Annotated in this window: 114 protein-coding genes and 1 riboswitch (2 of these 115 only partly in view); of the genes, 94 read left to right on the top strand and 20 right to left on the bottom strand. The window is 61.6% G+C overall.

Going from position 1 to position 112,086, the window contains the following annotated elements:
* The 5 genes from ACSSVH_RS18745 to ACSSVH_RS18725 form a co-directional block, all read left to right on the top strand.
* Positions 1 to 388: the 3' portion of a TetR/AcrR family transcriptional regulator gene (locus ACSSVH_RS18745; RefSeq protein ID WP_169955218.1), read on the top strand. It extends 266 nt beyond the left edge of the window; the window shows 388 of its 654 coding nt (coding positions 267-654); the start codon falls outside the window, past its left edge; the stop codon is at positions 386 to 388.
* Positions 389 to 527: 139 nt separating this feature from the next.
* Entirely contained in the window at positions 528 to 1,496 is a 969-nt protein-coding gene (locus ACSSVH_RS18740; RefSeq protein ID WP_170056938.1) for a GTP 3',8-cyclase MoaA, read from the top strand.
* 74 nt (positions 1,497 to 1,570) lie between these two features.
* Entirely contained in the window at positions 1,571 to 2,176 is a 606-nt protein-coding gene (locus ACSSVH_RS18735; protein WP_038442470.1) for a DUF4823 domain-containing protein, read from the top strand.
* Between the two features lie 16 nt (positions 2,177 to 2,192).
* Entirely contained in the window at positions 2,193 to 2,759 is a 567-nt protein-coding gene (locus tag ACSSVH_RS18730; protein ID WP_169955221.1) for a DUF1285 domain-containing protein, read from the top strand.
* Positions 2,760 to 2,766: 7 nt separating this feature from the next.
* The gene (locus ACSSVH_RS18725) at positions 2,767 to 3,504 is read left to right on the top strand and encodes a class I SAM-dependent methyltransferase (protein WP_492633597.1); all 738 of its coding nucleotides are present in this window, start codon (positions 2,767 to 2,769) and stop codon (positions 3,502 to 3,504) included.
* Positions 3,505 to 3,554: 50 nt separating this feature from the next.
* Here ACSSVH_RS18725 and ACSSVH_RS18720 read toward each other — a convergent pair whose 3' ends face one another.
* Entirely contained in the window at positions 3,555 to 3,815 is a 261-nt protein-coding gene (locus ACSSVH_RS18720; protein WP_169955223.1) for a hypothetical protein, read from the bottom strand.
* 52 nt (positions 3,816 to 3,867) lie between these two features.
* Positions 3,868 to 4,206, bottom strand: a complete 339-nt coding sequence (locus tag ACSSVH_RS18715; RefSeq protein ID WP_492633596.1) for a hypothetical protein — start codon at positions 4,204 to 4,206, stop codon at positions 3,868 to 3,870.
* A 389-nt stretch (positions 4,207 to 4,595) separates the two neighbouring features.
* Between ACSSVH_RS18715 and ACSSVH_RS18710 the strand changes: the two genes are divergently transcribed.
* Together ACSSVH_RS18710 and ACSSVH_RS18705 are read left to right on the top strand one after the other, a co-directional pair.
* Positions 4,596 to 5,075: a GNAT family N-acetyltransferase gene (locus ACSSVH_RS18710; RefSeq protein WP_169955224.1), complete on the top strand. Its 480-nt coding sequence runs from the start codon at positions 4,596 to 4,598 to the stop codon at positions 5,073 to 5,075.
* A 72-nt stretch (positions 5,076 to 5,147) separates the two neighbouring features.
* Entirely contained in the window at positions 5,148 to 5,951 is an 804-nt protein-coding gene (locus tag ACSSVH_RS18705; protein WP_169955225.1) for an IclR family transcriptional regulator, read from the top strand.
* On the opposite strand, the gene ACSSVH_RS18700 is transcribed toward ACSSVH_RS18705, so the two are convergent.
* Positions 5,952 to 7,004: an NAD(P)-dependent alcohol dehydrogenase gene (locus tag ACSSVH_RS18700; protein WP_492633595.1), complete on the bottom strand. Its 1,053-nt coding sequence runs from the start codon at positions 7,002 to 7,004 to the stop codon at positions 5,952 to 5,954.
* 182 nt (positions 7,005 to 7,186) lie between these two features.
* On the opposite strand from ACSSVH_RS18700, the gene ACSSVH_RS18695 reads away from it, so the two are divergent.
* Positions 7,187 to 8,080 carry an AraC family transcriptional regulator gene (locus ACSSVH_RS18695; RefSeq protein WP_492633594.1) on the top strand — a complete coding sequence of 298 codons (894 nt, stop codon included), beginning with the start codon at positions 7,187 to 7,189 and terminating at the stop codon, positions 8,078 to 8,080.
* Between the two features lie 176 nt (positions 8,081 to 8,256).
* Here ACSSVH_RS18695 and ACSSVH_RS18690 read toward each other — a convergent pair whose 3' ends face one another.
* Positions 8,257 to 9,921: an electron transfer flavoprotein-ubiquinone oxidoreductase gene (locus ACSSVH_RS18690; protein ID WP_492633593.1), complete on the bottom strand. Its 1,665-nt coding sequence runs from the start codon at positions 9,919 to 9,921 to the stop codon at positions 8,257 to 8,259.
* 556 nt (positions 9,922 to 10,477) lie between these two features.
* Between ACSSVH_RS18690 and ACSSVH_RS18685 the strand changes: the two genes are divergently transcribed.
* The 14 genes from ACSSVH_RS18685 (at position 10,478) to ACSSVH_RS18620 (ending at position 22,062) form a co-directional block, all read left to right on the top strand.
* Positions 10,478 to 11,227 (top strand): electron transfer flavoprotein subunit beta/FixA family protein, encoded by a 750-nt coding sequence (locus ACSSVH_RS18685; RefSeq protein WP_169955229.1) that lies wholly within the window; start codon positions 10,478 to 10,480, stop codon positions 11,225 to 11,227.
* A gap of 2 nt (positions 11,228 to 11,229) precedes the next feature.
* On the top strand, positions 11,230 to 12,159 hold the full coding sequence (locus ACSSVH_RS18680) for an electron transfer flavoprotein subunit alpha/FixB family protein (RefSeq protein ID WP_492633592.1): 930 nt from the start codon (positions 11,230 to 11,232) through the stop codon (positions 12,157 to 12,159).
* 82 nt (positions 12,160 to 12,241) lie between these two features.
* Entirely contained in the window at positions 12,242 to 13,057 is an 816-nt protein-coding gene (locus ACSSVH_RS18675; protein WP_432754493.1) for a substrate-binding periplasmic protein, read from the top strand.
* Positions 13,058 to 13,066: 9 nt separating this feature from the next.
* Complete coding sequence (locus ACSSVH_RS18670; protein WP_169955232.1) at positions 13,067 to 13,423, top strand: DUF4398 domain-containing protein; 357 nt, start codon at positions 13,067 to 13,069, stop codon at positions 13,421 to 13,423.
* Positions 13,420 to 14,223, top strand: a complete 804-nt coding sequence (locus tag ACSSVH_RS18665) for an OmpA family protein (protein ID WP_169955233.1) — start codon at positions 13,420 to 13,422, stop codon at positions 14,221 to 14,223. Before ACSSVH_RS18670 ends, ACSSVH_RS18665 begins: the two co-directional genes overlap by 4 nt.
* Positions 14,224 to 14,463: 240 nt before the next feature.
* Positions 14,464 to 15,903, top strand: a complete 1,440-nt coding sequence (locus tag ACSSVH_RS18660) for an aminotransferase-like domain-containing protein (RefSeq protein WP_169955234.1) — start codon at positions 14,464 to 14,466, stop codon at positions 15,901 to 15,903.
* Between the two features lie 104 nt (positions 15,904 to 16,007).
* Positions 16,008 to 16,478: a translation initiation factor 2 gene (locus tag ACSSVH_RS18655; protein ID WP_170042591.1), complete on the top strand. Its 471-nt coding sequence runs from the start codon at positions 16,008 to 16,010 to the stop codon at positions 16,476 to 16,478.
* Between the two features lie 160 nt (positions 16,479 to 16,638).
* Complete coding sequence (locus ACSSVH_RS18650) at positions 16,639 to 16,893, top strand: YkgJ family cysteine cluster protein (protein WP_076961156.1); 255 nt, start codon at positions 16,639 to 16,641, stop codon at positions 16,891 to 16,893.
* Positions 16,894 to 16,934: 41 nt separating this feature from the next.
* On the top strand, positions 16,935 to 17,543 hold the full coding sequence (locus ACSSVH_RS18645) for an START domain-containing protein (protein ID WP_169955236.1): 609 nt from the start codon (positions 16,935 to 16,937) through the stop codon (positions 17,541 to 17,543).
* Positions 17,544 to 17,646: 103 nt separating this feature from the next.
* On the top strand, positions 17,647 to 17,883 hold the full coding sequence (locus ACSSVH_RS18640; RefSeq protein ID WP_492633591.1) for a hypothetical protein: 237 nt from the start codon (positions 17,647 to 17,649) through the stop codon (positions 17,881 to 17,883).
* A 211-nt stretch (positions 17,884 to 18,094) separates the two neighbouring features.
* Positions 18,095 to 18,436, top strand: coding sequence for a ribonuclease E inhibitor RraB (locus tag ACSSVH_RS18635; protein ID WP_029299641.1), 342 nt, complete (start codon positions 18,095 to 18,097; stop codon positions 18,434 to 18,436).
* Between the two features lie 461 nt (positions 18,437 to 18,897).
* Positions 18,898 to 20,307, top strand: a complete 1,410-nt coding sequence (locus ACSSVH_RS18630) for a circularly permuted type 2 ATP-grasp protein (RefSeq protein WP_170042593.1) — start codon at positions 18,898 to 18,900, stop codon at positions 20,305 to 20,307.
* Positions 20,308 to 20,311: 4 nt separating this feature from the next.
* Positions 20,312 to 21,262 carry an alpha-E domain-containing protein gene (locus ACSSVH_RS18625; protein WP_169955240.1) on the top strand — a complete coding sequence of 317 codons (951 nt, stop codon included), beginning with the start codon at positions 20,312 to 20,314 and terminating at the stop codon, positions 21,260 to 21,262.
* Complete coding sequence (locus ACSSVH_RS18620; protein ID WP_169955241.1) at positions 21,259 to 22,062, top strand: transglutaminase family protein; 804 nt, start codon at positions 21,259 to 21,261, stop codon at positions 22,060 to 22,062. The genes ACSSVH_RS18625 and ACSSVH_RS18620 overlap by 4 nt, the downstream gene beginning before the upstream one ends.
* Before the next feature lie 67 nt (positions 22,063 to 22,129).
* Here the strand turns inward: ACSSVH_RS18620 and ACSSVH_RS18615 are convergent, their stop codons facing one another.
* Positions 22,130 to 23,443, bottom strand: coding sequence for a PQQ-dependent sugar dehydrogenase (locus ACSSVH_RS18615; protein WP_492633590.1), 1,314 nt, complete (start codon positions 23,441 to 23,443; stop codon positions 22,130 to 22,132).
* 99 nt (positions 23,444 to 23,542) lie between these two features.
* Positions 23,543 to 23,790, top strand: a riboswitch (cobalamin riboswitch).
* Between the two features lie 80 nt (positions 23,791 to 23,870).
* Here ACSSVH_RS18615 and cobO point away from each other — a divergent pair.
* The 13 genes from cobO (at position 23,871) to ACSSVH_RS18550 (ending at position 35,120) form a co-directional block, all read left to right on the top strand.
* Positions 23,871 to 24,482: a cob(I)yrinic acid a,c-diamide adenosyltransferase gene (gene cobO / locus ACSSVH_RS18610; protein ID WP_492633589.1), complete on the top strand. Its 612-nt coding sequence runs from the start codon at positions 23,871 to 23,873 to the stop codon at positions 24,480 to 24,482.
* Positions 24,479 to 25,843, top strand: a complete 1,365-nt coding sequence (locus ACSSVH_RS18605; protein WP_492633588.1) for a cobyrinic acid a,c-diamide synthase CobB — start codon at positions 24,479 to 24,481, stop codon at positions 25,841 to 25,843. The genes cobO and ACSSVH_RS18605 overlap by 4 nt, the downstream gene beginning before the upstream one ends.
* Positions 25,840 to 26,490, top strand: coding sequence for a 5,6-dimethylbenzimidazole synthase (bluB, locus tag ACSSVH_RS18600; protein ID WP_492633587.1), 651 nt, complete (start codon positions 25,840 to 25,842; stop codon positions 26,488 to 26,490). Before ACSSVH_RS18605 ends, bluB begins: the two co-directional genes overlap by 4 nt.
* Positions 26,487 to 27,395: an adenosylcobinamide-phosphate synthase CbiB gene (cbiB, locus tag ACSSVH_RS18595; RefSeq protein ID WP_492633586.1), complete on the top strand. Its 909-nt coding sequence runs from the start codon at positions 26,487 to 26,489 to the stop codon at positions 27,393 to 27,395. Before bluB ends, cbiB begins: the two co-directional genes overlap by 4 nt.
* The gene (gene cobD / locus ACSSVH_RS18590) at positions 27,388 to 28,377 is read left to right on the top strand and encodes a threonine-phosphate decarboxylase CobD (RefSeq protein ID WP_492633585.1); all 990 of its coding nucleotides are present in this window, start codon (positions 27,388 to 27,390) and stop codon (positions 28,375 to 28,377) included. Before cbiB ends, cobD begins: the two co-directional genes overlap by 8 nt.
* The gene (locus ACSSVH_RS18585) at positions 28,374 to 29,825 is read left to right on the top strand and encodes a cobyric acid synthase (RefSeq protein ID WP_169955248.1); all 1,452 of its coding nucleotides are present in this window, start codon (positions 28,374 to 28,376) and stop codon (positions 29,823 to 29,825) included. Before cobD ends, ACSSVH_RS18585 begins: the two co-directional genes overlap by 4 nt.
* Positions 29,826 to 29,835: 10 nt before the next feature.
* Positions 29,836 to 30,357: a bifunctional adenosylcobinamide kinase/adenosylcobinamide-phosphate guanylyltransferase gene (cobU, locus tag ACSSVH_RS18580; protein WP_492633584.1), complete on the top strand. Its 522-nt coding sequence runs from the start codon at positions 29,836 to 29,838 to the stop codon at positions 30,355 to 30,357.
* Positions 30,354 to 31,409, top strand: coding sequence for a nicotinate-nucleotide--dimethylbenzimidazole phosphoribosyltransferase (gene cobT, locus ACSSVH_RS18575; RefSeq protein ID WP_492633583.1), 1,056 nt, complete (start codon positions 30,354 to 30,356; stop codon positions 31,407 to 31,409). The genes cobU and cobT overlap by 4 nt, the downstream gene beginning before the upstream one ends.
* Entirely contained in the window at positions 31,406 to 31,981 is a 576-nt protein-coding gene (cobC, locus tag ACSSVH_RS18570; protein WP_169955251.1) for an alpha-ribazole phosphatase family protein, read from the top strand. The genes cobT and cobC overlap by 4 nt, the downstream gene beginning before the upstream one ends.
* Entirely contained in the window at positions 31,982 to 32,710 is a 729-nt protein-coding gene (locus ACSSVH_RS18565; protein ID WP_172312875.1) for an adenosylcobinamide-GDP ribazoletransferase, read from the top strand.
* Positions 32,711 to 32,752: 42 nt separating this feature from the next.
* Positions 32,753 to 33,157 (top strand): MarR family winged helix-turn-helix transcriptional regulator, encoded by a 405-nt coding sequence (locus ACSSVH_RS18560; protein ID WP_169955253.1) that lies wholly within the window; start codon positions 32,753 to 32,755, stop codon positions 33,155 to 33,157.
* A gap of 61 nt (positions 33,158 to 33,218) precedes the next feature.
* The gene (locus tag ACSSVH_RS18555) at positions 33,219 to 34,418 is read left to right on the top strand and encodes an MFS transporter (protein ID WP_169955264.1); all 1,200 of its coding nucleotides are present in this window, start codon (positions 33,219 to 33,221) and stop codon (positions 34,416 to 34,418) included.
* Positions 34,419 to 34,568: 150 nt separating this feature from the next.
* Entirely contained in the window at positions 34,569 to 35,120 is a 552-nt protein-coding gene (locus ACSSVH_RS18550) for a glutathione peroxidase (protein WP_169955254.1), read from the top strand.
* Between the two features lie 65 nt (positions 35,121 to 35,185).
* Here ACSSVH_RS18550 and ACSSVH_RS18545 read toward each other — a convergent pair whose 3' ends face one another.
* From ACSSVH_RS18545 to ACSSVH_RS18535, 3 genes are all read right to left on the bottom strand, one after another.
* Positions 35,186 to 36,478 carry an OmpP1/FadL family transporter gene (locus ACSSVH_RS18545; RefSeq protein ID WP_169955255.1) on the bottom strand — a complete coding sequence of 431 codons (1,293 nt, stop codon included), beginning with the start codon at positions 36,476 to 36,478 and terminating at the stop codon, positions 35,186 to 35,188.
* A gap of 146 nt (positions 36,479 to 36,624) precedes the next feature.
* The gene (locus ACSSVH_RS18540; RefSeq protein WP_169955256.1) at positions 36,625 to 37,107 is read right to left on the bottom strand and encodes a hypothetical protein; all 483 of its coding nucleotides are present in this window, start codon (positions 37,105 to 37,107) and stop codon (positions 36,625 to 36,627) included.
* Positions 37,108 to 37,383: 276 nt separating this feature from the next.
* The gene (locus tag ACSSVH_RS18535) at positions 37,384 to 37,608 is read right to left on the bottom strand and encodes a hypothetical protein (protein WP_007898912.1); all 225 of its coding nucleotides are present in this window, start codon (positions 37,606 to 37,608) and stop codon (positions 37,384 to 37,386) included.
* An 879-nt stretch (positions 37,609 to 38,487) separates the two neighbouring features.
* On the opposite strand from ACSSVH_RS18535, the gene ACSSVH_RS18530 reads away from it, so the two are divergent.
* Both ACSSVH_RS18530 and ACSSVH_RS18525 read left to right on the top strand, forming a co-directional pair.
* On the top strand, positions 38,488 to 38,811 hold the full coding sequence (locus tag ACSSVH_RS18530; RefSeq protein ID WP_169955257.1) for an SEL1-like repeat protein: 324 nt from the start codon (positions 38,488 to 38,490) through the stop codon (positions 38,809 to 38,811).
* A 175-nt stretch (positions 38,812 to 38,986) separates the two neighbouring features.
* A complete protein-coding gene (locus ACSSVH_RS18525; protein WP_169955265.1) occupies positions 38,987 to 40,351 on the top strand; it encodes a DNA recombination protein RmuC in 1,365 nt (454 codons plus the stop codon).
* A gap of 171 nt (positions 40,352 to 40,522) precedes the next feature.
* Here ACSSVH_RS18525 and ACSSVH_RS18520 read toward each other — a convergent pair whose 3' ends face one another.
* From ACSSVH_RS18520 to ACSSVH_RS18510, 3 genes are all read right to left on the bottom strand, one after another.
* A complete protein-coding gene (locus ACSSVH_RS18520; protein WP_169955886.1) occupies positions 40,523 to 43,993 on the bottom strand; it encodes a hybrid sensor histidine kinase/response regulator in 3,471 nt (1,156 codons plus the stop codon).
* 106 nt (positions 43,994 to 44,099) lie between these two features.
* A complete protein-coding gene (locus ACSSVH_RS18515; RefSeq protein ID WP_169955888.1) occupies positions 44,100 to 44,486 on the bottom strand; it encodes a YbaN family protein in 387 nt (128 codons plus the stop codon).
* Positions 44,487 to 44,506: 20 nt separating this feature from the next.
* A complete protein-coding gene (locus ACSSVH_RS18510) occupies positions 44,507 to 45,094 on the bottom strand; it encodes a UPF0149 family protein (protein ID WP_169955890.1) in 588 nt (195 codons plus the stop codon).
* A 274-nt stretch (positions 45,095 to 45,368) separates the two neighbouring features.
* Here ACSSVH_RS18510 and recQ point away from each other — a divergent pair, with 274 nt between their 5' ends.
* Positions 45,369 to 47,498, top strand: coding sequence for a DNA helicase RecQ (gene recQ, locus ACSSVH_RS18505; RefSeq protein ID WP_029292447.1), 2,130 nt, complete (start codon positions 45,369 to 45,371; stop codon positions 47,496 to 47,498).
* 121 nt (positions 47,499 to 47,619) lie between these two features.
* On the top strand, positions 47,620 to 48,054 hold the full coding sequence (locus ACSSVH_RS18500; RefSeq protein ID WP_169955894.1) for a MarR family transcriptional regulator: 435 nt from the start codon (positions 47,620 to 47,622) through the stop codon (positions 48,052 to 48,054).
* A gap of 145 nt (positions 48,055 to 48,199) precedes the next feature.
* On the opposite strand, the gene ACSSVH_RS18495 is transcribed toward ACSSVH_RS18500, so the two are convergent.
* Positions 48,200 to 50,389 (bottom strand): patatin-like phospholipase family protein, encoded by a 2,190-nt coding sequence (locus ACSSVH_RS18495; protein WP_170042604.1) that lies wholly within the window; start codon positions 50,387 to 50,389, stop codon positions 48,200 to 48,202.
* 84 nt (positions 50,390 to 50,473) lie between these two features.
* Between ACSSVH_RS18495 and ACSSVH_RS18490 the strand changes: the two genes are divergently transcribed.
* A complete protein-coding gene (locus tag ACSSVH_RS18490) occupies positions 50,474 to 50,761 on the top strand; it encodes an Rdx family protein (RefSeq protein ID WP_169955898.1) in 288 nt (95 codons plus the stop codon).
* A gap of 38 nt (positions 50,762 to 50,799) precedes the next feature.
* Here ACSSVH_RS18490 and ACSSVH_RS18485 read toward each other — a convergent pair whose 3' ends face one another.
* The 3 genes from ACSSVH_RS18485 to ACSSVH_RS18475 form a co-directional block, all read right to left on the bottom strand.
* On the bottom strand, positions 50,800 to 51,081 hold the full coding sequence (locus ACSSVH_RS18485; RefSeq protein WP_169955899.1) for a hypothetical protein: 282 nt from the start codon (positions 51,079 to 51,081) through the stop codon (positions 50,800 to 50,802).
* A gap of 128 nt (positions 51,082 to 51,209) precedes the next feature.
* A complete protein-coding gene (locus ACSSVH_RS18480) occupies positions 51,210 to 52,091 on the bottom strand; it encodes a DMT family transporter (protein ID WP_432754485.1) in 882 nt (293 codons plus the stop codon).
* A gap of 93 nt (positions 52,092 to 52,184) precedes the next feature.
* Complete coding sequence (locus ACSSVH_RS18475; RefSeq protein WP_492633582.1) at positions 52,185 to 52,943, bottom strand: helix-turn-helix transcriptional regulator; 759 nt, start codon at positions 52,941 to 52,943, stop codon at positions 52,185 to 52,187.
* Positions 52,944 to 53,077: 134 nt separating this feature from the next.
* Between ACSSVH_RS18475 and ACSSVH_RS18470 the strand changes: the two genes are divergently transcribed.
* Positions 53,078 to 53,887, top strand: a complete 810-nt coding sequence (locus ACSSVH_RS18470) for a UDP-2,3-diacylglucosamine diphosphatase (protein WP_492633581.1) — start codon at positions 53,078 to 53,080, stop codon at positions 53,885 to 53,887.
* Between the two features lie 123 nt (positions 53,888 to 54,010).
* Here ACSSVH_RS18470 and ACSSVH_RS18465 read toward each other — a convergent pair whose 3' ends face one another.
* From ACSSVH_RS18465 to phhA, 3 genes are all read right to left on the bottom strand, one after another.
* A complete protein-coding gene (locus ACSSVH_RS18465; protein ID WP_492633580.1) occupies positions 54,011 to 55,210 on the bottom strand; it encodes an amino acid aminotransferase in 1,200 nt (399 codons plus the stop codon).
* Positions 55,207 to 55,563, bottom strand: coding sequence for a 4a-hydroxytetrahydrobiopterin dehydratase (locus ACSSVH_RS18460; protein WP_017134918.1), 357 nt, complete (start codon positions 55,561 to 55,563; stop codon positions 55,207 to 55,209). The genes ACSSVH_RS18465 and ACSSVH_RS18460 overlap by 4 nt, the downstream gene beginning before the upstream one ends.
* Before the next feature lie 105 nt (positions 55,564 to 55,668).
* Positions 55,669 to 56,460 (bottom strand): phenylalanine 4-monooxygenase, encoded by a 792-nt coding sequence (gene phhA / locus ACSSVH_RS18455; RefSeq protein WP_099168095.1) that lies wholly within the window; start codon positions 56,458 to 56,460, stop codon positions 55,669 to 55,671.
* A 277-nt stretch (positions 56,461 to 56,737) separates the two neighbouring features.
* On the opposite strand from phhA, the gene ACSSVH_RS18450 reads away from it, so the two are divergent.
* The 50 genes from ACSSVH_RS18450 to ACSSVH_RS18205 all read left to right on the top strand — a co-directional run bounded on the left by ACSSVH_RS18450 (position 56,738) and on the right by ACSSVH_RS18205 (position 107,793).
* Complete coding sequence (locus ACSSVH_RS18450; RefSeq protein WP_170042610.1) at positions 56,738 to 58,300, top strand: sigma-54-dependent transcriptional regulator; 1,563 nt, start codon at positions 56,738 to 56,740, stop codon at positions 58,298 to 58,300.
* A 281-nt stretch (positions 58,301 to 58,581) separates the two neighbouring features.
* Positions 58,582 to 59,322, top strand: a complete 741-nt coding sequence (locus ACSSVH_RS18445; RefSeq protein WP_057438904.1) for a flagellar basal body rod protein FlgF — start codon at positions 58,582 to 58,584, stop codon at positions 59,320 to 59,322.
* A gap of 67 nt (positions 59,323 to 59,389) precedes the next feature.
* On the top strand, positions 59,390 to 60,175 hold the full coding sequence (gene flgG, locus ACSSVH_RS18440) for a flagellar basal-body rod protein FlgG (RefSeq protein ID WP_057958870.1): 786 nt from the start codon (positions 59,390 to 59,392) through the stop codon (positions 60,173 to 60,175).
* 52 nt (positions 60,176 to 60,227) lie between these two features.
* Entirely contained in the window at positions 60,228 to 60,923 is a 696-nt protein-coding gene (gene flgH, locus ACSSVH_RS18435; RefSeq protein ID WP_032859002.1) for a flagellar basal body L-ring protein FlgH, read from the top strand.
* Between the two features lie 27 nt (positions 60,924 to 60,950).
* Positions 60,951 to 62,039, top strand: coding sequence for a flagellar basal body P-ring protein FlgI (locus tag ACSSVH_RS18430; RefSeq protein ID WP_169955967.1), 1,089 nt, complete (start codon positions 60,951 to 60,953; stop codon positions 62,037 to 62,039).
* A 4-nt stretch (positions 62,040 to 62,043) separates the two neighbouring features.
* Positions 62,044 to 63,306 (top strand): flagellar assembly peptidoglycan hydrolase FlgJ, encoded by a 1,263-nt coding sequence (gene flgJ / locus ACSSVH_RS18425; protein ID WP_492633579.1) that lies wholly within the window; start codon positions 62,044 to 62,046, stop codon positions 63,304 to 63,306.
* A 10-nt stretch (positions 63,307 to 63,316) separates the two neighbouring features.
* Positions 63,317 to 65,341, top strand: a complete 2,025-nt coding sequence (flgK, locus tag ACSSVH_RS18420) for a flagellar hook-associated protein FlgK (RefSeq protein ID WP_169955912.1) — start codon at positions 63,317 to 63,319, stop codon at positions 65,339 to 65,341.
* A gap of 14 nt (positions 65,342 to 65,355) precedes the next feature.
* Positions 65,356 to 66,975, top strand: a complete 1,620-nt coding sequence (locus ACSSVH_RS18415) for a flagellar hook-associated protein 3 (protein WP_170042613.1) — start codon at positions 65,356 to 65,358, stop codon at positions 66,973 to 66,975.
* Between the two features lie 268 nt (positions 66,976 to 67,243).
* Positions 67,244 to 68,173, top strand: a complete 930-nt coding sequence (locus tag ACSSVH_RS18410; protein ID WP_170042614.1) for a ketoacyl-ACP synthase III — start codon at positions 67,244 to 67,246, stop codon at positions 68,171 to 68,173.
* 285 nt (positions 68,174 to 68,458) lie between these two features.
* Complete coding sequence (locus ACSSVH_RS18405; protein WP_169955915.1) at positions 68,459 to 70,228, top strand: flagellin N-terminal helical domain-containing protein; 1,770 nt, start codon at positions 68,459 to 68,461, stop codon at positions 70,226 to 70,228.
* Between the two features lie 74 nt (positions 70,229 to 70,302).
* Complete coding sequence (locus tag ACSSVH_RS18400) at positions 70,303 to 70,647, top strand: flagellar protein FlaG (protein WP_170042616.1); 345 nt, start codon at positions 70,303 to 70,305, stop codon at positions 70,645 to 70,647.
* A gap of 83 nt (positions 70,648 to 70,730) precedes the next feature.
* A complete protein-coding gene (fliD, locus tag ACSSVH_RS18395) occupies positions 70,731 to 72,095 on the top strand; it encodes a flagellar filament capping protein FliD (protein ID WP_169955917.1) in 1,365 nt (454 codons plus the stop codon).
* Between the two features lie 139 nt (positions 72,096 to 72,234).
* Positions 72,235 to 72,624 (top strand): flagellar export chaperone FliS, encoded by a 390-nt coding sequence (gene fliS / locus ACSSVH_RS18390; protein ID WP_169955918.1) that lies wholly within the window; start codon positions 72,235 to 72,237, stop codon positions 72,622 to 72,624.
* A 25-nt stretch (positions 72,625 to 72,649) separates the two neighbouring features.
* Positions 72,650 to 72,946 carry a flagellar protein FliT gene (gene fliT, locus ACSSVH_RS18385; RefSeq protein ID WP_057438799.1) on the top strand — a complete coding sequence of 99 codons (297 nt, stop codon included), beginning with the start codon at positions 72,650 to 72,652 and terminating at the stop codon, positions 72,944 to 72,946.
* A gap of 173 nt (positions 72,947 to 73,119) precedes the next feature.
* Positions 73,120 to 74,595 (top strand): sigma-54 dependent transcriptional regulator, encoded by a 1,476-nt coding sequence (locus tag ACSSVH_RS18380; RefSeq protein ID WP_169955919.1) that lies wholly within the window; start codon positions 73,120 to 73,122, stop codon positions 74,593 to 74,595.
* A 110-nt stretch (positions 74,596 to 74,705) separates the two neighbouring features.
* Entirely contained in the window at positions 74,706 to 75,917 is a 1,212-nt protein-coding gene (locus ACSSVH_RS18375; RefSeq protein ID WP_178121051.1) for a sensor histidine kinase, read from the top strand.
* A gap of 6 nt (positions 75,918 to 75,923) precedes the next feature.
* A complete protein-coding gene (locus ACSSVH_RS18370) occupies positions 75,924 to 77,303 on the top strand; it encodes a sigma-54-dependent transcriptional regulator (RefSeq protein ID WP_492633578.1) in 1,380 nt (459 codons plus the stop codon).
* A 131-nt stretch (positions 77,304 to 77,434) separates the two neighbouring features.
* Positions 77,435 to 77,764 (top strand): flagellar hook-basal body complex protein FliE, encoded by a 330-nt coding sequence (fliE, locus tag ACSSVH_RS18365; protein WP_169955921.1) that lies wholly within the window; start codon positions 77,435 to 77,437, stop codon positions 77,762 to 77,764.
* A 16-nt stretch (positions 77,765 to 77,780) separates the two neighbouring features.
* On the top strand, positions 77,781 to 79,556 hold the full coding sequence (gene fliF / locus ACSSVH_RS18360) for a flagellar basal-body MS-ring/collar protein FliF (RefSeq protein WP_170042618.1): 1,776 nt from the start codon (positions 77,781 to 77,783) through the stop codon (positions 79,554 to 79,556).
* Positions 79,549 to 80,568, top strand: a complete 1,020-nt coding sequence (gene fliG / locus ACSSVH_RS18355) for a flagellar motor switch protein FliG (protein WP_029292514.1) — start codon at positions 79,549 to 79,551, stop codon at positions 80,566 to 80,568. The genes fliF and fliG overlap by 8 nt, the downstream gene beginning before the upstream one ends.
* A 10-nt stretch (positions 80,569 to 80,578) precedes the next feature.
* The gene (gene fliH, locus ACSSVH_RS18350; protein ID WP_169955925.1) at positions 80,579 to 81,343 is read left to right on the top strand and encodes a flagellar assembly protein FliH; all 765 of its coding nucleotides are present in this window, start codon (positions 80,579 to 80,581) and stop codon (positions 81,341 to 81,343) included.
* Positions 81,333 to 82,691: a flagellar protein export ATPase FliI gene (gene fliI, locus ACSSVH_RS18345; RefSeq protein WP_169955926.1), complete on the top strand. Its 1,359-nt coding sequence runs from the start codon at positions 81,333 to 81,335 to the stop codon at positions 82,689 to 82,691. The genes fliH and fliI overlap by 11 nt, the downstream gene beginning before the upstream one ends.
* A 6-nt stretch (positions 82,692 to 82,697) precedes the next feature.
* Positions 82,698 to 83,147 (top strand): flagellar export protein FliJ, encoded by a 450-nt coding sequence (gene fliJ / locus ACSSVH_RS18340; protein WP_057444567.1) that lies wholly within the window; start codon positions 82,698 to 82,700, stop codon positions 83,145 to 83,147.
* A gap of 469 nt (positions 83,148 to 83,616) precedes the next feature.
* Entirely contained in the window at positions 83,617 to 83,919 is a 303-nt protein-coding gene (locus ACSSVH_RS18335; RefSeq protein ID WP_169955928.1) for an STAS domain-containing protein, read from the top strand.
* A complete protein-coding gene (locus tag ACSSVH_RS18330; protein ID WP_170056959.1) occupies positions 83,916 to 85,628 on the top strand; it encodes an ATP-binding SpoIIE family protein phosphatase in 1,713 nt (570 codons plus the stop codon). The genes ACSSVH_RS18335 and ACSSVH_RS18330 overlap by 4 nt, the downstream gene beginning before the upstream one ends.
* Positions 85,629 to 85,673: 45 nt before the next feature.
* Complete coding sequence (locus tag ACSSVH_RS18325; RefSeq protein WP_178121103.1) at positions 85,674 to 86,000, top strand: Hpt domain-containing protein; 327 nt, start codon at positions 85,674 to 85,676, stop codon at positions 85,998 to 86,000.
* Between the two features lie 90 nt (positions 86,001 to 86,090).
* A complete protein-coding gene (locus ACSSVH_RS18320) occupies positions 86,091 to 87,410 on the top strand; it encodes a flagellar hook-length control protein FliK (protein ID WP_169955934.1) in 1,320 nt (439 codons plus the stop codon).
* A 209-nt stretch (positions 87,411 to 87,619) separates the two neighbouring features.
* Positions 87,620 to 88,123, top strand: coding sequence for a flagellar basal body-associated protein FliL (gene fliL / locus ACSSVH_RS18315; RefSeq protein ID WP_169955936.1), 504 nt, complete (start codon positions 87,620 to 87,622; stop codon positions 88,121 to 88,123).
* 9 nt (positions 88,124 to 88,132) lie between these two features.
* The gene (gene fliM, locus ACSSVH_RS18310) at positions 88,133 to 89,101 is read left to right on the top strand and encodes a flagellar motor switch protein FliM (protein ID WP_029292532.1); all 969 of its coding nucleotides are present in this window, start codon (positions 88,133 to 88,135) and stop codon (positions 89,099 to 89,101) included.
* A gap of 43 nt (positions 89,102 to 89,144) precedes the next feature.
* A complete protein-coding gene (gene fliN, locus ACSSVH_RS18305; protein WP_029292534.1) occupies positions 89,145 to 89,612 on the top strand; it encodes a flagellar motor switch protein FliN in 468 nt (155 codons plus the stop codon).
* Position 89,613: 1 nt separating this feature from the next.
* Entirely contained in the window at positions 89,614 to 90,048 is a 435-nt protein-coding gene (gene fliO / locus ACSSVH_RS18300; RefSeq protein WP_169955938.1) for a flagellar biosynthetic protein FliO, read from the top strand.
* Entirely contained in the window at positions 90,048 to 90,791 is a 744-nt protein-coding gene (gene fliP, locus ACSSVH_RS18295; RefSeq protein WP_057438812.1) for a flagellar type III secretion system pore protein FliP, read from the top strand. Before fliO ends, fliP begins: the two co-directional genes overlap by 1 nt.
* A gap of 4 nt (positions 90,792 to 90,795) precedes the next feature.
* Positions 90,796 to 91,065, top strand: a complete 270-nt coding sequence (gene fliQ, locus ACSSVH_RS18290) for a flagellar biosynthesis protein FliQ (RefSeq protein WP_003192936.1) — start codon at positions 90,796 to 90,798, stop codon at positions 91,063 to 91,065.
* A 4-nt stretch (positions 91,066 to 91,069) separates the two neighbouring features.
* Positions 91,070 to 91,855 carry a flagellar biosynthetic protein FliR gene (fliR, locus tag ACSSVH_RS18285; protein WP_038446990.1) on the top strand — a complete coding sequence of 262 codons (786 nt, stop codon included), beginning with the start codon at positions 91,070 to 91,072 and terminating at the stop codon, positions 91,853 to 91,855.
* 3 nt (positions 91,856 to 91,858) lie between these two features.
* On the top strand, positions 91,859 to 92,995 hold the full coding sequence (flhB, locus tag ACSSVH_RS18280; RefSeq protein WP_169955940.1) for a flagellar biosynthesis protein FlhB: 1,137 nt from the start codon (positions 91,859 to 91,861) through the stop codon (positions 92,993 to 92,995).
* Between the two features lie 215 nt (positions 92,996 to 93,210).
* Positions 93,211 to 93,414: a cold-shock protein gene (locus ACSSVH_RS18275; RefSeq protein WP_170042620.1), complete on the top strand. Its 204-nt coding sequence runs from the start codon at positions 93,211 to 93,213 to the stop codon at positions 93,412 to 93,414.
* A gap of 144 nt (positions 93,415 to 93,558) precedes the next feature.
* The gene (flhA, locus tag ACSSVH_RS18270; protein ID WP_169955943.1) at positions 93,559 to 95,673 is read left to right on the top strand and encodes a flagellar biosynthesis protein FlhA; all 2,115 of its coding nucleotides are present in this window, start codon (positions 93,559 to 93,561) and stop codon (positions 95,671 to 95,673) included.
* 11 nt (positions 95,674 to 95,684) lie between these two features.
* On the top strand, positions 95,685 to 97,001 hold the full coding sequence (gene flhF, locus ACSSVH_RS18265) for a flagellar biosynthesis GTPase FlhF (protein ID WP_029292553.1): 1,317 nt from the start codon (positions 95,685 to 95,687) through the stop codon (positions 96,999 to 97,001).
* A 101-nt stretch (positions 97,002 to 97,102) separates the two neighbouring features.
* Positions 97,103 to 97,936 (top strand): flagellar synthesis regulator FleN, encoded by an 834-nt coding sequence (gene fleN, locus ACSSVH_RS18260; protein ID WP_003192912.1) that lies wholly within the window; start codon positions 97,103 to 97,105, stop codon positions 97,934 to 97,936.
* Positions 97,933 to 98,673: an RNA polymerase sigma factor FliA gene (gene fliA / locus ACSSVH_RS18255; RefSeq protein WP_029292560.1), complete on the top strand. Its 741-nt coding sequence runs from the start codon at positions 97,933 to 97,935 to the stop codon at positions 98,671 to 98,673. Before fleN ends, fliA begins: the two co-directional genes overlap by 4 nt.
* Positions 98,674 to 98,841: 168 nt before the next feature.
* Positions 98,842 to 99,216, top strand: coding sequence for a chemotaxis response regulator CheY (locus ACSSVH_RS18250; protein WP_005790040.1), 375 nt, complete (start codon positions 98,842 to 98,844; stop codon positions 99,214 to 99,216).
* An 18-nt stretch (positions 99,217 to 99,234) separates the two neighbouring features.
* Entirely contained in the window at positions 99,235 to 100,023 is a 789-nt protein-coding gene (locus tag ACSSVH_RS18245) for a protein phosphatase CheZ (RefSeq protein ID WP_169955945.1), read from the top strand.
* A 12-nt stretch (positions 100,024 to 100,035) separates the two neighbouring features.
* On the top strand, positions 100,036 to 102,246 hold the full coding sequence (locus ACSSVH_RS18240; protein WP_169955947.1) for a chemotaxis protein CheA: 2,211 nt from the start codon (positions 100,036 to 100,038) through the stop codon (positions 102,244 to 102,246).
* Between the two features lie 49 nt (positions 102,247 to 102,295).
* On the top strand, positions 102,296 to 103,417 hold the full coding sequence (locus ACSSVH_RS18235; protein ID WP_169955948.1) for a protein-glutamate methylesterase/protein-glutamine glutaminase: 1,122 nt from the start codon (positions 102,296 to 102,298) through the stop codon (positions 103,415 to 103,417).
* Positions 103,417 to 104,157, top strand: a complete 741-nt coding sequence (locus tag ACSSVH_RS18230; protein WP_029292570.1) for a flagellar motor protein — start codon at positions 103,417 to 103,419, stop codon at positions 104,155 to 104,157. The genes ACSSVH_RS18235 and ACSSVH_RS18230 overlap by 1 nt, the downstream gene beginning before the upstream one ends.
* Positions 104,158 to 104,172: 15 nt before the next feature.
* Positions 104,173 to 105,060, top strand: coding sequence for a flagellar motor protein MotD (gene motD, locus ACSSVH_RS18225; protein WP_169955950.1), 888 nt, complete (start codon positions 104,173 to 104,175; stop codon positions 105,058 to 105,060).
* 51 nt (positions 105,061 to 105,111) lie between these two features.
* Positions 105,112 to 105,900 (top strand): ParA family protein, encoded by a 789-nt coding sequence (locus tag ACSSVH_RS18220; RefSeq protein ID WP_133714231.1) that lies wholly within the window; start codon positions 105,112 to 105,114, stop codon positions 105,898 to 105,900.
* A gap of 138 nt (positions 105,901 to 106,038) precedes the next feature.
* On the top strand, positions 106,039 to 106,839 hold the full coding sequence (locus ACSSVH_RS18215; protein WP_432754474.1) for a CheW domain-containing protein: 801 nt from the start codon (positions 106,039 to 106,041) through the stop codon (positions 106,837 to 106,839).
* Positions 106,840 to 106,914: 75 nt separating this feature from the next.
* Positions 106,915 to 107,400, top strand: a complete 486-nt coding sequence (locus ACSSVH_RS18210; RefSeq protein ID WP_029292578.1) for a chemotaxis protein CheW — start codon at positions 106,915 to 106,917, stop codon at positions 107,398 to 107,400.
* Entirely contained in the window at positions 107,401 to 107,793 is a 393-nt protein-coding gene (locus ACSSVH_RS18205; RefSeq protein WP_169955954.1) for a DUF2802 domain-containing protein, read from the top strand.
* A 404-nt stretch (positions 107,794 to 108,197) separates the two neighbouring features.
* On the opposite strand, the gene ACSSVH_RS18200 is transcribed toward ACSSVH_RS18205, so the two are convergent.
* Together ACSSVH_RS18200 and fliK are read right to left on the bottom strand one after the other, a co-directional pair.
* On the bottom strand, positions 108,198 to 108,527 hold the full coding sequence (locus ACSSVH_RS18200; RefSeq protein WP_170056962.1) for an EscU/YscU/HrcU family type III secretion system export apparatus switch protein: 330 nt from the start codon (positions 108,525 to 108,527) through the stop codon (positions 108,198 to 108,200).
* A complete protein-coding gene (fliK, locus tag ACSSVH_RS18195; RefSeq protein ID WP_169955955.1) occupies positions 108,524 to 110,095 on the bottom strand; it encodes a flagellar hook-length control protein FliK in 1,572 nt (523 codons plus the stop codon). The genes ACSSVH_RS18200 and fliK overlap by 4 nt, the downstream gene beginning before the upstream one ends.
* 197 nt (positions 110,096 to 110,292) lie before the next feature.
* Here fliK and ccmA point away from each other — a divergent pair, with 197 nt between their 5' ends.
* The 3 genes from ccmA to ACSSVH_RS18180 form a co-directional block, all read left to right on the top strand.
* Complete coding sequence (gene ccmA / locus ACSSVH_RS18190; protein WP_169955957.1) at positions 110,293 to 110,928, top strand: cytochrome c biogenesis heme-transporting ATPase CcmA; 636 nt, start codon at positions 110,293 to 110,295, stop codon at positions 110,926 to 110,928.
* The gene (gene ccmB, locus ACSSVH_RS18185) at positions 110,925 to 111,593 is read left to right on the top strand and encodes a heme exporter protein CcmB (protein WP_029292588.1); all 669 of its coding nucleotides are present in this window, start codon (positions 110,925 to 110,927) and stop codon (positions 111,591 to 111,593) included. The genes ccmA and ccmB overlap by 4 nt, the downstream gene beginning before the upstream one ends.
* Positions 111,594 to 111,678: 85 nt before the next feature.
* Positions 111,679 to 112,086 carry the 5' portion of a heme ABC transporter permease gene (locus ACSSVH_RS18180; RefSeq protein ID WP_057438825.1) on the top strand. Its footprint extends 348 nt past the window's final position, so 408 of the gene's 756 nt are visible here — the first part of the coding sequence; its start codon is at positions 111,679 to 111,681; its stop codon lies off the right edge, out of view.

Raw genomic sequence — 112,086 nt, 5'->3', positions numbered from 1 at the left:
CCGGGCGTACTTTGAGTTCCGCATGCGCGACCCGCAGCGCTACCGCCTGTTCGACCGCCTGGAAGAAAAAGTGGTCAAGGGCCACCAGGTGCCGGAAATGGTCGAGGAGTTGCACAAGATCCGTGCCTCGAACTTCGAGCGCCTGACCCTGCTGATCAAGGGCCGCATCAGCGAAGGCAAGCTGGAAGATGTGCCGCCTTATTTCCACTACTGCGCCGCCTGGGCCCTGGTGCATGGCGCGGTGGCGCTGTACCACTCGCCATTCTGGAGCAACGTGCTGGAAGATCAGGAAGGCTTCTTCCAGTTCTTGATGGACATCGGCGTGCGCATGGGCAACAAGCGCAAGCACAGCACCGAGCTGCCGAACCCCGAGACGCCTGCCACATAAGGCATTCACCCGGACAATGACCGGCTGATTTACTGCCCTATGTAGTAACCCAGGAATATACTCAGGCAAGGACCTTGCTAAAATCTGATTTATGAGTCAGGTTTTAGCGCGCCCGAATTATCCGCTGCCGGAGTGATCCATGATCGTTGATCGTCAAGGCAGGCGTTTTCGCAATTTGCGGATCAGCCTGACCTCAGCCTGCAATTACGCCTGTACCTACTGCGTGCCCAACGGCAAGCGGCTGGTGGCTGCGCAGGACGAACTCTCGGCCGAAGCCATGGCGCGTGGCGTGGCCTACCTGATCGAGGCGGCGGGCATCGATCGCCTGCGCATTACCGGCGGCGAGCCATTGGTCAGCCCCAAGCTCGAAACGTTCATGCGGGCCGTCGGGCAGATGGGCTTGAGCGATATCAGCCTGACCACCAATGGCCAGTTACTGGCGCGCAAGTTGCCATTGCTGGTCGATGCCGGCATTCGCCGTATCAATGTGTCCCTTGACACCCTGGATGCCGATGCCTTTCGCGGGATCGCCCGGGGTGGCGACCTGGCCACCGTCCTTGATGGCATGGACCAGGCTCGTGCGGCGGGGATCAAGATCAAGGTCAATATGGTGCCGCTGCGCGGGCAGAACCTCGACCAGGTCATGCCGCTGCTGGAATATTGCCTGGCGCGCGGTTATGAACTGCGTTTTATCGAGTTGATGCGCATGGGCCATCTGGCCAGCGACTCCAACGCCTTCCTGCAGCAATTCGTCAGCCTGCAACAACTGCTGAGCCTGATTGGCGAGCATCACGAATATCTGCAGGCCGACGCCCCTGTGGACGCCACCGCCGTGCGTTATGAAATTCCCGGCCAGGGCTTCTTCGGCGTGATCGCCAATGAAAGCGTGCCGTTTTGCCGAACCTGTTCGCGCCTGCGGCTGTCTTCCACGGGGTGGCTGCACGGCTGCCTTTCGTCGAGCAACCGGCACTATGTCGGCGACCTGTTGGACAAGCCGCGCCACCAGGCCCTGCCGGCGTTACAAGGGTTGCTGGTCAAGGCCTTGGGCGATAAGCAGGAAGTGGCGTTTTCAGGCGGGGCGACGGTGATGAAGATCATTGGCGGCTAGCCAGGCAAGCTGGCGCAAAATCTGCATCTTGTGCCCATTCGCCGGTTTTCCGTCACCGGCCTCTGGAGGATAGGATGCGTAGTCTGGTTTTGTTGCTGGCGTCGTTCGCGCTGGGTGGCTGCATGACAGTCAGCGATATGGCCGAAGGCACTCGCTATCAGATGAGCGATGCCGGCTTGCTGGACCACAGCGATACCCGCCGTTCCAACTCGGTTCGCATTCAGCCCGATTCCTTTGTGTTTATCGCCCAGGGCGCGTTCACGCCGCCGGGCAGTGCCTATCCGCGGCCCAATGTGGTGGCCGAAGAAGCCTTCAACGGTTTCATCGAATACTTCCCCATGGTCCGCCGCGCCCGCGCCCCGGAAGGCCTGGAGCAGGCCATGGCCGAAGCCCGCGAGGTAGGCGCCCATTACCTGTTGTATACGCGGTTCGCCAAGGCCGATGATCGCATCGGCAATGCGGATGAGTGGGCCGACCAGGAAGCCCTCGACCGGCTGGGTGTCGACAGCGGTGTGATCCAGATCATGTTGATCGAGACCAGCACCCAGTATTTGATCGATACTGCACGGATCCGCAGTCGTGGCGGTTTACTGACGTTCCACGACAACAAACCCGAAGATTTGCTTGGCCCACCGCTGCGCCAGTACGCCCGCAGCCTGCTGGGCATGAGCGACCAATAATTCAAAGGAGAACAGCATGACGGGTTCGGCCAAGGCCAATGATTTGTTGGCACAGTTGCCCAAGGGCAAGGGACCGGCACCGGTTCACCTGTGGAACCCGGATTTCTGTGGCGATATCGACATGCGTATTGCCCGTGATGGCACCTGGTATTACCTGGGCACGCCCATCGGGCGCAAACCGATGGTCAAGCTGTTCTCCAATATCATCCGCCGCGATGGCGATGATTACTTTCTGATCACACCGGTGGAAAAGGTTGGGATCAAGGTGGATGACGCGCCTTTTGTGGCGGTGTCGCTGGAGGTCGAGGGGCAGGGCGAAAGCCAGCTCCTGCGGTTTACCTCCAATGTCGAAGACCTGATCGAAGCCGGCCCGGCGCACCCGCTACGGGTGGTGATCGATCCCCACACCCAGGAACCTTCGCCCTACGTGCTGGTGCGCAACAACCTTGAGGCACTGGTCCATCGCAACGTGTTCTACCAATTGGTGGACTTGGCGGTGACGCGCCAGATCGAAGGCGAGAGTTGGCTGGGCATCTGGAGTGGCGGGGTGTTCTTTTCGATAGGCCTGGAGCCCAGGGATTGATACTGGCATGACGCAGAATATCTACGATACCCCGGCCTTTTTCGCTGGCTACAGTCAAATGGGCCGCTCCCTGCAAGGGTTGGCAGGCGCGCCGGAATGGCCCGCGTTGCAGGCGTTGTTACCGCCGATGCGGGGCTTGCAGGTGGTGGACCTGGGCTGTGGTTATGGCTGGTTCAGCCGCTGGGCCCAGGAGCAGGGCGCCGAACAGGTGCTGGGGCTGGACGTCTCACAGAAGATGCTGGCGCGGGCGAAGGAAATGACGTCATCCTCGGCCATTACTTATGCCATTGCCGACCTCGAGCAACTTGATCTGCCCGGTGCTGCTTACGACTTGGCCTACAGCTCGCTGGCCTTTCACTACATCGCCGACCTGCCCGGGCTGTTTGCCCGCATTCATAGGGCCTTGAAACCGGGAGGGTGGCTGGTTTTTTCCATCGAGCACCCGATCTTCATGGCACCCCGCCAGCCGGGCTGGCAGGTCGATGAGCAAGGCCGCAGAAGCTGGCCGCTGGACAGTTATCAATTGGAAGGTCCGCGGGTCACCGACTGGCTGGCCAAGGGCGTGATCAAGCAGCACCGTACCCTAGGCACTCTGCTCAACCTGTTGATCAAGGCAGGCTTAAGCCTGGGCCATATTGAAGAATGGGGCCCGAGTGCCGCGGACCTTGTGGCCCGGCCTGAGTTGGCGGAGGAGCTGGAGCGGCCGATGATGTTGCTGGTGGCTGCGCAACGCCCAACGCTGTAGGCAATGCCTGACGAGGGGCGTTGCGCAGCCTCGCCAGGGCTCGACAGCCGTTACGGTTGGCTTTCCAGCTTGCGGGCGGCGTCCACGCCAGAGGCCGTCAGTTTGATCGGCAGGTGCAGCGCGTGTTCGCCGGCCTCGTTGCAGGTCACATGGCCTTCCTTGATCAGTCCACGGTCCTGAAGGGTGGCCAGGGTGCTGGCCACGACTTTTTCGCCCCGGTAGTTATCCAGCACCTCCTTACCCAAACCATTCGGGTGCGCGTGCAGCAGGCGGGTGAGGACTTCTTTCTCCAGGTTTTTATCGACGTTCATGCATACCTCTCAGGGTCAGTGGTGGGGTAGTGTTCGTCTGTCGGCCAAGGGGTCAAGGTTGTTTCGGTGCGCCCGGCAGGTTGTCATCGTTGCCGCTTGGGGCGGCATTCTTGCCGGGGCCGATCTTGCCGTTCTCCACATCGGTACCCAGGCCCTGGCGGTTGCCGTCATTGCCTTGGGTGCGGGGGTCGGCACCGTTCTGGATGATGGCTCCGCCATTGGTATCCAGGCCGGTGCCCATGGAGTCTTTGCTCTCTTGGGTGGCAGGGTTGGGCGGGCTGCCAATCGGGTCGGTCTTGCCGGTGGAAGGGTCGGACGCGGCGAAGCTGCCCAGGGAAATCGCAGACAGCAAACCGGCGAGGGCGAGGGCAGTCACTTTGGAAGTATTCATGGTGGAGCCTCCATAGGAATAAAGTCCTTACCTTAGGTTGGTCCGCCCGCTCATATTGTTGGTGCCTGGATCACGACGAACGGTGTCAGCTCACCTGTAAGATTTTGTGTTTCGAAGCCCGGCGCCAGATCAGGCGCGCCAGCGTAATCAGCCAATTGCGCAAGGCGATGCAGAATTTTCCGCCAACGGTAGCAGTGGGGGGCATGGGCAAACCTGGGCGTCTGTTGGATTTATGGCGGACTTTTTACCACGCGCGATTGCACCATTTGTTCTGCGGTTACAGGTGCCAACATTGCTGCAGTTACGGAGTAACTGCGTGCATAAAACCCTGCAAACGGTTATCAAAGGGCCTTAGTATGTGTCCTTTATTTTTAGCCGCAGGCCTGTTCATGACCATCGAGATTCGTCCCGCCGTGCCCAGCGATGCTGCGCAGATCCTGACCTTCATTACCGAGCTGGCCGAATACGAAAAGGCTCGCCACGAAGTGATCGCCGGCGTGGTGGACATCGAACGCAGCCTGTTCAGTGAAGGCGCTACCGCCCATGGCCTGATCTGCCTGCGTGACGGCTTGCCGATCGGGTTTGCGGTGTTCTTCTTCAGCTATTCCACCTGGCTGGGCAGCAACTGCCTGTACCTGGAAGACCTGTACATCAACCCGGAACAGCGCGGCGGCGGGGCGGGCAAGAAGTTGCTGCGCCACCTGGCAAAGATCGCCTACGACAATGGCTGTGGGCGCTTCGAATGGAGCGTTCTGGACTGGAACGAGCCGGCCATTGCCTTCTACAAATCCATCGGCGCCCAACCCCAGGAAGAATGGGTGCGCTACCGCATGGAAGGCGATGCGCTGCGTGAGTTTGCCCAAGGCTGAGATCGGCCCTGTCTTGCGGCCCGGCATTTGCCATAATGGCCGCCGCTTTCGCATTTCTAGATAGGCCCAAACATGCAGGAAAACCCAGCGATCCCCGCCAAAGACCCCGCGCCCACCGGCACCCAGACCTTGCTGCGCGGCCTGGGCGTGGTGCAGGCGGTGGCGGCGGGTGCGCGGGATCTCAAGGAGATTGCCCGGCGCATCGGGACCACCCGCAGCACCACGCATCGCCTGGCCAGTTGCCTGGTGGACGAGCGTTACCTGCGAGTGGTCCCGCAAGTCGGTTACCTGTTGGGGCCCAAGCTGATCGAGTTGGGGTTCCAGGCGCGGGAAGAACTGCCGCTGGTGACGCTGGCGATACCCTATCTGGATGAACTGTCGGCGCTGACCGGCGACACCATCCACCTGGCAATCCGTGAGTACGACGAGGTGCTGTACCTGCACAAGAATCCTGGGCGCAATGGCCCGGAAATGCGTTCCCGCGTCGGTCACCGCATGCCCCTGGCGCGCACCGGGATCGGCAAGGCCTTGCTGCTCGATGACACGCCAGAAGAATGGCAGCGCCTGTATCAGGCCAGCTTGCCGATAGGCGGGAAAAACCTGCACTGGCCGCAGCACCCGGAGCAATCCTGGGAGCAGTTCGAGCAGCGCATGAAAGAGTATGTGGCGGGCGGCTATGCCTTCGATCTGGAAGACAACGAGCCGTCGATCCGCTGTGTGGCCGCACCCGTGCGCGATGCCAGCCGACGGATTATCGCCGGCATCAGCATCGCCAGTACGGTGCCCTACATGCCGCTGGAAAAAATGGCCGAGCTGATTCCTGTGGTCAAACAGGTCGCGGCCCGGCTGTCAGCGGAGTTGGGGGCCAAGGCCTGATCAGGCCTTCAAGGTGGCCATGTCGATCACGAAACGGTACTTCACGTCGCCGGCAATCATGCGCGCAAAGGCTTCGTTGATCTGACGGATATCGAGCATTTCGATGTCGCAGGTAATGCCGTGTTCGGCGCAGAAATCCAGGACTTCCTGGGTTTCGGCAATGCCGCCGATCAGCGAGCCGGCCAGGACTTTACGACCCAAGACCAGCTTGGCGGCATTGACCGGCGGGTCGACCGGTTCGATCAGTCCCACCAGGATATGCACGCCATCAAAACGCAGGACATCGAGGTAGGGGTTCAGATCGTGCTGCACCGGGATGGTGTCCAGCAGGAAGTCGAAACTGCCGGCTGCGGCCTTCATCTGCTCGGCATCGGTGGACACGATCACATGATCAGCGCCTTGGCGACGGCCTTCCTCGGCCTTGCTCGCCGAGCGGGTGAACAGCGTGACTTCGGCGCCCATGGCCTTGGCAAACTTGATGCCCATATGGCCCAGGCCACCCATGCCGAGAATCCCGACTTTGTCGCCCGCCTTTACCCCGTAGTGCTTGAGCGGCGAGTAGGTGGTGATGCCCGCGCAGAGGAGCGGTGCGGCGCTGGCCAGGTCGAGCTTGGCCGGAATCTTCACCACGAAGTGTTCGCTGACCACGATGCTGTCGGAGTAGCCGCCCATGGTGTTGCTGCCGTCCACGCGATCCAAGGTGGCGTAGGTCATGGTCGGGCCTTCGAGGCAGTATTGCTCCAGGTCTGATTTGCACGCTTGGCAGTGGCGGCACGAATCCACCATGCAGCCCACGCCGACCAGGTCGCCAACCTTATGGGCGGTGACGCTGGCGCCGACAGCAGTGACCTTGCCGACAATCTCGTGGCCCGGCATCAATGGGTACACGGCGATACCCCATTCGTTGCGCGCCTGGTGGATGTCGGAGTGGCAGACGCCGCAGTACAGGATTTCGATTGCCACGTCATCGGCGCGCGGGCTGCGACGCTCGAAGGACATGGGGGCGAGGGGAGTGGTGGCCGACTGGGCGGCGTAGCCGATGGCGGTGTACATGGTGAAAACCTCGCAAAAGCTTGGGCGGGAGAGGTGGCGAATTCTGCGCGTGGACCCTGTGGGCGAACATGGCAAATGCTCCGAGTCTCATGCCTATTCGTCCGGGAGTGCCCGTGGATTGGATTCATTGGCCGCCAGACCTGCGATGATGTTCCTATCCCTTTTTCGCGAAGTTTTTTGCCATGTTGTTGACCCGCCATCTCGATGCCAACGCTGCGCTGGTTTCCTTGATTGAGGGGCTTACGCCCTGCGACGGTTTCTCCCCGACCCATCTGGCGGGCGTGAAGGTGCTGCGCGCCAGTTGCGACGTGGCGCGCGGGCCGCAGATCTATGAGCCGAGCCTGATGTTCGTGGCCCAGGGCAGCAAGCTCGCCTACCTGGGGCCGCGTACCCTGGAATACGGCGCCGGGCATTACCTGATCCAGGCGATGCCGGTGCCGTTCGAGTGCGAGACGTTTGCCATGGCCGCCGATGCCCCGCTGTATGGCGTTACTGTAGGTATTGATCGGGTGGTGCTGGGTGAATTGGTGATGGCCATGGGCATGCAGGCCGGCCCGCCACCGGCGGCGCAGACCCTGGAGTCGATGAGCTCGGTGGTGCTCGATGACGCGATGCGTGGTTGCGTCGAGCGACTGTTGCAGTGTCTGCACGATCCACTGGAAGCCCGGATCATGGGGCCGGCACGAGTGCGGGAATTATTGTTTTGCGCCTTGCGCGGGCCACAGGCCGATGTGCTGCGGGCCCTGGTGGAACAGCAGGGGCAGTTCTCGCGGATTGCCACCTCATTGAATCACCTGCATGCCCATTACGCCGAACCCTTGAACATCGAGACCCTGGCCGGTTATGCGCATATGAGTGCGTCGACATTCCATGAGCACTTCAAGCGCTGCACCTTGTTGTCGCCGGTGCAGTACCTCAAGCGCTTGCGCCTGCTCAAGGCCCAGCAGTTGTTGCTGGCACAAGGCATGGGGGTAGCGCAGGCGGCGCATAACGTGGGGTATCAGAGTACGTCGCAGTTCAGTCGGGAATATAAGCGCTATTTCCTGCGCAACCCTGGTGAAGAGCGAGCGGCATAAATCCCGGAGATACCTCTATCCAAATGTGGGAGCGGGCTTGCTCGCGAAGGCGGTGTGTCAGGTTAATAATTCTTAACTGACACACCGCCTTCGCGAGCAAGCCCGCTCCCACATTAGATTTGTGTCGGCCATAAAAAAGGCTCTCCAGTGGAGAGCCTCATGTTCAAGCAGATGGCTTACATATTCGGGTAAGTCGGCCCACCCGCGCCTTCCGGCGTAACCCACGTGATGTTCTGCGAAGGGTCCTTGATGTCGCAGGTCTTGCAGTGCACGCAGTTCTGGGCATTGATCTGGAAGCGTTTCTCACCGTCTTCCTGGGTGATCACTTCGTACACGCCAGCCGGGCAGTAGCGTTGCGCGGGCTCATCGTAGAGCGGCAGGTTGGTGCCGATGGGGATGCTCGGGTCCTTGAGCTTCAGGTGGCACGGCTGCTCTTCTTCATGGTTGGTGCTGGAGAGGAACACCGAGCTCAGCTTGTCGAAGCTCAGCTTGCCGTCGGGCTTGGGGTAATCGATCTTCTGGCTGTCCTTGGCCAGCTTGAGGCAGGCGTAGTCCGGCTTGGTGTCGTGCAGGGTGAACGGCATTTTGCCGCCGAGGATGTTCTGGTCGAACCAGTTGAAGCCGGCACCGATGATCGGGCCGAACTTGTGCATCGCCGGGCCGAAGTTACGGGTGGCAAACAGTTCTTCGTAGAGCCAGCTGGCTTTGAAGCTGTCGACGTAGGCGGTCAGTTCATCGCCGCCTTCGGACTCGGCGAACAGGCGATCAGCCACCGCATCTGCGGCGAGCATGCCGGACTTCATCGCGGTGTGGCTGCCCTTGATCTTGGCGACGTTCATCGTGCCCAGGTCGCAACCGATCAGGGCGCCGCCCTTGAATACCATCTTCGGCAGCGAGTTGATGCCGCCCTTGGCCAGGGCGCGCGCGCCGTAGCTGATGCGCTTGCCGCCTTCCAGGTACTGGGCCAGCACCGGGTGATGCTTGAGGCGCTGGAACTCATCGAACGGCGACAGGAAGGTGTTGCTGTAGGACAGGTCGACGATCAGGCCTACCACCACCTGGTTGTTTTCCAGGTGATAGAGGAACGAGCCACCGGTGTTCTCGTTGCTCATGATGTCCAGCGGCCAGCCGGCGGTGTGGACCACCAGGCCTGGTTGATGCTTGGCCGGGTCGATTTCCCAGATTTCCTTGAGACCGATGCCGTAGTGCTGTGCGTCGGCGTCGCTGTCCAGGTTGAAGCGCTGGATCAGTTGTTTGCCCAAGTGCCCACGGCAGCCTTCGGCGAACAGTGTGTACTTGCCGCGCAGTTCCATGCCGGGGGTGTACAGGCCTTCCTTTGGGTGGCCTTCACGGTCGACGCCGAGGTCGCCGGTGATGATCCCGCGCACTACGCCGTTTTCGTCGAACAGTACTTCCTGGGCCGCGAAGCCCGGGTAGATTTCCACGCCCAGGTTCTCTGCCTGCTGGGCCAGCCAGCGGCACAAGTTGCCCAGGGAGATGATGTAGTTGCCTTCGTTGTGCATGGTCTTGGGCACAAAGAAGTCTGGAACCTTGGTGGAGCTGTCGCTGCTGCGCAGTACATAGATGTCGTCGCGCACCACCGGGGTGTTGAGCGGGGCGCCCAGTTCTTTCCAGTCCGGGAACAATTCATTCAGGGCGCGTGGTTCAAACACGGCACCGGACAGGATATGTGCACCGACTTCGGAGCCTTTTTCGACCACGCAGACGCTGATTTCCTTACCGGCTTCGGCGGCCTTCTGCTTCAGTCGGCAGGCGGCAGACAGGCCCGACGGCCCTGCGCCGACGATGACCACGTCGAATTCCATGTATTCGCGTTCCACAGGCTATCTCCTACTCAAGGCTCAACAGTTTTTTTTCTAATGGGTGGAGGTTCGGTGTTTTATCTGTCGTCTTCTGCGCCAATTTCTTACAAAGGGGCAGGGGACGACCCACCTTTCTCTCTAGGTGGCGCATTATATCTACACCACTCTCAGCGTCCAATACAAACGTTTGTTTGAATTGCCCGCGAGCTAGGTAAATCAAAGCAACGCGGCTTATATCTGACCATTTTGCTGTATTGACCGGAAAAGGTGTTCCGGTCAATATACGGTCGGTTTTGCGCTTCTCGTAGGCGGACTGCCGGTTTCAAGGCCACGTCCAAAGACAAGGCAATGCTCTTACAGGTTGACGCGCACGTAATGCTGGCGCGCAGTTTACACGTTGCGACGATGAATGACTTGTCAGTCACCGCTGACGAACGGTCTTTATTATTGAGTACGTGCAACGTCACCTGTCATGACGGCCTGCGTTTTTAGAGGTGCCCTTGTGCGCCGTTGAGCATCTACCGCCAGGTTTATCCGGGCGGCTTCCTTTTCACCGGAGAGTAACGAGGAATCCATGAAGGTTCTTGTAGCTGTCAAACGCGTTGTCGATTACAACGTGAAAGTTCGCGTCAAGGCGGACAATTCCGGCGTCGATCTGGCTAACGTCAAAATGTCGATGAACCCCTTCTGCGAAATCGCCGTGGAAGAAGCCGTACGCCTGAAAGAAAAAGGTGTTGCGACTGAAATCGTCGTCGTTTCCATCGGTCCGACCACTGCTCAAGAGCAGCTGCGTACCGCCCTGGCGCTGGGTGCCGATCGCGCCGTTCTCGTCGAATCCGCTGAAGACCTGACTTCGCTGGCCGTTGCCAAGCTGCTCAAGGCCGTTGTCGACAAGGAACAGCCGCAGCTGGTAATCCTCGGCAAACAAGCCATCGACAGCGACAACAACCAGACTGGCCAGATGCTGGCTGCACTGACCGGTTACGGCCAGGGCACCTTCGCCTCGAAAGTCGAAGTGTCTGGCGACAGCGTTGCCGTGACCCGTGAAATCGATGGCGGCGCGCAGACCGTTTCGCTGAAACTGCCGGCCATCGTCACCACCGACCTGCGTTTGAACGAGCCGCGTTATGCGTCCCTGCCAAACATCATGAAAGCCAAGAAGAAGCCGCTTGAAGTGCTGACTCCGGATGCTTTGGGCGTTTCCACCGCCTCCACCAACAAGACCGTCAAAGTCGAAGCGCCAGCTGCACGCAGCGCGGGTATCAAGGTCAAGTCGGTGGCTGAACTGGTCGAGAAACTGAAAAACGAAGCGAAGGTGATCTGATCATGACTATCCTCGTAATCGCCGAACACGATAACAAGGTGCTGGCCCCGGCCACCCTGAACACCGTTGCCGCTGCTGCGAAAATCGGTGGTGATATCCACGTCCTGGTCGCCGGCCAGAACGTGGGTGCCGTGGCTGAAGCCGCCGCGAAAATTGCTGGCGTGAGCAAAGTACTGGCCGCCGACAACGCTGCCTACGAGCATCAGTTGCCTGAAAACGTTGCGCCACTGGTTGCAGAACTGGGCGCTGGCTACAGCCACATCCTGGCTGCCGCTACCTCCAACGGCAAAAACATCCTGCCGCGCGTTGCTGCGCAGTTGGACGTTGACCAGATCTCCGAGATCGTTTCGGTCGAAAGCGCCGACACCTTCAAGCGCCCGATCTACGCCGGTAACGCCATTGCCACCGTGCAATCGACCGCCGCCATCAAAGTGATCACCGTGCGCGCCACCGGTTTCGACCCGGTTGCAGCTGAAGGTGGTTCGGCTGCCGTTGAAGCGGTGGCTGCTGTCCACAACGCTGGCACTTCCAGCTTTGTTGGCGAAGAGCTGGCCAAGTCGGATCGTCCTGAGCTGACCGCTGCCAAGATCGTCGTTTCCGGCGGGCGTGGCATGCAGAACGGTGACAACTTCAAGCACCTGTATGCCCTGGCCGACAAGCTGGGCGCTGCGGTCGGCGCCTCCCGCGCGGCCGTCGATGCAGGTTTTGTACCCAACGACATGCAGGTCGGCCAGACCGGCAAAATTGTCGCGCCACAGCTGTACATCGCGGTCGGTATCTCCGGCGCGATCCAGCACTTGGCCGGTATGAAAGACTCCAAAGTGATCGTTGCGATCAACAAGGACGAAGAAGCACCGATCTTCCAGGTGGCTGATTACGGCCTGGTGGCGGACTTGTTCGAAGCCGTACCTGAGTTGGAGAAGCTGGTCTAAACCAGCCGCTTCACTTATAAAGAGCCCGGTCTTATGACCGGGCTTTTTTTTGCACGCAACTATTTGATCGGGAAACCACGCCATGGAACTGCGCCGCTGGACTGTACTGCTGGGCCTGTCACTGCTGCCGACCTTGTCTGTCGCGGCCGGCAAATGCGAGCGCCTGGTCGTGACCGGCAGCCCGGATGCGCCGCCCTATCTGTGGCGCGACCCGCAAGCCCCCACCCACCTGATCGGCGCCAACGCCGATGTGTTGCAGCAAGTGGCCAAGGACCTGGGACTGAAAATCGACCTGCTATACGGCGGCAAGCGTTCCCTGGCCCTTGAAGAAGTGCGCAGCGGGCGCATGGACATGTTGGTCGATGCGCCGTTGAGTGTCAGCGAACTGGAGACCCTGGACTACATCCACCCGGCGCTGATGCAGGCCGATTATCGGGTGTGGACCCGCGTTGACTCGCCCCTGGTCTATACCAGCGCGGCCGACCTGCATGGCCACAAGGGAGCAGTCTCGGAGCGGGCGCGCCTGTCCCCTGAATTTGAAGCCTTTGCCAGCGAACACCTGACCCTGGAACGCCTGCCAACCGTGACCCCGGCCTTGCAGAAACTGCTGCTGGGCGAAGTGGACTACGTGCTGGCCGGACGTTACTCCGGTATGGCCATGGCCCAGACCCTGGGCATGAGCAAAGACCTGCTGGCCCGGGAACTGCCGATTGACCAGCCGGGGCTGTTCCTGGCGATTTCCCACAACTCGGCCTGCAATGATCCGTGGTTGCGCGGACAGCTCGCCAAAAAGATGACAGAATTGGCCGCGTCCGGTCTGACGGAAGCCGCGTTGCAGCGCAATATCGAACGCTGGAAGACGCAGTTGCAGCAACCCGTCGGTACCCCAACAAAGTAGGGATTTTTAGTGACTATTCGACCTCTTTTCGCCGCCCTCGCCGTAGTAACGCTGGCGGGCTGTGCCGCAGATCCTGCGCCGAATGAGCAAATGCGCCTGACCCAGCAAGCCTTGGAGCAAGCCGCCGCCGTGGGGGCCGTGGCTGACGACGTGCCCGAGTTGAAACTCGCCGAGACGAAGCTGGCCCAGGCCAAGGCCGACATGGCTGACCAATCCTACAAGGATGCCCGCATGCAGGCTGAACAGGCCGAACTGGATGCCCGCCTGGCGGAGGCGCGGGTGCTGACGCAAAAGAGTCAGGAACAGTTGAATGTCCTCGAGACCCGTATCACCCGCCTGCGCAAACAGCTGGGAGATGCCCAATGATCCGTCTGACATGTGGGCTGCTGTTGAGCAGCGTGGTGCTCGCCGGCTGTGCCAGCCACCCCAATAGCGATATCGCGTTGCAGCAGGCTGGCAGCGACTTCCAGAAGGTCAAGGAAGACTCCAACGTGCTGCGCATCGCGCCCAAGGACGTGATCCGCGCCGGTGAATCCCTGGCCCGCGCCGACCGCCTGTCCAGCTACTGGGGCAGCGGTGGCGACGTGGTGCATTACGCCTACTTGAGCCAGCGCTACAGCGCGATTGCCCGCGAGCATACCGAGTTGGTGCTCAACGAAGAGCGTGCGGCCAAGCTCGAACTGGAGCGCCAACGCCTGCAATTGGCGCTGCGCGAGGCCAAGTTGTTGAGCGTGCAGCAACAGGGCAAGTGGCTCGAAGAGCAAATTGCCAGCCTGACAACCACCCAGACCGATCGCGGCCTGGTGATGACCCTGGGCGACGTGCTGTTCGACACCGGCCAGGCAGAACTGAAAAACTCGGCTAACCGTACAGTGTTGAAGATCGTGCAATTCCTGCAACTGAACCCCAAGCGGGTAGTGCGGATCGAGGGCTACACCGACAGTACCGGCGGCGAGCAGGAAAACCTCAAACTGTCCCGCGACCGGGCGCAGGCCGTGGCGGATGTACTGGTTGACCTGGGCATTGATGACAAACGCATCCAGGTAGAAGGTTATGGCGATCAGTATCCGGTGGAAGTGAATGCTTCCGAACGGGGGCGTGCGCAGAACCGGCGTGTGGAAATCGTCTTTTCCGACGACAAGGGCCAGCTCGGCGCTGCGCGCTGAATCTCAGTTCTTGTGGGAGCTGGCAAGCCAGCTTCCCCAGGGAATATGCCGTGTGTCTCGCCCCGCAACCCGATCCTCGATCGGGTTTTTCATGCCTGCAATTGCCTTCTCAACCCATACAGTTTTTTCTATCACTGGCACCCATCCTCGACTATTGTGGCAACTGTCCCCGTACACTTCTAAACTGTGCCGGTATGTTTCACACAAAAATAAAATACCCGTGAAATCGAGTGCTGCGTCATGACCAATCTCTTGCTTTACCAACGTATCGCCCAGCAATTGGCTGAGGATATCCGGCGCGGTGTCTATCAGCCGGGTGAGCGCGTGCCTTCGGTGCGCAAGATGAGCTCCCAGCTCAATGTCAGTCATGCCACGGTGTTGCAGGCCTACGCCAATCTCGAGGACCAGGGGTTGATCCGCGCGCGCCCGCAGTCCGGGTATTACGTGCACCAGACCCCGGCCCTGACCGCACCAACGCCGGATATCGCGCGGGTCGAGCGCCCGGGCCTGGTCACCCGCAGCAGTATCATTCAACAGGTATTGGTCGAGTCCCGGCGCGAAGGGGTGTTCCCGCTCGGCGCCGCCGTGCCCAGTGTCGACTACCTGCCGGTGCGCGCACTGCACCAGCAACTGGCCAAGGTCACGCGCTTCCAGAGCCCGCGGGCGTTCAGCTATATGTTCAGCCCAGGCTTTGAGCCGCTGCGACGCCAGGTCGCGATCCGCATGCGCGATGCCGGCGTGGTGGTCGACCCGTCCGAGGTGGTGATCACCCACGGGTGTGTTGACGCATTGCAGATGTCCCTGCGGGTGCTGACCCGTCCCGGCGACCTGATCGCCGCTGAGTCCCCCACCTATTACGGCCTGTTGCAACTGGCGGATCTGCTCGGCCTCAAGGTCATCGAAATCCCCAGCGACCCCGCCACCGGCATGAGCCTGGAAGCCCTGCAACTGGCGGCCAACCAATGGTCGATCAAGGCCCTGGTGCTGACCACGCGCCTGAGCAATCCCCTGGGCGGCACCATGCCGGAAGAACGGCAGAAACAGTTGCTGCGCCTGGCCTCGGATTTCGATATCCAGATCGTCGAGGACGATATCTACGGCGAATTGATGTTCGAGCTGGGCCGCACCAAGGCTCTCAAGGCCTATGACCGCCTGGACCGGGTGATTTATTGCTCCAGCTTCTCCAAGACCCTGTCCCCCGGCGTGCGTATCGGCTGGATGATTGCCGGCAAGTACCAGCAAGAGCTCCAGCGCCTGCAGATGTTCAGCACGCACTCGGCGTGCAGCGTGACGCAGATGGGCGTGGCGGCGTACCTGGAGAATGGCGGCTACGACCGGCACCTGCGTTACATTCGCCAGGAGTACCGCAAGAACCTCAGCGCCTTCCAATTGGCGGTGCAGCAGTATTTCCCGGAGGGCACGCAGATGAGCCGGCCGACCGGCGGTTTTATCCTGTGGGTCAGCCTGCCGGGTCGGGTCAATACCCAGGAGTTGCACGTGCGCGCCCTGCAACAGGGCATCAGCATTGCGCCGGGGCTGATCTTCAGCAATACGGAACAGTTCAACCACTGTATTCGGCTCAATTGCGGCACACCCTGGAATCGTGAAGCCGAGCGCGCCTTGATGACCCTGGGGATGCTGGCCAACCAGTTGTGCCAGGAGGCAGCGGGCGGTTTTTGAAGCGCCAAAACGGGGCCTGAACGGTAGCTGGCTAATCACCGCGCTTGTCATGCCGCGCTCAACAAGCGAGCATATGGCCTTCTGCCGTTAATGCTGTTGGCGATATGACCTCTATTTTTCCTGCCGCGCTGTTGATCTGTCTGGCGAGCCTGTGCAACGCCACTTCTGTAGTGGCAGCGCCTGCCACTGCGCCAGTTGTGCTGGCAGCTGCCGAACAAACGCCGGCGCCGGCGAAAAAAACAGTCCAGGCGAAAAAAGCCGCCAAGGAAAAAAAGCGCGCACCTATCGCCAGCAAGTCCAAGTCAGCCCGTGAAGTGGCCCAGACCAAGCTACCACCGGCGAAACTGGACCTCAGCCTGCCCCAGGAAATGGTCCGGCATCTGCAGCCCCTTGGCACTATGCCGCAGCCCAAGAACGTGCCGTTGTTGCCGCCGATGTTTGGCGAGAAACCGGTCGATAACAGCGCATTCCAGATCAACGGACGCCTGCTGAGCAACGAAATGCAGTTGCAAATGCGCAATGAGGAGCGGCGCGATGTAGAAGGCGCAGCCCTGGATTTTGAATTCAAGAATTAATCTTCCCTGCAAAGTGACCTGAGCCACTGACCTTCTGTCGCAGACTGGTCGGTCACTTTTGTTTTCTTTGAAAAACCTCTGTTAGACCATTTTAAAACGGATGTTTTAGGGCGTACTCTAGCCCGGCCATCAACACTTTGTCGTCGAGGACCTGCTGGTCATGAAATGCCGTGAAGGCTGTGGCGCCTGCTGTATCGCCCCTTCCATCAGTTCGCCGCTGCCCGGTATGCCCAATGGCAAACCCGCGGGCGAACGCTGCCTGCATCTGTCGGTCGAACAGCTGTGCCAACTGTTTGGCCAGCCTGAGCGGCCCGCGGTGTGCGGTGCCTTTGCGGCGGATCTTGAGGTCTGTGGTAGTAGCCAGGAAGAAGCGATCAGGTTGATCGGCTGGTGGGAGCAGATGACGGCGGCTTAGTGGGCTTTAATGTCAGAACTTCAACAATAAGGAATACAACAATGGGTTCGCTGAAACGAATGGCTGTGTTGTGCGGTTTTACGGTGTTGTTTGCAGCTACTGCACAGGCAGAAGAGTGGCAGGTTGCCAAGGATGAGGAAGGTATCAAGGTTGCCTTGAGTGAAGTGGCCGGCTCCAAATACAAGGCGTATCGCGGCGTTACCGTGATCAAGGCGCCATTGGCCAAGATCCAGGCCCTACAGGACGATGTCGTCGGCGCCTGTAAGTGGATTCACGAATGCAAGTCGCAGAAGCTGCTCAAGAAGGAAGGTGACAAGAGCTGGACCTACACCCAGTTCAAGGCCCCGTTCCCGGTGACCGATCGTGACTCGATCCTGGAGATCACCACCACCCAGGCCGCCGATGGCAGCGTGACCCGCAAACTGCTGGAAGTGCCGACCTATCTGCCGGAAGAGAAAGGCTATGTGCGCGTGGCCCAGGTCGAAGGCTTCTGGAAATTGGTGCCCAAAGGCGCCGACCAGACCGAAGTGACCTACCAGGTTCACACCGAGCCAGGTGGCAGCGTGCCTTCCTGGTTGGCCAACAAGTTTGTGGTTGAAGCGCCTTTCAACACCTTGAAAGCCCTCAAGGCAGCGGCCGAGAAGCCGTAAGCCCAACCGATCATATGCCTCCTGCCTTGAGTGGAACGATCACCGTGCCCTCAAGGTCCAGATATGTGTAAGCCCATCCATGGGCTTTATCGAGGAGGCACTGATGCAAAACTGGCAAGTTACCTTCGTTGACGATCACGGCGTGCAATCGGTAGAGCTGTTCGCCTGTGCGCAAAAGCCCAGCCTCGAAGATGCGGCGCAGATGATTCGCGCCAAATTGCTGCCCATCCCCGCCAAGCTGGACCTCAATGACCTGGATGGCCGGATCCCCGAACCGACGGTCAAGAGCTTGAAGGACCAGAACAGTATCCAGATCCTCGACATTTCTCCCGCCGCCTGAATATTCCCTGTACGTCTTTAAAGCGCTGCTGGTGGAGGTGATAGCTTCGCGCTACTCTGCAAGGGAGATCAGCGAATGAATCGCTAAGGTCTGGTCTTGTCAGCTACATGCTTGTTTTCCTGCGGCGATGTCATTGCCGTCAACCTGCGCCGTTCGCGCGCAGGCTCTGGGAAGCACGGAAAGTCTATCCATCGGTTTAGGAGGACGTTTCATGAGCACAGCCTATCAAGAAGACATCAGCACCCACGTGTTACGCCGCATGAAAGAGGGCGGCTTTGACTTCTCGCGCTTCCACCCCATTGAGTTCTACGCCATTTTCCCGGATGAGGAACGTGCGCGCCGGGCTGCGGGTCGGTTTCGTGGGGAGTCGATCAATGCCCAGGTCAGTGCACGGGATGACGGTGCCTGGTTCTTGGAATTGAGCAAAGTCATGTTCGCCACCTACGACGGTATTGGTGATTTCGAGCAGGACTTTGAGGCGGTAGTCGAGCCCTTGGGCGGGATTATCGAGGGATGGGGCGTGAAGCACGAGGTTCGTGGGTTACCCATGTAGACACATGATCAATAAAGCAGCGTATCGGCTGACCCTCGGGTCGGCCGATTTTGTTTGTGGCGCGGCAAAGTACTTGGAACTTATTGCGAAAATTCCTCCACAAAAAAAAGCCACCCGAGCAGGGTGGCTAAAAGGGAAGACCGGAAAGAAGGGGAACCGGTCGGTACTTGCACAAGCAAGTTACCGGCGGTGACGAGGTGATGCTGTAGGACGAATCCTGTTCAGCGGATGAGCGTGATTATCCGCAAGCTTTCCCGGGCAGTGAAATCAACTCTGGCTATGCTGGTGATAGGCAATGCCTGCGTCGCTTTGAAGCGCGAGTGGCAAGGCCCGGGCGGTTGTTGCACCAGGACGGTGCGGTGCTGCCTTTGGCTATATCCAACTAATTGATACTTAAGTGTTTATGCCGCTGGCACGGGCCTTGCGACAGTCCGTTGCGTCCGGGTGACAAGGAGTTCGGCATGATCCGCACTTATTACGATGAAATGTACGATGAGGCTGGCCAGGTCCGCCCTCACTATCGCGAGTTTGCCCGCTGGCTGGATCAAACCCCTGCCGAGCTGCTGGCCCAGCGTCGGCGTGAAGCCGATTTGCTGTTCCACCGCGCGGGTATCACCTTCACCCTGTACGGCGACGAGCAGGGCACCGAGCGCCTGATCCCCTTCGATACCATCCCGCGCAGCATTCCCGCCAGCGAATGGCGAATTGTCGAACGAGGCTGCATTCAACGGGTCAAGGCATTGAACCTGTTCCTTGCCGACCTTTATCACGACCAACGAATTATCAAGGCCGGGATCATTCCTGCCGAGCAAGTGCTGGCCAATGAGCAATACCAGTTGGCGATGCAGGGCTTGGACCTGCACCGCGATATTTATTCCCACGTCTCGGGTGTCGACCTCGTACGGGATGGCGACGGCACGTACTACGTGCTGGAAGACAACCTGCGCACCCCCAGCGGCGTGAGCTATATGCTCGAAGACCGCAAGATGATGATGCGCCTGTTCCCCGAACTGTTCGCCGCCCAGCGCATCGCGCCGATCGATCATTACCCCAACCTGCTGCTCGATACCCTGAAAAGCTCCAGCCCGCTGGATAACCCCAGCGTGGTGGTGCTGACGCCGGGGCGCTTCAACAGCGCGTTTTTCGAGCACGCGTTCCTCGCCCGGGAAATGGGTGTGGAGTTGGTAGAAGGCGCTGACCTGTTTGTGCGCGACGACCGCGTATTCATGCGCACCACCGACGGGCCCAAGGCTGTGGACGTGATCTACCGGCGCCTCGACGATGCCTACCTCGACCCGCTGGCCTTCAACCCCGAATCCATGCTTGGTGTGCCCGGCCTGCTGGCCGCCTACCGCTCGGGCAATGTGGTGCTGGCCAATGCCATTGGCACCGGGGTGGCGGATGACAAGTCGGTGTATCCCTTCGTCACCGACATGATCCGTTTTTACTTGGATGAAGAGCCGATCCTGAAGAATGTTCCGACGTTCCAGTGCCGTAAGCCTGACGAACTGTCTCACGTGCTGGCGAACCTACCGCAGTTGGTGGTCAAGGAGACCCAGGGCTCCGGTGGCTACGGCATGTTGGTCGGCCCGGCTGCCACGGCTGCTGAGATCGAAGCCTTTCGTGCGCGGATCAAGGCCAAGCCCCATGCCTACATCGCCCAGCCGACCCTGTGTCTGTCGACGTGCCCGACCTTTGTCGAAAACGGTATAGCGCCCCGGCATATCGACCTGCGGCCGTTCGTCCTGTCCGGCAAGGAAACCCGTGTGGTGCCCGGCGGGCTGACCCGTGTGGCGCTGCGGGAGGGTTCGTTGGTGGTCAACTCATCCCAGGGTGGCGGCACTAAAGACACCTGGGTGGTCGAGGAATGAAACCATGCTGAGCAGAACTGCCTCGGATTTATATTGGATGTCGCGCTACCTGGAGCGCGCGGAAAACCTCGCGCGCATGCTGGATGTCAGTTATTCGCTGTCGCTGATGCCCCAGGATGGGCGCGGCGATGGCCTGCACGAACTGGCCATGCCCCTGCTGATCACCGGCACCCTGGACGACTATCACGCGCGTCACGGCGAGTTGCATGCCGAGCGTTTGTTGCACTTCTTTGCCCTGGATGCCGCCAACCCGGCGAGCATCTACAGTTGCCTGGGCGCCGCCCGCGCCAGTGCCCATGCCGTGCGTGGGCGAATTACTGCGGACATGTGGGAAAACATCAACGCCACCTGGCTGGATATTCGCGTCATCGCCCAGGAGGGCCTGAGCCGCTATGGCATGAGCCGTTTCTGCGAATGGGTCAAGGAACGATCCCACCTGTTTCGTGGCGCCACCTACGGCACCATCATGCGCAACGACGCTTTTCGCTTTATTCGCCTGGGCACCTTTATCGAAAGGGCCGACAACACCCTGCGCCTGTTGGACGCCCGCTACGAGATGGCCGGCGACCAGGCCGACGTGGTAATTGATGGCACCGCCCACGCCTATTACCAATGGAGTGCGCTATTGCGGGCCTTGTCGTCCTTCGAGGCCTACACCGAGATCTATCGTGATGCGCCCGGCGCCCGGCAGGTGGCCGAACTGTTGCTGCTGCGTGCCGATGTGCCGCGTTCCCTGCGCGCGTGCAGCGAAGAAATCGACCAGATCCTCGCCAGTCTGCCTGGCATCAACGGCCGCCCGGCCCAGCGCCTGGCCGCCGAAATGGACGCGCGCCTGCGCTTTACCGCCATTGACGAAATCCTTGAAGAAGGCCTGCACGCCTGGCTGACCGACTTCATCCCGCTGGTACGCCAGTTGGGTAACGCTATTCATCATTCCTACCTGGAGGCGGCATGAGACTTTCCATCAGCCACGAAACTACCTACCGCTATGAAGACCAGGTGCGTGCCAGCATCCAATACCTGCGCCTGACCCCTCACGACAGCGAGCGTCAGCATGTGCTCAGTTGGCAGCTGGATCTGCCGCGTCCGGTGCGGGCCCAGTTGGACCCATTCGGCAATATCCTGCATGTGCTGACCCTGGATGAGCCCCACGAATCGATCGTCATCGGCGCCCGAGGCCAAGTGGACATTGACGAGTGGCGCGAGGCCGAGCACGACAGCCAGTCGCCATTTCCTTTCCAGCGTTGCACGCGCCTGACTGAGCCGGACGAGGCCCTGCGCGCCTTTGCCCAGCAGCACTGCGGTAAACGCCGGGATCGCAATGCCTTGATCGATCTGATGCACGCTCTCAACCAGCATATCGCCTACGTGCCGGGGGCCACGCAAGTGGAAACCTGCGCGGCCGAGGCGTTCGCCGGGCGTGCCGGGGTTTGCCAGGATCACGCCCATGCATTCCTGGCCTGCGCGCGCAGCCTGGGGATCGCCACGCGGTATGTGTCGGGGTATTTGTATAGCGAGGACAGCGAGCACCTGGCCAGCCATGCCTGGGCCGAAGCCTGGCTGGATGACGCCTGGTACAGCTTCGATGTGACCAACCAACTGGCCCGCCCGGAGCGGCATCTGAAACTGGCGGTGGGCCTGGATTACCTCGATGCGTGCCCGGTGCGCGGCATGCGCCGTGGCGGCGGGCACGAGCAGATGCATGCCAGGGTATTTGTGGCGCCGAGCCCGGTGATCCTGGTGCAGCAGCAATAACCCCGTCACCCCCTTGCCGGCGATGAGCCCAGAATGATCCTCATCGTCGGCAAGCCGGCATCAGGTGCTATTTAGCGGCTGACACCCGCCACACCTTATTCCCCACATCATCGGCCACCAGCAAGCCGCCTTGCTGGTCGATCACCACGCCCACCGGCCGGCCCATGGCTTTCTCATCACTGTTGAGGAACCCGGTCAGCACATCCACCGGTGCGCCGTTGGGCTTGCCCCCCGCAAATGGCACAAAGATTACCTTGTAACCACTGTGCGGCTTGCGATTCCACGAGCCGTGCTGGCCAATAAACGCGCCATGGGCAAATTGTGCCGGCAGCGTGTTGCCTTCAGCGAAGGTCAGGCCCAACGATGCGGTGTGTGGCCCGACGGCATAGTCCGGGGCAATGGCCTTGGCCACCAGGTCCGGATCCTGCGGCGTGACCCGTACATCCACATGTTGGCCGTAGTAGCTGAACGGCCAGCCGTAAAAGCCACCGTCCTGGACCGAGGTGATGTAGTCCGGCACCAAGTCGCTGCCGATTTCATCGCGCTCGTTGACCGCCGTCCATAGCTTGCCGCTTTGTGGCTCCCACGCCATGCCATTGGGGTTGCGCAGCCCGGAAGCAAAAATCCGCTGCTTGGCGCTGGCCCGGTCGACTTCCCAGATCGCCGCACGGCCCTGTTCGGCTTCCAGGCCGTTTTCACCGACGTTGCTGTTGGAACCCACGCTTACATACAACTTGCTGCCATCCTTGCTGGCCACCACGTTTTTCGTCCAGTGGTGGTTGAGCGGGCCGCCCGGCAGGTCGATGACCTTGGTGCCCTGGGCCTTGATCGCGGTTTCCCCCGGTTGATAGGGAAAGCGCAGCAGCTTGTCCGAGTCGGCCACGTACAGGTCGTTGCCCACCAGGGACATGCCAAACGGCGAGTTGAGGTTTTCCAGGAACACCGTGCGGGTTTCTGCCACGCCGTCATGGTCGGCATCGCGCAGCAGGGTGATGCGGTTCGGGCTAGGTACGCCGGCCCCGGCACGGCCCATGACCTTTTCCATGACCCAGCCGCGAATGCCCTTGGAGTCATCCGGCTTGGGCGGCGCGTTGGTCTCGGCCACCAGCACGTCGCCGTTGGGCAATACATACAACCAGCGCGGGTGGTCCAGGCCTTCGGCGAAGGCGCCGACCTGGGTGCCCGCAGCCGCGGTCGGCTTGGCGCCATCGGGCCAGCCAATGGCCGGGGCGATGTTGACGGTGGGGATCAGGGTTTTGTTCGGTTCCGGCAGCTTGGGCGATGGCCCCGTGCCGTCGGAGACCTGCAAGGTTGAGCTTTCGCCGCAGGCGGCGAGTGCGCCTGCGGCCATGATCAGTACGGCGAGTCGGGTCTTGTGCATGTTTTTCTCCTCAATGCCTGTAGTCATAGAGGTACAGCGCGCGGCGATGGTTCAAGTGCATGGCCGGCTTTAATTGACGCTGTACCCCCAACCCACTAACCTTCGCCGCTTGTTTCAGGTGCTCTGTGGCGTACGCGCCGACCGAGTGAAACAGGGAAGCCGGTGAGTGCGCGCACTTTTCTACAGTGCGGCCACGATCCCGGCGCTGCCCCCGCAACGGTAAATGAGTCAAGACGCTGCTTTTGCCACTGTATCGCCTGCGATATGGGAAGGCGCATCGTCGGCTCGCCCTGCTCAACAGGGCGCCACTCATGAGCCCGGAGACCGGCCTGATCCATCCAACAGCATCACGGTGGGCGATGCTTGGCTTCATTTAAGTGGTCTTTTCCTGCCCGCCGTTTTTGTCCAGCCCCAACGGAGAGCTGCCATGACTGATTCCCCCGATCGTGACGAACGCCACCTGGCGCGCATGCTGCGCAAAAAAGCGGTGATTGACGAGCGCATTGCCAACTCACCGAATGAATGCGGTTTGCTGCTGGTATTGACCGGCAACGGCAAAGGCAAGAGCAGCTCGGCCTTTGGCATGCTCGCCCGGGCCATGGGCCACGATCTGCAATGCGGCGTGGTGCAGTTCATCAAAGGCCGCAACAGCACCGGGGAAGAGCTGTTCTTCCGCCGCTTCCCCGAGCAGGTGCGTTTCCATGTGATGGGCGAGGGCTTTACCTGGGAGACCCAGGACCGCCAGCGTGATATCGCCGCTGCCGAAGCGGCCTGGAAAGTCTCCCGGGAAATGTTGCAGGACCCGTCCATCGGCCTGGTGGTGCTGGATGAGCTGAACATTGCGCTCAAGCACGGCTATCTGGACCTGGACCAAGTGTTGAGCGACCTGCAAGCCCGGCCACCGATGCAGCATGTGCTGGTCACCGGCCGCGGGGCCAAACCGGAACTGATTGAAATGGCCGATACCGTCACCGAAATGGGCATGCTCAAGCACGCGTTCCAGGCCGGTATCAAGGCACAGAAAGGCATCGAACTTTGAACCCGCCGCGCCATTGCCCAGCCGTGCTGATCGCCGCGCCGGCGTCAGGCCAGGGCAAGACCACTGTCACCGCCGCGCTGGCCCGTCTGCACCGCAACCTGGGGCGCAAGGTCCGGGTGTTCAAGTGCGGCCCGGACTTTCTCGACCCGATGATCCATGAGCGCGCCAGTGGTGCGCCGGTCTATCAATTGGACATGTGGATGGTCGGCGAGCAGGAAAGTCGCCGCCTGCTGTGGGAAGCAGCGGGCGAGGCGGACCTGATCCTGATCGAGGGCGTGATGGGCCTGTTCGACGGCACACCTTCCAGCGCCGACCTGGCGCGCCATTTTGGCGTGCCGGTACTGGCAGTGATCGATGGCACCGCCATGGCCCAGACCTTTGGCGCCCTGGCGCTGGGGCTGGCGCGTTACCAGGCAGACCTGCCGTTCGCCGGGGTCCTGGCCAACCGTGTCGGCACCGTGCGCCACGCCCAACTGCTCGAAGGCAGCTTGACCGAAGGCCTGCGCTGGTACGGCGCACTGTCCCGGGAAACCGGCATTGAGCTGCCCAGCCGTCACCTGGGCCTGGTGCAGGCCAGCGAGCTGAATGACCTGGACCTGCGCCTGGATGCTGCCGCCGCCGCCCTGGCCAGCAGTTGCGAGGTAGCGCTGCCACCGCCGGTGGAATTCGCCGCGCCCGAGCTGATCGAAGCCCAGCCGCTACTGGCCGGGGTGCGGATTGCCGTGGCCCGTGACGAAGCCTTTGCTTTCACCTACGGCGCCAGCCTGGATTTGCTGCGAGCGATGGGCGCGCAGTTGCACTTCTTCTCGCCGATCCATGACCGCGTGCTGCCCGACGCCGACAGCCTCTATCTGCCCGGTGGCTACCCGGAACTGCATCATCAGGCGCTGTCGCAAAATAGCGCGATGCTGCAGGCGATCCGTGCCCATCACGCTGCCGGCAAACCGTTGCTGGCCGAATGCGGGGGCATGCTCTACCTGCTCGATTCCTTGACCGATGTCGAGGGCACGCGCGCCGAACTGCTGGGCCTGCTGCACGGCGATGCGGTCATGCAGAAACGCCTGGCGGCCCTGGCCCTGCAAACGGTCGAGCTGCCGGAAGGCGTGCTGCGCGGGCATACCTATCATCATTCCCTGACCAGCACGCCGTGGCAGCCGATTGCCCGTGGCCTGAGCCCCAACGGCGGGCGCGGCGCCGAGGCGGTGTATCGCCAGGGGCGGATGACGGCCTCCTATGTGCACTTTTACTTCCCGTCGAATCCGGCTGCGGTGGCCGCGTTGTTTGCGCCAGACCGGCAAGCCGTTATGGCAGGCGACCACGGTTCAAATGTGGGAGCGGGCTTGCCCGCGATAGGGCCATGACCGACCACGCCTACCCCCAGGCCGAGCGCGACGCGATCTACCGCGCCATCGCCGAACGTCGCGACATGCGCCACTTCAGCGGCGGCGCCGTCGCCCCGGAGCTGCTGCAGCGTCTGCTGCAGGCCGCGCACCAGGCCCCCAGCGTCGGCCTGATGCAGCCCTGGCGCTTTATCCGCATCAGCGACCGCAACCTGCGCGGGCAGATCCAGCAGTTGGTGGAAGCCGAACGCATCCGTACCGCGCAAGCCCTGGGCGAGCGTTCGGACGATTTCATGAAGCTCAAGGTCGAAGGCATCCACGACTGCGCCGAGGTGCTGGTGGCGGCGTTGATGGATGATCGCGAGCGGCATATTTTCGGGCGCCGGACCTTGCCGGAAATGGACCTGGCGTCGCTGTCCTGCGCGATCCAGAATCTATGGCTGGCCTCCCGCGCCGAAGGCCTGGGCATGGGCTGGGTGTCGTTGTTCGAACCCCAGGACCTGGCCGACCTGCTCGGCCTGCCGCCCGGCGCCAAGCCGCTGGCCGTGCTGTGCCTGGGCCCGGTGACGGAGTTCTACCCGGCACCGATGTTGCAACTTGAGGGCTGGACCGAACCGCGTCCGCTGAGTGACATGCTGTATGAGAATTATTGGGGAGTGAGTCAATGAGTGTGGCCTTGCTGAGCGTCGCCGCAGTGGCGCTGGATGCGCTGTTGGGCGAGCCCAGGCGCTGGCATCCGCTGGTGGCGTTCGGCAATTTTGCCGGGCGCATCGAGCAGCGTTTCAACTCTGCGGGGCGCGGCTGGCGCAGCCATGGCGTGACCGCATGGTTTATCACCGTGATACCGCTGACCTTGCTGGCCACTGCCTTGTCCTGGGCGCCATACTTCGGCTGGGTGATCGAGATCCTCGCGTTGTACCTGGCCCTGGGCATGCGCAGCCTGGGTGAGCACGTGCTACCGGTGGCCCAGGCCCTGCGCAGCGGGGACCTGGACGAGGCGCGCACGCGTGTCAGTTACCTGGTCAGCCGTCAGACCAGCGAATTGGACAGCACCGAAGTGGCGCGCGCGGCCACCGAGTCGGTGCTGGAAAACGGCAGCGATGCGGTGTTCGCCGCACTGTTCTGGTTTGTCGTGGCCGGGGTGCCGGGCGTGGTGCTGTACCGCCTGAGCAATACCCTGGATGCCATGTGGGGCTATCGCAACGAACGCTTTGAGCGCTTTGGCTGGGCGGCGGCGAAGATTGACGATGTGCTCAATTACATTCCGGCACGCTTGGTTGCGTTGACCTACGCCGTGCTAGGCAAGACCCGCCTGGCGCTCACATGCTGGCGCCGCCAGGGCCCGACCTGGGACAGCCCGAATGCCGGGCCGGTGATGGCTGCGGGCGCGGGCGCCCTGGGTGTCGAGTTGGGCGGGGCGGCGATTTATCACGGTGAGTTGCACCAGCGTCCGACCCTGGGCGAAGGGCCGCCGGCCGATGCTGATTCCATCGAGCGTGGCTGGCAACTGGTGCAGCGCGGCGTGTGGCTGTGGGTGTTGATCCTGTGTGCGGGGGCGCATTTCTATGCTTGAACACGGTGGACGGCTGCGCAAGGCGGCGTTGCAGTACGGCATCGCCCAGGAAGACTGGCTGGACCTGTCCAGTGGCCTCGCGCCCTGGCCCTGGCCAATCCCACCCATCCCGCTGCGGGCCTGGGCCCGCCTGCCAGAGACCGATGACGGCCTGGAGCAGGCCGCCTGCGACTACTACGGCGCAGCCCAGGTGCTGCCGGTGCCGGGTTCCCAGGCGGCGATCCAGCTGCTGCCGCGCCTGCGCCGGGCGGGCAAGGTCGGCGTGTTGTCGCCGTGCTACGCCGAGCATGCCCAAGCCTGGCGCCGCGCCGGTTACATCGTGCGCGAGGTGCTGGAGCAGGAAGTCGACTTCTTCCTCGATAGCCTCGACGTGCTGGTGGTGGTCAATCCCAACAACCCCACTGGCCTGAGCCTTACGCCCCAGCGCCTGCGGGATTGGCATGCACGCCTGGCCCAGCGCGGTGGTTGGTTGGTGGTGGATGAAGCCTTTATGGACAACACCCCGCACCTGAGCCTGGCGAGCCAGGCCAATCAAGTGGGGTTGATTGTGTTGCGCTCGTTCGGCAAGTTTTTCGGCCTGGCCGGGGTGCGCCTGGGCTTTGTATTGGCCGAGCGCAAGCTGCTCAAGCTGCTGGCCGAGCAGGTCGGCCCGTGGGCGGTGAGCGGGCCGACGCGGGAGTTGGGCCAGGTGTGCCTGCGCGACAGTGCCGGCCACACCTACCAGCGCCAGCGCTGCGAAGACGCCAGCCAGCGCCTGTTTCGCCTGTTGGAGCAGTATGGCCTGCGCCCACAAGGCGGCTGCGCGCTGTTCCAGTGGCTGATCACCGACCGCGCCGAGCTGCTACATGAGTTCATGGCCCAGCGCGGCATCCTGCTGCGCCTGTTTGTCCACGACAGCAGCCTGCGTTTTGGCCTGCCCGGGACTGACGCCGATTGGCTGCGCCTCGAACACGCCCTGACTGCCTGGAAGCAAACTTCATGACCACGCTGATGGTGCAAGGCACCACCTCCGACGCGGGCAAAAGCACCCTGGTGACCGCGCTGTGCCGCTGGGTCGTGCGCCAGGGCGTGCCGGTGGTGCCCTTCAAGCCGCAGAACATGGCGCTCAACAGTGCGGTCACGGCAGAAGGGGGCGAGATCGGCCGCGCCCAGGCCGTGCAGGCCCAGGCCGCCAACCTGGCGCCGCACACCGACATGAACCCGGTGCTGCTCAAGCCCAATAGTGACACCGGCTCCCAGGTGATCATCCATGGCCATGCCGTGACCAGCATGAATGCAGTGGCCTATCACGATTACAAAGCCATCGCCATGCAGGCGGTACTGGCCTCCCATGCGCGCCTGAGCGCGGCCTACCCGGTGGTGATGGTCGAAGGCGCGGGCTCGCCGGCCGAGATCAACCTGCGGGCCAACGACATTGCCAATATGGGGTTTGCTGAAGCGGTGGATTGCCCGGTGCTGCTGATCGCCGACATCAATCGCGGCGGGGTGTTTGCTCATCTGGTGGGCACGCTGGAGTTGCTGTCGCCGTCGGAGCAGGCGCGGGTCAAGGGCTTTATCATCAACCGCTTCCGTGGCGATATCGCCCTGCTGCAACCGGGCCTCGACTGGCTTGAGGCGCGCACCGGCAAACCGGTGGTGGGCGTGCTGCCGTACGTGATGGACCTGCACCTGGAAGCCGAGGATGGCATCGACCAGCGCCAGATCGACAAGGCGGCGCAGGTGCTCAAGGTGGTGGTGCCGGTATTGCCGCGCATCAGCAACCACACCGACTTCGACCCGTTGCGCCTGCATCCCCAGGTGGATCTGCAGTTTGTCGGGCCGGGCCAGGCAATCCCCGCCGCCGACCTGATCATCCTGCCCGGCTCGAAAAGCGTGCGCAGCGACCTGGCCTATCTGCGCGCCAATGGCTGGGACCGCGCGATTGCCCGGCACTTGCGCTATGGCGGCAAAGTCCTGGGCATCTGCGGTGGCCTGCAAATGCTGGGTGAGCAGGTCCACGATCCGCTGGGCCTGGAAGGCGCGGCGGGTTCCAGCGCTGGCCTGGGCCTGCTGGCGTTCAGCACCACCCTGGAAGCCGAGAAACAATTGCGCAATGTGCGCGGCCGGCTGGTGCTGGAAGAGGCGCCGGTCAGTGGTTATGAGATCCATGCGGGCGTGACCCGAGGGCCTGCCCTGGAGCAGGCGGCGGTGCGCCTGGATGATGGCCGCAGCGACGGTGCTTGTAGCGATGATGGGCAGATCCTTGGCACTTATCTGCACGGTCTGTTCGAGACGCCCGCCGCATGCAGCGCCTTGCTGCGCTGGGCCGGTTTGCAGGATGTGCAGGAAGTCGATTACCACGGCCTGCGCGAGCGCGATATCGAGCGCCTGGCGGATTTGGTGGAGCAGCATCTGGACACTCGGTTGCTGCGCCAGTTATGTGGCATTTGAGGGCTTGACCATGTTGCAACTGATCCTCGGCGGCGCCCGCTCCGGTAAAAGCCGCCTGGCCGAACAACTCGCCAGCGACAGCGCCATGCCCGTCACCTATATCGCTACCAGCCAGCCCCTGGACGGTGAAATGAACGCGCGCGTGGCCCTGCATCGTAAGCGTCGTCCCAGCCATTGGGGGCTGATCGAGGAACCGCTGGAATTGGCGCGGGTGCTGCGTGAAAACGCGGCGCCTGGGCATTGCCTGCTGGTCGATTGCCTGACCCTGTGGCTCACCAACCTGTTGCTGCTGGACGACCCACAGCGCCTGGGCGTCGAGCGTGAATCCCTGCTGGACTGCCTGGCGTCACTGCCGGGGGAAATCATTTTTGTCAGCAACGAGACCGGTCTGGGTGTCGTGCCGCTGGGCGAATTGACTCGCCGCTATGTGGATGAAGCCGGTTGGCTGCATCAAGCCTTGGCCGAGCGGTGTCAGCGTGTAGTGCTGACTGTTGCGGGCCTGCCCCTGACTTTGAAAGGTACTGCGTTATGAGCCAATCCTGGTGGCTGCAACCCTGCAAGGCGCTGGACGCCACGGCCTATGAACAAGCCCTGGCCCGTCAGCAGCAACTGACCAAGCCCGCCGGGTCCCTGGGGCAACTGGAGGCGCTGGCAGTGCAACTGGCCGGGTTGCAAGGCCGGGTCAAGCCAACGGTCGAGCAGGTATGGATCGCGATCTTTGCTGGCGATCACGGTGTGGTCGCCGAAGGCGTCTCGGCCTATCCCCAGGAAGTCACCGGGCAGATGCTGCACAACTTTGTCAGCGGCGGTGCGGCGATCAGCGTGCTGGCCCGGCAACTGGATGCACAGCTGGAAGTGGTGGACCTGGGCACCGTGACGCCATCGCTCGACCTGCCGGGCGTGCGCCACCTGAATATCGCCCCGGGCACGGCCAATTTTGTGCTGGGCGCGGCCATGACCGAGGCCCAGGGTCAGTTGGCCCTGGCGGCGGGGCGTGACAGCGTGCAGCGGGCGATCAACGCGGGTGCGCAGCTGTTTATTGGCGGCGAGATGGGCATCGGCAACACCACTGCCACCAGTGCACTGGCCTGCGCCTTGCTCGATTGCCAGGTCAGCGACCTGACCGGCCCCGGCACCGGCCTGAATGCCCAGGGCGTCAGCCATAAAGTGGCGGTGATCGAGCGCGCCCTGGCGTTGCATGCCGGGCAGCGGGGCGATCCGTTGCAGACCCTGTTCAACCTCGGTGGCCTGGAGATTGCGGGGTTGGTGGGGGCGTATCTGGCCTGCGCCCAGGCGGGGGTGGTAGTGCTGGTCGACGGGTTTATCTGCACCGTCGCGGCGCTGGTCGCCACGCGCCTGAACCCGTCTTGCCGGCCATGGCTGTTGTTCGGCCATCGGGGCGCCGAGCCGGGCCATCGCCATGTGTTGCAAAGCCTTGAAGCCCAGCCGCTGCTGGAACTGGGCCTGCGCCTGGGCGAGGGCAGCGGTGCGGCGCTGGCGGTGCCCCTGTTGCGCCTGGCCTGTGCGTTGCACGGGCAGATGGCGACGTTCGCAGAAGCCGCCGTGGCGGATCGCCCGGCATGACCTTGCACCTGGACCTGCTGCGCCATGGTGAAACCGAACTGGGCGGCGGTTTGCGCGGCAGCCTGGATGATGCGCTGACCGCCAAGGGTTGGGCGCAGATGCGCGAGGCGGTGCTGGCGCGCGGGCCGTGGGATCGACTGGTCAGCTCGCCGCTGCAGCGCTGCGCACGTTTCGCTGAAGAGTTGGGCGCACGCCTGAACCTGCCGGTGAGCCTGGAACAGGATCTACAGGAGCTGCATTTCGGCGCTTGGGAAGGGCAGAGCGCGGCGCAGTTGATGGCGACCGACGCCGAGGCGCTGGGCCTGTTCTGGGCGGATCCCTATAGCTTTACGCCGCCGGATGGCGAGCCTGTCGAGGCGTTTTCCCAGCGCGTGCACGGCGCCGTCCTACGTCTGCATCAGCTGTATGCCGGACAACGGGTGCTGCTGGTCAGCCATGGTGGTGTCATGCGTTTACTGCTGGCCCAGGCCCGTGGCTTGCCCCGTGAACAGTTGCTGAATGTCGAGGTCGGCCACGGCGGCCTGTTCAGCCTGCGGGTCGAAGCCGATGGCATGTTGAGCGAGGGCGCCTGAATGTTGCCATTCTGGATTGCCTTGCAGTTTCTCAGCAGTCTGCCGATCCGCCTGCCGGGCATGCCGCAACCCCAGGAGCTGGGGCGCTCGCTGCTGTTTTATCCGCTGGTGGGGCTGTTGTTCGGGCTGCTGCTGTGGGGCTTGAACACGCTGTTGATGGGCGCGCCTTTGCTGTTGCATGCGGCCCTGCTGCTGACGGCCTGGGTGTTGCTCAGTGGCGGCCTGCACCTGGATGGCCTGGCGGACAGCGCTGACGCCTGGCTGGGCGGTTTTGGCGACCGCGAACGCACCTTGAGCATCATGAAAGACCCGCGCAGCGGCCCGATTGCGGTGGTGACCCTGGGGTTGGTGCTGCTGCTCAAATTCAGCGCGCTGGTGGCGCTGATCGAGCAACACAATGGCGCCGCGTTGATCCTCGCGCCGTTGATCGGTCGCAGCTCGCTGCTGGCACTGTTTCTTACTACCCGCTATGTGCGCGCCGGGGGCCTGGGCCAGGCGCTGGCTGACCACTTGCCACGGATTGTCGGGCAGCAGGTATTGATCCTCAGCGGCCTGGCGTGTGTGTTGATCGGCGGTTTCAGTGGCGGGATTGCGGTGTTGCTGGCGGCCATCTGCTTTGTGGGCTTGCGGCAACTGATGATCAATCGGCTGGGCGGCACCACCGGTGATACGGCCGGCGCCTTGCTGGAGCTGCTTGAGGTAGCGGTGCTGATCGGTCTGGCTCTGTAACACTTTCTTGCATTTCCTTAATCGCGGGTATATACACGTTCCATGCTTGCCTCCCAATGTTTATGCACCAACCTGCGTCGTGCCGCCCGTGGCGTCAGCAGGCACTATGACGGCGCCCTCGATGGCTTCGGGATCAACGTCGCCCAGTATTCCTTGCTGTGTAACCTGCAGCGCCTGAACCAGCCGAGTATTTCTACCCTGGCCGATGCCATGGGCCTGGATCGCAGCACCCTGGGGCGTAACCTGCGGGTGTTGGAGGGTGAAGGCCTGGTGCGGTTGGTGGAGGGCGATGACCTGCGCAACCGTTTGGTCGTGCTCACGGAGGAAGGCAAACAGCGCCTGGCGGCCGCGTTGCCGGCCTGGGAAGCGGCGCAGCAGAAACTGATTGATAAGTTAGGCGTGCAAAAACGCGAAACCCTGTTGGCCTTGCTGGATGAACTCGCTTAAAAGCGGGCTTGTTCGAATACAAGCGGGTATATACCCGTAGCGGAGAATAATAATGACCTCGATGTGGCGTACCAGTGGCTGGATTCTTGTCGGGAGTGCGCTGATCCTGGCCCTTTCCCTGGGCGTGCGACATGGCTTTGGCCTGTTCCTGGCGCCCATGAGCGCCGAGTTTGGCTGGGGTCGTGAAACCTTCGCCTTCGCCATCGCCCTGCAGAACCTGATCTGGGGCCTGGCGCAGCCGTTTACCGGGGCCCTGGCCGACCGCTTTGGCGCGGCCAAAGTCGTGATGATCGGTGGCGTGCTGTATGCCTTGGGCCTGGTGTTCATGGGCTTATCCGATTCGGCGTGGTCGCTGTCGTTGAGTGCCGGCTTGTTGATCGGGATCGGCCTGTCCGGTACCTCGTTCTCGGTGATCCTCGGCGTGGTCGGGCGTGCCGTGGCCCCGGAAAAACGCAGCATGGCCATGGGCATTGCCAGCGCCGCCGGGTCTTTTGGCCAGTTCGCCATGTTGCCGGGCACCCTGGGCCTGATTGGCTGGCTGGGCTGGTCCGCCGCCTTGCTGGTGCTGGGCCTGCTGGTGGCGCTGATCGTGCCGCTGGTGACGATGATCAAGGACCGCCCGCTGCCGGTGGTGGCAGGCCAGCAAACCCTGCGCGAGGCCCTGCACGAAGCCTGTTCCCATTCCGGGTTCTGGTTGCTGGCCTTTGGCTTTTTTGTCTGCGGATTCCAGGTGGTGTTTATCGGTGTGCACTTGCCGGCCTACCTGGTGGACCAGCATCTGCCGGCGACCGTCGGCACCACGGTGCTGGCGCTGATCGGCCTGTTCAACATCTTCGGCACCTACACCGCAGGCTGGCTCGGCGGGCGGATGTCCAAGCCACGTTTGCTTACCGCGTTGTACCTGCTGCGGGCGGTGGTGATCGTGTTGTTCCTGTGGGCGCCGGTGACGCAAATGAGTGCCTACCTGTTCGGCATGGCCATGGGCTTTTTGTGGCTGTCGACCGTGCCGCTGACCAACGGCACCGTGGCGACCTTGTTTGGCGTAAGAAACCTGTCGATGCTGGGTGGGATCGTGTTCCTGTTCCATCAGTTGGGCTCGTTCCTCGGCGGCTGGCTGGGGGGCGTGGTCTATGATCGAACCGGTAGCTACGATTTGATCTGGCAGGTGGCGATCGTCTTGAGCCTGGTCGCGGCCGCCCTTAACTGGCCTGTGCGTGAGCGACCTGTGGCCAGGTTGCAAGCGCAGATGGGGGTTGCATGAACTCGATCGGGTACTGGGTTAGCGCAGCCGGCCTGCTGACGTTGTTGCTGCTGGCCTGGTGGGGCTGGCAGCGCAGCGGGCTGGCGTTGATGCAACTGGGTATGTCGATCTGTTAAGTTGCTTGCCTGACTTTGTCCAAGGACACCCCACATGTTAATGCGTTGGCTTGCAGTACCCGCCCTGATGATGGCCTTTGGTGGTGTCGCCATGGCCGCCGATTGCCCGACGTTGCTTGAAGGCCAATTGCCGAAGTTGCGCGCCAAGGAATCCATCGATCTGTGCCAGCGCTTTGCCGGCAAGCCCCTGGTGATCGTCAATACCGCCAGCTTTTGTGGGTTCGCCCCGCAGTTCAAGGGCCTGGAGGCGTTGTATCAGCGCTACAAGGGCGATGGCCTGGAAGTGATTGGCGTTCCTTCCGATGACTTCAAGCAGGAAGCCAAGACGGGCGAGGAGACGGCCAAGGTCTGCTACGTGAATTACGGCGTGACCTTCACCATGACCGAGCCACAGAAGGTCAGGGGCCCTGATGCGGTACACCTGTTCAAGGTCCTGGCCGAACAAAGCAACGCGCCGAAATGGAATTTCTACAAGTACGTGGTAGATCGCCAGGGCAAGGTGATCGCCAGCTTCTCCAGCCTGACCAAGCCGGACAGTCCGGAGCTGATCGAGGCTGTGGAGCAGGCGCTGGCATCCAAGCCCTGATTATCGGCCACTAAAAAGCCCCGCCTCCTGTGCAGGAGAGCGGGGCTTTTTTATGCAGCGTTGGATCAGAACTTGTACGTCATGCCCAGGCCAAAACCGTTGGCGCTGTTTTCATATTTGGCGTTGTACGTCTGGCCCAGCTTGTTGTGGCTGTTGACCTTGATGTCTTCTTCCTGGAGGTACGAGTAAGCCAGGTCGATGGTCATGTTATCCATGACCGCGTAGCCCAGGCCAACACTGAAGATTGTCCGGTCGCCGGTAGGGATACGTGGCGAACGATTAGTGTTGTTGGTAGGCGACTGGTCGAAGGTCAGGCCGGTCCGCAGGACCACTTGCTTGGTCAGTTGGTACGAGGTACCGACTGCGTAAGCCCAGGTGTCGTGCCAGTTCTGTTCTTCCGTGATGGTGCCCACCAGCTGTGGTGCTGCACCGCCGCCGTTGCCCGCAGTGACACCTTCGTTGTTGACGGTGATGTCTTTCAGGCGGCTCCAGCGTGTCCAGGTCGCACCGGCATACAGCTTCCAGGCATCGCTCATGTCCTGGGTCACCGACAGGTCCCAGGATTCAGGGGTGTCGATCTTCAGCGAAGCGTCGTAGCGGTTGCCGCGCAGCAACTGGCCTGGAACGCCGGTGCCTGGGGACACTTCGGTGTGGCCTTCGAGCTTGTACTTCACTTTCGAGTGGTAGGTCAGGCCCACGCGAGTGGTGTCGGTGGCTTGTACCAGCACGCCAACGTTAAAGCCCAGGGCGGTATCGTCACCCTTGATCTTGATGTTGTTGACGGCGTTAGGCACTTGCGGCAGCGAAACATCCGACTCCAGCGTACCGGCGATGCGGTTGAAGGTCGGACCGAAACCTACGGACACCCGGTCGTTGAAGGCATAGCTGACAGTTGGCTGGAAGGTAATGACCTTCACTTCGCTCTTGCTGCCAAAGCCGCGACCCTGGAAGCCACGTTCGTAGTCAGTGACCAGGCCGAACGGTGCATAGACGCCGAAACCGACTGCCCACTGCTCGTTGAGTTTGTTGGTGTAAAAGCCGAACGGCACGGCAGTGAAAGGCACCATATCGCCTTTGTTGCTACCGGAAGTGTTGGTGTTGCCGCTGACCTGGCTGATATTGGTCGTGGCATCAATCGCTGCAACACCGCCTGTGACTTGCTGGCCTTCAAGGCGAGCCATACCGGCAGGGTTGCCAAAAACAGTGCTTGCATCATCGGCAGAAGAAGAACGGCCTGCGAAACCGGTACCCATCCCGCTAACACTCTGTTCGTTGAGGGCAAAGCCGCTTGCGAACAGTTGGGAAGAGGCCATGGCAACGGCGAGGCTAAGTGTGGTCTTGAGCATTACTTTTTTCATTATTAGAACTCCGTGGTGATCACCGCTGCGGAAAGTATCAATAAAATTAACTTAGCGCTATAGGCTGTAATATAGGAGATAGAGCGGTTTTGTAGGACAATCCGACCAAAATTGCCGCTTTTTGCCGAATCTTGCAAAGTGCCCGATCAGCAGGCGACCTGATTCATTGGGTTTACACAGGTTTGCCAGGCCTGGGTGTAATCGCGCAGCCGACCCTGGGGGTGAAATATTTCTTTCCAGATACGCGCCATGGCCAGCAGGTCGTCGGGTTGGGGCAGCTCGGGGCGATGTTGTTCCACCAGCGACCAGGCGATGGCGGTGGCGTAACGCAGGTTGACCGCCAGCTCCAGCTGCGGCCCGCTGAGGAAGGCATGCTGGCTGGCGAGGCCGCGCACCAGGCTTGCACGCTCGGGGTCCAGGGCCAGGTAGTTGTCCCACAGGGCTCTGTGACGCGGTTCGGTGATGCGATACAGGCCGTGGCCGCGCCGGTCGTGCAAGGCAGAACCCAGTTCCGATTGGCTGGCGGCAACTCCCAGCAGCAGGGTTTCTGCTGTCTGGCTGTGGCGACCGAGGTAAATCAGCGTGGGTCGGATCACATAACGACACAATTCGCCGGCGGCAATGCCCATAAAACCCTCGAAACCTTGAAAGTGGTCGACGAGGCCTGAGAAGGGGGCTTGGCAGCGGTGAATCGGATCTCAGGCTCGCCGGAGGCGGATCATGCCGCCTGAGTTGAAGTGTAGTGTCAGATTCACGACGTAAAGGACTGTTTTTAAAATATTTCCGGCCGGTGGTTATAAGCGTTATATCTGTTTGGCCTAAAAGGAACTGCTGAAAAACCGAATCGCGGGCAATAAAAAACCCTGCCTTGCGGGCAGGGTTTTCGATGTTCAGCGTCGGGTCAATCAGGCAACCAGGGCCTGACGGGTACGCTCGATCACGGCCTGCAGCGGTTCTGCGCTGGAGTATTGATCGGGGTACAGGCGTTCGCTGTGACGAGCGATACCGTGTTCGTTGACCAGGGTGAAGCTGAAGCAGCCTTTGCGAGCGGCCATGATCAGGCAGTTCATTGGGGCAAAAGCATTGGTGAGGGTGCGAATGGCATCCTGAGTATGGATTTGAGTGGACATATTATTGGTGTTCCTACAAATGACACGGATAAGATCCGTGCAACGTTAAAACGTTCCAGTGACGCTGATCACCATTGATCATGCGAAGAACCCGACTGGAACAAAGCAGCCAGTTTGAAGCGCTAAATAGTTTGGCGCGCTTGGGCTGGCAGGTAGGTACTTAGGAGGGCAGGCAACACAACAGGGGCAAAGGTTCTGGGCCCAGGGTGAAGATCCTGATCAATTTGCAGGTTGGTTCGGTCAGAGTATGGAAACTTCGCGACACCCTTTGCATTGTTCAAAGGCAGTGTCGTCGCAAGTGATACCTGGAAACCATCGAGGTGGTCGATCCCATCAAGATTGACAGAACTTCTCTTTAGGGAAGCTACATCACGGGGATTTGTTCGACCAGAATTGACTTTCAGCTTGGTACTAACGCCGCAGATAGTAATGGCTTGAAACAGGTAAAGCAAGTGTGTTAGCCAAAATACTTTATTGGGGGCCAGGCCTCGGTCCGGGCTAGTGTGTCACCGGCGTAACGTTTTGCGCCGTGTGAGGGTGGGGATATAACCGCCAGGCAGGTAGTTGTGCACATTGGTTGCGCAGTGTGTCACCAGGATGGTGCGCGGCCCGATTGACCCACGAATGCCTGCATCGAAAATTTAAGTCAATGAAAAACCTGGCTTTTTTTTATTGGTGAAAAAATCGTCAGTTTAAGCGCGGCCCCCATTCCATGGGCCTTTGCGCGAGTTAAAGCACGGTTGTCCACTGAGTTATCCACAGCTTCTGTGGATTGTCCCGAGCGCTTGCTCTAGAACGGGCGTGCAGGGTTTTTTCAGCTTTACCCGTACGAAAAAAGGAGTAGAGTGGCGCGCCTTCCGTTCTGCCCTACAGTGCTTTATGAAGTTTCGCTCAGTATCACCTTCTGTTACCGACAACCCTGCTAGTGTTACCCCGCCCAAGCGTTTCTCCTTGAAGGTCGCCTTGTGGCTGCTGGATAGCCCGCGCATCGGCGATAACCCCAACATCAAGCATTTCGCCGGACGTTTGCTCAAGCAGCCGGCTCGTGAAGGTGTGGTCGTGGCACAGAGCCGCCTGGGCCTGTTGATGTGTCGCGAGTGCGGCAATGCCCGGGACCGCCGCATCGGCCATGACCTCCTGCGCCAGGCCGCCCGTGCCGGCGACGTGGGCGCCCAGCGTGAATTGGGTCAGCTCAAAGACTGAGCTGTCCACGAAGCGCCTGCTTGGTTAACCTTCCTCTTTTACCGTAATGGCAGGAATGGCTATGGCTTTTGACTGGACCAGTGTGGCACTGGGTCTCGCCGCTGCGGCGTTGCCTCTATCGGTCCTGTGCTGGCAGATCCAGCGCCGCCTGAACGCACGCCGTACCGGTTGGGAACTGCTGGAAGAGCGCCTGGCCACTGCGCAACTGGCCCAGGAAGGCCTGGCCGCGCAACTGGACGCCAGCCGCGACGAGATCAGCGACCTGAGCCAGGCCAATGCGGCCAAGCAGGCGGATCTGGCAGCGGTACGCCGGGAAGTCGAGTTGCTGCAAATCGATCGCGATAACGCGCGGGATGCGGCCCACGCCTGGAACATCGAGCGCTCCGCCAAGGAAGGTGAGCTACGCCGCCTGGATGCCTTGTCGGCCTCCCTGCGCGCCGAACTGCGTGAGCAGCAGGACAGCCATCAACAACGCCTCAACGACTTGCAAGGCTCGCGGGATGAATTGCGTGCGCAGTTCGCCGAGCTGGCCGGGAAAATTTTCGATGAGCGTGAGCAGCGGTTTGCCGAAACCAGCCAGCAGCGTCTGGGGCAATTGCTTGACCCGTTGAAGGAACGCATCCAGTCGTTCGAAAAGCGCGTGGAAGAAAGCTATCAGAATGAAGCGCGCGAGCGTTTTTCCCTGGGCAAGGAGCTGGAGCGCCTGCAGCAATTGAACCTGCGCCTGTCGGACGAAGCCACCAACCTGACCCGCGCCCTTAAGGGACAGAAGACCCAGGGCAACTGGGGCGAACTGATTCTGGAGCGCGTGCTGGAACATGCCGGCCTGGAGAAAGGCCGTGAGTACCAGACCCAGGTCAGCCTCAAGGGCCCGGATGGCGAGCGTTTCCAGCCGGACGTGCTAATCATGTTGCCGGGCGACAAGCAGGTGGTGGTGGACTCCAAGGTCAGCCTGACCGCCTATCAGCAGTACGTGGCGGCCGATGACGAGGTGATCGGCCAGGCCGCCCTCAAGCAGCATGTGCTGTCGTTACGCAATCATGTCAAAGGCTTGGCCGGCAAGGACTATAAGCGCCTGGAAGGCCTGCACAGCCTGGATTTCGTGTTGTTGTTCGTACCCATCGAGGCGGCGTTTTCGGCCGCGTTGCAGGCCGAGCCGAACCTGTTCCAGGAGGCCTTCGACCGCCATATCGTGATCGTCAGCCCGACCACCTTGCTGGCGACCCTGCGGGTGATCGACAGCCTGTGGAAGCAGGAGCGGCAAAGCCAGAACGCCCGGGAAATCGCCGAACGCGCCGGCTGGCTGTACGACAAGTTCGTGCTGTTTATCCAGGACCTGGATGAAGTCGGCAATCGATTACAGCAGTTGGATAAGGCTTACAGTGCTGCGCGCAACAAGCTCACAGATGGTCGCGGCAATCTGGTCAGCCGGGTGGAGCAACTCAAGCTGTTGGGCGCGCGGGCCAGTAAAGGCTTGCCTGCCGATCTGCTGGAAAAAGCGATGACTGACGAAGATGGCGTCGCCCAGCTACCTGACTAGACACAGAACTCTATGTGGGAGCGGGCTTGCTCGCGAAAGCAGTGGGTCAGTCAACATCAATGTTTGCTGGGCCGACGTCTTCGCGGCGATGCGGCGATCCGACAAGCCCGCTCCCACAGGGGGGCTCGTTCACTTAACTGAGCGGTATTACGGCAAGCCAGCACCCGAACGTTACAACGGCAAATGCCGGTTCAGCAGTGCGCGCAATGCCGCCGGTTTTACCGGCTTGGCCAGGTAATCCAACCCCGCTGCATGTACCTCGGCCACCATCTCCGGACGGCCATCGGCGCTGATCACCACCCCAGGAATCGGCTCCGCCAGTTGCGCGCGCAGCCAGCCCATCAACTCCGTGCCGGTCTCGCCGTGGTCCAGGTGGTAATCCACCAATGCCAATTGCGGGCGCATGCCCTCGGCCAGCAACGCCGCGCATTGCGCCTGGTCGCGTGCGGTCCAGACCTGGCAGCCCCAACGACTCAACAGGCTGCGCATGCCAATCAGGATGCTGTCTTCGTTGTCCACGCACAGCACCTGGGCGCCGCTCAGTGGCAGGCCCTTGTCCGGTGTGGCCTGCACCTGCAAGCTGGTCTGTGCCTTGGCCAGCGGCACACTGACGCTGAACACGCTGCCTTTGCCTGGCCATGAGCGCACGCGCAAGCGGTGACCGAGCACGCGGCACAGCCCGTCGGCAATGGCCAGGCCAAGCCCCAGGCCCTTTTCGGCACGGGTCTGGTGGCTGTCCAGGCGCTTGAACTCTTCGAAGATGACTTTCTGTTTATCCAGCGGGATGCCTGGGCCACGATCCCACACCTCCAAGCGCAGTTCGCCGCGACGCCGTCGTACACCCAGCAGTACCGGGCCGTGGGCATAGCGAAAAGCGTTGGTCAGGAAATTCTGCAGGATTCGCCGCAGCAGCTTGATATCACTGTCGATGCGCAAGCGGCTGCCGCGCAGGCGGAAACTCAAGCCTTGCTCCTGGGCCAGCACCTTGAACTCCGCGCCCAGGGCGTCGAACAGTTCACTCAAGGCAAACGGCTGGCGCTGAGGGTTGATCTTGCCGTTTTCCAGGCGGGAGATATCCAGCAAGTCGCTGATCAGGTCTTCGGCCGAGCGCAGCGAACTGTCCAAGTGCTGCACCAGTTGCCGGGCCTCACCGGATAAGCCTTCGCTCTGGTGGGAGAGGGCGGCCGAGAACAGTCGCGCCGCGTTCAACGGTTGCATCAGGTCGTGACTGACGGCGGCGAGGAAGCGGGTTTTCGACTGGTTGGCCGACTCGGCCACACCCTTGGCATCGGTCAGGGCCACATTCAGTTGCGACAGCTCATGAGTGCGCTCGGTGACCCGCTGTTCCAGGCCTTCATTGGCCTCGGTCAGAGCCTGCTCGGCCTCGCGGAACGCAGTAATGTCAGTAAAACTCATGACAAACCCACCGCCCGGCATCGGGTTGCCGATCAACTCGATCACCCGGCCGTTGGGAAACAGCCGTTCCGACGTATGTGCCCGGCCCTGGCGCATCCAGTGCAGGCGCCGCGCCACGTGGACTTCGGCCTCACCCGGGCCGCACAGCCCGCGCTCGGCGTTGTAGCGAATAATGTCGGCAATCGGCCGGCCGACGCTGATCAGGCCGTCGGGATAGTTGAACAGTTCCAGATAGCGACGGTTCCAGGCCACCAGCTTGAGGGACTGATCCACCACACTGATGCCCTGGGTGATGTTCTCGATGGCGCCTTGCAACAGCGCCCGGTTGAACTGCAGCACTTCGGAGGCTTCGTCTGCGATACGGACTACGTCCTCTAGCTGCATTTCGCGGCCTTCAATGGCCGCTTTCACCACCGCCCGTGTGGATGAGGCGCCGAGCACGCCAGCCAGCAGTCGTTCGGTGTGGGCAATCCAGTCGTTGTCGGCGTTCTGGTTGGGGTTAAAGCCTTTGCCTTGGCGATAGGCGAAGCGGATGAAGCTCTGCTGCGCGCGTTCCTCGCCAACAAACCGCGCGGCCAGGCTCAACAGGTCATTGATCTGCACCGACAGCATGGAGCGGGCGCTGGCGCGCTGGCTGGTTTCCTGGCCGATAAAGCGCCCGGCCTGCCAATGCTCCGACACCCGTGTACGCGACAGCACCGAGACCCAGGCAAACAGGGTGAAGTTACCGGCCAAAGACAGCACCACACCCTGGGTCAGTGGCGTGATCGGCAGCCCCAGCGGGTTACCGTGCAGCCAGGCCAGGCCCGGGAAGATATTCAGCGACCAGCCCAGGCTATGGGCGGCAATCGGCAACACCAGGGTGTAGAACCACAGGAAGGTGCCTGCCGCCAGGCCGGCAAACACGCCGCGTCGGTTGGCTTGCTTCCAGTACAGTGCGCCGAGCATCGCCGGTGCCAGTTGGGTCACCGCAGCAAAGGCGATCTGGCCGATGGTCGCCAGGCTGGCGGTGGAACCGAGCAGGCGATAACTGACATAGGCCAGCAGCAGGATAATCACGATGCTGACCCGGCGTACCGAGAGCATCCAGTGGCGGAAGACTTCGAACGGGCGCTCGGCGTTGGTGCGGCGCAGCAGCCAGGGCAGCAACATATCGTTGGAAACCATGGTCGACAGCGCCACGCTCGCGACGATGACCATGCCGGTCGCCGCCGAAGCGCCGCCAATAAACGCCAGCAGCGCCAGGGCCGGATGGGCTTCGGCCAGGGGCAGGCTGATCACGTAGGAGTCCGGCAGCACCGAGCCGGGCAGCAGCATTTTGCCGCCCAGGGCAATCGGCACCACAAACAGCGCAGCCAGCACCAGGTACGCGGGGAACACCCACTTGGCCAGGCGCAGGTCCTGGGGCTCGATGTTCTCCACCACGGTGACGTGGAACTGGCGGGGCAGGCAGATGATCGCCATCATCGCCACGCCAGTCTGCACCACCATCGACGGCCAGTTGACGGTCTCTTTCCAGTACTCCTCCAGCCTCGGCGCGAGCATGGCCTGGCTGAACAGATCGTTGAAACCGTCGTACAGGCCGTAGGTAACAAACGCACCGACGGCGAGAAATGCGAACAGCTTGACCAGGGATTCGAAGGCAATCGCCAGCACCATGCCACGGTGGTGCTCCGTGGCGTCGAGGTTGCGGGTACCGAATACGATGGTGAACAGTGCCAGCACCAGGGACACGATCAGGGCGGTGTCCTGGGCCCGCGTGCCGGTGGCATCGGCACCGGCGCCAATCAGCAGGTTGACCCCCAGCACGATGCCTTTGAGTTGCAGGGCAATATAAGGCAGCACGCCGACCAGGCAGATCAGCGCCACGACCACCGCCAGGGACTGGGATTTGCCATAGCGCGCAGCGATAAAGTCAGCGATGGAGGTAATGTTTTCCTGCTTGCTGATCAGAATCATCTTTTGCAGGACCCAGGGCGCCAGCACCAGAAGCAGGACGGGGCCCAGGTAGATCGGTAAAAATGCCCACAGCTGTTCAGCAGCCTGGCCCACAGCGCCGAAGAAGGTCCAACTGGTGCAGTACACCGCCAGCGACAGGCTATACACCCACGCGCGCACCCGTGGCGGCAGCGGCGCGCGGCGGCGGTCACCGTAGAAGGCGATGGCAAACATAATGGCCATGTAGGCCAGGGCAACGGCGGCGATCAGCCCGCTGGACAGCGTCATGAGTACTCCGGACATAAGAACACCCGGGCATTCCAGGCCCGGGGCGACAGTCTCGCATGATGGCCGGGGTTAGTCAGTGTCGACGAAGGTCGTGTAGGGGCGGTTCCTACGAACGTGGAGGTAGGGTCTTCTGACGCAGGATGTAGATCGTCACCAGCACCGCACTGGTCAACATGAACCCGCGTGCCCAGGGCAATGGCACCAGGTAGCAGGACAGGCCGATGCTCAGCCACATCAGGCCGATGGCGTACACCTTGCCTTTTAATGGAATGCCGTTGCCGTCCAGGTAGTCACGAATCCACGGGCCAAGGCGCGGGTGATTCACCAGCCAGTCATAGAAACGCGGGGAGCTGCGGGCAAAGCAGCCGGCAGCCAGGAGCAGGAAGGGGGTGGTCGGCAAGACCGGCAGGAAGATCCCGATCACCCCGAGTGCGACGCTCAACCAGCCAATGGCCAGCAGCACGTAGCGCACAATCGGGGAGCGGTTGCCCATGGGCGCCACGGGCGGGGTACTCAGTGGTGGCGAGGCTTGAGGATCGCCGGTTTTTCGTCGGGGGCGTTGCACAGCAGGTACAGGGCGGTCAGTGCTTCCGGGATCTGTACGATCATGTCGTCCATCAGGTTGGCGTCGCTGGCGATATCGGCGAACTCAGGCTGGTCGTCGAACAGACCGGAACCGACCATGATCGGCAGCAGCATTTCGCTGACTTCTTCCTCGGCGGTTTCGAACCAGGCCGCTTCACGCAGGAACACACCTTCCATGAAGCCAATGCACCAGCCGCGCAGGTCGGAGTCGTCGGGCTCTTCGCCGAGGTCGAGGTCGCAGGGCAGCTCGAACTCCTCATCGGACGCCAATTGGCGTGAGATGTGGGCCTTGAGCTGGAGCAGGGTTTCTTCGATCTCGGTGCGCTGGGCCTCATCCTTGTAGTGCGGCTCTTCGGCGAACAGGGCGTCGATCCATTCACGATCAGGCACAGGTTCGGAGCAGATCGACAGCGCAGTCAGGTAGCCGTGGGCGGCCACGTAGTCCAGCGCCTCGTCATGCAGCTCATCGGCATCGAGGAAGGCTTGCAGGCGGTTTAGTTGCTCAGCGAAGGACATTGAAAGACTACCTTGGGAATAAACGATGCTGAATTCTAGGCCTTCTTGAGCGTGCAGGCCAGCCGCACGGCATATTTGCAAGGTTTTCAGATGGGCCGCTATTCGTCAGTGGCGCCCTTTGCCGGGGAGCGCTCGGGTATACTGCCGCGTTTTGTGATGCCCCTGCAGGCCGGATGCGGTTGCGGGAAAAGTTCGCTTACGGATTATTTCCCGGCCAGGCGTGCTTTTTCAGCCAGCCTGTACAGAGGGATTTCGGTGGAATTTGGAGTTTTTCATGCTTGAACAGGCTCAACGCGTCCTCAAGGACATCTTCGGCTACGACAGCTTTCGTGGCCGCCAGGGTGCGATCATTGAGCGCGTGGCCAGCGGCGGTGATGCGCTGGTCCTGATGCCTACCGGTGGCGGCAAGTCGTTGTGCTTCCAGGTGCCGGCATTGTTGCGTGAAGGGCTGGCGGTAGTGGTCTCGCCGTTGATCGCGCTGATGGACGATCAAGTGGCCACCCTGGAAGAGTTGGGCGTCGCCGCCGCCGCGTTGAACTCTACCCTGAGTGCCGAACAGCAACGCGACCTGGCGGCGCGGATCCGCCGTGGCGAAGTGAAGATGCTCTACCTGGCGCCCGAGCGTCTGGTCCAGCCACGGATGCTGGCATTCCTGCAGAGCCTGGAAATCTCCCTGTTCGCCATCGATGAGGCCCACTGTGTATCCCAGTGGGGCCACGATTTCCGCCGTGAATACCTGCAATTGGGGCAACTGGCCGAACTGTTCCCCAATGTGCCGCGCATCGCCCTGACGGCGACGGCCGACAAGCGCACCCGCGAGGAAATCGTCGAGCGCCTGCACCTGCAGAACGCCGAGCGTTTTCTCTCCAGCTTCGACCGTCCCAACATCTTTTACCGCATCGTGCCCAAGGAACAGCCACGCAAGCAGTTGCTGGCGTTCCTCTCCGAGCGGCGCAGCGATGCCGGGATCGTCTACTGCCTGTCGCGCAAGAAGGTCGATGAAGTGGCGGCGTTCCTGTGTGAGCAGGGCTATCCCGCGCTGCCTTACCATGCCGGCCTGCCCAACGAGTTGCGGGCCTATCACCAGAAGCGCTTCCTTAACGAGGAAGGCCTGATCATGGTGGCGACCATTGCGTTTGGCATGGGCATCGACAAATCCAACGTGCGCTTCGTGGCCCATATGGACCTGCCCAAGTCCCTTGAGGCGTACTACCAGGAAACCGGGCGTGCCGGTCGCGATGGCCTGCCGGCGGATGCCTGGATGGTCTACGGCCTGCAGGATGTGGTGATGCTCAAGCAGATGCTGCAAAACTCCGAAGGCGATGAGCGCCACAAGCGCCTGGAGCAGCACAAGCTCGACGCCATGCTGTCGCTGTGCGAAGAAACCCGCTGCCGTCGTCAGACCTTGCTCGCCTATTTCGACGAAGACATGCCCCAGCCTTGTGGGCATTGCGACAACTGTGTGGACGGCGTGCAGACCTGGGATGCTACCGAGCCGGCGCGCCAAGGCTTGTCGGCGATCTTCCGGACCGGCCAGCGTTATGGCGTCGGCCATCTGGTGGATGTACTGCTGGGCAAGGACAACGAAAAAATCCGCAGCTTTGGCCATCAGCACCTATCGGTGTACGGCGTAGGCAAGGCGCGGGCTGAAGGCGAATGGCGCTCGCTGTTCCGCCAGATGGTGGCACGCGGCCTGGTGGATATCGACCTGGAAGGCTACGGCGGCCTGCGCCTGAACGATAGCTGCCGGCCACTGCTCAAGGGCGAGGTCAGCCTGGAGCTGCGCCGCGACCTCAAGCCGCAGACCACTGCCAAATCCAGCAGTACCAGCCAGGCCAGCCAATTGGTGCGGGGCGAAGAGCGCGAACAGTGGGAAGCCCTGCGTGCCTTGCGCCGCAAGCTGGCGCAAGAGCACAGCGTGCCGCCCTACGTCATCTTCCCCGACTCCACGTTGCTGGAGATGTTGCGCGAGCAACCGACCACCATGGCCGAAATGGCCCGGGTCAGTGGCGTCGGCGCGCGCAAGCTTGAGCGTTATGGCCAGGCCTTCCTGGAAGTCCTTGGTGGCCAGGCCGAGGCACCCAAGGAAATCGCCGATATCCGCCACGAATTGATCAGCCTGGCCCGCGCCGGCATGACCCCGATCCAGATCGCCGGGCAGTTGCAGTGCTCGGAAAAAAACGTCTACACCTTGCTGGCCGAGTCCATTGGCAAACAGCAATTGTCCCTGGAGCAGGCCCTGGATCTGCCGGAAGATTTGCTGGGTGAAATCCAGGATGCGTTTCTCGACGGCGAGGGCGAGTTGCCACCGGTGTCCGACATCGCGCCGCTGTTCACCGGGCGGGTGCCGGAGGGTGTTTTGTACTGTGTACGGGCCGCGTTGCAGTCGGAATTCGAGATTTGATGCGTCAATTACGACAATGTAACGAATCAGTACATTGCAAGCCTTGCCTACGGCCATGGGGCATGCTTAGCTGACTAATAATTAGCCACACTTTATTTTCAGTCTAATCCATGAGTTTTTTATGCCGTTAACCGATCAACACCGTTTTGGCATGCAGTTGGCGCAAATGTCCCGTGGCTGGCGCGCCGAACTGGATCGCCGCCTGGCTGGGCTGGGGTTGTCCCAGGCGCGCTGGCTGGTGCTGCTGCATCTGGCCCGCTTTGAAGAAGCACCGACCCAGCGTGAGCTGGCCCAGAGTGTCGGGGTGGAAGGGCCTACATTGGCGCGCCTGCTCGACAGCCTGGAGAGCCAGGGCCTGGTGCAACGCCAGGCTGTGCTGGAAGACCGGCGTGCCAAGCGCATTGTGTTGTGTGATCCAGCAAGGCCGTTGATCGATCAAATCGAGACCATTGCCACGGCTTTGCGCCAGGAGCTTTTTGTGGGGGTCGATGAAGAAGAGATGCGGGTGTGCATGCGTGTGCATGGGCATATTCTGGCGAACCTGGAAAAGACCTGATCCGATTACGCCGCTGATCAAAATGTGGGAGCGGGCTTGCTCGCGAAAGAGGTGTGTCAGTCAATGTATCCGGTGACTGAACCACTGCTTTCGCGAGCAAGCCCGCTCCCACACAAGCCTGCTCCACCTCGGCTAAGCGTCGTTGTTAGAACGTCTGCCCAAGATTCAGATACACCGCCTTCTGATTGTCATCATTAAACCCATAGCTGAAGTTCAACGGCCCCAGCGGTGTATCAAACCCGAGGAAGATGCTCGCGGCATTGATATAGCCACTGTCGAACTCATTGTCGTTGTTCCACGCCCGCCCGCGTTCCAGGGAGGCGCCCAGGTACAGCGGGAAGTCCAACGGCAAGTAGGAGCGTGGGGTCAGGCGGCGGTAGTAGACCGCGCGCATCAGGCTGACGTTCTGCCCGGAAATCGCATCCTGGCGGAACCCTGACAGCTGCCGCGCACCGCCCAGCAGGAAGCTGGAAATCACCACGTCGGAATCATCCAGGGTGCGCCCGTAGCGCCCGCCCAGTACCAGGGTGTCCGGGCCATGGCTCATGGCCTTGTCCAGCTTGAACTCCCATTGCCGGTAGCGCTGGTCGGAGCCCAGGCCCGGTTCGAATTCGCGGTAGGCCAGGCCAATATCTTCACCGGTATGGGGGAAGTACACGTTGTCCAGGGAGTCGAAGGAGTACTTCAGTTCATAGAAGCCCTCGTTGAAGCTCACGCTGGGCAAGTCGCGGTCGCCGATGCGCACATCGGCCTTGCCCCAGGCTTCGCCGACGCCGAAGCGGATTTCGCCGCTGTTGCCGATCTGCCGGCCAACGTTCAGGCCAAACCCATAGCGCTCCAGACGGTATTCGGAGATCGGGTCGTTATCCAGGATCAGTTCGACGTTCTGCGCCTGCGCGCTGATATAGGGTGCGACGAAGTAACGTGAGCCGGTATCCATCGGCTGGTAGAACTCACTGTACAGCTCCTGCCGATCGCCGATCTGCACCCTGGTGAGCCATTCGGCGCCAAGGCGGTTGATGCCGTTGACGCGGTAGCTGGCGCCGAGGTTGAACGCGCTGTCGCCGCGCATGTCATCGGACAGGTTGAGCCCCAGGCGCAGGTAGTCGGTGCCGCTGCGTTTGCCGCGCGCGCTGATGACCAGGGTGTTGTCCGGGCCTTTTTTCACCACGCGGTATTGCACCTGCTCGAAGTAATCCAGGCCGTATAGGGTGCCCATGTCCGATTGCAGGCGGGCCAGGTTCAGCGGCTCGCCAATAGGTTGGCGGATGTAGTAGCGGATCACGTCGTCGCCGACTTTCGAGTCGTTCTCCACCTTGATCGCGGTAATCGTCGGGTTGCGCTGGCCTGGGGTGCGGGCGGCGGTCAGTTCGGCGTCCACCGACCCGGTTGGGCGCAGGCGTGCCAGGCGGGTATCCAGGGCCCTGGTGGCGCGGTAGCCAGCGTCGATCATGTCCTTGGCGCGGCCAAAATCGGTCACGCCATATGCGGCCAAGGGTGGCTGGATCAGCACGTCGCCTGGGTGCAGGGCCTTGAGTTGTTCCTCGGAGTTGCGGCGGGTCATCAGGGTGATGGACTGGTTGAGCACATCCACCACCGTCGCCAGTTGCTTGCGGTTGCGCAACGGCGTGCCGATATCCACCACGATGGCGATATCGACTCCCATCTCCCGCGCCACATCCAGGGGGATGTTATCGGTCATGCCGCCATCCACCAGCAGCCGGCCGTCCAGTTCCACCGGGGCGAACACTGCGGGGATCGACATGCTGGCGCGAATCACTTGAGGCAGATGGCCCTTGCGAAACACCACTTTCTCGCCGCTGGTGATGTCGGTGGCCACCGCGCGAAAGGGAATCGGCAGCTTGTCGAAGTCGCGGGTATTGCTGCTGTGGGCGAACATGCTCTCCAGCAGCAGCGCCAGGTTCTGGCCTTGGATCACGCCCAGGGGCAGGCCCAGGCTGCCGTCGTCGCGAAAGCTCAGTTTCTGCTTGATCAGGAAGTCCCGGTCATCCTGCTTGCGCCGGAACGGCACGTCTTCCCTGGGCGGGGCGTCGGACAGCGCTAATTGCCAGTCGATGCTCAGTGCCAGTTTTTCCAGTTCGTCGATCTTGTAGCCCGACGCGTACAGCCCGCCAATCACCGCGCCCATGCTGGTGCCGGCAATCGCATCGATGTGGATGCCTTGCTCTTCGAGGGCCTTGAGCACGCCGATGTGCGCCAGGCCACGGGCGGCGCCGCCGGAAAGCACCAGGCCGATTTTCGGGCGTGGGGTTTCAACGGCTTGGGCAAGGACAGGGAGCAGGCACAGCAGCAGGCAGGACAACAGGCGGCGCATCATCAATCTCGGGGCTGGGCGGCAAAGGCCGGTATTATAGCCATCCGATCCACCTGTCTCGTCATCTCAGGAGTTCTTCATTTTATGTCCGCATCCAAGCCCGAGATTGTCATCACCTATTGCACCCAATGTCAGTGGCTGCTGCGCGCCGCGTGGCTGGCCCAGGAACTGCTGAGCACCTTTGCCGACGACCTCGGCAAAGTCGCCCTGGAGCCGGCGACCGGCGGGGCGTTTCGCATCACCTGCGACGGCGTACAGATCTGGGAGCGCAAGGCCGATGGCGGTTTCCCCGAGGCCAAGGTGCTCAAGCAGCGGGTGCGCGACCAGATCGCCCCAGAACGGGACCTGGGGCACAACGACCGGACTTCTTAGGCGACACTGCCGGCGCATGGCCGGCAGTGTGGGGTGGTTTATTTGGCGGCCATTTTATTCTTGATCCAGCCGACGACAAACGTCAGCACCAGGCCGCCGACACCGCCGCCGACGATATTGCTGCCCACGGCGGCAACATCCAGTGCGCCACCGGCTGGCATGCCAGTGATCGCCGCGACGATCTGCCCCAGCACCAGGCCGCCGACGCCACCGACCACCGTATTGAGCCCGGAGCCCAGGCCTTGCTTGCTCAGGCCGGCAATGTTGCCGCCGACTGCGCCACTGATGATCTGAATGATCAGGGGGATGAACATGTCCATGGTGAAACTCCTGCATAGCATTAAGGGAGCGACCACTCGCATGCAGCAACTTCAAGGACCACGGCTGTCGTCGAGGAGTCTGTATCCGTTGAACGACAGCTGACTGTTGCGGATAGGAAAAGTATAGATCAGGCCATGGCCGGCGGCTGTTTGGCCTTGGCCGGGCGGCTCATCAAGCCCGAGACGACGATGGCTGCAATGATCAGCGCGCCGCCCAGCAACATGCGCAGGGTCGGGGTTTCGCTGAACAGCAGCCAGGCTACGGTGATGCCATACACCGGCTCCATGGCGAACACCACCGCGGCGGTGCGCGCCTTGAGCACCTTGAGGCTGGCGACAAACAAACTGTGGGCCAGGCCGGTACAAAACACCCCCAGCAGACCGATCCACAACCAGTCCAGGGCACGTACCTCGCCAAGGCCTGGAGCGGCGACGGGCAGCAGGCACACGGCGACCACTACGTTTTGGCACAGGGCTGCCTGCACCGGGGGAATGCTGGCGCTGGCGCGGTTGTTCAACGAGAGCAGCGAGAACAGCAGGCCCGAGACCACGGCCCAGACCAGGCCGCTGGTGGCTTGGCTGGCCAGGTCGAAGTCCGGGGTGACCAGCACCAGGCCGACGCTGACCAGCACCACCAGTACCATTTCATTGGCGCGGATCCGCTCGCGGAAGATCAGGCCTTCAAGGATCACCGTGAACGCCGGGAACGTGGCGAACCCCAGCGTCGCAATCGCCACCCCCGCCACTTTTACCGCGATGAAGAAACTCACCCAGTGCCCGGCCAGCAGCAGGCCGCTGAGCAGCAGGCGCCGCAGGTCAGTGCTGTAGAGTTTTTGCCACGGTGTGCTGCTGGCAAAACGCGCGAACAGCACCAGGGCCAGCACCGCGAAAGCGGCACGGCCAAACACAATAATGCTCGGCGAGGCGGCGGCGAGTTTGCCGAAGACGCCAGTAAGGCCAAACATCAGTGCACCGATGTGCAGGGCGCCGAGGGCAGTGCGCGGGGTCATGACAATCCTTAAAGCAGTGGGCAGGCAGGCATCCAGTCTAGAGCGCCTGGCGCCTGGGTGTCTGTCGTGGGAATCGCCGGTTTTATCGCAGGACTAGCGCCCGTTGTCGAACCGGCGCAGGGCCCCGGGCGAGCTGCCGAACGCGCGCAACATCGCTGCGGCAAACGCACTTTGCGAACCGTAGCCAACCCGCGCGGCGATCTCGCCAATCGGCAGGTGGCTGTCGCGCAGCAAGCCACGGGCCATGTGCAGGCGGCGGTTGCGGATGTAGTCCATGGGGGTCAGCCCGCATTCGGCGATAAAGCGTGCGTGCAGGCGGGCGACGGACATATCCGCCAGCCGCGCCAGATCCGCGACCTGCAGCGGGTAGGCCGCATGCTGGTCGATATGGGCGTTGAATGCGCCATAGGGCAGGCGTCGCGCGCCGGCTTGAGCCTGCGGCTGGCCATTGAGCGTAGCCAATAACAGCACCGCGCCTTGCTGGGCGATCAGTGGGTCATCCAGGGCGCCGCTCGCCAGCCAGTTGACCAATTGGCCCTGGCGGGCATCCAGGGTCACCCGGGCCGGTTGGTCGAGCAGGCGGCGACTGGCATCCGCGTGCTCGCCCAAAGATTGCACCATCCACTGTTCGTCGGGCACATCCAGCACCAGGCATTGGCTGCCCCGGGGGCTGCCACAGCTGTGGTGGGTGGAGAAGGGCAGGACCATCACCCCTTGTGGGCAAATCTCGCCGCCCATGCCTTCGACCTCGAAATCCAGGCGGCCGGCCAGGCCGAACACCAGTTGCGCGTGGTCATGGCTATGGGCAATCAGGTCATGGGTGTAATGGCGCAGCGTGAGGGTCGGTCTCATCGCAATCTCCCGGGCAGGCCGGCAGTTTACACCGCCCGACGGGCGGGGGGGCGCTGTCATCTGACTGACGCAAGACTGTCATGGGCTATTAATTGCCCGGGAGCAAGCTGGCGAAAACACCCTCGAGGTATGCCATGACCAGCGCCGAGCTCGCCAAACCCAGCCGCAAGCAACGGGTTCGTACCCTGTGGATCTCCGACGTGCACCTGGGCACCCGGGACTGCCAGGCCGAACATCTGTCGCAGTTCCTCAAGGGCTACCATGTCGACAAGGTGTACCTGGTGGGCGATATCATCGACGGCTGGAAAATGCGCGGCGGCATGTATTGGCCCCAGGCCCATACGAACGTGATCCGCCGCCTGCTGACCATGAGCAAGCGCGGCACCGAGGTGATCTACGTCACTGGCAACCACGACGAGTTCCTGCGCCGCTATTCAAAGCTGATCCTGGGCAATATCCAACTGGTGGACGAAGCGGTGCATGTGACCGCCGATGGCCGGCATTTGCTGGTGATCCACGGCGACCAGTTCGACGTGATCACCCGCTACCACCGCTGGCTGGCGTTTCTTGGCGATTCGGCCTACGAATTCACCCTGACCCTCAACCGCTGGTTGAACCACTGGCGGGCGCGTTATGGATATGGCTACTGGTCGCTGTCGGCGTACCTCAAGCACAAGGTGAAGACAGCGGTGAGCTTTATCAGCGATTTCGAGGAAGCCATCGCCCACGAAGTGACCAAGCGCGAGTTGCACGGCGTAGTGTGCGGGCATATCCACCATGCGGAGATTCGCAAGGTGGGCGAGGTGGACTACCTCAATTGCGGGGATTGGGTGGAGTCGTGCACGGCATTGATCGAGCACTGGGATGGGCATATCGAGTTGTATCGGTTGGCGGATGCCCAGGCCAGGGAGGCGCAGGTCAAGGCCGAGATGGTTGCGGGCTGAGGATCGCCTCGGTCAAAAATGTGGGAGCGGGCTTGCTCGCGAATGCGGTGTATCAGTCAACATATCCATCACTGACCCACCGCATTCGCGAGCAAGCCCGCTCCCACATTTGATTCGGTTTCGTCAGTTGCGGCACACGTCTGCAATGGCCTCGGCCAGCAACCCCAGCCGCGTCTCATCAATCCCTGCCACGTTGGCCCGCCCGGAACTGACCATATACACGCTGTGTTTTTCCCGCAGCTGTTTCACCTGCTCGGCACTCAGGCCGGTGTAGGAAAACATCCCGCGCTGCACGCCGACATGGGCAAAGCGCTCAGACAGCCCGTGGGGCGCCAGCGCTTCGACCAGGCCCGAACGCAATTGCGCGATACGCGAGCGCATGCCTTCGACTTCGCTGCTCCACAGCTGCTTGAGCGCATTGTCACCGAGGATAGTCGCGACCACGGCGGCCCCGTGATCCGGTGGTGTCGACCACAGGTTGCGCGCGATAAACGCCAGTTGGCTGCGCACATCCAACAGTTTCTCGGCATCGTTGGCACACACGATCAGCGCGCCGACGCGGTCGCTGTACAAGCCGAAATTCTTCGAGCAGGAGCTGGTGATCAGCACCTCAGGCAGTTCATCGGCAAACAGGCGTACCGCCCATGCGTCCTGCTCCAGACCATCGCCAAAGCCCTGGTAGGCGAAGTCGATCAGCGGCAGCAACTGGCGCTCGCGCACGATCTGCAGCACCTGGCGCCAGTCGTCCTGGGACAGGTCGAAACCGGTGGGGTTGTGGCAGCAGGCGTGCAGCAGCACCACGTCGCCCTCGGGCACGGTGGCCAGGGTGGCGAGCATGGCCGGCACGTCCAGGCGGTTGTCACTGCCCACATAGGGGTAGTGGCTGACCTTGAGCCCGGCCTTGGCGAAGATGGTTTCGTGGATCGGCCACGTCGGGTTGCTCAGCCACACGCCACGGCCTGGCAGGCTGTGGGCGATGAAGTCGGCGCTCAGGCGCAGGGCGCCGGTGCCACCCGGGGTTTGCGTGGCGCCGGCGCGTTGTGCCTTGAGCAGCGCGGAACCTGCGCCCAGCACTAATTCGCTGATCAGGCGGCCGAAAGCCGGGTCGCCATGCCCGCCGATGTACGTCTTGGTGGTTTGCTGCTCGACCAGGCGCTGCTCGGCGCGTTTTACCGCCTGCAGGACCGGGGTCAGGCCCTGGGCATCCTTATACACGCCCACGCCCAGGTCGAATTTTTGCGGGTTGGCGTCCTTGGCATAGGACTCCATCAGCCCCAGGATCGGATCACCAGGCACCCGGCCAATCGCGGCGAAATGCATCACTTGCGGCCCTCGGCGTCCTTGGCCACTTCGTCGGTGCGCGCGGCCATGATGAAGTCGTTGCGGTGCAGGCCCTTGATCGAGTGGCTCCACCAGGTCACGGTGACTTTGCCCCATTCGGTCAGCAGGCCTGGGTGATGGCCTTCAGCCTCGGAGATTTCGCCCATGGCGTTGGTAAAGGCCAGGGCGAATTTGAAGTTCTTGAACAGGAATACTTTTTCCAGCTGCATCACGCCGTCGCGCACTTCGATGTTCCAGTCGGGGATCTGCTTGATCAGCACCGGCAGTTCTTCGTCGCTGACTTGCGGGGCGTCGGCGCGGCAGGCTTCGCAATGGGCTTGGTTCAAGGTGGTCATAAAGGTGTTCCTGAAATCGAGTATGTGGAATTCGGTTGCCAGTCGCGTCACCCTAAAGCAACGCGCGGCCAGGGAACAGGCTCACCTGGCCTTTAAAGCATCAGTTCAAGCCGCCTTGGGCTTGGGTGGGAACAGCGGCGCGTGCAGACCCAGCTGCATGCCGCGCTCGACCATGCCCATGATGTCTTCCTGCGCCACTTCGAACAGGCGCTTGAGGTTGGGCAGGGCGAAATACAGCGGCTGCAGGATATCGATGCGATAGGGCGTGCGCATGGCTTCCAGAGGGTCGAAGGCTTGGTGCTTGGGCTCATCCGAGAGGCAGTACACCGTCTCCTTGGGCGACGACAGGATGCCGCCACCATAGATGCGCCGGCCTTCGGGGGTGTCCACCAGGCCGAACTCGATGGTCATCCAGTACAGGCGCGCCAGGTACACCCGTTGCTCCTTGGTGGCCGCGAGGCCGAGCTTGCCGTAGGTGTGGGTGAATTCGGCGAACCAGGGGTTGGTCAGCAGCGGGCAGTGTCCGAAAATCTCGTGGAAAATATCCGGCTCTTGCAGGTAATCCAGCTCTTCGCGGGTACGAATAAAGGTCGCCACCGGAAACTGCTTGTTGGCGAGCAATTCAAAGAAGGTCTGGAAGGGGATCAGCGCCGGGACCCGCGCCACTTGCCAGCCAGTGGTTTCGGCCAGCACTTTGTTGATTTCGGCGAGTTGCGGAATACGGTCATGGGGCAGGCCGAGCTTGTCGATGCCGTCCAGGTATTCCTGGCAGGCGCGACCCTCGATCACTTTCAATTGGCGAGTGATCAGGGTGTTCCACACCGCGTGTTCTTCGGGCGGGTAGTGGATAAAACCTTGCGCATCGGGCTCGCGGGCCACGTAGTGCGTCTGCTTCATACGGCTCTCCTGCTAGGCATTCGTTCTTGTTATGTCCTGCTATGGGCTTATTGATACTCCGCCTGGCGGTGGATTCCACCTGCCACTAGGTTAAGGCTGTAGGAAAATTCACCGGTTTTCGTAAAGTATTCGTTACGGTTGGGTGGTTATGCACCCGGCATTGGGATTTTCGGGTTTGAAAAGGTCACTGTCTGTCACATAATCTTGACGACTATCTGCGTCCGGCGACAAAAAGACGCAGCCCGATCAGCCCTCCTACAACAAACCGGGCCTTTACATGCGTATCAAAGTGCATTGCCAGAACCGCATTGGCATCCTGCGGGACATCCTCAACCTGCTGGTGGAGTACGGCGTCAACGTGGCCAAGGGCGAGGTCGGCGGCGAACATGGCAATGCCATCTACCTGTACTGCCCGAATCTGGTGAATATGCAATTCCAGGCCCTGCGCCCGCAGTTCGAGGCGATTGCCGGGGTGTTTGGCGTCAAACGGGTAGGGCTGATGCCCAGCGAGCGCCGGCACATGGAACTCAACGCCTTGCTGGGGGCGTTGGAATTCCCGGTGCTGTCCATCGACATGGGCGGCTCGATTGTCGCGGCCAACCGCGCGGCGGCGCAGCTGCTCGGGGTGCGCGTGGATGAGGTGCCGGGCATTCCCTTGTCGCGCTACGCCGAGGACTTCGACCTGCCGGAGCTGGTGCGTGCGAGCAAGTCGCGGATCAATGGCCTGCGGGTCAAGGTCAAGGGCGACGTGTTTCTCGCCGACATCGCCCCGCTGCAATCGTCCGAGCATGACGACAGCGAAGCCATGGCCGGCGCCGTGCTGACCTTGCACCGCGCCGACCGCGTCGGCGAGCGTATCTACAATGTGCGCAAGCAGGAGCTGCGGGGCTTTGACAGTATTTTCCAAAGCTCCAAAGTCATGGCCGCGGTGGTGCGTGAAGCCCGGCGCATGGCGCCCCTCGATGCGCCCTTATTAATAGAAGGCGAAACCGGCACCGGCAAGGAACTGCTGGCGCGCGCCTGTCACCTGGCTAGCCCGCGCGGGCAGTCACCGTTGATGGCGCTCAATTGCGCGGGGTTGCCGGAGTCGATGGCCGAGACCGAGCTGTTCGGCTACGGCCCTGGTGCGTTTGAAGGGGCGCGGGCGGAGGGCAAGCTGGGGCTGCTGGAGTTGACGGCGGGCGGTACGTTGTTTCTGGATGGCGTGGGCGAAATGAGCGCGCGGTTGCAGGTGAAGTTACTGCGCTTTCTGCAGGACGGTTGCTTCCGGCGCGTAGGCAGTGACGAAGAGGTTTATCTGGATGTGCGGGTGATCTGCGCGACCCAGGTGGATTTGTCAGAATTGTGTGCCCGAGGGGAGTTTCGCCAGGACCTGTATCACCGGCTCAATGTGTTGTCGCTGCATATCCCGCCGCTGCGCGAATGCCTCGACGGGCTGCCGCCGTTGGTCGAGCACTTTATCGACCAGGCCAGCCGCCTGATCGGCTGCCCGCTGCCCAGGTTGGCGCCGGCGGCCATGGAGCGGCTCAGCCACTACCATTGGCCGGGCAATGTGCGGCAGTTGGAAAACGTGCTGTTCCAGGCGGTGTCGTTGTGCGAGGGCGGCACGATCAAGGCTGAGCATATTCGCTTGCCGGACTACGGCGTGCGTCAGCCGCTTGGCGACTTTTCCCTGGAGGGTGGCCTGGAAGAGATTGTCGGGCGGTTTGAAAAGGCGGTGTTGGAAAGCCTGTATGCCGAGCACCCCAGCAGTCGCTTGCTGGGTAAGCGCCTGGGCGTGTCCCACACCACCATCGCCAACAAATTGCGCGATTACGCAGTGCTCAAGGCCGACAAATAAACCCCTGACGCAACGGGATTAAAATGTGGGAGCGGCGGTGCGACGATTCGACTTGCTCGCGAAGGCGGTGGACCTGTGTCACTGCCAAGACCGGTGTTTGCCGCAACCGGCAGAACTCCGCCGTTTTTCCGACTCGTCCTGCCCCTGCAATAATCCTTGATACGCCCCAACCCCTTGCCCCACCTGCCTTTCCCTGACTTTTAAAAAGTTGGTGCGCAAATTGCTAAAGACTCCTCAGTACATCGGTGGGCGGCAAACGTCCGTCAGTAAGAGGAATGAGCGTGGACAAGTACCTTTATGTGGCAATGACCGGCGCCAGCCAGAATGCACTGGCGCAAAAGGCCCATGCCAACAACCTGGCGAACATTTCCACCAACGGTTTTCAGCGTGACCTGGAACAGGCCCGCTCGATGCCGGTGTTTGGTGACAGCTTTCCGGCGCGGGCGTTTGCCCTGACCGAGCGCCCCGGCACCGATTTTTCCCCTGGCTCGATGGTCGAGACCGGCCGTGACCTGGACGTTGCCGTCGGCGGTGACGGCTGGATCGCCGTGCAAACCCCCGATGGTGGCGAAGCCTACGTGCGTACCGCCAGCATGAATATCGACGCACTGGGCGTGCTGCGGGCCGGCAACGGTATGCCGATCATGGGCAATGGCGGGCCGATTTCGGTGCCGCCCGAGCAGAAGGTCGAAGTCGGCGAAGACGGCACCATCAGCATCCGCGCCATGGGCGAAGGCCCGCGGGTGATGGCTGAAGTGGACCGCATCAAGCTGGTCAAGCCGGACCTGGCCAACATGACCAAGGGCCTGGATGGCGCGATCCACACCAAGGACGGCCAGCCGGCGGTGGCCGATGCCAGCGTCAAGGTGAACTCGGGCTTCCTGCAGTCGAGCAACGTCAATGCCGTCGAAGAAATGACGGCGGTGCTGGCCCTGTCCAAGCAGTTCGAATTGCACGTGAAAATGATGAACAGCGCCAAAGAAGACGACCAGGCCATGACTCGCGTCATGCAGATGAGCTGATTGCAGCGCCACTGACTACTAATTTTGTAACGCGGCGCCAACAAACAGGCGCACGAAGGAGAACAGCATGCTTCCGGCTCTATGGGTTGCCAAAACCGGTCTGTCCGCCCAGGACACCAACCTGACCGTTATTTCCAACAACCTGGCGAACGTTTCGACCACGGGCTTTAAACGTGATCGCGCCGAGTTCCAGGACCTGCTCTATCAAATCAAGCGCCAGCCGGGTGCACAGTCGACCCAGGACAGCGAATTGCCGTCGGGCCTGCAAGTGGGTACCGGTGTGTCCATCGTCGGCACCCAGAAGAACTTCACCGCCGGCAACCTGCAACAGACCGGGCAGCCGCTGGACATGGCGATCAATGGCCGTGGCTTCTTCCAGATCCTGCAACCGGATGGCACTACGTCCTACACCCGTGACGGTACTTTCCACCTGGACTCTAACGGCCAGGTCGTGACCGCCAACGGTTTTGCCCTGGAGCCGGCGATTGTCGTGCCCAACGATGCCCAGACCTTCACGGTCGGCGCCGACGGCACCGTGTCCGTCACCATTGCCGGCAACCCGGCGTCGCAAGTGATCGGCAACCTGCAGACCGCCGACTTCATCAACCCGGCCGGCCTGCAAGCCACCGGTAACAACCTGTTCCTGGAGACCGCCGCCAGCGGCGCGCCGCAAGTCGGCACCCCGGGCCTCAACGGGTTTGGCACCACCCTGCAAAGCACCCTGGAAACCTCCAACGTCAGCACCGTGGAAGAGATGGTCAACATGATCACCACCCAGCGTGCCTACGAGATGAACTCCAAGGTGATCTCCACCGCCGACCAGATGCTTTCGTTCGTTACGCAGAATCTGTAATCCAGTCTATGGGGCGCTCATAAGGCGCCTGCAACACCGTGAGGGAAGGGTCATGAGTCGCTTTGTTTCTGTTCTGGCATTGAGTGGGATTGCCGTGCTCGCGGGCTGTGTCGCCCCGACGCCAAAACCCAATGACCCGTACTACGCGCCGGTGTTGCCGCGCACGCCGCTGCCAGCTGCCGCCAACAATGGCTCGATCTACCAGGCCGGTTTCGAACAGAACCTGTACAGCGACCGCAAGGCGTTCCGTGTGGGCGACATCATCACCATCACCCTGAACGAGCGCACCACGGCGAGCAAGAACGCCAACTCCCAGGTGGCCAAGAACAGCAAGACCGGCATCGGCCTGACCTCGCTGTTTGGCGGTGGCTTGAACACCAACAACCCCCTGGGCAGCGGTGACTTGAGCCTGGACGTGGGCTACAGCGGCGACCGTGCCACTAACGGCAGCAGCAAGGCCGGGCAGGGCAACAGCCTGGTGGGCTCGATCACGGTGACCGTGGCCGATGTGCTGCCCAACGGCATCATTGCCGTGCGCGGCGAGAAGTGGATGACCCTCAACACCGGTGACGAACTGGTGCGCATCGCCGGCATGGTGCGCGCGGACGATATCGCCACCGACAACACCGTGCCGTCCACACGGATTGCCGATGCGCGCATTACCTATTCGGGTACGGGTTCGTTTGCCGACGCCAGTCAGCCGGGTTGGTTCGACCGTTTCTTCCTTAGCCCGCTGTTCCCTTTCTAGGTGATCACTTTGAATCTCAAACAGCTGATGGCAGCGGTGTTGTTGCTCTCCCTGAGCGTTGCTGCCCAGGCCGAACGCCTGAAGGACATCGCCAGTATTTCCGGGGTGCGCACCAACCAGTTGATCGGCTATGGCCTGGTGGTGGGGCTCAACGGCACGGGTGACCAGACCACCCAGACCCCGTTCACCCTGCAGACCTTCAACAACATGCTCTCGCAGTTCGGGATCAAGGTGCCGCCAGGGTCGGGCAACGTGCAGTTGAAAAACGTCGCGGCGGTGTCGATCAGTGCCGATCTGCCGGCGTTCTCCAAGCCGGGGCAGGTGGTGGACATCACCGTATCGTCCATCGGTAACTCCAAAAGCCTGCGCGGCGGCACCTTGCTGATGACGCCGCTCAAAGGTATCGACGGCAACGTCTATGCCATCGCCCAGGGCAACCTGGTGGTGGGCGGGTTTGATGCCGAGGGTCGCGACGGCTCGAAGATCACCGTCAACGTGCCATCGGCCGGGCGGATTCCTGGCGGTGCCACGGTGGAGCGCACCGTGCCCAGTGGTTTCAACCAGGGCAACAGCCTGACCCTGAACCTCAACCGTTCAGACTTCACCACCGCCAAGCGCGTGGTGGACAAGATCAACGACATGCTCGGCCCTGGCGTGGCCCAGGCCATCGACGGCGGCTCGATCCGCGTGACCGCGCCGCTGGACCCAAGCCAGCGTGTGGACTACCTGTCGATCCTGGAAAACCTTGAGGTCGATCCGGGCCAGGCGGTGGCCAAGGTCATCATCAACTCGCGCACCGGTACCATCGTGATCGGCCAGAACGTCAAGGTGTCGCCGGCGGCCGTAACCCACGGCAGCCTGACCGTGACCATCACCGAAGACCCGATTGTCAGCCAGCCCGGGCCGTTGTCCGGTGGCCAGACCGCTGTGGTCCCGCGTTCGCGGGTCAATGCCCAGCAAGAAGCCAAGCCGATGTTCAAGTTCGGCCCCGGTACCACCCTGGATGAAATCGTACGTGCGGTGAACCAGGTGGGCGCGGCGCCCGGCGACTTGATGGCGATCCTCGAAGCCCTGAAACAGGCCGGCGCCTTGCAAGCCGACCTGATCGTGATTTGAGGTCATGGCCATGGACATGCGCAAGAGCGGTATCGCCAGCACGGCAGACTCGGGGTCTTACTCCGACCTGAACCGGCTTAACCAGCTCAAGTTCGGCGACAAGAACAGCGACGGCAACATGCGCAAAGTGGCGCAGGAATTTGAGTCGCTGTTTCTCAACGAGATGCTCAAATCCATGCGCTCGGCCACCGACGCCCTGGGCAAGGACAACCCGTTGAATACGCCGGCGGCCAAGCAGTATCAGGAAATGTACGACCAGCAACTGGCGGTCTCGCTGTCTCGCGAGGGTGGCGGTATCGGCCTGGCGGACGTTTTGCTGCGCCAGATGCAAAAGAACAAGCCGGTGGAAGGGCAGGCCTCGACGTTGCAGGGCCCGGACGCGATCGAGAAGAAAGTCGACGTACCCACGCCGATTGCCGCCGGCACCCTGGCGGATGGCCCGCTGGGCCGTTCCAATGGCCAGCGCGCGCTGTGGGCGGCGCGGGTCGAGGTCGCGCCACGGGCCGATGAAGGCACGCTGCGCAATGACATGGCCCTGATGAATCAGCGGCGCATCGCCTTGCCGAGCAAGCTCACCGATCGCCTGCTGGCCGGTATCGTGCCAGGTGTCGAGGCGCCGGCTGCTGCCAGGGCGGCGCCGCTGCGCAACAGCGCCGCCGAAGATGGCGTGATCAACGGTGCCGCGCGCACCTTTGCCGCCCGCGATTCGCGCATGCAGATCTACGGCCGCGCCGTGGCCCAGCCACCGCTGGCCCCGGCGAAAAAAGCCTTCACTTCCCAAGACGAATTTGTCGCCACCATGCTGCCCATGGCCAAGCAGGCGGCCGAGCGCATTGGCATCGACCCACGCTACCTGGTGGCCCAGGCCGCCCTGGAAACCGGTTGGGGCAAATCGGTGATGCGCCAGCAAGACGGCAGCAGCAGCCACAACCTGTTTGGCATCAAGGCCGGGCAGAGCTGGCAGGGCGCCCAGGCGCGCGCGATCACCAGCGAGTTTCGCAATGGCGAGATGGTCAAGGAAACGGCGCAGTTCCGTTCCTACGACTCGTACCAGGACAGCTTTCACGACCTCGTGACCCTGTTGCAAAGCAATGATAGATATCAAGAAGTTCTGAAGTCGGCCGATAACCCGGAACAGTTTGTACGCGAGTTGCAAAAAGCCGGTTATGCAACGGATCCGGACTACGCCAGCAAGATTTCGCAGATCGCCAAAACCATGAACAGCTACCAAAACTACGCTGCCGCTGGCGCATCCACTCATTTATAAGGTTTGAACCATGGGTTTGCTCAATATCGGGATGTCAGGACTCAATGCGGCTCAGGGATCGCTTGCGACCTTGAGTAACAACATTGCCAACGCCAAGACCCCTGGATACTCGCGTCAGCAGACCATGCAGACGGCCAATGGCATGTCCGGGGTCGGCGGGGTCTTTGTCGGCACTGGCACGACGCTGTCGGATGTGCGCCGGGTGTATAACCAGTTCCTCGACACCCAGTTGCAGACCACCACATCGCTGAACTTCGACGCCAAGGCCTACCTGGACCAGATCGGTTCGGTGGACAAGCTGCTGTCCGACAAGTCCACCGGGGTCGGTGCGGCCTTGAACAGTTTCTTCGCCGCGTTGCAGACGTCCTCGGCAAACCCTAGCGACAACTCCGCGCGCCAGTTGGTCTTGACCATTGCCCAGACCCTGGGCAACCGCTTCAACTCGATTGCGACCGAACTGAATAAACAGAAAGAAGGCATCAACAGCCAACTGGAAACCATCACCGGCCAGGTCAACCAGTTGACCTCCTCGATTGCCGCCCTCAACCAGCAGATTTCCCAGGCCAAGGGCCAGGGCAACGGCGAGCCGGCGAACCTGCTGGATGCGCGCAACGAAGCGGTGCGCTCGCTCAACGAACTGGTGGGGGTCAAGGTCACTGAGGCGGACGGCCACTTCAATGTCTCCCTGGGCACCGGGCAAACCCTGGTCGCGGACGGCGTGTCGAACAAGCTGTCGGCGGTGCCGAGCAAGGATGACAAGAGCCAGTACTCGGTGGTGTTGACCACCGGTGGGCAACCGATGGACGTCAGTTCGGTGGTCAGCGGTGGCTCCATTGGCGGCTTGCTGCGGTATCGCCAGGACGTGCTGATGCCGGCCATCAACGACCTGGGGCGTACCGCCATGGTTGTCGGTGAAGCGGTCAATACCCAGCTGGGGCAGGGCCTGGACGCCAACGGGCAGTTCGGCGCCGCGCTGTTCAATGACATCAACAGTGTGTTTGCCATCGGCCAGCGCAGTGTGGGCGGCTCCAGCAACAGTGCGAACTCCGGCAACCTGAACGTCACGATCAAAGACACCAGCAAACTGAGCACCTTTGACTACAAGGTGACCTTCAGTGACGACAAGAACTACACCGTGCTGCGTTCGGACGGTAAGTCCATGGGCACCTTCGATATCACCCAGGCGCCACCGGAAATCGACGGCTTCACCCTGGCCCTGGATGGCAAGGGCCCGGTGGCTGCTGGCGATACGTTCAAGGTCAGCCCGACCGCCGGTGGCGCCATGGACCTCAAGGTGGTGATGACCGACCCCAACAAGCTGGCGTTTTCTGCGCCGCTGCTGGCCGAGGGCAACAAGAACAACAGCGGCACTGGCGTGTTTGATCCGCCGACCCTGACGCTGCCCCTGGATATCCATGGCGGTGCCGACACGGCGCAGTTGGAAGCGGCAATCAAGAGCTCGATGCCGGTCAAGATGACCTTTGGCGAGCGTGCCGCCGATGGTACCCAGAGCTATGTGATCAATAATGCCCAGGGCCAGCCCATTGGCACCGGTACCATCGTGCCCGGCCAGGACAACAAGCTGACGATCAATGTGCCCTACGTCGACGGCGCCGGTAATGCGAAGACGTTCGGGGTCAACACAGTGATCCGTGGCGAACCCAAGCCGGATGATAGCTACACCGTGTCGTTCAACAGCAGCGGCAAGCTCGACAACCGCAACGCCCTGCAATTGCTCGACCTGCAAACCCGCAAGACCGTGGGCGCCACCGATGGCAACGCCGGCGTGAGCATGAGTACCGCGTACAGCCAGTTGGTCTCGTCCGTGGGCGGCAAGGCCAGCCAGGCCAACGTCGACAACAGCGCGACCAGCGCCATGCTTGCGGCCGCCACCTCTAATCGCAGCTCTGTGTCCCAGGTCAACCTGGACGAGGAGGCCGGCGACATGATCCGTTTCCAGCAGTACTACACCGCGTCGTCGCAGATCATTAAAGCTGCGCAAGAAACCTTCAGCACGCTGATCAACAGTCTTTAAGGGAGTTTGAGACGATGCGTATCTCGACCGAACAGTATTTCAATACCACGACTGCGCGTTACACCAACAACTTCTCCAACGTCATCAAGACGCAGCAGCAGATCGACTCCGGCGTGCGTATTCAAACTGCGGCGGATGATCCTGTAGGAGCGGCGCGTTTGCTACTGCTGCAACAGCAGCAGGACATGTTGGGGCAGTACGCCGGCAATATCGGCAGCATGAAGAACTCGCTCAACAGCGAGGAAAGCGTGCTTGACGCTCTCGACACTGCGCTGCAGCGTGCCAGTGAACTGTCGCTGAAAGTGGCGGGTAAGGGCGGTGGCGGTATCAGCGATGCCGAGCGCAAGACCGTGGCCGCCGAAATCGGTGAAATCGAGAAGCAGGTGCTGAGCCTGCTCAACAGCAAGGACTCGTCCGGTCATTACCTGTTTGCCGGCGGCAAGAGCGATACGCCGCCCTACGCCCGTAACAGCGACGGCACCTACAGCTACCAGGGTGACGAAACGCCCCTGAGCCTGAAGGTCTCGGACACTTTGTCGATGGTGGTCAACGACACCGGCAAGTCGATCCTCGAAGGCACGGTGAATGCTGGTCGCACCCAGGCCATCGGTAGTGTCAACGATGGCAAGGTGCTGGTCTCGGGCGGCATCGTGACCTCGCCGTCGACCTACGACAGCAGCTTCACTGGCGGCCAGCCGTACAAGCTGACCTTTATCAGTAGCACCGAATACACCGTGTCGGATGCGGCGGGTAACGACATCACGTCGCAAACCCCGGGCAACGGCAAGTTCGATGCGACCAAGGAAGGCAGTGCGTCGGTCACCGTGCGCGGCGTGACGTTTGATATCGGCCAGAACCTGGGCGACGCCAAGCCCGGCGCCGAAGCGGACGCGATCTACAAGGACCGCGAATTCACCCTGCAAAGCAAGCCGGACAGCTTCAGTGTCTCGCGCACGCCGAGCAACCAGTCCTCGGCGCAGTTGGCGGGTGGCACGGTCACCAGCCAGGCTGACTACAGCAGCACGTTCCCGAACAAGGGCGCGGTGATCAAATTCACCTCGGCCACTGCTTACGAGGTGTACGCCCAGCCGATCACCGCCGACAGCAAGCCGGTCTCCAACGGCACTGTGGTACCTGGCACGCCAGCGCAGCCGGGGCCACCGCCGGTGCCCGCGACACCAGACAGCATCACCGCTGCGGGCGTGAAGTTCGACCTCACCGGCGCGCCAGACATCGGTGACCAGTTCGCCGTGGGTTCCAATACCCACAAGACGCAAAACGCGCTGGATACCCTCAGCCAGTTGCGCCAGGCCCTGGAAACCCCGTCCGACGGCAACCCGCTGGCCCAGGCCATGGTGACCGATGTGGTCAACGCGGCCATTACCAATATCAAGGCTTCGCAGGTTCAGATCGATAGTGTGCGCGGCTCCATTGGCGCGCGGATGAACTCGCTGGCAATTCAGGAAACGGAGAACACCAGCATGGTTCTGGCCAACAAGTCGACCATCGCAGTCATTGGTGACACCGATATGGCTGGAGCCTCGATTGATCTGGCTTTTCAGAAGGCAATGTTGGAGGCCTCGCAGTTGGCCTTTGTGAAAATCTCTCAGCTGAGCCTGTTCAGCAAGATGTAAACGCTTGAGCAATCCCCGACGGCCCACCGTGGAAACACGGTGGGCCGTCGTCGTTTCTAGCGCAGGCTTTTGAACAAAGCGCACAAAAATGAGTGACCTATGAGTCATAAAGCGCATCTTCACTGTATCGTGTGAAAAGGCCAGACCGCTTTGCAGGCTTTGGCTTCGGTAGTTTCGGCGGGTTTTTGCGGGGTTATCCCCTTTATTGTCAGCGCTCCTGAAGGGTTTTCAGGGGTGTTCTCCAGCTATTTTGTATTGGGAAGCCACAATGATTGGCATAAAAAGCATCGCCAGCTACGTGCCGGCAGAAGGGCTGGACAACTACGCCCAGGGTGCAAAATTCGCCAAGGATGAAGAGTTCATCATTGGCAAGATCGGCTCGGCGTTCCTGCCGCGCAAGGATGCTGCACAGGAAACCTCGGATTTGTGCGTCGAGGCAGTCAATGCCTTGTTTGCCAACAACCCCGGGCTCAAGCGTGAGTCGATTGACGCGCTGATCGTCGTGACCCAGAACGGCGACGAAGAAGGGCTGCCGCACACCGCCGCCATCGTCCAGGACAAGCTGGGCCTGCCAACCCACGTCGCGGCCTTCGATATTTCCCTGGGCTGCTCCGGCTACGTCTACGGCATCTACGCGATGAAAGGCTTCATGGAAGCCGCCGGCCTGAAAAACGGCCTGCTGGTGACCGCCGACCCGTACTCGAAGATCGTCGACCCGGAAGATCGCAACACCACCATGCTGTTTGGCGACGCCGCCACCGCTACCTGGATGGGCGAAGACGCTCCCTGGCAGCTGGGCAAGGCCAAGTTCGGCACCGACGGCTCCGGCGCACCGCACTTGAAGGTCAGCGATGGGGTGTTCTTCATGAATGGCCGCCAGGTCTTCAACTTCGCATTGCTCAAAGTGCCGGCGCATTTGCACGAGCTGCTCAAAGAGTCGGACCTTGTGGCCGATGACATCGACGCGTTCTGCATCCACCAGGGCAGTGCGGCGATTGTCGACGCCGTGGCCCGCCGTTTTGAAGATGCACCGGTGGAGAAATTCATCAAGGATATGGTCGAGACCGGTAACACCGTGTCATCGAGCATTCCGCTGCTGCTGGAAAAGCACGTGATGGACGCCGAGTGGAAGCGCGTGGCCCTGAGTGGGTTTGGCGTTGGCCTGTCGTGGGGCTCGGCGATTATCTATCGGCCGTGATGCTTTGATAGGCTGCATAAAAAACGCCCAGGGTCGAAAGATCATGGGCGTTTTTTTATGCGCGTATTGAGGCGGTGTTCTGGCGCCAGTAACCCGTGATCGCTGGCATTTTGACCATCTATAAGGCCTTGAAATACAAGGGGTGGCACAGGGCTAGTAAAAAAATTCAAAAAAATCCTCAAGCAACCTGCATTCACGACGATAACTATTACGAAGGTTCTCTAGGCCACACCCGGCGGTTGCCAGGGCCGGAAGCCGCAGTATCCAACCCACGAGGATTTCGTCATGGCTTTATCAGTAAACACCAACATTACATCGTTGACCGTTCAGCGGAACCTGAACAAAGCCGGCGATGCCCTGGGCACCTCGATGACCCGTCTGTCTTCCGGCCTGAAAATCAACAGCGCCAAAGACGACGCCGCTGGCATGCAGATCGCTAACCGTCTGACTTCCCAAGTCAAAGGCATGACCGTTGCCATCGCCAACGCCAACAACGGTACTTCCATCGCCCAGACCGCTGAAGGCGCGATGCAAGAATCCACCAACATTCTGCAACGTCTGCGTGAACTGGCTCTGCAGTCCGCGAACGGTGATAAAAGCGACGCTGACCGTGCTTCCTTGCAGCAAGAGTTTACGGCTAAATCCGGTGAGCTGACTCGTATTGCTCAGACCACTACTTTCGGTGGTCGTAAACTGCTGGATGGCTCCTTCCAGAACGTTGGCTTCCAGATCGGTGCTGATGCCAACCAGACTATTTCGTTTGGTATGAGCGACCTGAGCGCTGCGGGCCTGAAGGGTACTTACAGCGAAGCAAATGTAAAAGGTGCAACCACCTCCCTATCGGCTTCCGTTACTGCTAATGCTGTAACGCTGCCAGGTGGTACTCCAGCAGTCACTACCACTACTCCGTTCACCTCTACCGGTAACGCTGCGTGGGGCACCATCCCAGCTGGTGGTGAAACACTGACCATCAACTCTAAAGCGGTAACGCTGACAGCTGGCATGACGTTGACTGCAGCCATTACTGCAATCAACAACACCGCAGATATTGGTGTTGTTGCAAGCGACGATGCCGGCAAGCTGAAACTGACCTCTGCTGCGGCAATCACTGTAGCTGGTGGTACTGCCAACAGCGGTATGACTACTCCAGCTGTGGTTGCAGGTACTACTACCACTACCCCGGCTGTGCCTGGCAAGCTGGACGCTAAAGCTGAGATTAATATCAATGGCAAAAACGTTGCCTTTGCTGTTGGTGACGACCTAGCTGCAATCGCTGGCAAGATCAACACTGCGGCCGCTGATGTAGCTGGCCCGCCGATTGTTCCTGGCACTGGCGTTACCGCCACTGTTTCTTCGGAAGGCCGCTTGCTGCTGAGCTCCGCTGATGGCAAAGCTATCAAGCTGGGCAACGGTACTGGCGTAGCTACAAATGGTGGTGCTGGCGCACTGGCCAAGTTGGGTCTGTCGGCCGGTACTACTGAAGCCAAGCTGGGCACCGCTACTTCGGTAAGCTTGAACGGTACTGAAGTGAAGTTCACTGCTGGTTCGACCATGGCTGACATCGTGTCGTCCATCAACAGCGCCAGTACCGGTGTGACTGCCAGTAAAAACGCTGACAACACCCTGAACCTGTTCTCCACCAAAGACATCACTGTTGCTGACGGTAGCGCCGGTACTGGCTTGGCTACCTTGGGTCTGACCGCAGCGTCTGCAACTCCGACCGCAGCTACCACCATGGACACGACTGTTGCTGACCTGAGCATTCTGAGCGCAACCTCTGCTCAACAAACCATCCAGGCTCTGGAAGGCGCGATTCAGCAAGTGGATAGCCAGCGTTCGCAACTGGGTGCTGTACAAAACCGTTTCGACAGCACCGTGGCCAACCTGCAAAGCATCTCTGAAAACTCCACTGCTGCCCGTAGCCGTGTACAGGACGCCGACTTCGCTTCTGAAGCCGCTGAACTGACCAAGCAGCAAACCCTGCAACAGGCTTCGACTGCGATCCTGTCCCAGGCCAACCAACTGCCATCCGCTGTTCTGAAGCTGCTTCAGTAATAGTCGGTATCGGTTGATTAACGGAAGGGCGCGTCTACGTGCCCTTTCGTTTTTTTCAGTTTTGAGGTGATGACATGGACATGAGCATCAAGCTGAACGCGTCTTACCCGGCTGGGACAACCCAGGCCCCTAGCGCTTCCGTCACGCCGGTCAAGCCCGCGCCGGAGAATGACTCGGCTTCCACCGAGGCCCCGCAGCGTGTGGCATTAGAAAAAGCTGTAACCGATATTCGCGAGTTTGTGCAGGCTACCCAGCGTAACCTGGACTTTTCCATCGATGACACCACCGGTAAAGTGGTCGTCAAGGTGATCGCCACCGACAGTGGCGAAGTGATCCGCCAGATTCCATCGGAGACCGCGCTGAAGCTGGCGCAGAACCTGAGCGATGCCAGCAGTCTGTTGTTTGATACACGGGCTTGAGTTGGCACGAAACATGTTTCTGATTGCTGTCTGGGCGTTCATCCGCCAATAAAGCGGCAGCCGCAGGACAAGGAGAAAAGCAAATGGCTAGTTCAACGATTTCCGGCCCGGGTTCGGGCTACGACACGCAGGCTATCGTCAAGGCGTTGGTGGGGGCGGAAAAAGCGCCAAAGCAATCCCAAATCACCAACCAGCAAAAAATTACCACAACTCAGTTGTCGGCAGTTGGCACTGTAAAGAGTGCGCTGGAAGCCTATCGGGCGGCGATCGCCAAGTTGAACAACGTGTCAGCCTTCAATGGGCTGGCGGCTACCTCGTCCGAAGATAAAAACATCAAGGTTACACTGGGTGATGCAGCCTCCAGTGGCAAATACGTGGTTGTGGTAAATGACTTGGCGACTTCGTCCAAGGCAACCACTAAGGTATTCACTGGTGCGGCAGCAGTAGCCAACCCAACTGAAGAAAACCAGACGCTGACTATCACTCAGTCGGGCAAGAATTACGACGTATTGATACCAGGCGGCGCGACCCTGCAACAAGTGCGTGAGTCGATCAACACCCAGCTGTCTGCCCAAGGTATCAGTGCCAACGTGTTGAGTGACTCCAACGGCGCACGCCTGGTGATTGGCTCAAGCAATACCGGCGTTGGAACCGACATCACATTGAGTGGCAACGCAGACCTGGCAGTTGGTTACGACAAGGGGCCAGTCGCGCAGAACGCGAAGTACACCATCGATGGTATTGCCATGGAGTCCACGAGCAACAAGGTGACTTCTGCTATCAGTGGTGTGACGTTGGACTTAGTAGCGGCTGACAAAACCAAGCCAATCACCATCAACGTTGAAAGCAACACGGCTACGCTGAAGACCTCGGTGCAGTCCTTTGTCACGGCGTACAACGCCCTGATGACGAGTATCAATGCCCAGACCAAGGTTACCGCCACCGGCGATGCTGCGACTACCACGGCTGGCGCCTTGACCGGTGATGCGTCGATGCGCGACCTTGTTTCCAGCGTGCGCAGTGAATTGGTCAACGGTTCGGGCGGGGGATCTATTAGCAGTCTTTCCCAGATGGGTATCACCACGGATCAGAAAACCGGCTTGTTAAGCCTGGACGATAAGTCGTGGGATAAGGCAGTGGTTAAGGGGGCGGCTGATATTGCCAAGCTCTTCACGGGTACCAATGGCTTGATTTCGCGTATGACCAAGGTCACCGATTCCTACGTCGGTACCACTGGGACGCTGGCCTCTCGTGTCACGGATCTCAATAACAAGTTCACGGCTCTGACAACCCAGCAGGCAGACCTTGATCGGCGCATGGAGAGCTTGCAGACGAGCCTCATGTCCAAATACACGGCGATGGACACGATGATCGCCAAGATCAATGCCAGCAGCTCCAGCATCATGACCACTCTCAACTCGCTGAATAATCCCAAATCATCGAGCTGATCCCGGGCTGGCTGACGTGCTCAAGAAGGGTACGTCAGCTCCTTCGGGGGGCGAGTGCTGGATTAAAGTTTTTTACGTCCTGGTCGAAAAACTGGTTAGAGCAAACCTATTCGCCCATGGCGTGTAACGAGGTAGCAACATGAACCCGATGAAAGCCCTTCGCCAATATCAGAAGGTTAACTCCCACGCTCAGGTGTCCGAGGCCAGCCCTCACCGCCTGATCCAGATGCTGCTTGAGGGCGGCCTTGATCGTATGGCTCAGGCCAAAGGGGCAATGGCCCGTGGCGACGTGGCTCAAAAATGCGTACTGATTGCCAAGGCTATCGACATCATCACTGGGTTGCGTCAAGGGCTCGATGAAGAGAAGGCTGACGATCCTGCCGCGATCCAGCAGTTGGACAGTCTGTACGAATATATGAATACACGTCTGGTTCAAGCCAATTCCAGCAACGATCCCGAAATTATCGACGAAGTTGCCCGCCTGATGATCACCGTGAAACAAGGCTGGGATGCCATCGCGCCACAATAAGGCCGTCGGCCTTGAGGAACACAGCATGAGCCACGCACTGCAACGGATTGACGAAACCCGCGACGCTTTGGTTGGCGCGCTGGCAGAGCGCAATTGGGATGCGATCAGCGAATTGGACATGGGCTGCCGTGTCTGGATCGACGAGGTGCTCAGCGAAGCGCCGGTGGACGAGGACGCGCTGCGGGAGAAGCTGGAAAGCCTGTTAGCGGTCTACCAGCAGTTGCTGGAAGTGACGACCGGCGAGCGCCAGGCGATATTTGAAGAGATGTCGCAGATCAACCAAGCGAAAAATGCGTCAAAGGTTTACCATCTGTTCGGCTGATCTGGCTCAGTTAATCCGAACATAGCGCGTCATAAATTTGACTGCTCGCATAATTTTGACTTAACTAGTGCTATTTTCAGACGTCAGGTATCCGTAGCGCAGAAAACGCCTACAGCTATCTAGATTGCCCCGATTCGAGGGCATTAGAGTTTTACTAGGGAAGTTGCTATTGCATGTGGCGTGAAACGAAAATTCTGCTGATTGATGACGATAGCGTCCGTCGCCGCGACTTGGCGGTGATTTTGAATTTTCTTGGCGAAGAAAATTTGCCCTGCGGTAGCCACGATTGGCAGCAGGCGGTCAGCTCTTTGTCGTCGAGCCGTGAAGTCATCTGTGTGCTGATCGGGACGGTAAACGCTCCTGGCGCAGTTCCTGGCCTGTTAAAGACACTCTCAACCTGGGATGAGTTCCTTCCGGTGTTGCTGATGGGCGATATTTCTTCCGTGGATTTGCCGGAAGACCAGCGCCGCCGTGTGCTTTCCACCCTGGAAATGCCCCCCAGCTACAGCAAATTGCTCGACTCCCTGCACCGTGCCCAGGTCTATCGCGAGATGTACGACCAGGCCCGCGAGCGTGGACGTCACCGCGAACCCAACCTGTTCCGCAGCCTCGTCGGCACCAGCCGTGCGATCCAGCACGTGCGCCAGATGATGCAGCAAGTGGCCGATACCGATGCCAGCGTGCTGATCCTCGGCGAGTCCGGCACCGGCAAGGAAGTGGTCGCGCGTAACCTGCATTACCACTCCAAGCGCCGCGACGGACCTTTCGTGCCGGTCAACTGTGGGGCGATCCCTGCGGAGCTGCTCGAAAGCGAACTGTTCGGCCACGAGAAGGGCGCCTTCACCGGGGCGATCACCAGCCGTGCCGGGCGTTTTGAGCTGGCCAACGGCGGCACCCTGTTCCTCGACGAAATCGGCGATATGCCGCTGCCGATGCAGGTCAAGCTGCTGCGCGTATTGCAGGAGCGCACTTTCGAGCGTGTGGGCAGCAACAAGACCCAGAGCGTCGATGTGCGCATCATCGCGGCCACCCACAAGAACCTCGAAAGCATGATCGAGGTCGGCAGCTTCCGCGAAGACCTGTACTACCGCCTCAACGTATTCCCCATCGAGATGGCCCCGCTGCGCGAGCGCGTGGAAGACATCCCGTTGCTGATGAACGAACTGATCTCGCGCATGGAACACGAAAAGCGCGGCTCGATCCGTTTCAACTCTGCCGCGATCATGTCCCTGTGCCGCCACGGCTGGCCGGGCAACGTGCGCGAGCTGGCCAACCTGGTGGAGCGCATGGCGATCATGCATCCGTACGGGGTGATCGGCGTGGTCGAGTTGCCGAAGAAATTCCGCTACGTCGACGATGAAGACGAGCAACTGGTGGACAGCCTGCGCAGCGACCTCGAAGAACGCGTCGCGATCAACGGCCACACCCCGGACTTCGGCGCCACCGCCATGTTGCCGCCCGAAGGCCTGGACCTGAAGGACTACCTCGGCAGCCTCGAACAAGGGTTGATCCAGCAGGCCCTGGACGACGCCAATGGCATCGTTGCCCGTGCCGCCGAGCGCCTGCGCATCCGCCGCACCACCCTGGTGGAGAAGATGCGCAAGTACGGCATGAGCCGGCGTGAAGGTGATGAACAGGCGGATGATTGACGCCTGTTTTTCAACCTGCTGAAAAATAAGGATATTTTTTTAGGCACGGGTATTGCTATAGCACTCGCAACGTTCCGTTTAACTGACGGTCAGCCAAGCGAGAGAGCACGATGCCCCACGCCGCCCACCTTTCTTCAGTCCCTGACACCCAGGGACTTGTCCCGTCCGTAGAGCAGATCAGCCGGCAAGGGCTTGAGCAGGCGTTTTCGCTGTTCAGCCAGATGTCCAGCCAGTTGACGGACTCCTACAGCCTGCTGGAAGCCCGGGTTTCGGAGCTCAAGGGCGAGTTGGCGGTGGTCAGCGCCCAGCGCATGCAAGAGCTGGCCGAGAAAGAGCGCCTGGCCAACCGCCTGCAAAACCTCCTCGACCTGTTGCCCGGTGGCGTGATCGTGATCGACGACCAGGGCCGCGTGCGCGAAGCCAACCCGGCAGCCTGCGACCTGCTGGGCCTGCCGCTGGAAGGCGAGCTGTGGCGCCATGTCATCACCCGCTGCTTTGCCCCCCGTGAAGACGACGGTCACGAAATTTCCCTCAAGGATGGGCGCCGCCTGTCCATCGCCACCCGTTCCCTGGATGCCGAGCCCGGCCAACTGGTGCTGCTCAACGACCTGACAGAAACCCGGCACCTGCAGGACCAATTGGCGCGCCATGAACGCCTGTCGTCCCTGGGGCGGATGGTCGCTTCTCTGGCGCATCAGATTCGCACGCCGTTGTCCGCCGCCTTGATCTACGCCAGTCATTTGACTGATGAGCAATTGCCAGCCGCCACCCATCAGCGGTTTGCCGGGCGGCTCAAGGAGCGCCTGCATGAGTTGGAGCACCAGGTGCGCGACATGCTGGTCTTCGCCCGGGGCGAATTGCCGCTGACCGACCGCGTCACGCCCGCCGCCTTGCTGCAGGCGCTGCAAGCCGCCGCCGCCACCCATGTCCAGGAAGCGTCGGTGCGCTGGCAGTGCGACAGCCATTGGGGCGAGTTGCTGTGCAACCGCGACACCCTGGTAGGCGCGCTGCTCAACCTGATCGAAAACGCCAGCCAGGCCAGCGGCCCGGGGGCGCGGCTCAAAGTGCACCTGTACAGCCGCGGGCAAACCCTGCGCCTGTGCATCAGCGATAGCGGCAGCGGGATTGATCCGGCGGTGCTGCAACGCCTGGGCGAACCTTTCTTTACCACCAAGACCAACGGGACCGGCCTGGGGCTGACCGTGGTCAAGGCAGTGGCCCGTGCTCATCAGGGAGAATTGCAGTTGCGCTCCCGTGTGGGGCGCGGCACCTGTGCATTGATAACGCTGCCGCTGTTTTCAGGCGCGGCAAGCGCGGAGTAAGGATAAATGGCTATCAAGGTTTTACTGGTTGAAGACGATCGCGCCCTGCGTGAAGCACTGGCTGACACGCTGCTGTTGGCGGGCCATGACTATCGGGCGGTCGGTTCGGCCGAGGAAGCCTTGGCGGCGGTGGAGCAAGAGTCCTTCAGCCTGGTGGTCAGCGACGTCAATATGCCCGGCATGGACGGCCACCAGTTGCTCGGCCTGCTGCGCGCACGCCAACCGCAACTGCCGGTGCTGTTGATGACCGCCCACGGCGCGGTAGAGCGCGCGGTCGATGCCATGCGCCAGGGCGCGGCGGACTACCTGGTCAAGCCATTCGAGCCCAGGGCGCTGATCGAGCTGGTGGCGCGCCATGCGCTTGGCGTGGTGGGCGCGGCAGACGGCGAGGGCCCGATCGCCTTCGAGCCGGCCAGTGCGCAATTGCTCGAGCTGGCGGCCAAGGTCGCCCGCAGTGACTCCACGGTGCTGATCTCTGGTGAGTCGGGTACCGGCAAGGAAGTGTTGGCGCGCTACATCCACCAGCAATCCCATCGGGCCAGCCAGCCGTTTATCGCGATCAACTGCGCGGCAATCCCCGACAACATGCTCGAAGCCACCTTGTTCGGCCATGAAAAAGGCTCGTTCACCGGCGCCATTGCCGCCCAAGCCGGCAAGTTCGAGCAGGCCGATGGCGGCACCATCCTGCTCGACGAAATCTCCGAAATGCCCCTGGGCCTGCAAGCCAAGCTGCTGCGCGTGCTGCAAGAGCGCGAAGTGGAGCGGGTGGGGGCGCGCAAGCCGATCCAGCTGGATATCCGCGTGGTCGCCACCACCAACCGCGACCTTGCCGGCGAAGTGGCGGCGGGGCGCTTTCGTGAAGATCTGTTCTACCGGCTTTCGGTGTTCCCGCTGGCCTGGCGCCCGCTGCGTGAGCGCCCGGCCGACATCGTGCCACTGGCCGAGCGCCTGCTGAGCAAGCACGTCAATAAAATGAAGCACGCCCAGGCGCGCCTGTCGGCCGAGGCCCAGGCCTGCCTGATCAGTTACCCATGGCCTGGCAACGTGCGCGAACTGGACAACGCGATCCAGCGCGCGCTGATTTTGCAGCAGGGCGGCCTGATCCAGCCCCAGGACTTCTGCCTGGCCGTCGGCGCCGGTTCTGCGCCGATGCCGAGCCTGGCCCCAACCCCGCTGGAAAGCGCCCCGGCCGAGGCTGCCGGTGGCCTGGGCGACGACCTGCGGCGCCGTGAATTCCAGATGATCATCGACACCCTGCGCGCCGAGCGTGGCCGGCGCAAAGAGGCGGCCGAGCGCCTGGGCATCAGCCCGCGCACCCTGCGCTACAAGCTGGCGCAAATGCGCGATGCCGGGATGGATGTGGAAGCGTTCCTTTTCGCCAGCTGAGATATACATTGGCTGACAAGGTTTGTTGGCTTTTCTTACGAGTTGCCAGGGAGCTGGCACCCTTGTTGCTACTACCCGTACTAACCGCTGCGTAGTGTCAAAAAATTGCGGGTCGTCGGAGAGAGAAGTTCATGAGCCAAGGTGTTGAGTTCAATCGGTTGATGTTGGATATGCGTTCCATGCAAATGGACGCCATGTCCCAGCCGAAATCCGTCGCGCAAGTGCCGGAATTGGGCCAAAGCAGCTTTGCCGACATGCTCGGCCAAGCCATCAACAAAGTCAGCGACACCCAGCAGGCGTCCACTCAATTGTCGACGGCCTTTGAAATCGGCAAGAGCGGCGTGGATCTCACCGACGTGATGATCGCTTCGCAAAAAGCCAGCGTTTCCTTCCAGGCTCTGACCCAGGTGCGTAACAAGCTGGTTCAGGCTTATCAAGACATCATGCAGATGCCGGTTTAAGGACGAGATTTAAGTCATGGCAGAAGCAGTCGTGGATAACGTACCCGCCAAGACAGACGGCAAGCCGCCGCTGTTTGGCCTGTCGTTCCTGGAAAACCTCTCCGAAATGACCATGTTGCGTCAGGTGGGCCTGATGGTCGGCCTGGCTGCCAGCGTGGCGATTGGTTTTGCCGTGGTGTTGTGGTCCCAGCAGCCCGATTACCGGCCGCTCTATGGCAGCCTGGCGGGGATGGATGCCAAGCAGGTCATGGAAACCCTGGCCGCCTCCGATATCGCCTACACCATCGAACCCAACTCCGGCGCCTTGCTGGTCAAGGCCGACGACGTCGCCCGTGCCCGCCTGAAGCTGGCCGGCGCGGGTGTGGCGCCGACCGATGGCAACATCGGCTTCGAGATTCTCGATAAAGACCAGGGCCTGGGTACCAGCCAGTTCATGGAAGCCACCCGCTACCGTCGCGGCCTGGAAGGCGAACTGGCGCGCACCATCGCCAGCCTGAATAACGTCAAGGGTGCCCGTGTGCACCTGGCCATCCCAAAAAGCTCGGTATTCGTACGCGACGAGCGCAAGCCCAGCGCCTCGGTATTGGTCGAGCTGTTTGCCGGGCGCTCCCTGGAGCCGGGCCAGGTCCTGGCCATCGTCAATCTGGTGGCGACCAGCGTGCCCGAGTTGAGCAAGTCGCAGATCACCGTGGTTGACCAGAAGGGCAACCTGCTCTCCGACCAGGCGGAAAACTCCGCGCTGACCATGGCCGGCAAGCAGTTCGACTACAGCCGCCGCATGGAAAGCATGCTCACCCAGCGTGTGCACAACATCCTGCAACCGGTGCTGGGCAACGACCGCTACAAGGCTGAAGTGTCTGCCGACGTGGACTTCAGCGCCGTCGAGTCGACTTCCGAGCAGTTCAACCCCGACCAGCCGGCCCTGCGCAGCGAGCAATCGACCAGCGAGCAGCGCACCGCCGCCAATGGTCCGCCGCAAGGTGTACCCGGCGCCCTGAGCAATCAGCCGCCAGCCCCGGCCAGTGCCCCGCAAACCACCGGTGGCGCCGCCGCGACCGCCAGCGCCGTGCAGCCGGGCCAGCCACTGCTGGACGCCAACGGCCAGCAAATCATGGACCCGGCCACCGGCCAGCCGATGCTCGCGCCATACCCGGCCGACAAGCGTCAGCAGTCCACCAAGAACTTCGAGCTGGACCGCTCTATCAGCCACACCAAGCAACAGCAAGGGCGCTTGAACCGCCTGTCGGTGTCGGTGGTGGTGGACGACCAGGTCAAGATCAACGCCGCCAACGGCGAAACTACCCGCGCGCCGTGGACCGCCGATGAATTGGCGCGCTTCACCCGCCTGGTACAGGACGCCGTGGGCTTCGATGCCAGCCGTGGCGACAGCGTCAGCGTGATCAACATGCCGTTCTCCCTGGAGCGCGGCGAGGTGATCGCCGATATTCCGTTCTACTCTCAACCCTGGTTCTGGGACATCGTCAAGCAAGTGCTGGGGGTGTTGTTCATCCTGGTGCTGGTGTTTGGCGTGCTGCGCCCTGTGCTCAACAACATCACCGGCCACGGCAAGAAGCAGTTGGCGCCGTTCGGCGATGTCGAGTTGGGTGGCATGGGCGGCCTGGATGGCGAACTGGCCAACGACCGCGTCAGCCTCGGCGGGCCGCAGAGCATTCTGCTGCCAAGCCCGAGCGAAGGGTATGACGCGCAGTTGAATGCAATCAAAAGTCTGGTGGCAGAAGATCCGGGTCGTGTGGCCCAGGTCGTGAAAGAGTGGATCAACGCAGATGAGTGATAATCGAGCCTCTGTTGCCAAGCTGACCCGGGTCGACAAAGCCGCCGTGCTGTTGCTGTCCCTGGGTGAGACCGACGCGGCCCAAGTGCTGCGCCATATGGGCCCCAAGGAAGTGCAACGGGTCGGCGTAGCCATGGCGCAGATGCGCAATGTGCACCGTGAGCAAGTCGAGCAGGTGATGAGCGAGTTCGTCGAGATCGTCGGCGACCAGACCAGCCTGGGCGTCGGCTCCGACAGCTATATCCGCAAGATGCTCACCTCGGCCCTGGGCGAAGACAAGGCCAACGGCCTGATCGACCGCATCCTGCTGGGCGGCAACACCAGTGGCCTGGACAGCCTCAAGTGGATGGAGCCGCGGGCGGTGGCGGACGTGATCCGTTACGAGCACCCGCAGATCCAGGCGATTGTCGTGGCTTACCTGGACCCGGACCAGGCCGGCGAAGTACTCGGCCATTTCGACCACAAGGTGCGCCTGGACATCATCCTGCGCGTCTCGTCGTTGAACACCGTGCAACCGGCGGCCTTGAAAGAACTGAACACGATCCTGGAGAAGCAGTTCTCCGGCAACTCCAACGCGGCCCGCACCACCCTGGGTGGTATCAAGCGCGCGGCCGACATCATGAACTTCCTCGACAGTTCGGTGGAAGGCCAGTTGATGGACTCGATCCGCGAGATCGACGACACCCTGTCGGTGCAGATCGAAGACCTGATGTTTGTGTTCAACAACCTGTCCGATGTCGACGACCGTGGCATCCAGGCGTTGCTGCGCGAAGTGTCCTCCGATGTGCTGGTGCTGGCCCTCAAGGGTTCGGACGAGGGCGTCAAGGAAAAGATCTTCAAGAACATGTCCAAGCGTGCCTCCGAACTGTTGCGCGACGACCTCGAAGCCAAGGGCCCGGTGCGCGTCAGCGACGTGGAAACCGCGCAGAAAGAAATCCTCACCATTGCCCGCCGTATGGCCGAAGCCGGAGAAATCGTTCTCGGCGGGAAGGGCGGCGAAGAAATGATCTAAGGCCCAGCGCATGTCGAACAATGATGAGACGCCCAGCGATCTGATTCGCGCCCGGGACGTCGGCGGGTTCGACGTCTGGTCGCTGCCCAGCTTCGACCCGCACAAGCCTGAGCCCGAGCCTGAGCCGGTGGAAGAAGTGCCGGTGGAAATGGAAGAAGTGCCCCTGGACGAAGTCCAGCCACTGACCCTCGAAGAGCTCGAAAGCATCCGCCAGGAGGCTTACAACGAAGGCTTTGCCACTGGCGAGAAAGAAGGTTTCCACAGCACCACCCTCAAGGTCCGCCAGGAAGCTGACGCGGCCCTCAGTGTGAAACTGGCCAGCCTGGAGCGCCTGATGGGCAGCCTGTTTGCGCCGATTGCCGAGCAGGACTCGCAATTGGAAAAAGCCATGGTGGGCCTGGTGGAACACATCACTCGCCAGGTTATCCAGCGTGAACTGGCGCTGGACTCCAGCCAGATTGAAAGCGTGATGCGCGAAGCCCTCAAGCTGCTGCCCCTGGGCGTCGGCAACGTGCGGCTGTACATCAACCCGCAGGATTTCGAGCAGGTCAAAGCCCTGCGCGAGCGCCATGAGGAAACTTGGCGGATTGTCGAGGATGCCGCGTTGCAGCCCGGTGGTTGCCGGGTCGAGACCGAGCACAGCCGGATCGATGCTACGGTCGAGACGCGCATCACGCAGATCATGGCCAAGCTGTTCGACCAGTTGCACGAACAGGCCCTGCACCCAGCGGCGCCCGACCTGAGCACCGACCTGGACGCGCCTGATGCGCCTTGACCGCACCAGCTTCGCCAAGCGCCTGGGCGGTTATATCGAAGCCACCGAGTTGCCCGGCCAGCCGATCCTTGAAGGCCGCCTGCTGCGCATGGTCGGCCTGACCCTCGAAGCCGAAGGCCTGCGCGCCGCCATGGGCAGCCGCTGCCTGGTGATCAACGATGACAGTTACCACCCGGTACAGGTGGAAGCGGAAGTCATGGGCTTTTCCGGCAACAAGATTTTCCTGATGCCCGTCGGCAGCCTCGCCGGCATCGCGCCGGGCGCGCGGGTCGTGCCGCTGGCCGATACCGGGCGCCTGCCGATGGGCATGAGCATGCTCGGGCGGGTGCTCGACGGCGCCGGCCGTGCGCTGGACGGCAAGGGCGGGATGAAGGCCGAAGACTGGGTGCCGATGGACGGCCCGACCATCAACCCGCTCAAGCGCAACCCCATCAGCCAGCCGCTGGACGTGGGCATTCGCTGTATCAACGGTTTATTGACGGTCGGTCGCGGCCAGCGCCTGGGCCTGTTCGCCGGTACCGGCGTGGGCAAGAGTGTGCTGCTGGGCATGATGACGCGCTTTACCGAGGCCGACATCATCGTGGTCGGGTTGATCGGCGAGCGGGGCCGTGAGGTGAAGGAGTTCATCGAGCATATCCTCGGTGAAGAAGGCCTCAAGCGCTCGGTGGTGGTGGCGTCCCCGGCGGACGACGCGCCGCTGATGCGTCTGCGCGCGGCCATGTACTGCACGCGGATTGCCGAATATTTTCGCGACAAGGGCAAGAATGTCCTGTTGCTGATGGACTCGCTCACGCGTTTCGCCCAGGCCCAGCGGGAAATCGCCCTGGCCATTGGCGAGCCGCCGGCGACCAAGGGTTATCCGCCGTCCGTGTTCGCCAAGCTGCCCAAGCTGGTGGAGCGGGCGGGGAATGCCGAGGCCGGTGGCGGCTCGATCACGGCGTTCTACACCGTGTTGTCCGAAGGCGATGACCAGCAGGACCCGATTGCCGACTCGGCGCGGGGCGTGCTCGACGGGCACATCGTGCTGTCGCGGCGCCTGGCCGAGGAAGGGCATTACCCGGCCATCGATATCGAGGCCTCCATCAGCCGGGTCATGCCGTCGGTGGTCAGCGCCGAACATATGACCCGCGCCCAGCAGTTCAAGCAGTTGTGGTCGCGCTACCAGCAGAGTCGCGACCTGATCAGCGTCGGCGCCTATGTGGCCGGCGGCGACCGCGAGACCGACCTGGCGATTGCCCTGCAGCCGCAATTGGTGACCTACCTGCGCCAGGGCCTGAACGACAACATCAGCATGGCCGAAAGCGAAGCGCACCTGGCCTCGGTGTTCGCGCCTGCGCCTGGCGGTTAACCGGCCATGGCAACCAGTCGCGCCGCGCGCCTTGCTCCCGTGGTGGAGATGGCCGAAAGCGCCGAACGCACCGCCGCCCAGCGCCTGGGGCATTTCCAGGGCCAGGTACGCCTGGCCGAGAGCAAGCTGGGCGACCTGGAGCGCTTTCGGGGCGAATACCAGCAGCAGTGGATCGATCGCGGCAGCAAGGGGGTTTCCGGGCAGTGGCTGATGAACTACCAGCACTTTCTCAACCAGCTGGAAAGCGCCGTCGGCCAGCAGCGCCAGAGCCTGGCCTGGCACCAGAACAACCTGGACAAGGCCCGCGAAGGCTGGCAACAGGCCTACGCCCGGGTCGAAGGCCTGCGCAAGCTGGTGCAGCGCTACATCGACGAAGCACGGGCGCTGGAGGACAAGCGCGAGCAAAAGCTGCTCGATGAACTGTCTCAGCGCCTGCCGCGTCAGGATCAATACTAGCCACGCCGGCAGGCAAAAATTGCGATAGCTATGAGTATCTATACAACCCAAGAACCATCGAAGAGTTGTGTAGAGGCTCATGCTGCGCTAGCGGTGGATCAGTCGCTCATTTGTTTCTGATAAACCGCTGTCCAGGGCTTGCCCTGATGCCCGTCAGTCAAGCCCGCTCCCACACTTGATCTGTGGTGGTGCCAACATTCTCTTCCCCAGTGAGATCCCCTGTGGGAGCGGGCTTGCCCGCGATAGCGGCAGTCCAGTCACTACTTCTGGCACCTGATCCACCGCCACCGCAGGCAAGCCACACACACATTTGATCTTCAATGCGTTGAGCATTGCGTTCGCTTGACTGATCAGCATTAGGCCAAGCCCGCAGCACCCAAGCGCGCCACCCATTTGATTGCGTTTGTTGCCCACTCTGCGATCACCTGCTAAACCTTGTTGCACCTACCCACGACAAGGAAGCAGTCGTATGTCAGTCGCGTCAGAAGTGTCCCTGGATGGGAAGGAGTTGACGATCGCAATCAAGGGCCGGTTCGATTTCGGCAGTCACCAGGCCTTTCGTGATGCCTATGAGCGGTTCTACAAGGTCCCCCAGACCTACATCGTGGACTTGAAAGAGGCCACCTATCTCGACAGTTCGGCCCTGGGCATGCTCCTGTTGCTGCGCGATCATGCGGGTAACGCGGCAGATGTGCGTGTGATCAACAGCAACTCTGACGTGCGCAAGATCCTCGCGATCTCCAACTTCGACAAACTGTTTGCTATCAGTTGAGCGCCCAGGCTCCCGAAACCCTGACCGTGCTGATCGCTGAAGACAGCGCTACCGATCTTTTGTTGCTCTCGACCATCGTGCGCGGCCAGGGCCATCAAGTGCTCACCGCCAGTGACGGCGCGCAAGCGGTGCAGGTATTTGCCCGCGAGCGCCCGCAGTTGGTGTTGATGGATGCCTTGATGCCGGTGATGGATGGCTTCGAGGCGGCCCGGCAGATCAAGCAGTTGGCCGGCGAGGCGCTGGTGCCGATCATCTTCCTCACGTCCCTGCGTGAGAGTGAAGCCCTGGCACGCTGCCTGGATGCCGGCGGCGATGACTTCCTGGCCAAACCCTACAACCGGATCATCCTGGCGGCGAAGATCAATGCCATGGACCGCCTGCGCCGGTTGCAGGCCACCGTACTTGAGCAGCGCGACCAGATCGCCCGGCACCATGACTACCTGCTGCATGAGCAGCGGGTGGCCAAGGCGGTGTTCGACAAGGTCGCCCACTCCGGCTGCCTGAATGCCGCGCGCAACATCCGTTACCTGCAATCGCCCTATGCGCTGTTCAATGGCGACCTGCTGCTGGCGGCCTACACGCCGTCGGGCGATATGCATGTGTTGCTGGGCGATTTCACCGGCCATGGCTTGCCGGCCGCCGTCGGCGCGATGCCCCTGGCCGAGGTGTTCTATGGCATGACCGCCAAGGGCTACGGCCTGGCGCAGACCCTGCGGGAGATGAACGCCAAGCTTAAGCGCATCCTGCCGGTGGACATGTTCTGCTGCGCCACGCTGCTGTGCCTCAGTGTGCAGCGGCGGGTGGTGGAGGTGTGGAACGGCGGCATGCCCGATGGCTATGTGCATGACGTGGCCACGGGGCGCCGAACGCCGCTGGTGTCGCGGCATTTGCCGCTGGGCGTGCTGGCCCCCGAGGCCTTTGATGACCGCACCGAGGTCTGGCCGATGGCCTTGGGCGACCGGGTGTTCCTGCTGTCTGATGGCGTGATCGATACCGCTGATGCCAACGAGCAATTGTTTGGGGTGGAGCGCTTGCAGCAGGTGTTTTCTGCCAACCGCGAGCCCGAGCGCCTGTTTGTCGAGATCGAGCAGGCGCTGGCCGCGTTCCGTGGCCAGGTGCGGGACGATATCAGCATGGTCGAGATCCGTTTGCTGGCCGAGCAGCCCCTGTACCCGGCGACCCTGCTGTACACCGACAGCGGGCAGTCGTGCCCGCTGGACTGGTCGGTGAGTTTCGAGTTTCGGGCCGAGACCCTCAAGCGTTACAACCCGTTGCCGTACCTGTTGCAGTTACTCCTGGAAATCCACGGCCTGCGTGGTCAGAGCGGGGCGCTGTACAGCGTGATGGCCGAGCTGTACTCCAATGCCCTGGAACATGGTGTGCTGGGCCTGGACTCCCAGCTCAAGCGCGATGTGCAAGGCTTTGCCCGCTATTATCGCCAGCGCAACGAGCGGCTCGACCAGTTGAGCAGTGGCTACGTGCGTGTGCACCTGGACGTGGTGCCGACCGAGGCGGGCGGGAGCCTGAGCCTGCGTATCGAAGATAGCGGCCCGGGCTTTGATGTGGAAAAAGTCCTGGCGCGCCCGCTGGATGTCGACCGCCTGTCCGGGCGCGGGCTGAGCCTGGTGCGGCAACTGAGCAGCAATGTACGCTGGGCGGATGGCGGGCGCAGTGTGTGCGTGGAGTTTTGCTGGGTGGCTCTGGCATAATCCGCCGATTCTTGATCAAGGAGCGAACAAGTGACGCACAAACATATGGACCGTGAAGTGTTGGTGGGTTTGCAGGAAGTGATGGAGGGCGACTATCCCCATTTGCTCGACACCTTCCTCGATGACTCGCAAAAACGTGTCGAAGCCTTGCGCAAGGCCCGCGATGACGCCAAGGCGCTGGGGCGCATAGCCCACAGCTTCAAAGGCAGCAGCGGCAACCTCGGTGCGGTGCGCCTGGCGCGCCTGTGCCAGCGCCTGGAGGTCGAGTCGGCCAAGAATGAGATTAGCGACCTGGGCAATCTGGTCGACCAGATTGATCACGAGTTCGCGTTGGTCAAGCCGCTGTACGAGTCGGAGCGCCAGCGCTTCTAGGGTTGGCGGGGCTGGTTGGAAAAGCTGGCCCGACTTTTGCTCTCTATCTTCTGCCTGCGCCCTCGACCCTGCGCAGCGGAGACCTGACTTATGCCTCTAGCCCCCAACTCGCTCCTGCAGGCCGCTCCCGCGGTCAAGCCGCAGGCTTCCCCCGCCAATGCGCAGGCAACGGCCGCGGACACGCGGGCCAAAGCGCCAGGCTTTGCACAGGTGTTCGCCAAGGAGTCCAAGGCGCCACCCGCCAAGGCTGTGGATATGGCGCCCAAGCCCAGCCGCGACAAGCCGACCGACACCAGCGCGAAGAAGGATGTCGGCAACGACAAGCCTGCCGCTGGCACTCCAGCCGTTGCCGATAGCGGCAAGACTTTGCCTGCCACGCCGCCCGCCAAGGCGGACGCGCCAGCCAGCAGCGATGACGATAAAAATACCGACAAGGACCTGGCGCAAGCCCAGCCGCCAGCGGTCGATGGGGTGGTCGATCCGGCCTTGATCGCGGCCGTGACACCCGCACCGGTAGCGGTTCAGACCGCCGTGGTGGAGGAAGTCGCCACGCCGCTGCTGACCACGCCGCCGGTCACTGAAGAAGTTGCACCTGCCTTCGACCCGGAAGCCGACCCGCTGGACTCATTGCCGGCTGTGCGCCTGGCGATGGAGCAGGGCGGTCATGTGTCCGCCAGCAGCCAGGCTACGCAAAAGAACCTGCCAACCCAGGCCGAACCTACCGCCGCGCAGAACTTCAGCAACGGCCTGGCGGCCATGGTCGACCAGCAGGCGGCCAAGGACAGCACCGACCAGGGTGGCGAAAAGGCCTTTAGCGGCCTGCTCGAAGACGGCCTCAAGGACTTGAAGGGCGCGAGCAGCGACACCCGCGTCGATGACTTCGCCAATCGCCTGGCCGCCCTGACCCAGGCTGCCACGCCCAAGACCGCCAACGCCTTGCCACTGAATAACCAGCCACTGGCCATGCACCAGGGCGGCTGGACCGAGGAAGTGGTGAACCGGGTCATGTACCTGTCCAGCGCCAACCTCAAGTCTGCCGATATCCAATTGCAGCCTGCCGAGCTGGGGCGCCTGGATATCCGCGTGAACATGACGGCCGATCAGCAGGCTCAGGTGAACTTCATGAGCGGCCATGCCGCCGTGCGCGAGGCCCTGGAAAGCCAGTCCGGGCGCCTGCGGGAGATGTTCGCCCAGCAGGGCATGGGCCAGGTCGACGTGAACGTGTCCGACCAGTCCCGTGGCTGGCAGGGCCAGGGCCAGGAACAACAGCAGAACCAGGCGCGGGGTGTCAGCGGCAGTGGCGGACACAGCGACGGGCATGATACGGGCCTGGCTGGCGAAGTCACCGAAGTGGCGGCACCGATAGCCCAGTCCGTCATCGGCTCCAGCGCCGTGGACTACTACGCCTGACCTGAAACTGGCGCCGATCAAAATGTGGGAGCTGGCTTGCCTGCGATAGCGGTGTGTCAGCGACATAGTTCGCGCCTGATACACCGCTATCGCAGGCAAGCCAGCTCCTACATTGACGCGTTCCCCCTCACCGCAGACAACTCTGGCATAACACTTGCTCTTGCCTTCCCGTGGATCTATGAAACCCCGAATAGTGACGGATTATTGGCATGGCGAAGAGTGACGACGCAGCAACAGCACCTGCAGCAGGCAAGGGCAAGCTCAAGATGATCCTGCTGATTGTCGTGGCCTTGTTACTGGCCATCGGCGTGTCGGTGGGGGCTACCTGGTACTTTATGCACAGTGCCCAGAGCAAGCCGGTACCTGCGGCCGAGACTGCCAGCAACGTCAAGCAACCGGCAATTTTCGAGCAGATGCTCCCGGCCTTTGTCGCCAACTACAACCAGAACGGTCGCCAGCGCTACCTGCAGGTGAGTATTTCCCTGCTGGCGCGCAACCAGGCGGACCTCGATGCGCTCAAGGTGCATATGCCGGTGATCCGCAACAACCTGGTGATGCTGTTCTCCGGGCAGAGTTTCGATAGCCTGGCCACCCCCGTGGGCCAGGAAATGCTGCGCCAGAAAGTCACGGCCAGCGTGCAGGAAGTGGCCCAGAAAGAACTGGGCAAAGTCGTGGTCGAGCAGGCGCTCTTCACTAATTTCGTATTGCAGTAGGATCACGACATGGCCGTGCAAGACCTGCTGTCCCAGGATGAAATCGACGCCCTGTTGCATGGTGTCGACGATGGTCTGGTACAGACCGAAATGGCTGCCGAGCCCGGCAGCGTCAAAAGTTATGACCTGACCAGCCAGGATCGCATCGTCCGTGGACGCATGCCGACCCTGGAGATGATCAACGAGCGTTTTGCCCGCTACACCCGGATCAGCATGTTCAACATGCTGCGCCGCTCGGCGGACGTGGCGGTGGGCGGCGTGCAGGTGATGAAGTTTGGCGAGTACGTGCATTCGCTGTACGTGCCTACCAGCCTGAACCTGGTCAAGATCAAGCCGTTGCGCGGCACCGCCTTGTTCATCCTCGACGCCAAGTTGGTGTTCAAGCTGGTGGACAACTTCTTCGGCGGCGACGGCCGTCACGCCAAGATCGAAGGCCGCGAGTTCACCCCCACCGAGTTGCGCGTCGTGCGCATGGTGCTGGAGCAGGCCTTTATCGACTTGAAGGAAGCCTGGCAGGCGATCATGGAAGTCAATTTCGAGTACATCAACTCGGAAGTGAACCCGGCCATGGCCAACATCGTCGGGCCCAGCGAAGCCATTGTGGTCTCCACCTTCCATATCGAACTCGATGGCGGCGGCGGCGACCTGCACGTGACCATGCCGTACTCGATGATCGAGCCGGTGCGCGAGATGCTCGACGCCGGCTTCCAGTCCGACCTCGACGACCAGGACGAACGCTGGGTCAAGGCCCTGCGCGAAGACTTGCTGGATGTCGATGTGCCGCTGAGTGCCACCGTGGCGCGCCGCCAGTTGCGCCTGCGCGATATTTTGCACATGCAGCCGGGGGATGTGATTCCCGTCGAACTGCCGGACGAATTGATCATGCGCGCCAATGGCGTGCCGTCGTTCAAGGTCAAGCTCGGCTCCCACAAAGGGAACCTGGCGTTGCAAGTGGTTGAGCCGATCAACCGTCGCTGATGCATCCCCTAATTGATGATTTTTGCTGCGCCGAGGACATGTAATGGCTACCGAACACGAAAACACTTCCGCCGAAGACCAGGCCCTGGCTGACGAATGGGCGGCTGCCCTGGAAGAGACTGGCGATGCAGGCCAGGACGATATCGACGCCTTGCTGGCGGCCGACGCCGCCACTGCGCCGGTGGGTAACCGCCTGCCCATGGAAGAGTTTGGCAGCGTGCCGAAGAACCATGAGCCCGTATCGCTCGATGGGCCCAACCTGGACGTGATCCTCGATATCCCGGTGTCGATTTCCATGGAAGTGGGCAGCACCGAAATCAACATCCGCAACCTGTTGCAACTCAACCAGGGTTCGGTGATCGAGCTTGATCGCCTGGCTGGCGAGCCGCTGGATGTGCTGGTCAACGGCACGCTGATCGCCCATGGCGAAGTGGTGGTGGTCAACGAGAAGTTCGGCATCCGCCTGACTGACGTGATCAGCCCCAGCGAACGTATCAAGAAGCTGCGCTGAGATGAGTCGCCGCTTGCTGGGACTGTTGTGGGCGCTGCCGCTGGGCGTCTTCGCGGCTGAACCGGTGGCCCAGGTCGCCGCGCCGGCCGGCGGCGGCAGCGTAACTGGGCAACTGACTCAGTTGGTGCTCGGCCTGTTGCTGGTGGTGGGGTTGATCTTTGCCCTCGCCTGGTTGTTGCGCCGGGTACAGCGCATTGGCCCGGGCCATGCCCAGGTCATCGAGCTGGTGGGGTCGCGGGCCCTGGGGCCGCGTGATCGCCTGGTGCTGGTGCAGGTGGGCGAGGAACAGATCCTGCTCGGCCTCACCCCTGGCCGGATTACCCCGTTGCACGTGCTCAAGCATCCGGTGAGCGTGGCCCAGACCGAGGCCGCCACACCGGAGTTCGCCCAGCGCCTGATGGAGCTGATGGGCAAGGACCAGAAGGATAAGAAGTAATGCGCGTTCTATTGGCGCTCATGCTGTTGCTGGCCGCGCCCCTGGCGTTCGGCGCCGACCCGTTGTCGATCCCGGCGATCACCCTGGGCACTAACGCGGCCGGGGCCCAGGAGTATTCGGTCAGTCTGCAGATCCTGCTGATCATGACCGCGCTGAGCTTTATCCCGGCGTTCGTCATGCTGATGACCAGCTTCACCCGGATCATTATCGTGTTCTCGATTCTGCGCCAGGCCCTGGGCCTGCAGCAGACCCCGTCGAACCAGATCCTTACCGGCATGGCGCTGTTTCTGACGCTGTTTATCATGGCGCCGGTGTTCGACAAGGTGAACCAGCAAGCCCTGCAACCCTACCTGGCGGAGAAAATGACCGCCCAGGATGCGGTGGAAAAGGCCCAGGGCCCGATCAAGGATTTTATGCTGTCGCAGACCCGTTCCAGTGACCTGGAACTGTTTGTACGCCTGTCCAAGCGCACCGATATCGCCAGCCCGGACCAGGCGCCGCTGACGATCCTGGTGCCGGCGTTCGTCACCTCGGAGCTCAAGACCGCGTTCCAGATCGGGTTCATGATCTTTATCCCGTTCCTGATCATCGACCTGGTGGTGGCCAGTGTGCTGATGGCCATGGGTATGATGATGCTGTCGCCGCTGATCATTTCGTTGCCGTTCAAGATCATGCTGTTTGTCCTGGTGGACGGTTGGGCGCTGATTATCGGCACCCTGGCCGGCAGTTTCGGAGGGGTATAGCGCCATGACCCCGGAAGTCGCCGTCGACCTGTTTCGTGAAGCATTGTGGCTGACCACCCTGATGGTCGCCGTGCTGGTGGTGCCCAGCCTGTTGGTCGGTTTGCTGGTGGCGATGTTCCAGGCTGCCACGCAGATCAACGAACAGACCCTGAGCTTCCTCCCGCGCTTGCTGGTCATGCTGGTCACGCTGATCGTGGCCGGCCCCTGGCTGGTGCAGACCTTCATGGAATACATCCTGCAGCTGTACGGCAGTATTCCGCAGTTGATCGGCTGACCTGATGCAGTCCTTGCTGGCATTGACCGACACCCAGATCAGCACCTGGGTGGCCGCGTTCATCCTGCCGCTGTTTCGTGTGGGCGCGTTGCTGATGACCATGCCGGTGATCGGCACGACCCTGGTGCCCAAGCGCGTACGCCTGTTTTTCACGGTGGCGATTACCGTGGTCATCGTGCCGACGCTGCCGGCGATGCCGCCGGTCAACGCCCTGGACCTCAGTGCGCTACTGCTGATTGCCGAACAGATCCTGATCGGTGCCTTGATGGGCTTCTCCCTGACTCTGTTCTTCCAGGCCTTCGTGATTGCCGGGCAAATCGTCTCGATCCAGATGGGCATGGGCTTCGCGTCCATGGTCGACCCCACCAACGGCGTGTCGGTGGCGGTGATCGGGCAGTTCCTGACCATGCTGGTGACCTTGCTGTTTTTGGCCATGAACGGCCATCTGGTGGCGTTTGAGATCCTCACCGAGAGCTTCACCACCTTGCCGGTGGGCGAGGGGCTGATCGTCAATCACTTCTGGGAAGTGGTCGGCCGCCTCAGTTGGGTGCTGGGCGCGGCGTTGCTGCTGGTACTGCCGGCGATCACCGCGTTGCTGGTGGTCAACATTGCCTTCGGCGTGATGACCCGCGCCGCGCCGCAGTTGAATATCTTCGCCATTGGTTTCCCGCTGACCCTGGTGTTGGGCCTGGGGATTTTCTGGATCGGCCTGGCCGACATTCTCAATCAGTATCAACCGCTGGCCAGTGACGCCTTGCAGTTCTTACGTGATCTGGCACGGGCGCGCTAAGCCATGGCCGAAAGCGAGAGTGGTCAGGACAAGACAGAAGACCCCACGGAGAAACGTAAAAAGGACTCCCGGGAAAAGGGCGAGATTGCCCGCTCCAAAGAGCTCAACACCCTGGCGGTGATGCTCGCCGGTGCCGGTGGCCTGCTGATCTACGGCGGCGGCCTGGCCCAGGACTTGATGGAGATCATGAAGCACAACTTCTCCCTGCCCCGGGATGTGCTGCTGGACCCGCGCGCCATGGGCATCTACCTGCTGCACTCGGGGAAGATCGCGATCCTGGCCGCGCAGCCGGTGCTGATCACCTTGCTCCTGGCGGCGATCATCGGGCCGATTTCCCTGGGTGGCTGGCTGTTTGCGGCCGGCAGCCTGGCGCCTAAATTCAGTCGGATGAACCCCGGTGCGGGGATCAAGCGCATGTTCTCCGCCAAGGCTGTGGTAGAGCTGCTCAAGGCCCTGGCGAAATTTTTTATCATCCTGTTCGTGGCGCTGGTGGTGTTGAAGTCAGACATCGACGACTTGCTGCGCATCGCCCATGAACCGCTGGAGCTGGCGATCATCCACAGCGTGCAGTTGGTGGGCTGGAGCGCATTGTGGATGGCCTGCGGCCTGATCCTGATTGCCGCAGTGGATGCGCCGATCCAGCTGTGGGAAAGCCACAAGAAACTGCTGATGACCAAGCAGGAAGTGCGCGACGAGCACAAGGACCAGGAAGGTCGGCCGGAAGTGAAGCAGCGCATCCGCCAACTGCAACGCGACATGTCCCAGCGCAAGATGATGGCTTCGGTGCCGGATGCAGATGTGGTCATCACCAACCCGACCCACTACGCCGTGGCGCTCAAATACGACGCCGAGAAGGGCGGCGCGCCGCTCTTGCTGGCCAAGGGTAGCGACTTCACTGCCTTGAAAATCCGCGAAATCGCCCAGGCCAACGACATCCTGCTGTTGGAATCGCCGGCGCTGGCGCGTTCGATCTTCTATTCCACCGATCTCGATCACGAGATCCCGGCCGGGTTGTACCTGGCGGTGGCCCAGGTGCTGGCCTATGTCTACCAGATTCGCCAATACCGCGCGGGCAAGGGCAAACGCCCGGATCCGCTCAAGGACTTGCCGATTCCGCCGGATTTGCGGCGCGATTCTTGAGTCTTCTGCTGCCTCTTTCGACGTCATCGCGGGCAAGCCCGGCTCCCACATTTGATCGCATTCCAATGTGGGAGCCAGGCTGGCCCGCGATGGCGTCGGAACAGGTGTTTACCGTTCGTCCAACTCCCTTCCGACCTGTCAACTTTGACAGTAGCCAGCCCCCGTGCAGGGCGCTTTGATAGACCGGGAACAGGCACTGATTTGGGAGAAGGGCAATGGCAACGGGTACGGTGAAGTGGTTTAACGATTCAAAGGGCTTTGGATTCATCACGCAAGACGCCGGAGGAGAGGACCTGTTTGTGCACTTCTCGAGCATTCAAAGCAACGGCTTCAAGTCGCTGGCGGAGGGCCAGAAGGTGGAATATGAGGTTGTAGAGGGTCCGAAAGGCAAGCAGGCATCAAACGTGCGTCCACTCTGATGGTCGTTCCCACGCGCCTGCGTGGGAACGATCTCGTCCCTGAAGCAAAAGTTGGAAGGCTTCTTGCAATACCGCCTTCAGGACGCCTCTCGGCGTCAAAAGTTTGCTTCAAGGTGACGAGGAATACCGGTGGATCGCTCTAATATGTTCAACACAGCCCGTGGCACTCTGACGGACCTCTCGCGAGGCAATCTGGGTGTGCCGTTGTTGCTGTTGGTCATGCTGGCAATGATGATGTTGCCGATGCCGCCGTTCCTGCTGGACGTGTTCTTCACCTTCAACATTGCCCTGTCTATCGTCGTGCTGCTGGTTTGCGTGTACGCGCTGCGGCCTTTGGACTTTGCGGTCTTCCCCACCATTTTGCTGGTTGCCACGCTGCTGCGCCTGGCCCTTAACGTGGCCTCCACGCGGGTGGTGATGCTGCACGGCCAGGACGGCCACGCCGCCGCCGGCAAGGTGATCCAGGCCTTCGGCGAGGTGGTGATCGGCGGTAACTACGTGGTCGGTATCGTGGTGTTTGCGATCCTGATGATCATCAACTTCGTGGTGGTGACCAAGGGCGCCGGGCGGATTTCCGAGGTCAGCGCGCGTTTTACCCTCGACGCCATGCCCGGCAAGCAAATGGCGATCGACGCCGACCTCAACGCCGGCCTGATCGACCAGAACCAGGCCAAGGCCCGCCGCTCGGAAGTGGCCCAGGAAGCCGAGTTCTATGGCTCCATGGACGGTGCCAGCAAGTTCGTGCGCGGCGACGCCATCGCCGGCCTGTTGATCCTGTTTATCAACCTGATCGGCGGCATGGCGGTCGGTATCTTCCAGCACGGCATGACCTTTGGCGATGCAGGCAAGGTTTACGCCCTGTTGACCATTGGTGACGGTTTGGTGGCGCAATTGCCATCACTGTTGTTATCGACAGCTGCGGCGATCATGGTCACCCGTGCGTCCGGCTCCGAAGACATGGGCAAGCAGATCAACCGCCAGATGTTCGCCTCACCCAAGGCCCTGGCCGTGGCGGCCGGCATCATGGCGATCATGGGCATTGTGCCGGGCATGCCGCATTTCTCGTTCCTGACCATGGCCGCGCTGGCCGCCGGCGGGGCGTACCTGTTCTGGAAAAAGCAGAACACCATCAAGGTCCAGGCCTTGAAAGAGGTGGAGCGCCAGCAAGACCTGCTGCCGTCGCCGGCCCGCGCCCAGGAAACCAAGGAGTTGGGCTGGGATGACGTGACCCCCATCGACATGATCGGCCTGGAAGTCGGCTACCGCCTGATCCCCCTGGTGGACCGCAACCAGGGCGGCCAGTTGCTGGCGCGGATCAAGGGCGTGCGCAAGAAGCTGTCCCAGGACCTGGGCTTTTTGATGCCCACCGTACATATCCGCGACAACCTCGACCTGGCCCCCAGTGCCTACCGCCTGACGCTGATGGGCGTGACCCTGGCCGAAGCCGAGATCTACCCCGACCGCGAACTGGCGATCAACCCCGGCCAGGTCTTCGGCACCCTCAGCGGCATAACCGCCAAAGATCCGGCTTTTGGCCTGGACGCGGTGTGGATCGAAGTCAGCCAGCGCAGCCAGGCGCAGTCCCTGGGCTACACCGTGGTCGATGCCAGCACGGTGGTGGCGACCCACCTCAACCAGATTCTGTACAAGCACTCCCACGAGTTGATTGGCCACGAAGAAGTCCAGCAACTCATGCAATTGCTGGCCAAGGCCTCGCCAAAGCTGGCCGAAGAGCTGGTGCCGGGGGTGTTGTCGCTGTCGCAACTGCTCAAGGTGCTGCAAGCGCTGTTGGCCGAACAGGTGCCGGTGCGGGACATTCGCAGCATTGCCGAGGCTATCGCCAACAATGCCGCCAAGAGTCAAGATACTGCCGCGCTGGTGGCTGCGGTGCGCGTCGGTTTGTCGCGCGCCATCGTCCAAAGCATTGTAGGGCTTGACTCTGAGCTGCCTGTGATCACCTTGGAACCAAGGTTGGAACAAATATTGCTCAATAGTATCCAGAAGGCAGGGCAGGGCCAGGAAGAGGGCGTCCTGCTGGAGCCAAGCATGGCTGAAAAGCTGCAGCGTTCGTTGATTGACGCCGCACAGCGCCAGGAAATGCAGGGCCAACCGGTGATTCTGCTGGTGGCAGGCCCCGTCCGGGCGATGTTGTCGCGGTTTGGACGCCTGGCAGTACCGAATTTGCACGTTTTGGCTTACCAGGAAATTCCTGACAATAAGCAAGTGACTATCGTCGCGACAGTAGGGCCCAACGGCTGAGGTAGTGGGTTATGCAAGTAAAGCGTTTTTTCGCCGCCGATATGCGTCAGGCCATGAAGCTGGTTCGTGATGAACTGGGCGCCGACGCGGCTATTATCGGTAACCGTCGCATTGCCGGCGGTGTCGAGCTGACGGCTGCCCTGGATTACAAACCCCAGGCCTTGGCGCCGCGCGTGCCGAACATGGAACTCGAAGACGAGTTGCGCAAGACCGCCTCGCGTATTGTCTCGGCCCAGGCCGAGCTGAGCATGCGTGGCGACAGCGATGCGACCACCAATCGCCAATTGTTTGCCGGCCTGCCGCTGACGGCGGCCGAACCACTCGTCGAACCGACTTTTGTCGAGCCGCCACGTCCCGCCGCGCCAGCACCGGCCGCTGCGGTTGACCAGCGCGTGTTCGACTCGATGCGTTTTGAGCTCAATGGCCTGCGTGAACTGCTGGAAGTGCAGTTGGGCTCGCTGGCCTGGAACCAGTTGCAAGGCAGCAAGCCGCAACAGGCCAACCTCTGGCGTCGCCTGCAACGCATCGGCCTGTCCGGCCCGTTGTCGCGCGACTTGCTGGAACTGACCACCGGCATAGAAGAGCCTCGCCAGGCCTGGCGCATGTTGCTGGCGCACCTGGCGCGGATGATCCAGACCCCGGAAATCGAACCCCTTGAAGAAGGTGGCGTGATTGCCATGGTCGGCCCTGCCGGCATGGGCAAGACCACCACCCTGGCCAAGCTGGCCGCCCGTTATGTCCTCAAGTACGGCGCCCATAACATTGCGCTGGTGAGCATGGACAGCTACCGCATCGGTGCCCAGGAACAGCTCAAGACCCTGGGCCGGATCCTCAATGTGCCGGTGACCCATGTCGACCCGGGCCAGTCCCTGGCCAACGCCCTCGACCCGCTGCTGCGCAAGCGCGTGGTGCTGATCGATACCGCTGGCCTGCAAGCCAGCGACCCGGCATTGCGCATGCAACTGGAAAGCCTGGCCGGGCGCGGGATCAAGTCGAAAAATTACCTGGTACTTGCAACAACCAGCCAGAAACAGGTTCTGACTGCTGCGTACCACAGCTACAAACGTTGTGGGCTGGCCGGTTGCATCCTGACTAAGCTGGATGAAACCGCAAGCCTGGGCGAAGTGTTGAGCCTTGCCATCAGCCATGAATTACCGGTCGCCTACCTGACCGACGGGCCGCGGATCCCGGATGACTTGCATCTGCCGCGCCGTCATCAGTTGGTCAGCCGCGCGGTCAGTGTGCAAATGCAGGACGAACCCAGTGAAGAGGCGATGGCGGATATGTTCGCCGACCTCTATCACAACCCAGCCAAGCGGGTCGGCTGAACGGCAACATGCAACACAGTGCAATGTACCTACATCGATGGTCTGCTACCGCGGCCACCCTATGTAGCCTGCGGCTAAGCAAGACAAGGTAAAGAAAGAACATGGGCAGCATGCATCCCGTACAGGTGATCGCGGTGACCGGCGGCAAAGGTGGCGTCGGGAAAACTAACGTGTCAGTGAATTTGTCCCTGGCCCTGGCAGAGCTTGGCCGCCGCGTCATGCTGCTGGATGCCGACCTGGGCCTGGCGAACGTTGACGTTCTGCTGGGACTGACGCCCAAACATACCCTGGCCGATGTCATTGAAGGCCGCTGTGAGCTGCGCGACGTGCTGTTGCAGGGGCCTGGGGGGATTCGTATCGTCCCGGCCGCCTCCGGCACCCAGAGCATGGTGCATCTGAGCCCGGCGCAGCACGCCGGCCTGATCCAGGCCTTCAGTGATATCGGCGACAACCTCGACGTGCTGGTGATCGACACTGCCGCCGGGATCGGCGAGTCCGTGGTCAGCTTCGTGCGCGCCGCGCAAGAAGTATTGCTGGTGGTCTGCGACGAACCCACCTCGATCACCGACGCCTACGCCCTGATCAAACTGCTCAACCGCGACTACGGCATGAACCGCTTCCGCGTGCTTGCCAACATGGCCCAGAGCCCGCAAGAAGGGCGCAACCTGTTCGCCAAGTTGACCAAGGTCACGGATCGCTTCCTCGATGTCGCCTTACAATACGTCGGCGCAGTTCCCTATGACGAGTGTGTGCGCAAGGCTGTGCAAAAGCAGCGTGCAGTCTATGAAGCGTTCCCTCGTTCGAAATGCGCGTTGGCGTTCAAGGCAATTGCTCAGAAGGTCGATACCTGGCCACTGCCCGCCAATCCCCGGGGGCATCTGGAGTTTTTCGTCGAGCGATTGGTGCATCAGACGAGTGCGGGACCGGTGCTATGACAGCCAGCGGCTACAACCTTTACAAAAAATCAGCGCGTGACAGCCAGGGCGAATTGATCGAGCGCTATGCGCCCCTGGTCAAGCGCATTGCCTACCACCTGCTGGCACGCCTGCCCGCCAGTGTCCAGGTCGAAGACCTGATCCAGGCGGGGATGATCGGCCTGCTCGAAGTGTCGACCAAGTACGACGCGAGCAAGGGTGCGAGTTTCGAGACGTATGCGGGTATCCGTATCCGTGGCGCGATGCTCGATGAAGTGCGTAAAGGTGATTGGGCGCCGCGTTCGGTCCACCGCAATACCCGGATGGTGAGTGACGCAATTCGCTCAATTGAAGCAAAAACCGGTCGAGACGCTAAAGATCACGAAGTTGCGGCCGAACTCCAATTGAGTCTCGACGATTACTACGGGATTTTGAACGATACCTTGGGCAGCCGCCTGTTCAGTTTCGACGACCTGCTGCAGGACGGCGAACATGAAGGGCTGCACGAGGATGGCGCGAGCGCTCACCAGGAGCCTTCACGCGACCTGGAAGATGAACGCTTCCAGGGCGCCCTGGCAGAGGCGATTGCCAATCTGCCGGAACGTGAGCGGCTGGTGTTGGCGCTGTACTACGACGAAGAGCTGAACCTCAAGGAAATCGGTGAGGTCCTGGGGGTCAGCGAATCGCGGGTCAGCCAGCTACATAGCCAATGCGCGGCCCGCTTGCGGGGGCGTTTGGGAGAGTGGCGAGCGCGCTGACAGGCAGTGTGGGGACAGTGCGAACGATAACCGCCACGGCGCAAGCCCGGCGGGAGCGGCCCGTGATGTGCCCCAGCAGTCCTTTTTGTGTAATGCCTGTTGAATGATATGGCGCGCCCAGGTGCTGGACGCGTTTAAGACTGCTTGGAGGTCGAATTGGACAAGAACATGAAAATCCTCATCGTTGATGACTTCTCAACGATGCGGCGGATCATAAAAAACCTGTTGCGTGACCTTGGGTTCACTAACACGGTCGAGGCGGATGACGGCATTACGGCGATTCCGATCCTCAACAGCGGGAGCATCGACTTTCTGGTAACCGACTGGAACATGCCTGGCATGACCGGTATCGATCTGCTGCGCCACGTGCGCGCTGATGAAAAGCTGCGCAGCCTGCCTGTGCTGATGGTGACCGCTGAAGCCAAGCGTGAACAGATCATCGAAGCCGCCCAGGCCGGGGTCAACGGCTACGTGGTCAAGCCATTCACTGCACTGGCCTTGAAAGAGAAGATTGAAAAAATCTTCGAACGCATCGGTCATTGATGCTGCCACGGGGGAGCTATGGAGCATAAAGAATCATCGCAGGCCGACTTTGAGTCGACCCTGAAAAAACATGCTCACCAACTCGTCGAAAGCCTGGAAAAAGGCCAGTTCGGCGACGCAGTGCAGTTGATCCATGAGCTCAACCAGACCCGCGACCGCGGCCTGTATCAGGAAGTGGGCAAGCTCACCCGTGAGTTGCACAGTGCGATCGTCAATTTCCAGATCGACCCGCACATGCCCCAGGCCGAGGAAATCTCGCAGATCACCGATGCCACCGAACGCCTGTCCTATGTGGTCAGGCTGACTGAGGCGGCAGCCAATCGCACCATGGACCTGGTGGAAAACGCCACGCCCCTGGTGAACGGCATGGCCAATGAGGCCAAGGCGTTGAGCGCTGACTGGGGTCGCTTCATGCGGCGCGAAGTGGGTGCTGAAGAATTTCGCGAGCTGGCGCGCCGGGTCGAGGGTTTCCTGTCACGCAGCGAGCAGGAAAACCGCACGGTTTCCAGCAACCTCAATGACATCCTGCTGGCCCAGGACTACCAGGACCTGACCGGCCAGGTGATCAAGCGCGTGACCCTGCTGGTCACCGAAGTGGAAAGCAACCTGCTCAAACTGGTGCTGATGGCCGGTCAGGTCGACCGTTTTGCCGGCATCGAACACGACCGCGAAGCGATCCTCTCGGAAAAAGATCCACAAAAACACCTCGCCAAGGGTGAAGGTCCGCAGATTCATGCCGATAAACGTGAAGACGTTATGTCAGGTCAAGATGACGTAGACGATTTGCTGTCCAGTTTAGGCTTCTAAGGAGCACGCAATATGAGCTTCGGCGCCGATGAAGAAATCCTTCAGGATTTCCTTGTAGAGGCCGGCGAAATTCTAGAGCAGTTGTCCGAGCAACTGGTCGAGCTGGAAAGCCGACCGGATGATGCGAACCTGCTCAATGCAATTTTTCGCGGTTTTCACACTGTAAAAGGGGGCGCCGGCTTCCTCCAGCTCCATGAGCTGGTGGAGTGCTGCCACATCGCCGAAAACGTGTTCGACATCCTGCGCAAGGGTGAGCGTCACGTTGATTCGGAATTGATGGACGTGATCCTCGAAGCCCTGGACGCGGTCAACGGCATGTTCAATGAAGTGCGCGAACGCGCACCGATTACGGCTGCCACCCCGGAACTGCTGGCCGCCCTGGCGCGCCTGGCAGAGCCTGCCGCTGTATCTGCCGCCCCGGTGGTTGAGGCGGCGCCTGAGCCGGTGGCTGAGCCCGACGTTACCGACAGCGAATTCGAACAACTGCTGGACTCCCTCAATGCCGTCAAGGCCGAGGCACAAGCACCGGCAGCGGCTGCGCCGGCCATGGTGCCGACCAGCGAAGACATCACCGACGCCGAGTTCGAGTCATTGCTCGACCAGTTGCACGGCAAGGGCCAGTTCGCCCCGGACGCCGTGGCAGCCACACCGGCGCCTGTGGAGCCGGCAGCGCCAGCGGCCAGCACCGACATTACCGACGACGAATTTGAAGCACTGCTGGATCAGTTGCACGGCAAAGGCTCGTTTGCCGCCGATGCCCTGCCGGCAGTCGCTGCGGCGGTTGCACCTGCCGCTGCCACGCCTGCTGCTGCGGCACCGGCGGCGGATGGCCTGATCACCGACCATGAATTTGAATCCCTGCTCGACGAATTGCACGGCAAGGGCAAGTTCTCCGAAGTAGCGCCTGGCGCCGCAGCCACCGCGACCGCCACCGCAGCGGTGGCCAAGCCGGCACCCGCTGCCGCCAAGGCTGCTGCACCGGCTGCGGCCCGTGCCGCCGCCCCGGCGCCAGCCCGCGCGCCGGCAGCTGCCGAGAAAGCCCCGGCCAGTGAAGCCGAAACCACCGTGCGGGTCGATACCGCGCGCCTGGACGACATCATGAACATGGTCGGCGAACTGGTGCTGGTGCGTAACCGCCTGGTGCGCCTGGGCCTGAACAGCGGCGACGAAGCCATGCAAAAGGCCGTGTCGAACCTCGACGTGGTCACTGCCGACCTGCAGACCGCGGTGATGAAGACGCGCATGCAGCCGATCAAGAAGGTTTTCGGGCGCTTCCCGCGCCTGGTCCGTGACTTGGCCCGGCAGTTGAAGAAAGAGATCGCCCTGGAACTGGTGGGCGAAGAAACCGACCTCGACAAAAACCTTGTCGAGGCCCTGGCCGACCCGCTGGTCCACTTGGTGCGCAACGCGGTCGACCACGGTGTGGAAACCCCCGAAGAGCGCGAAGCCAGCGGCAAGCCGCGCCTGGGCAAAGTGATCCTGGCCGCCGAACAGGAAGGCGACCATATCCTGCTGTCGATCACCGATGACGGCAAAGGCATGGACTCCAATATCCTGCGCGGTATCGCGGTCAAGCGCGGCGTCATGGACAAGGACGCCGCCGACCGCCTCACCGACACTGAGTGCTACAACCTGATTTTTGCCCCGGGCTTCTCGACCAAGACCGAGATTTCCGACGTGTCCGGCCGTGGCGTGGGCATGGACGTGGTGAAGACCAAGATCAGCCAGCTCAACGGCTCGATCAATATCTACTCGACCAAGGGCCAGGGCTCGAAGATCGTCATCAAGGTGCCGTTGACCCTGGCGATCATGCCGACCCTGATGGTGATGCTGGGCAACCAGGCGTTCGCCTTCCCGCTGGTCAACGTCAACGAAATCTTCCACCTCGACCTGTCGCGCACCAATGTGGTCGATGGTCAGGAAGTGGTGATTGTGCGGGACAAGGCCCTGCCGCTGTTCTACCTCAAGCGTTGGCTGGTGGCGTCCGCCGCTCATGAAGAGCAGCGCGAAGGCCACGTGGTGATCCTGTCCGTGGGCACCCAGCGTATCGGCTTTGTCGTCGATCAACTGGTTGGCCAGGAAGAAGTGGTCATCAAGCCATTGGGCAAGATGCTGCAAGGAACGCCAGGCATGTCGGGTGCGACCATTACCGGTGACGGTCGGATCGCGCTGATTCTCGATGTTCCGAGCATGCTCAAGCGTTACGCCGCACGGCGTATTTGATTCGGCCCGGGCAGGGCGGTTGTCCCTCGCCCGGCCTAACGGAGTGGTTATGGTAGTCAAGGTTCTGGTGGTGGACGATTCGGGTTTCTTCCGCCGCCGCGTCTCGGAAATTCTTTCAGCGGATTCCAACATCCAGGTGGTCGGAACGGCCACCAACGGCAAAGAGGCGATTGATCAGGCCCTGGCATTGAAGCCGGACGTGATCACCATGGACTACGAGATGCCGATGATGGATGGCATCACCGCCGTGCGCCACATCATGCAGCGTTGCCCGACCCCGGTCTTGATGTTCTCGTCGCTGACCCACGAAGGCGCCCGAGTGACCCTCGACGCGCTGGACGCTGGCGCCGTGGACTTCCTGCCGAAGAATTTCGAAGACATCTCGCGCAACCCGGAAAAGGTCAAGCAGATGCTCTGCGAGAAGGTGCACAGCATCTCGCGCAGCAACCGCAGCAGCTTCCGCGCGCCGGTGGCTCCCGCCCCGGTAGCGGCGCCGGCACCGACCAGCAGCAGTTTCGGGCGCCCGGCCCCAGCCCCGGTGGCACGGCCTGCCGTGGCCCCGGCGCGTACAGCAGCGCCGAGTCCGGCCTCGCCTGCGCCCAAGCGCAAGGCCTACAAACTGGTGGCGATCGGGACCTCCACCGGCGGCCCGGTGGCCTTGCAGCGGGTCTTGACCCAGTTGCCGGCCAACTTCCCCGCGCCCATCGTGCTCATCCAGCACATGCCCGCCGCATTCACCAAGGCCTTTGCCGAGCGCCTGGACAAGCTGTGCCGCATCAGCGTCAAGGAAGCCGAAGACGGCGACATTCTGCGTCCGGGCCTGGCGTTGCTGGCCCCAGGTGGCAAGCAAATGATGGTCGACGGTCGCGGCGCGGTGAAAATCCTGCCGGGTGACGAGCGTCTGAACTACAAGCCGTGCGTGGATATCACCTTCGGTTCGGCGGCCAAGTCCTACGGCGACAAAGTTCTGGCGGTGGTCCTCACCGGCATGGGCGCCGACGGTCGCGAAGGCGCACGCCTGCTCAAGCAGGGCGGCAGCTCGATCTGGGCCCAGGATGAAGCCAGCTGCGTGATCTATGGCATGCCCATGGCCATCGTCAAGGCCGACCTGGCCGACGCGGTCTACAGCCTGGATGACATCGGCAAGCATCTGGTGGAGGCCTGTCACTGATGGATGTGTTGAGCCTGGTTGGGATTCTTCTGGCGTTTGTCGCCATTATTGGCGGCAACTACCTGGAAGGCGGCCATCTTGGCGCCCTGGCCAATGGTCCGGCAGCGTTGATCGTGATCGGCGGCACCGTCGGCGCGGCGCTTTTGCAGTCGCCCCTGAGCTCGTTCAAGCGGGCGATGCAGATCCTGGTGTGGATCATTTTCCCGCCGCGCGTGGATTTGGCCGGCGGCATCGACCGCGTGGTCAACTGGAGCCTTACCGCGCGCAAGGAAGGCCTGCTGGGCCTTGAAGGCGTGGCCGATGCCGAGCCCGACAGCTACGCGCGCAAAGGCCTGCAACTGCTGGTCGACGGCGCGGAGCCGGAAGCCATCCGCAGCATCCTTGAAGTGGACTTCTACACCCAGGAAAGCCGTGATATCAACGCGGCCAAAGTCTTTGAAAGCATGGGCGGCTACGCGCCGACCATCGGCATCATCGGTGCGGTGATGGGCTTGATCCATGTGATGGGCAACCTGGCCGACCCCTCGCAACTCGGCAGCGGCATCGCCGTGGCGTTCGTCGCCACCATCTATGGTGTGGCCAGTGCCAACCTATTGCTGCTACCGATTGCCAGCAAGCTCAAATCCATTGCCATGCGCCAGTCCCGTTACCGGGAAATGCTGCTCGAAGGCATCCTGTCGATTGCCGAGGGCGAGAACCCGCGGTCCATCGAATTGAAGCTCCAGGGCTTCATGGATTGATGGGGGGTATTGCCTGTGAGCCGTCGCCGCCGCGAGCCTGAAGAGCACGTCAACCATGAACGCTGGCTGGTGTCCTACGCCGACTTCATCACCTTGCTGTTCGCCTTTTTCGTGGTGATGTACTCCATTTCCTCGATCAACGAAGGCAAGTACAAGGTCATCTCCGAAGCCCTGGTAGGGGTATTTACCGACTCGGACCGGGCGCTCAAGCCAATCCCCATTGGCGACGAGCGGCCCAAGACCACCACCCCGGCCAAACCGTTGGTCAAGGACAGCGACGAGACCGACGCCGGCATCAGTGGCGGCAGCGACCCGCTCAAGAGCATCGCCGACGATATCAGCGCGGCGTTTGGCGACCTGATCAGCTCCAACCAGATGACTATTCGCGGCAACGAGCTGTGGGTGGAGATCGAGCTCAACTCCAGCCTGCTGTTTGCCAGTGCCGACGCGCTGCCCAGCGATATTGCCTTCAGCATCATCGACAAGGTGGCGGCCATCTTGAAGCCCTTCGACAACCCGATCCACGTCGAAGGCTTTACCGATGACCAGCCGATTCATACCGCGCAATTTCCCACCAATTGGGAGTTGTCGTCGGCGCGATCGGCGAGCATCGTGCGCATGCTGGCCATGCAGGGGGTCAACCCTGGGCGCCTGGCGTCGGTGGGCTATGGCGAATTCCAGCCGGTGGCCAATAATGCGACGGCCGAAGGCCGCGCGCGCAATCGGCGGGTGGTGTTGGTGGTGTCGCGCAACCTCGATGTGCGGCGCAGCCTGACCGCCACCGGTGCGGCCAATGCACAACCTGATGCAGCAATGAAGCGGGCTGGCACACAAACTGCACCGACGCCCGTAAAGCCGCCGGAACGCGGGAGTGCCGTCAATTCTCCGTCACCGGCTCTATAACCTCGTGCTATTTCTCGGTCGAGCCAGTGCCTGCCGGGAGGAACAATCCGAATGAGAGTCTGGGCAGTTGCCAATCAAAAAGGTGGGGTCGGCAAGACCACCACCTCCATCGCCTTAGCCGGCCTGCTGGCCGAGGCGGGCAAGCGCGTGGTCATTGTCGACCTGGATCCCCACGGCTCGATGACCAGTTATTTCGGCTACGACCCGGATGCGCTGGAACACAGCTGCTTCGACCTGTTCCTGCACAAGGGCAGCGTCCCCACAGGCTTGCCCGGGCAACTGCTGTTGCCCACCAGCAACGAGAAGATTTCCCTGTTGCCCTCCAGCACCGCCCTGGCCACCCTCGAGCGCCAGTCGCCGGGGCAGAGTGGCCTGGGCCTGGTGATCGCCAAGAGCCTGGCGCAACTGTGGCAGGACTTCGACTACGCCATCATCGACAGCCCGCCATTGCTCGGCGTGCTGATGGTCAATGCCCTGGCGGCCAGCCAGCAACTGGTGATCCCGGTGCAAACCGAGCACCTGGCGGTCAAGGGCCTGGAGCGCATGGTCAGCACCCTGACCATGATCAACCGTTCGCGCAAACAGGCGTTGCCGTTCAGCATCGTGCCGACCCTGTTTGACCGTCGCACCCAGGCCTCCCTCGGCACCCTGCGCGTACTGCGCGATGCCTACCCCGAAACCATCTGGCAAGGCTATATCCCGGTGGACACGCGCCTGCGTGACGCCAGCCGCGCCGGCCTCGCGCCCTCGCAATTCGATGGCAAGAGCCGTGGCGTGCTGGCGTACCGCGCCTTGCTCAAGCATCTGCTGGCCCAGCAACTTGTGGCGCAGGTGGCATGAAATGACCAACTCTCTAATTGCGTGCCTTGCCCGCGATGGGTTTTGCCTGATCTCACGGACTTTTGATTCAAGTCCGCGTGCGGGCAGGCCGATAACCTTTGAATACACGGTTAACGGTGCGTGCGCGTGGGCATACAGATGAGTCGTCCTGTCGATATCAAGACCCGGCCGCAACTGGCGCTGCAGTCCTACTTGGACGCACTGCTGCAGGATGCGACCGAGGAGCTGCTGCCCGAGCCGATCCTGGTGCTGGATGAAGTGCTGGCAGTGCCTGTGGTCGAGGCTGAGGCTGGCCTGGACGAGTTTCAACTGGCGGTCCTCGAAGAGCAGGCCCGTGATGCGTTGGTGGTGCCGGTCGTTGCCCCGGTCGTGCAAGCGCCTGCACCCTTGGCGCTGGTGCCGCCGGTGGCCGAAGTGCATCGACCGCCGAGCATTACCCCGCCACCGGTGGAAACCGATGGCCGGCCAGCGTGGGCGGCCGAGTCGTTCGAATGCCTGCTGTTCGATGTGGCCGGGTTGACGCTGGCGGTGCCGTTGGTGTGCCTGGGGTCGATCTACTCCCTGGAGGGACAGGAATTGACGCCGTTGTTCGGCCAGCCGGAGTGGTTCCTCGGGATCCTGCCGAGCCAGGCCGGCAACCTCAAGGTGCTGGATACCGCGCGCTGGGTGATGCCCGACCGCTATCGCGATGATTTTCGCCAGGGCCTGCAATACGTGATCTCGGTGCAGGGCTACGAATGGGGGCTGGCGGTGCATCAAGTCAGCCGTTCGCTGCGCCTGGACCCCAACGAAATCAAATGGCGCAGCCACCGTGGCCAGCGGCCATGGCTGGCGGGCACCGTGATCGAACACATGTGCGCGCTGCTGGATGTCGCCGAATTGGCGGAGCTGATTGCCAGCGGTGCGGTAAAAGATCTGCCAGGTAACAAACGTACTTGATAAGAGGCGCAGCGCCACGGTGCTGCCAAAGAAGAACACACGCCGTTATCAACGGTATTTGAAGGGGTCAGGGGTATGAACAAGTCGTCAGCGTCCGCACAGGGTTTGGATGATCCGATTCTGCAATGGGTGACCTTCAAACTGGACAACGAGTCCTACGGCATCAACGTGATGCGCGTGCAGGAAGTGCTGCGCTACACCGAAATCGCGCCAGTGCCGGGTGCGCCGAGCTACGTGCTGGGCATCATCAACCTGCGCGGCAACGTCGTGACCGTGATCGACACCCGCCAGCGCTTTGGCCTGATGCCGACTGAAGTCAACGACAACACGCGGATCGTCATCATCGAGGCCGACAAGCAAGTGGTCGGGATCATGGTCGACAGCGTGGCCGAGGTGGTTTACCTGCGCCAGTCGGAAGTCGAGACGGCGCCGAATGTCGGCAACGAAGAATCGGCCAAGTTTATCCAGGGCGTGTGCAACAAGAACGGCGAGCTGCTGATTCTGGTTGAGCTGGACAAGATGATGAGTGAAGAAGAGTGGTCGGACCTGGAGAACATCTGATTGATGCTTGAGGTAGCGGTAATCGTCCTGGCCCTGCTGTGGGTCGGGACCGTGGTGGTGCTGTTGCGCCATATGCGCCAGCAACGCGAATCGGCCCTGCAACAGGCCGAGCGCGACGCCGTGCGCGACCAGCGCCTGCGCGAGATGGCCAAGCGCGTGGACAACTACCAGCAAAGCGCGGTGCGGGTAGGGGAGGACGTGCACGAACTGCGCTCGATCGTTGCCCCCTTGCCCGACAAGCTGTCGGCGCTGGAACAGCGCGACCCGGCCAACCTGTCCTTTGCCCAGGCGGCCAAGCTGGTGGGCATGGGCGCCACGGTGGACGAACTGACCCAATCCTGCGGCCTGACCCAGGCCGAGGCACAGTTGATGAGCAAATTGCACAAAAGCTGAGCCTGTACCGATTCAAATGTGGGAGCGGGCTTGCTCGCGAAAGCGGTGGATCAGTCAATACATATACCGACTGACCCGCCGCCATCGCTGGCAAGCCAGCTCCTACACTTGTTTTTTGTCGCCCCGCTGCCAGTGCCCACCGCAATTCCCATGTGGGAGCGGGCTTGCCCGCGATAGCGGTGTGTCAGCCAAGGCAGTAGCGACTGGTCCACCGTTATCGCAGGCAAGCCAGCTCCTACACTTATTTTTTGTCGTCCCCACTGCCAGCGTCTGGCGCAGTTCCCATGTAGGAGCGGGCTTGCCCGCGATGGCGGTGTGTCAGCCAATACATGTACCGACTGACCCACCGCTTTCGCGAGCAAGCCCGCTCCCACATTTTTTGATCTGTGTGCATCCTCGAAACGTCAGTAATCATCCCCGCGCGCCGTCACATCCCGCTCCACCGGCTCGGCATTGGGGTCATACCCCGCCGGGAATTTGCCTTTGAGCGTCCAGGCAAACGCAATAATCTCGGCGATGGTGCGGTACAACTCTTCGGGAATGCTGTCGCCCAGTTCCATGCGCGCCAGTAATTTCACCAGTTCGGCATTTTCATAAATCGGGACTTCATGTTCCCGCGCCAATTTCAGGATGGCTTCGGCCAGGGCGTCGTCACCTTTGGCGGTCAGGGCGGGGGCGGCTTTGCCGTCGTATTTGAGGGCGATGGCCTGGCGCGGTGGGTTGGGGCTCTTCATGCGGTTTCATCCACCCAGCGTTGTTCCAGCCCGGTCTTCGGCCCACGGGGTGGGGTGCCGAGGTGGCAGTCGAGGTCGCCGACGTTGAGGCCCGATGACACCAGGCGTTCGCGCAGGCTGCCCAGGTGGCTTTCGATCAGGCTGGCGGTGAACGGGCGGGTGGCCCACAACTGGCTGGACAGTTTGCCCTGGCTCAATTGTGCCTGGACCTGCAACGGGCCCAGGGGCTCCATGTCGAAGGCCAGTTCCACGCGCCACAGCATCTTTTTCGCATCGCGTTCGATCTTGCGCTCCGGCTCGTCCTTGTCCGGCGGCGGTTCTTCGCGCTGGAACTTGACCTGCAGCGGCACGATGTCTTGCAAGGTGCGCATGGGGATTTCCAGTTGCCAGGTGGTTTGCAGGCGGCCATCGGCGGTGGTGCCGCTTTGTTCCAGGCTCGACAGTTGATGGCTCTGCAAGCGTGAGATGGCGCCGGCGGCCAGGCGCAACAGGTTTTCCAGGCTGTTTTCACCGTCCAGGCGCTGCAGCAGGCGCTCCGGTAACGGGAAGCCGCCCGGTGCGGTGCGGGCGCCCACTTGGCCGAGGGTGCCCAGCGGGCTGCGGACAAAGCTGGGCAGCATCTGCGCCAGGGTATTGGCGGCCAGGATTGCATTGAGGTTGGTGCTGGCGGGCAGGGCGGGTAGCAATTCGTTGACCAGGCGCAGCAGGCTGCCCTTCATATCCAGCGGCGGCACTTGCGGGTTTTGCCCGGCCAGCAGCTTGGCTTCGAGGAACACGCCGCTGTTGTACAGCAGTTGTGCCAGCACCTTGGGATTGCTGACCTGCGCCACATCCGGCAGCCCGGCCTGCAAGCGGTCGACGGCGGCGCGCAACGGCGCCGAGGTGTCATCGGGCAGGTTCTTCAAGGCATTGAACAGGCCTTCCAGCGAGCCCTGGCGGCTTTGCTGGGCGGCCAGTTGCTGGCTGACCGCCAGTTGATCGCGCAGCCCGCTCAGGGGCACGAAATCCAGGGTCTGCGCGCCTTGCACCACGGCACTCAACAAGCTGGCGACGCGTAGCGGCTGCGGGCTTTCCAGGGTCAGGGTGGTGCCACTCAGGGCGCTGTTGAGCACCGACACCAGCGAGCGGTACAGCGCCGGCTGCCCGGCGCCCTGAGGCAGCATCTGCGAGGTCAGCACCTTGGCTTGCAGCAAGCTGCCCACCGGCAATTGAGTGGTGTCGATACGGGTCAGGGCCGCGACATTGGCGCTGAGCGCCTGTTGCAGGCTGATCGCCAGGTCGCCCGACGCCGTCTGGCTCACCGCCACGTTGCTGCCCAGGGGCAGCGGCTGGCTGCTGGCGGCCTGCACCAGGGTTTGCCGGCCACCTTCGAGGGTCAGCTTGAGCAATAGCTGAAAGGCTTCACCGCCTTGCTTGAGCGCCAGCACCTCGGCGTTCACGGTTTTTCCGGCGTCGATCAACCCTGCCTGAGGCTCCAGCAGTTTCAGCAGTTCACCCACCGCAGGCGCAGGCCTGGGCCCGGTGGCCGGGGCTGGGGGCAGCGTTGGAAGGTTGATGTCACCGGTCATCGTGGCCGCCGTCTCAAGGAAATTGCCCTCTTTAGAGTAGGGCATCGCATGTATAATGCCGCCCGTCTGCAAAGAGCGTGTCAAAAACATCACAACTGATTGATCCAGCTCTCTAAAACAGGCCGCCAATGCAGTTATTGTGCATCTCTTTAACGGCCGTTCCGCCGCCGACTTGAACCGTAAAGGCCCGCGATCTTGTGACCAGTCCACTACTTGAAGCCGTTGCGCTTGCCTGTGAGCGAGACCTGCGGATGCTGTTCGAACACCTCGAACTGCGTCTGGCGGGCGGCGATATGGTGCAGATCAGTGGGCCCAACGGCAGCGGCAAGACCAGTTTGCTGCGCCTGCTGGCCGGGTTGATGCAGCCGACGGCAGGCCAGGTGCGCCTCAACGGCAAGCCGCTGCACGAACAACGCACGGAGCTGGCGCGCAACCTGGTGTGGATCGGCCACGCCGCCGGGATCAAGGATGTGCTGACGGCCGAAGAAAACCTCAGTTGGCTCAGCGCCCTGCATCATCCGGCCCCGCGCGCATCTATCTGGCAGGCCCTGGCCGCCGTGGGCCTCAAGGGCTTCGAAGACGTCCCCTGTCATACCCTGTCAGCCGGCCAGCAGCGCCGGGTGGCCCTGGCCCGCCTGTACCTGGAGGGCCCGCCGCTGTGGATCCTCGACGAACCCTTCACGGCCCTCGACAAACAGGGCGTGGCGCAACTCGAAGAACACCTGGCCCGGCATTGCGAGCAAGGCGGCATGGTGGTCCTCACCACCCACCACACCTTGACCCGTATGCCTGCCGGTTACCGCGACCTGGACCTGGGCCGGTGGTCGGTATGAGTGTGTTTGCCCTGTTGGTCGCCCGCGAAGCCCGTTTGCTGTGTCGCCGCCCGGCGGAGTTGGCCAACCCGCTGGTGTTCTTCGCGATTGTCATCGCGTTGTTCCCTTTGGCGGTCGGCCCCGAGACTAAACTGTTGCAAACCTTGTCTCCGGGGCTGGTGTGGGTCGCGGCCCTTTTGTCCGTCCTGCTCTCGCTGGACGGGCTGTTTCGCAGTGATTTCGAAGATGGTTCCCTTGAACAGTGGGTCCTTTCGTCGCACCCCCTGCCTCTTCTGGTACTGGCCAAGGTACTGGCACACTGGGCCTTCTCCGGCCTGGCGCTGGTCCTGCTCGCGCCGCTGCTGGCGATGATGTTGGGACTGCCTTCCGAATGCCTGCCGGTATTGCTGGCCTCGTTGTTGCTTGGCACCCCGGTGCTGAGCCTGCTGGGGGCGGTGGGTGCGGCACTGACCGTGGGCCTGAAACGTGGGGGGCTGTTGCTGGCCTTGCTGATTTTGCCTTTGTATATCCCGGTGTTGATCCTGGGCAGCGGCGCCTTGCAGGCCGCGCTCATGGGAATGCCGGCGACCGGTTACCTCTTGTGGCTTGGCAGCCTGACCGCCCTGGCGGTAACCCTGACACCCTTTGCTATAGCGGCCGGCCTGAAAATCAGCGTCGGCGAATAATGAGGTCTGACCCGGTGTTTTCACTGCGTCAGTAAAGACCCTAAGCTTCTTGCAACGACAAGAAGCAACCGTGATGGAAACAGCAATGAACTGGACCTGGTTTCACAAGCTCGGCTCGCCCAAGTGGTTCTATGGCATCAGCGGCAAAATGCTGCCCTGGCTCGCCGTCGCCGCCTTCCTGCTGATCGGTATCGGCCTGGTCTGGGGCCTGGCCTTCGCTCCGCCCGACTACCAGCAGGGCAACAGCTTTCGCATCATTTATATCCACGTGCCCGCCGCGCTGCTGGCCCAGTCCTGCTACGTGATGCTGGCGGTGTGCGGCATTGTCGGGCTGGTGTGGAAGATGAAGCTGGCCGACGTCGCCCTGCAATGCGCGGCGCCCATCGGTGCGTGGATGACGGCGGTTGCACTGCTGACCGGGGCGATCTGGGGCAAGCCGACCTGGGGCTCGTGGTGGGTCTGGGATGCGCGACTAACGTCCATGTTGATCCTG

It is taken from the genome of Pseudomonas sp. HC1(2025), from assembly GCF_058742075.1.
This window is presented reverse-complemented; position numbering and strand designations above follow the sequence as displayed.

Bases quoted from the DNA above. Each gene is read 5' to 3' on its own strand.
- ACSSVH_RS18740 (WP_170056938.1), top strand. From the start codon at position 528: ATGATCGTTGATCGTCAAGGCAGGCGTTTTCGCAATTTGCGGATCAGC.
- ACSSVH_RS18735 (WP_038442470.1), top strand. From the start codon at position 1,571: ATGCGTAGTCTGGTTTTGTTGCTGGCGTCGTTCGCGCTGGGTGGCTGC.
- ACSSVH_RS18730 (WP_169955221.1), top strand. From the start codon at position 2,193: ATGACGGGTTCGGCCAAGGCCAATGATTTGTTGGCACAGTTGCCCAAG.
- ACSSVH_RS18725 (WP_492633597.1), top strand. From the start codon at position 2,767: ATGACGCAGAATATCTACGATACCCCGGCCTTTTTCGCTGGCTACAGT.
- ACSSVH_RS18720 (WP_169955223.1), bottom strand. From the start codon at position 3,815: ATGAACGTCGATAAAAACCTGGAGAAAGAAGTCCTCACCCGCCTGCTG.
- ACSSVH_RS18715 (WP_492633596.1), bottom strand. From the start codon at position 4,206: ATGAATACTTCCAAAGTGACTGCCCTCGCCCTCGCCGGTTTGCTGTCT.
- ACSSVH_RS18710 (WP_169955224.1), top strand. From the start codon at position 4,596: ATGACCATCGAGATTCGTCCCGCCGTGCCCAGCGATGCTGCGCAGATC.
- ACSSVH_RS18705 (WP_169955225.1), top strand. From the start codon at position 5,148: ATGCAGGAAAACCCAGCGATCCCCGCCAAAGACCCCGCGCCCACCGGC.
- ACSSVH_RS18700 (WP_492633595.1), bottom strand. From the start codon at position 7,004: ATGTACACCGCCATCGGCTACGCCGCCCAGTCGGCCACCACTCCCCTC.
- ACSSVH_RS18695 (WP_492633594.1), top strand. From the start codon at position 7,187: ATGTTGTTGACCCGCCATCTCGATGCCAACGCTGCGCTGGTTTCCTTG.
- ACSSVH_RS18685 (WP_169955229.1), top strand. From the start codon at position 10,478: ATGAAGGTTCTTGTAGCTGTCAAACGCGTTGTCGATTACAACGTGAAA.
- ACSSVH_RS18680 (WP_492633592.1), top strand. From the start codon at position 11,230: ATGACTATCCTCGTAATCGCCGAACACGATAACAAGGTGCTGGCCCCG.
- ACSSVH_RS18675 (WP_432754493.1), top strand. From the start codon at position 12,242: ATGGAACTGCGCCGCTGGACTGTACTGCTGGGCCTGTCACTGCTGCCG.
- ACSSVH_RS18665 (WP_169955233.1), top strand. From the start codon at position 13,420: ATGATCCGTCTGACATGTGGGCTGCTGTTGAGCAGCGTGGTGCTCGCC.
- ACSSVH_RS18660 (WP_169955234.1), top strand. From the start codon at position 14,464: ATGACCAATCTCTTGCTTTACCAACGTATCGCCCAGCAATTGGCTGAG.
- ACSSVH_RS18655 (WP_170042591.1), top strand. From the start codon at position 16,008: ATGACCTCTATTTTTCCTGCCGCGCTGTTGATCTGTCTGGCGAGCCTG.
- ACSSVH_RS18650 (WP_076961156.1), top strand. From the start codon at position 16,639: ATGAAATGCCGTGAAGGCTGTGGCGCCTGCTGTATCGCCCCTTCCATC.
- ACSSVH_RS18645 (WP_169955236.1), top strand. From the start codon at position 16,935: ATGGGTTCGCTGAAACGAATGGCTGTGTTGTGCGGTTTTACGGTGTTG.
- ACSSVH_RS18640 (WP_492633591.1), top strand. From the start codon at position 17,647: ATGCAAAACTGGCAAGTTACCTTCGTTGACGATCACGGCGTGCAATCG.
- ACSSVH_RS18635 (WP_029299641.1), top strand. From the start codon at position 18,095: ATGAGCACAGCCTATCAAGAAGACATCAGCACCCACGTGTTACGCCGC.
- ACSSVH_RS18630 (WP_170042593.1), top strand. From the start codon at position 18,898: ATGATCCGCACTTATTACGATGAAATGTACGATGAGGCTGGCCAGGTC.
- ACSSVH_RS18625 (WP_169955240.1), top strand. From the start codon at position 20,312: ATGCTGAGCAGAACTGCCTCGGATTTATATTGGATGTCGCGCTACCTG.
- ACSSVH_RS18620 (WP_169955241.1), top strand. From the start codon at position 21,259: ATGAGACTTTCCATCAGCCACGAAACTACCTACCGCTATGAAGACCAG.
- ACSSVH_RS18615 (WP_492633590.1), bottom strand. From the start codon at position 23,443: ATGCACAAGACCCGACTCGCCGTACTGATCATGGCCGCAGGCGCACTC.
- cobO (WP_492633589.1), top strand. From the start codon at position 23,871: ATGACTGATTCCCCCGATCGTGACGAACGCCACCTGGCGCGCATGCTG.
- bluB (WP_492633587.1), top strand. From the start codon at position 25,840: ATGACCGACCACGCCTACCCCCAGGCCGAGCGCGACGCGATCTACCGC.
- cbiB (WP_492633586.1), top strand. From the start codon at position 26,487: ATGAGTGTGGCCTTGCTGAGCGTCGCCGCAGTGGCGCTGGATGCGCTG.
- cobD (WP_492633585.1), top strand. From the start codon at position 27,388: ATGCTTGAACACGGTGGACGGCTGCGCAAGGCGGCGTTGCAGTACGGC.
- ACSSVH_RS18585 (WP_169955248.1), top strand. From the start codon at position 28,374: ATGACCACGCTGATGGTGCAAGGCACCACCTCCGACGCGGGCAAAAGC.
- cobU (WP_492633584.1), top strand. From the start codon at position 29,836: ATGTTGCAACTGATCCTCGGCGGCGCCCGCTCCGGTAAAAGCCGCCTG.
- cobT (WP_492633583.1), top strand. From the start codon at position 30,354: ATGAGCCAATCCTGGTGGCTGCAACCCTGCAAGGCGCTGGACGCCACG.
- cobC (WP_169955251.1), top strand. From the start codon at position 31,406: ATGACCTTGCACCTGGACCTGCTGCGCCATGGTGAAACCGAACTGGGC.
- ACSSVH_RS18565 (WP_172312875.1), top strand. From the start codon at position 31,982: ATGTTGCCATTCTGGATTGCCTTGCAGTTTCTCAGCAGTCTGCCGATC.
- ACSSVH_RS18560 (WP_169955253.1), top strand. From the start codon at position 32,753: ATGCTTGCCTCCCAATGTTTATGCACCAACCTGCGTCGTGCCGCCCGT.
- ACSSVH_RS18555 (WP_169955264.1), top strand. From the start codon at position 33,219: ATGTGGCGTACCAGTGGCTGGATTCTTGTCGGGAGTGCGCTGATCCTG.
- ACSSVH_RS18550 (WP_169955254.1), top strand. From the start codon at position 34,569: ATGTTAATGCGTTGGCTTGCAGTACCCGCCCTGATGATGGCCTTTGGT.
- ACSSVH_RS18545 (WP_169955255.1), bottom strand. From the start codon at position 36,478: ATGAAAAAAGTAATGCTCAAGACCACACTTAGCCTCGCCGTTGCCATG.
- ACSSVH_RS18540 (WP_169955256.1), bottom strand. From the start codon at position 37,107: ATGGGCATTGCCGCCGGCGAATTGTGTCGTTATGTGATCCGACCCACG.
- ACSSVH_RS18535 (WP_007898912.1), bottom strand. From the start codon at position 37,608: ATGTCCACTCAAATCCATACTCAGGATGCCATTCGCACCCTCACCAAT.
- ACSSVH_RS18530 (WP_169955257.1), top strand. From the start codon at position 38,488: ATGAAGTTTCGCTCAGTATCACCTTCTGTTACCGACAACCCTGCTAGT.
- ACSSVH_RS18520 (WP_169955886.1), bottom strand. From the start codon at position 43,993: ATGACGCTGTCCAGCGGGCTGATCGCCGCCGTTGCCCTGGCCTACATG.
- ACSSVH_RS18515 (WP_169955888.1), bottom strand. From the start codon at position 44,486: ATGGGCAACCGCTCCCCGATTGTGCGCTACGTGCTGCTGGCCATTGGC.
- ACSSVH_RS18510 (WP_169955890.1), bottom strand. From the start codon at position 45,094: ATGTCCTTCGCTGAGCAACTAAACCGCCTGCAAGCCTTCCTCGATGCC.
- recQ (WP_029292447.1), top strand. From the start codon at position 45,369: ATGCTTGAACAGGCTCAACGCGTCCTCAAGGACATCTTCGGCTACGAC.
- ACSSVH_RS18500 (WP_169955894.1), top strand. From the start codon at position 47,620: ATGCCGTTAACCGATCAACACCGTTTTGGCATGCAGTTGGCGCAAATG.
- ACSSVH_RS18495 (WP_170042604.1), bottom strand. From the start codon at position 50,389: ATGCGCCGCCTGTTGTCCTGCCTGCTGCTGTGCCTGCTCCCTGTCCTT.
- ACSSVH_RS18490 (WP_169955898.1), top strand. From the start codon at position 50,474: ATGTCCGCATCCAAGCCCGAGATTGTCATCACCTATTGCACCCAATGT.
- ACSSVH_RS18485 (WP_169955899.1), bottom strand. From the start codon at position 51,081: ATGGACATGTTCATCCCCCTGATCATTCAGATCATCAGTGGCGCAGTC.
- ACSSVH_RS18480 (WP_432754485.1), bottom strand. From the start codon at position 52,091: ATGACCCCGCGCACTGCCCTCGGCGCCCTGCACATCGGTGCACTGATG.
- ACSSVH_RS18475 (WP_492633582.1), bottom strand. From the start codon at position 52,943: ATGAGACCGACCCTCACGCTGCGCCATTACACCCATGACCTGATTGCC.
- ACSSVH_RS18470 (WP_492633581.1), top strand. From the start codon at position 53,078: ATGACCAGCGCCGAGCTCGCCAAACCCAGCCGCAAGCAACGGGTTCGT.
- ACSSVH_RS18460 (WP_017134918.1), bottom strand. From the start codon at position 55,563: ATGACCACCTTGAACCAAGCCCATTGCGAAGCCTGCCGCGCCGACGCC.
- phhA (WP_099168095.1), bottom strand. From the start codon at position 56,460: ATGAAGCAGACGCACTACGTGGCCCGCGAGCCCGATGCGCAAGGTTTT.
- ACSSVH_RS18450 (WP_170042610.1), top strand. From the start codon at position 56,738: ATGCGTATCAAAGTGCATTGCCAGAACCGCATTGGCATCCTGCGGGAC.
- flgG (WP_057958870.1), top strand. From the start codon at position 59,390: ATGCTTCCGGCTCTATGGGTTGCCAAAACCGGTCTGTCCGCCCAGGAC.
- flgH (WP_032859002.1), top strand. From the start codon at position 60,228: ATGAGTCGCTTTGTTTCTGTTCTGGCATTGAGTGGGATTGCCGTGCTC.
- ACSSVH_RS18430 (WP_169955967.1), top strand. From the start codon at position 60,951: ATGGCAGCGGTGTTGTTGCTCTCCCTGAGCGTTGCTGCCCAGGCCGAA.
- flgJ (WP_492633579.1), top strand. From the start codon at position 62,044: ATGGCCATGGACATGCGCAAGAGCGGTATCGCCAGCACGGCAGACTCG.
- flgK (WP_169955912.1), top strand. From the start codon at position 63,317: ATGGGTTTGCTCAATATCGGGATGTCAGGACTCAATGCGGCTCAGGGA.
- ACSSVH_RS18415 (WP_170042613.1), top strand. From the start codon at position 65,356: ATGCGTATCTCGACCGAACAGTATTTCAATACCACGACTGCGCGTTAC.
- ACSSVH_RS18410 (WP_170042614.1), top strand. From the start codon at position 67,244: ATGATTGGCATAAAAAGCATCGCCAGCTACGTGCCGGCAGAAGGGCTG.
- ACSSVH_RS18405 (WP_169955915.1), top strand. From the start codon at position 68,459: ATGGCTTTATCAGTAAACACCAACATTACATCGTTGACCGTTCAGCGG.
- ACSSVH_RS18400 (WP_170042616.1), top strand. From the start codon at position 70,303: ATGGACATGAGCATCAAGCTGAACGCGTCTTACCCGGCTGGGACAACC.
- fliD (WP_169955917.1), top strand. From the start codon at position 70,731: ATGGCTAGTTCAACGATTTCCGGCCCGGGTTCGGGCTACGACACGCAG.
- fliS (WP_169955918.1), top strand. From the start codon at position 72,235: ATGAACCCGATGAAAGCCCTTCGCCAATATCAGAAGGTTAACTCCCAC.
- fliT (WP_057438799.1), top strand. From the start codon at position 72,650: ATGAGCCACGCACTGCAACGGATTGACGAAACCCGCGACGCTTTGGTT.
- ACSSVH_RS18380 (WP_169955919.1), top strand. From the start codon at position 73,120: ATGTGGCGTGAAACGAAAATTCTGCTGATTGATGACGATAGCGTCCGT.
- ACSSVH_RS18375 (WP_178121051.1), top strand. From the start codon at position 74,706: ATGCCCCACGCCGCCCACCTTTCTTCAGTCCCTGACACCCAGGGACTT.
- ACSSVH_RS18370 (WP_492633578.1), top strand. From the start codon at position 75,924: ATGGCTATCAAGGTTTTACTGGTTGAAGACGATCGCGCCCTGCGTGAA.
- fliE (WP_169955921.1), top strand. From the start codon at position 77,435: ATGAGCCAAGGTGTTGAGTTCAATCGGTTGATGTTGGATATGCGTTCC.
- fliF (WP_170042618.1), top strand. From the start codon at position 77,781: ATGGCAGAAGCAGTCGTGGATAACGTACCCGCCAAGACAGACGGCAAG.
- fliG (WP_029292514.1), top strand. From the start codon at position 79,549: ATGAGTGATAATCGAGCCTCTGTTGCCAAGCTGACCCGGGTCGACAAA.
- fliH (WP_169955925.1), top strand. From the start codon at position 80,579: ATGTCGAACAATGATGAGACGCCCAGCGATCTGATTCGCGCCCGGGAC.
- fliI (WP_169955926.1), top strand. From the start codon at position 81,333: ATGCGCCTTGACCGCACCAGCTTCGCCAAGCGCCTGGGCGGTTATATC.
- fliJ (WP_057444567.1), top strand. From the start codon at position 82,698: ATGGCAACCAGTCGCGCCGCGCGCCTTGCTCCCGTGGTGGAGATGGCC.
- ACSSVH_RS18335 (WP_169955928.1), top strand. From the start codon at position 83,617: ATGTCAGTCGCGTCAGAAGTGTCCCTGGATGGGAAGGAGTTGACGATC.
- ACSSVH_RS18325 (WP_178121103.1), top strand. From the start codon at position 85,674: ATGGACCGTGAAGTGTTGGTGGGTTTGCAGGAAGTGATGGAGGGCGAC.
- ACSSVH_RS18320 (WP_169955934.1), top strand. From the start codon at position 86,091: ATGCCTCTAGCCCCCAACTCGCTCCTGCAGGCCGCTCCCGCGGTCAAG.
- fliL (WP_169955936.1), top strand. From the start codon at position 87,620: ATGGCGAAGAGTGACGACGCAGCAACAGCACCTGCAGCAGGCAAGGGC.
- fliM (WP_029292532.1), top strand. From the start codon at position 88,133: ATGGCCGTGCAAGACCTGCTGTCCCAGGATGAAATCGACGCCCTGTTG.
- fliN (WP_029292534.1), top strand. From the start codon at position 89,145: ATGGCTACCGAACACGAAAACACTTCCGCCGAAGACCAGGCCCTGGCT.
- fliO (WP_169955938.1), top strand. From the start codon at position 89,614: ATGAGTCGCCGCTTGCTGGGACTGTTGTGGGCGCTGCCGCTGGGCGTC.
- fliP (WP_057438812.1), top strand. From the start codon at position 90,048: ATGCGCGTTCTATTGGCGCTCATGCTGTTGCTGGCCGCGCCCCTGGCG.
- fliQ (WP_003192936.1), top strand. From the start codon at position 90,796: ATGACCCCGGAAGTCGCCGTCGACCTGTTTCGTGAAGCATTGTGGCTG.
- fliR (WP_038446990.1), top strand. From the start codon at position 91,070: ATGCAGTCCTTGCTGGCATTGACCGACACCCAGATCAGCACCTGGGTG.
- flhB (WP_169955940.1), top strand. From the start codon at position 91,859: ATGGCCGAAAGCGAGAGTGGTCAGGACAAGACAGAAGACCCCACGGAG.
- ACSSVH_RS18275 (WP_170042620.1), top strand. From the start codon at position 93,211: ATGGCAACGGGTACGGTGAAGTGGTTTAACGATTCAAAGGGCTTTGGA.
- flhA (WP_169955943.1), top strand. From the start codon at position 93,559: ATGTTCAACACAGCCCGTGGCACTCTGACGGACCTCTCGCGAGGCAAT.
- flhF (WP_029292553.1), top strand. From the start codon at position 95,685: ATGCAAGTAAAGCGTTTTTTCGCCGCCGATATGCGTCAGGCCATGAAG.
- fleN (WP_003192912.1), top strand. From the start codon at position 97,103: ATGGGCAGCATGCATCCCGTACAGGTGATCGCGGTGACCGGCGGCAAA.
- fliA (WP_029292560.1), top strand. From the start codon at position 97,933: ATGACAGCCAGCGGCTACAACCTTTACAAAAAATCAGCGCGTGACAGC.
- ACSSVH_RS18250 (WP_005790040.1), top strand. From the start codon at position 98,842: ATGAAAATCCTCATCGTTGATGACTTCTCAACGATGCGGCGGATCATA.
- ACSSVH_RS18245 (WP_169955945.1), top strand. From the start codon at position 99,235: ATGGAGCATAAAGAATCATCGCAGGCCGACTTTGAGTCGACCCTGAAA.
- ACSSVH_RS18240 (WP_169955947.1), top strand. From the start codon at position 100,036: ATGAGCTTCGGCGCCGATGAAGAAATCCTTCAGGATTTCCTTGTAGAG.
- ACSSVH_RS18235 (WP_169955948.1), top strand. From the start codon at position 102,296: ATGGTAGTCAAGGTTCTGGTGGTGGACGATTCGGGTTTCTTCCGCCGC.
- ACSSVH_RS18230 (WP_029292570.1), top strand. From the start codon at position 103,417: ATGGATGTGTTGAGCCTGGTTGGGATTCTTCTGGCGTTTGTCGCCATT.
- ACSSVH_RS18220 (WP_133714231.1), top strand. From the start codon at position 105,112: ATGAGAGTCTGGGCAGTTGCCAATCAAAAAGGTGGGGTCGGCAAGACC.
- ACSSVH_RS18215 (WP_432754474.1), top strand. From the start codon at position 106,039: ATGAGTCGTCCTGTCGATATCAAGACCCGGCCGCAACTGGCGCTGCAG.
- ACSSVH_RS18210 (WP_029292578.1), top strand. From the start codon at position 106,915: ATGAACAAGTCGTCAGCGTCCGCACAGGGTTTGGATGATCCGATTCTG.
- ACSSVH_RS18200 (WP_170056962.1), bottom strand. From the start codon at position 108,527: ATGAAGAGCCCCAACCCACCGCGCCAGGCCATCGCCCTCAAATACGAC.
- fliK (WP_169955955.1), bottom strand. From the start codon at position 110,095: ATGACCGGTGACATCAACCTTCCAACGCTGCCCCCAGCCCCGGCCACC.
- ccmB (WP_029292588.1), top strand. From the start codon at position 110,925: ATGAGTGTGTTTGCCCTGTTGGTCGCCCGCGAAGCCCGTTTGCTGTGT.